The sequence below is a fragment of the Mangrovimonas sp. YM274 genome, assembly GCF_030908385.1.
Lineage (GTDB): Bacteria > Bacteroidota > Bacteroidia > Flavobacteriales > Flavobacteriaceae > Mangrovimonas_A.
Window position 1 is genome coordinate 890,515 of the sequence record NZ_CP133091.1, and the last position, 115,343, is coordinate 1,005,857.

The following is a 115,343-nucleotide window of genomic DNA, read 5'->3' on the forward strand; positions in this document are numbered from 1 at the left end:
ATAAGTAGGGGGGATGAAGTGGTTTTTAATAGTGATTTTGAATATACTAGGTTGCAGTTTTCATACATTCAACCTTGGCAATTGGGAGGCTTTGGTCGTTTGACTTCGGTGCTCGAAGCCGGGAAAACTTTTGGCGCTGTACCTTTGGGATTATTGAGTGTGATTCCTGGAAATCAATCTTATTTTTCTATATATAATACCTTTACTTTATTGGATTACTACGAGTTTGTGACCGACACTTACACGTCGCTACATCTTGAACATAACTTTAATGGTAGGTTCTTTTCTAGAATACCATTTATTAAAAAATTCAATTTAAGGGCTATTTTAGGTTTTAGAGCTGCTTGGGGAAGCATATCCCAAGAAAATATTGATTTGAATGCTTCAGGATTGGAATATATAGCTCCAACAGATGAGCCTTATTATGAGTATAGTTTTGGTGTTGGAAACATTTTTAAAGTATTCCGTTTGGATTTCAATTTTAGAGGGAATTACCTATCGGTTCCCGCTGCAAGGGATTTTGGGATAACAGGAGGTTTCAACTTCCAGTTTTAGAGCTTGTCCCGAGACAAATATTTTACTTGTTTAAGGGATCTTAATTTGCGTTATGCTTAAGTTATTTACAGTTTCTTAAAGAAAAGTCATAAAGTTTTTAGTTGCCTAAGCCTAAAGACTTCCGTATCTTTGCGGCCTTGAATTTTGAAAAACTAATCATTGTATCTCTTTTAAGAGATAGAAAAATAAATATTGAATGAGTACGAAAGAAGATTTAACCTTTGATGTGTTAATTGAGATCCCTAACGGGAGTCGTAACAAATATGAATATGATTTCGATCTTAAGAAAATTCGTTTCGATCGAATGTTGTTTTCATCAATGATGTATCCTGGTGATTATGGATTTATTCCTGAAACTTTGGCCTTGGATGGTGATCCATTGGATGTTTTGGTAATGGGGCATCAGCCAACTTTTCCAATGTGTGTTATGGAAGTAAGACCAATTGGCGTATTCCACATGACAGATGAAAAAGGTCCTGATGAAAAATTAATTTGTGTACCGGTTTCAGATCCTATTTGGAATAAATTGACAGATCTTAGTGAATTAAACCCTCATAGATTAGAAGAAATCGAACACTTTTTCCAAGTGTACAAAGATTTGGAAGCAAAGAAAGTTGATGTAGGTGGTTGGGGAAATGCCAAAGAAGCCTATGAAATTTTTAGCAAATGTGTGCAACGTTACCAAGAAAGTGAGCACTTCAAAAAAGGAAGCTTTACCATATAAGTTTCCCTAAAAAATAAATTATTTTCAAAAACCCCTTAATAAAATTAAGGGGTTTTTTATATTCTTTGTTTTTCCTACATTTAACGTAAAATTTTGTAACTAAAAACATTAGAATATGGAATCAAATATGATTTTTGTGCCAATTGCAATGGCAATACTTGGCTTGCTTTTTATGTTCGTCAAAATGGCGTGGGTAAAAAAGCAGGCACCTGGTAACGAAAGGATGCAAGAGATATCAACATCTATCAAGGAAGGAGCTCTTGCTTTTTTGAATGCCGAATATAGATTGCTGGCTATTTTTGTTGCGATTGCGTCTGTGGCTCTTTTCGCCATTTCATATTTCGTTCCAACGACCCATTGGATTATTATTGTGGCTTTCATTTTGGGAGCCATTTTTTCTGCTTTAGCCGGTAATATTGGTATGCGTATTGCTACCGAGGCCAATGCAAGAACAGCAGAAGCAGCAAAAACCAGTTTGCCTCAAGCTTTAAAGGTTGCCTTTGGAGGAGGTACTGTGATGGGGTTGGGAGTTGCTAGTTTAGCCGTATTAGGGTTAAGCCTTCTGTTCTTTGTATTTATAAAAATGTTTATTGTTGCAAATGCATCCTTCTATGCTGAAATGACCATGGCTTTGGAAGCTCTGGCAGGATTTTCTTTGGGTGCAGAGTCTATAGCCCTTTTTGCCCGTGTGGGAGGAGGTATCTATACCAAAGCAGCCGATGTTGGTGCTGATTTGGTAGGAAAGGTGGAAGCGGGGATTCCCGAGGATGATCCTCGTAACCCAGCGACGATAGCAGATAATGTTGGGGATAATGTTGGAGATGTGGCTGGTATGGGAGCCGATTTGTTTGGTAGTTATGTGGCAACTGTTTTAGCGGCTATGGTTTTGGGAAATTATGTTATTAAAGATATGTCTATGGATGCTCCATATACGGATGCCTTCAATAATATGGGGCCTATTTTGTTGCCAATTGTCATAGCAGGAGTGGGGATTTTGGCATCTATTTTAGGAACGTTTTTGGTGAAAATTTCAAATAATGAGGCTAAGGAGTCTCAGGTTCAAAGAGCACTGGATTTTGGTAACTGGGCGGCCATTCTTTTAACTTTGGTGTCTAGTTATGTTTTGATAAAATATATGCTGCCAGATACTTTAACTATGAGTTTTTTTGGTGAGGGGTATAAAATGGTGCCTTCCATGCATGTATTCTGGGCTACTTTGATCGGGTTGTGTGTAGGGGCTTTGATTGCTACTGTTACAGAGCACTATACAGCTTTGGGTAAAAGTCCTGTTAGGGGGATTGTGCAAAATAGTTCTACGGGATCCGCTACCAATATTATTGCCGGGCTAGCGGTAGGTATGAAATCTACATTTTTTTCGGTGTTGTTGTTTGCTGTGGCAATTTTTGGCTCTTATGAATTGGCAGGCTTTTATGGTGTGGCAATAGCAGCTTCAGCTATGATGGCGACTACGGCCATGCAATTGGCAATTGATGCTTTTGGGCCTATAGCAGACAATGCGGGAGGTGTTGCGGAGATGAGTGAATTGGATCCAGAAGTGAGAGAGCGCACCGATATTTTAGATTCCGTGGGTAATACAACTGCGGCGATTGGGAAGGGGTTTGCTATTGCTTCGGCGGCATTAACGGCCTTGGCACTGTTTGCGGCTTATGTGACTTTTACCGGTATTGAAGGAATTAACATTTTTAAGGCAGATGTGTTGGCAATGTTGTTTGTTGGAGGGATGATTCCTGTAATTTTTTCGGCATTGGCAATGGAATCTGTAGGGAAAGCAGCTATGGAAATGGTTAAGGAAGTAAGACGACAATTTAAGGAGATACCTGGCATAATGGAAGGAACAGGAAAACCTGAATATGCTAAATGTGTGGATATTTCAACTCAAGCCGCATTGCGCCAGATGATATTGCCGGGATTGATAACCATTATTACCCCGATTATTGTTGGTTTTGTTTTTGGAGCTGAGCCTTTGGGAGGCTATATGGCAGGTGTTTGTGTGAGCGGTGTAATGTGGGCTATTTTTCAGAATAATGCTGGAGGCGCTTGGGATAATGCTAAAAAGTCCTTTGAAGCAGGAGTGGAGATAGATGGTGAAATGAGCTATAAAGGGAGTGATGCCCATAAAGCGGCAGTAACTGGAGATACCGTAGGAGATCCGTTTAAGGATACATCTGGACCATCTATGAATATTTTGATTAAGCTAACCTGTTTGGTTGGTTTGGTAATTGCTCCTATTTTGGGAGGGCATTCTGAAGAAACTGCATTGGCTGATTCATCTATGGTAAGCCATGAGGTTAAGAAAGAAATTAAGGTTGAAATGCAATCGGTAGAGGCTGAGGATGCCAAGGCTTTCGTGACAACCTCTTATACTGAGGATGGTAAAACGGTTACAGAGGAAGTTGTGCTGGAAGGTAGTTTGGAGGAGGTGAAACAGGCCATTGATAATATTAAAAATAAAGAGTAGGACTTAAAGTCTCTTTTTAAGTGTTAATTTAAAAACCATGCCCCAACGGCATGGTTTTTTGTTTGAACTATTTTACTGGTCAAATGCTATTATGGACGGTATTTGATTTATTATCTTTAATATATGAATTACGATCAGCTAACTACTTTGGCAATTGCCTTTGGACTTGGTTTGCTCGTTGGGGTGCAGCGGCAAAGAAGTGATAACAAAATGGCGGGGGTAAGAACCTTTACGCTAATATCTGTATTGGGAGTAATGGCTGGCTTTTTAACGCAAGTATACAACAATGCTTTTGTATTACCCGCTTTAGGATTGTCTCTTGCAGCAATGTTGGTGGCCGCCAATATGATTAAATATAAATCAAAAGAACCTCAGGACGTTGGCCAGACAACAGAAGTGGCCGCTTTATTAATGTTTGCCATTGGAGCCTATCTGGTTTTAGGAGATCAATTGGTAGGGATCATTGTGGGAACCTTGATGGCTATTTTATTGTATGTAAAGGAGCGTTTACATCATTTTATTAATCGTTTAAGTGAAAAAGATCTTTCGGCAATCATGACATTGGCGGGAATTAGTTTGGTAATTCTGCCAATGCTCCCCGATAAAACGTTTGGCCCCTTTGATGTTCTAAATCCCAGGAACATTTGGTTGATGATAACATTGATTGTGGGTATAAGTGTAGTAGGGTATTTTATTTACAAGTTTGCTGGAAAAAGAATAGGTGTTATTGCAAGTGGAATTTTAGGAGGTTTAATTAGTAGTACAGCTACTACGGTTAGTTACGCAAGGAAAACCAAAAGTGCCAAAGATGTCAATAAAATGGCAGCTTTTGTAATTGCAACGGCCTCCATGGTTTCCTTAGTACGAATCTTAATAGAAATTGTAGTAGTGATTCCTAAAAAGTTCAACTATATACTACTGCCCATACTCTCAGAGGTGGTTTTGTTGGCTTTGCTGTGCATTATCTTGTTCTATCTAGTGAATAAAGATGACACAGAAGATGAAATGCCGGAACCAGAAAACCCCGCCCAGTTTAAAAGTGCCCTATTGTTTGGGATGTTGTATGCGCTTATTTTGTTGGCAGTGGCATTTACCGAAGAGAAGTTTGGAAATGAGGCCTTATATTTGGTGTCAATTGTGAGTGGTCTAACCGATGTTGATGCTATTACCCTGTCGCTTTCTCAGTTAATGAAAATAGACAATATTTCCGTGCATTTGGGGTGGAAGCTTATTTTGTTGGCAGCACTTTCCAATTTGGTGTTTAAAGGTGTTATGGCAATGATTTTAGGTACAAAAACACTTGCTAAATGGGTTGGAATTGTATTTGGAATTGCGCTAGTTTTTGGTTTGCTTATCATTTGGTTGTGGCCCAATTCATGGCATTTGTAAAAGAATTATAGTTTAGATGTTCAAAAAAGACCCGCTTCAAATTGTTGTTTTTCAAAGTTATGGTACTAGTTCTCATTTGTATGTTAGAGGGCGGGCCTTGGAGGATGAATCCATAGACTTAAATCAGCATAAGTTTTTTCATTTGTTGGTGAATTCATATAAGCGATTTGAAAGTGATGAAATTAAATATGCCAATTTAAAAATTGTTTTACCCGATTCAAGAATTGTTGATACCCAAACCGATGATCATGGTTATTTTTTGGTGGACACCTCTCTTAAGGATTTACATTTTTTGACAAATGAAGAAGGTTGGCTAAATTTTGAAGTATCCTATAGTGATGAGCATGCAAAACGGAAAATTCAAAATGAGAATAGGTTTAAAGGTGAGATGTTGGTGCCCTCCCCTAAAGTGGATTACGGTATCATTACCGATATTGATGACACAATTTTGCATACAGGAGTCGTGTCTTTGTTGAAATGGCGAGTTATTTACAATACAATTTTTAAAAATGCCAAACACCGGTTGCCTTTAGAGGGAGCACCAGAGTTTTATCATTTGCTGCATCGGGGAAAGTCTGGCGAAAATTCGAATCCCATTTTTTATGTGAGTCACAGTCCGTGGAATATGTATAGGTATCTCGAATTGTTCTTGAGGCAGCACCAATTTCCAAAAGGACCTATCCTGTTACGCAGTTTTAAAACAATTCTTCAGAAAAAAAGAGGAGACAAGCCCCAAAAGCAAAAGGAGATTTTAAACATTTTGAAGACCTATCCTGAGATGCGTTTTATCTTGATTGGAGATAGTGGTGAATATGATGCCGATATTTATATTGAGATAGCACAAATGTATCCAGAAAGAATTTTAGGGGTATACTTGCGTAGTGTTAAACACACCAGAAAGATGCTTCGAATTAAGGGACTGTTCGAGAACTATAAAACGACCCCTGTGCTTTTGGTGGATAATAGTAAACAGGCTATAGCCCATGCACAGGCCAATGGGTTTATAAAGTAAGTGGTTTAAAAAAGACCATTAATTTCGGCGTCGATTCTATTTATGACTTCTCCAAGATCTTCTGGTTTTGACACAAAATCCAATTGGTCTACGTCAATAATCAAAAGGTTGCCTTTGTCATAGCCGTGAATCCATGCTTCATAGCGCTCATTCAACCTGCTTAAATAGTCGATACTAATGGAGCTTTCGTAATCTCTCCCTCTATTGTGTATTTGAGATACCAAATTTGGGATGGAACTACGAAGGTAGATAAGAAGGTCTGGACCTTGTACCAAGGATTCCATAAGATCAAAAAGAGAGCGGTAATTTTCATAATCTCTATTTGTCATTAATCCCATGGCATGAAGGTTGGGAGCAAAAATATGCGCATCTTCATAGATGGTTCTATCCTGAATAATATCCTTGCCGCTTTCTCTAATTTGAAGTACTTGTCGGAACCGGCTATTCAAGAAGTATACCTGAAGGTTAAAACTCCAACGTTCCATTTGGTTGTAAAAATCGTCTAAATAAGGGTTGTCTACAACATCCTCAAGTTGAGGCTCCCAATGAAAGTGTTTGGCGAGTAATTTTGTAAGCGTTGTTTTTCCTGCGCCAATGTTTCCTGCTACAGCAAAGTGCATATGTTATTCGATTTTTAGATGGAACTGAGTGAGGGTTTCTTTATCGTAAATATACAAGGTTTGGTTGGTTACTAAAAACTGTTTTATTAACAATTGGGGTAAGGCAATGCTTTTGAACTGTTCTTGTTCAGGTTGCGAAAAATAGAGTTCGTTGCCTTTGTTTAGGATAAGGGTTTCATTTACAATGCCCATCGCTGTAAAGCCTTCGTTTTTAACTTTGGCAAGTAGACTGCCTGTGTAGGTGTAGGTGTACAAATAATTTTCAGTTAGTAGCCAGCAATAGTTGTAGTTGCTTTTTAAATCCAATACTTTGGATTGAATTGGCATGGTAGTAGCTCTCGTTGTGTTGGATTTATAATCGTAAAGTTCCAGTTGGAGAAGATCCTGGTTAAAGATCCAAATGGTATTGTCATAACCGGTACTTATATGCGATACATATTTGTAGGGCTGTTTCGTGTTGAAATCGATTTTAAAGATTTCGGCTAAACGGTTATCCAAGATAATAGCCGTATTGAAGTCTTTGTAGAATAAATTAATTTTTAAAGGATTGAAAGTGTTGGCTGAAGTAATGTTTCCTAATTGCACATTAGCATAATTAAGTGTCTTGTTTTTAGTTTTTTTATAGAATGTATTGTTAGTGATGTAGTAAAGAGATTCAAAATTATCAATTGCGACAATTGAGTCCACTTTTAAAGGCTTGGAATCAATAAGGCTAGCTGTAATCGATGTTTGACTAGTGCCTATAAAGCAACATAAAAGCACTAAAAATTGGGTGTATTTCATAACAGATGAAATTACAAAATGCATTTGAAAGATTACAGGGTTGTATAAAAAAAGTGCTTTCGTTAGGAAGCACTTTTTTATTCTTCGTTTACTTGAAACTCCAGTCCTACGCCTCGTACTCTTCGGACTTTGATATTTTCATCATCCTTAAAAAACTTTCGGACGCGGCTAATGAATACGTCCATACTACGCCCTGAAAAAAAGTCTTTTTTGTTCCATACTTTGGTCAGAATATCTTCTCTGGGAATAAGCTGGTTGCGGTAGTTGGAAAAAAAGTATATTAATTGAGCTTCTCTCTCTGTTAGTGGTTGCACAGAGTCATTCAAATGGAGTTCAAGGTTATTGAAATCGAAAGTGTATTTACCTATTTGGATTAAATCGGTTTTTTCTGTGTCAACCGTTAATTTTTGTTGTTGAAGGGTACGTCGAATAATGTTGTTGACTCTCAAAATGAGCTCTTCCAGTTCAAAAGGTTTTACGATGTAATCATCAGCTCCCAAACGCAATCCCTTAAACCGGTCATTTTTAGTCTTCCTTGCTGTAAGAAACAAAAAAGGAATATCTGGATTGCTGCCCACCATTTTTTTTGCAAGAGAAAAGCCGTCTAATTTGGGCATCATAACATCCAAGATGCATATGTCAAAGGCTTCTTTTCTAAACAAATCAAAGGCTTCCTCTCCATTTTGGGCCCAACTTACCTTGAACTTGTTAAATTCTAAATATTGCTTTAAGGAAGTGCCAAGGTCTATATCATCTTCTGCCAATAAAATATGTCTTTCCATAGAGCCTTTGTCTTACAGGTTGGATTTTTTAATAAATTTCCTGCAAAAATAGGCAACTTATTAAATTTATTCAAATGAGGGAAATCATGAAAACCTCAAGGAGGACTTAATGTTTCGTTAAAAAAGCTTAATAAATTAACTTATACCCGAATCCGCGTACATTTAAGATTTGTATATCTGGATCCTCCTTTAATTTTTTTCGTAGTTTGGATATGAATACATCCATACTTCTAGCACTGAAAAAATCATCATTTCCCCAAAGTTTGTTCAAAATTACGGAACGATCCAAAACCTTGTTTTTGTTTTGTATCAAGTGGAATAATAAGTGCGCTTCCCTGTGGGTTAATTGTATGGGGTCCTCGTTTAAGTATTGCAAAGTCTGTTTGGGGAAGTCAAAGCTAAACTTGCCCAACTGAAACGTTTTTGAGGCTTTTTGAAGTTGAGAGCGATTCAGCAAATTATGAATGCGTACAATCAGTTCCTCCATACTGAATGGCTTTTTAAGATAGTCGTTACCACCTATGGAAAAACCTTCTACCACATCTTGGGTTTGTGATTTAGCAGTTAAAAAAATAATAGGTATGCTATCGTCTATGGCTCTAATGTCTTTAGCTAAGGTAAAGCCGTCCTTTTTGGGCATCATCACATCCAAAACTAAAATGTCAGGATGCTCTCTATTGTAAGTGCTTAAGGCAACTTCCCCATCAGGGCAGAGGAGTACATTAAAATCGCGGGTTTCAAGGCTCTCTTTTATGATTTGGCCTAAAGCAGCCTCATCTTCGGCGAGGAGTATGGTGGTTCTAGGAGTCATTGGGCATATGGATTTTAAAAGTAGTCCAGTCTTTGGTCAGGTCCAACTGAATGGAGCCGCCATGCTTTTCAATAATCTTTTTGGTATAGTATAGGCCAATACCAAAGCCTTTTACATCGTGGGTATTTCCTTTGGGAATACGGTAGAATTTCTCGAAAATCTGGTCTTTATGTGCAGTGGTGATGGTATGTCCGTTGTCTGAAATTTCTATATTGAAACCATTTCGATCTTGGTTTAGTGATACCTTTATTTGGGAACCACCATATTTAATGGCATTGTCCAATAGGTTGTTGAGCACATTTTCAAAATGAAACACATCTATATTCGCTAACACATCTTTATGGTTAGGTTGGAATTCTAAAGTTTTGTTTTCAAGCTGAAGTTGATGTTTGTTGATACCCGTTTGTAGTAGTTCTGTAATGTTGGCAGTTTCTTTATTAAGCGGTAAGTTGTCGCTATCCAAAGTGGCTGTTTCCAATAGCTTTTCTACCATAGTGTTGAGTTTGGAAAGTTGCTGGTTGGAAATGTTTAGATAGGTCTCTGTTTTTTTTGGGTCGTTTTGTATGTTGAAATTTTTAATGCCTTCAATAGCTGCGCTAATGGTTGCTATGGGGGTTTTGAATTCATGGGTGATATTACTGATCAAGTCATTTTTAACTTCAGACAACTGTTTTTGGTGTTTAATGATTTTTAGTAAATAAAACAGACAACTTATAACAGCTAAAACTAGGACCGTTGATATGAGGATTCCTGAAAGACTTCGCTGTAGTATTTCGGCTGTTTCATTGGCAAAATATACCGTGAGGTGGTTTCCTCTAGGTAGGTATGAGGATTCCGATGTGGTGCTTAAAACAGGAAGTTTTTTTAGTTTGTGGTTTTTGGGTGTAAACGAGAGTTGGTTAACTGTTATAGTGTCATTGTCATCAATATTTTCGGTGAGTTTGTAATCAATATCAATGCGCTTTCTAAGTAGCTCCTTTTGAAAAAGCGTGTCTATTTTGGGTAGTGAAATACTATCGTTGGACAGGGAAATAACGACTTTGGAGGTTAGTATTTCGAAGGTTTTCCGCTTTGTGGAATCCACGTCGCTATTTAAGGACTCTTTGGCAAAATGATCTTCCATTTTTGGTTTGTGAAGATTCATGGAGCTAAGCATTGAATCGGCAGCCTTTCCCTTAAAAATAGAAATACCGTCAATAGATTTCAATTCAAGAGAATCTAAGCCTTTGTATCGTTTTGTGGAAAAATCAATTTGCTTAATGATACTGTCAAAAGCACCACCATCTTTCATAAATTCATCTTGGTCGTTTTCATTGAAAGCAAAACCAATTGTGGTGTTTTCTGCCAATTCGGTGTAATAGGCGTCTACGGCATTATCCAAACTTATTTGTACCTCATTAATCAATTGTTGCTTGTTGGAAAGGTAGTTTTTGTAATTCCAGTACACTTGTATTCCTATGGTACTAAGTATTACCAAAACAATGATATATAAAATCCAATTGTAGCGTTTATCGTTCATAACTCAAATGTAAATGTTATGCCATTGGAAAACTAATCGGTTAACACACGTTAACACTAGTTAACTGTTAATGCGAAAATTATCGACCATATTTGTAGTATCAATTAATCAAAAAACGAACTGTTATGAAAACATTGCTTATCGTATTAGTCACAAGTTTAATGTCTGTTTTGTGCATGGCACAGTCCCAAAACGGGGCAGATGTTGATGGAAGTAATAATGTTACATTTGAAAGTATTTCCATCAGCGTTAGTGCCGAAAATATGCAGGATTTGAAGGAGTTGAATTTGGAAGATATTCAGGATATTTTTGGAAATGCCGAAGCAGACAGAGAAGTGTCATTCGAAATTGTGTGCTATGGTAAACCTATGAAAAATGGAAAGAAGGCATCGTTGGCTATGAAAGCAGATGGCAATTCCAATGATTTAGAGGCTTTTTACAATCAAATTAAAATGATTAAAAAAATGGCTCTTGGCTATTACAATTAGAAATTCAAAAAAATACACTTATGAAATCAGTTATGAAAGTTTTTGCAGTCTTGTTGGTGTTCTCGACTCTTGCCAATGCGCAAGATTTTACTGGAATTGCTACCTATAAAACCAAGCGTAAAATTGATATTCAGATGGATAGCACCCAAATGAATTCTGAGATGCATCAAAAAATGATGGACATGCTAAAAAAGCAGTTTGAAAAGACCTTTATTTTAACTTTTAATAAAGAAGAGTCCATTTACAAAGAGGAAGAAAAATTGGGAGCGCCGCAAATGGGAGGTATGCAAATGGTTGTGGTAAATACCGGAGGCTCTGATGTGTTGTATAAGAATACAAAAGAAGAACGCTTTACCAATCAAAATGATGTGTTTGGTAAAATTTTCCTAATAAAAGATCAGTTGGAAAAGGAAGATTGGCAATTTGAAGCAGATACTAAAAATATAGGAGAATACACTTGTTATAAGGCTACGATAACAAGAGAGCAGGCCAAGCTTGTTGGGGGAATTAGTGTGAATGGTGATAAAGATTTAAGCCAGGAAAAGGAACCTGAAATGGAAACCGTAACCGTGACGGCTTGGTACACGCCTCAAATTCCGGTTAATAATGGGCCAGCAAAATATTTTGGTTTGCCCGGGTTGATCCTTGAGGTCAATGATGGCTCCGAAACGATTATTTGTAGTAAGCTTGTTTTAAATCCTGCAGATAAGGTTGAGATTTCAGAACCTAAAAAAGGCAAGGAAGTAAATCAGGAAGAGTTTGATAAAATCATGGAGAAGAAACTCAAGGAAATGGAAGAACGCTACAGCAGTGAAAGAGGTGACGGTCATAATATTGAAATTAAAATAGGCGGGTAGTATTTAAGAAAATTTTAACATTTGTAGGATTAACTATTAAAGAATTCATAAGTCTAATATGGTGTTTAAAGGATAACTTTATCATTTATCATCAACGACCATATCATTTTATGAAATCAATTTCTATCCAATTAAGCCTCTTGTTTGTGATTATCATGGCAAGTGTGGCCAATGCACAAGAATTTCAGGGAAAAGCCATTTACCAATCCAAAACTACCCTTGACATGTCCAATTTTGGTGGTGGGAGACAATTTACCGAAGAACAAAAAAAGATGTTTTCCGAACGCATGAAACAAATGTTGGAAAAGACCTTCGTCTTAGTGTTCAACAAAACCGAATCCATGTACAAGGAAGAAGAGAAGCTGGATGCACCGGGTGGTGGTAGCCCTTGGCGGGGGATGATGGGAAATTTTACCGCGGGACCACAGTATAAAAATGTGAAGAACGGTCAATTGCTTCAGGAACAGGAGTTTTTTGGAAAACAGTTTTTAATCAAAGACGAACTGCCCAAGTTGAAGTGGAAAATGGAAAATGAAACCAAACAGATAGGTCAGTATACTTGTTTTAAGGCTACCGCTGTTAAAAAGGTTGATGAAATGGACTTTAACAGTATGCGCCGTCGACGTCGCGATTCCGAAGAGCAAAAAGAAGTAGCTAAGGATAGCCTTGCAAAGAATATCATGGATGAGGTAGAGGTTCCTAAAGAGATTGTTGTTACTGCATGGTATACACCACAAATTCCAGTTAACCAAGGGCCTGGAGAATTCTGGGGCTTACCAGGCTTGATTTTGGAAGTCAATGCCGATCGTACAACAATTCTATGTTCTAAGATTGTATTGAACCCTGATGAAAAGGAGACAATCAAAACACCTACTAAAGGAAAAGAGGTGTCTAGGGATGAATACAATGAAATCATGAAAAGTAAAATTGAGGAAATGCGTGAAATGTACGGGGGAAGACGTCATGGAGGAGGCCGACGTTACTAAGCGTAATTTTCATATTATAAAACAATCCAAACCATTACAATGAAAAAACTTTTGTTTGTTATGTTGCTTTTGGCGACAAGCTATTCTTTTGCCCAAATTAAAGTGGAAGGCGTCGTAAAGGATAGTATAGGAACTCCTCTGGAACTGGCTAATGTCATTGCCATTAATCAGGAAAGTAATATTTTGGAGTCCTTTGGTACTACTAACGACAAGGGGCGTTTTAAGCTAAATTTAAAGGCAAATTCCAAGTATAAAATTCAGGTGAGTTATATTGGAATGAAAACTCACGAAGAAATTATTTCAACCCAGGAAGTAGATATTACCAAGAATTTTTCATTGCAAATGGACAATACTTTGGATGAGGTGGAACTGATTTATGAAATGCCCGTAACCGTAAAAGGGGATACGTTGATTTACAATGCCGATTCGTTTAAAAATGGAACAGAACGGAAGTTGGGGGATGTGCTTAAAAAGTTGCCCGGGGTTGAAGTTACCGATGAGGGAGAAATAGAAGTGGAGGGCAAAAAAGTGTCCAAGGTAATGGTTGACGGGAAAGACTTTTTTGATGGTGATTCAAAATTGGCTACTAAAAATATTCCTTCCAATGCGGTGGATAAGGTCCAGGTTTTAAAAAACTATTCCGAAGTGGGACAGCTGAGAGGAGTTACAGACAACCAAGATAATATTGCTATTAACATCAAATTGAAGGAAGGCAAGGAAAACTTTTGGTTTGGAGACATAACTGGAGGTTCGGGGGTTGCCAATGATGAAGGGTTGTATTTGGTGCAGCCCAAACTGTTTTATTACAGCCCTAAATACAGCATTAATGTTATTGGAGATTTAAATAATATTGGAGAAGTAGCTTTTACCAGACGGGACTATTTTAATTTTAGTGGAGGGTTTAGAATGCCCAGTAGGCAAAGTGGTACCAACATAAATTTGGGAAATAACAACTTGGGCTTTTTGGCCATGCAGAATAACAGGGCCAAGGCCATCAGTACCAAGTTTGGGGCGGCCAACTTTAGTTATTCGCCCAAAAAATCATTGGACATAAGTGGTTTTGCTATTTTTTCAAACACTAAAACAGAACTACAGGAAAATAATTTTGTACAATACACAAACCCGGAACTAGGAATTCCTGACGAAGTGACGCAAAGCAATACTATGCAGCGCAGTGATTTGGGGATGTTGAAATTAAGTGCCAGGTATAAGCCTAATGTAAACAATCAGTTGGATTATGATATTTTGGGACGAATGTCCAAAGAGTCGCAAGACCAATTGTTTAATTCTTCTGTAATAGGAAATACCAATCAATTTGAAGAAACCAGTCCATATAGTATTAATCAAAATCTGAATTATTACTACACCTTAAACGATAAAAATATTTTTGCGTTGGAGGTTCAGCATTTGCTTCAAGATGAAGATCCATTTTACAACGCTATTTTGGAGGATAAAGAGAATTATGAGAATACGGCCAATGCCCTTGGGATGAATGCCGATCAGTTGGTATATGACATTGCACAGGACAAGCGTATCAAGTCCAATCAAATGGATGCCAAGTTGGATTATTGGAATGTGTTGAGCCAGAGAAGTGATATCAATTTTACCTTCGGCACGATACTTAGCAATCAAAAGTTCGATTCGGAAATCTTCCAGTTTTTGGATGACGGTTCAGTTTTTGACCCAACGCCAACCTTTAATGACGGATTGGATACCAATAACACCGACTATAATTTTAGTGATATTTATTTGGGGGTGCATTACCGATTCAAACGAGGAAAGTTTACCATTTCACCTGGATTTTCTACTCATGCTTATAGTACAAAAAATGTACAGTATGGAGACACCTATAAAGATAATTTCTTCCGTGTGTTACCAGATTTTAACATGCGCATTCAATTGAAGAAAAGTGAGAATATTAATTTGAATTATAGAATGCAAACCCAGTTTACCGATGTGACCAATTTAGCAAAGGGGCTGGTGTTAAATAACTATAATTCCATTTTTGCAGGCAATGAGGCTTTGGATAATGCAGTGTCCCATAATGTAAACCTGACCTATTTTAGTTTCAACATGTTCAATTACACCAACGTGTTTGCCAATGTAAGTTACAGCAAGCGTATTGATCAAATTAGGAGTTTGTCTAATTTTGAAAGTGTGATCCGTACCAGTTCTCCATTTAACTCGTCTTTTGCGGATGAAACGGCTTCGGCCAATGGACGTTTTCAAAGGCGTTTTGGGAAATTGCAGGCTTCCGTTAATGGAGGGTTGACCTATTTCAAATTTGCACAATTCATTCAGTCGCAAACCTCGGTGAATGAAAACTATACTCAAAATTACAGGGCTGAGTTACGTACCAATTTTAGGGAGGTGCCAAATGTGGAGCTTAGCTATGCCTATACCATTCAAGATAGTGATCAAGGCGATACCAGAGCCAAGTTTTATACCAGTACGCCATCTGTTGAGTTTGATGCCTACATTTGGAAGTGTATTACTTTTAGAACCGATTTTTCTTATACCAATTTCAGTAATGAAGATGGTACCATAAATGATTATAAGTTCTGGAATGCGTCTTTGTCCTATCGAAAAAATCAGGACGCTAAATTGGAGTATGAGCTAAAAGCTACCAACTTATTGGATACCAGATCGCAAAATGAAAGCAGTACCAGTGATACCAGTATCAGGGCCAGTGAGTATTATATTCAACCACGGTATGTTACGTTTAGATTGATTTATACCTTGTAGAAGGTCTATTCTTTCAGCCGAAAAAATAATTACGTTCTTTTATCTTTTTTATTTGCGCAAATGAAAAACTGGTGTATCTTTGCGCTCGGTTTTGGGGAGATACTCAAGCGGCCAACGAGGGCAGACTGTAAATCTGCTGACTATGTCTTCGCAGGTTCGAATCCTGCTCTCCCCACGAATAAATTCAAAAAGCAAGCTAAATGAAAGCTTGCTTTTTTTATTTAGCTTGCTTTTTGAATTTTCAAAGCGAGGCCGGCAGGATCAACACAGTTAATCCTGCTCTTCCCACTAAATCAACAAAAGCCTGCAATTTCTTGCAGGCTTTTTGCTTTTAAAAGCTCTATTAATTACTTTCTAATTTGAACGTCTTTCATGTTTGAAGATGTCCCTTTTTTTTGCTTCTGTTGCTGATAAATGTCATATTTTGATTGTTTTAAGTTGCGTAACTTTAAGAGTTGGGTGTATATCAGTGTCTTGATTTTGTTTGCTGTTTTCCCAATTTATTATCCCCATGTTTTATTGGATGTTGTTTGAGTGATGTTTTTAGGTATAGCAGAAGGACCTGAAGTGGCTGTGAATTAAATTTAAATGTCATGAAAAATATACTCCTACCCACCGATTTTTCTGAGAATTCTTGGAATGCCATCAAATATGCTTTGCAGCTATTTGAGAATGAAACTTGTAAATTTTATTTACTCCATACCTATACACCGCCAATTTATCAAATGGATTATGCTTTACTGATTCCTGATAATTTAAGCATGGTAGATACCGCTAGAACTAAAGCTGTAGAGGGGTTGAATAATTTTGTGGAACGCATACATAAAGAATTTCCAAATTCCAAACACACCATTGAGTATCAAGCTATATTTAATACCTTGATTCAGGAAATCATCATATTTACTAGACAAAAGGAGATAGATTATATAGTGATGGGGACCAAAGGTGCATCTGGAACTAAAGGGATTTTATTTGGTTCCAATACGGTACATGTCTTTAAAAGTGTAAAATGTCCAGTGTTGGCCATTCCTGAAAATTTTACTTTTGAAACGCCACACGAAGTGTTGTTTCCAACGGATTACTCAATTCAATACAAAGAAATTCAATTAAAGCCTATTCGCGATATTTTGTCGGCACATAGTTCTCGCATTAATATTTTAAATGTAGAGCCAGATATAGGTTTATCTGACTGGCAAGAAAGCAACAAGGCAATTCTAGATGATTACTTTAAAAACATGGCTCATATATTCCATAGTTTGAGTGACTTGACAGTTGTAGAGGCTATTGCAAAATTTCAGGTTAAGGCCAAAATTAATTTGCTGGTCATGATTAATAATAAGCACTCCTTTTTTGAAAACTTGTTTTTCAAATCCAATATCAATCAAATAGGGTTCAATCTTAAAGTTCCATTTTTATTGATCCCTTCAAAAATGTAAAACGCTTAAATTTACTGAGGAAGTGGCTTGCTTCTTGTAGTAAATGTTCAATGAGTGAAATTAATAGTATATGAAAATTGTTTCCTGGAATGTTAATGGTGTTAGAGCTATATTAAATAAGGGGTTTAAAGAATCTGTAGAGACTATAGCACCTGATATACTGTGCCTGCAGGAAACTAAGGCGCAAGATAGTGAGGTGCGCAAGGCTTTGGATGGATTTAAGGAGTATACGCTACATTGTAATTCGGCTAGTAAAAAGGGGTATTCAGGAAGTGCTTTATTGGTAAAGCAATTGCCGTTGTCCGTAACAAATGATATTGGAGTAGAGGAACATGATGATGAAGGGCGTGTACAGTGTGCGGAATATGGGGATTTTTATTTGGTGAATGTATATGTACCCAATTCGGGGCAAAAATTGGATAGGTTGGAGTATCGAAAACAGTGGGACAAAGATTTTCTGAAGTATTTAAAAGATTTGGAAAGCAAGAAGCCAGTTATAGTTTGTGGCGATTTTAATGTGGCGCATCAACCAATGGATCTAAAAAACGACAAAGCCAATTATAACAAAACAGCAGGGTATACTCAAATTGAAATTGATGGTATGGATGCTTTTATAGCTGCTGGTTTTGTAGATGTGTTTAGGGAGTTGCATCCAGATGAAGTTGCCTATACTTATTGGAGTTACCGTTTTAAGGCAAGAGAACGTAATGTGGGGTGGCGGATTGATTATTTTTTGGTGAGTAAGGTTTTGCTCGATAGGGTTAAATCTGTAACCATTTTTAATGACGTTTATGGTTCAGACCATTGCCCAGTGCAGTTGGAAATAGAACTGTAGTTGTTCCTGTGTTATGGTGCACTGAACTATGTTAAGGTAAGGGTAAAGCAATACCCCGCCAATCTTTAATTGGTGTTGTAGTTTGGGCCAATCAATGTTTTGATTAAAGACTTTTTACAAAGCTGAATACAATTTTTTTAAATGATCTAAAATTACTTTCAAAAGTGGTGATACGATCTTTTATGCTTTTGTGTTCTTCTCTAAAACTGCTGTCAGACATAGGTTGTTCTCCATTTTCGATTTTAGATAGTAACCGTTCGTGTTTCATGATGACTTGTTGAAAGTCTTCAAAAAGATCTTTATGGATCTGGTCTAGTTCCTTTAGCATTTTTGCATGGTCTTTCTGCTGTTCGGTAGAAGGTGTTTTTTTAGATAAAAGGTCTTCAAAAAATCGGGTTTCATCTTTCCAAAAAGCTAGGTTTTCTAACCATTCTTTGCTTTCAAAATGCAGCACATTTAGTGCTGCTCCCAATAGGAGTTCGGTTTTTGGGTTTGCATGTGTTGTTTCCATGATATATTAATTCAAGGTTTATTAGGATTTAAATAGTTCTTTATAAAACTGTCCCGAATGCTAATTCGGGCGGTCTGTATCAAGTGTATGGCTGATACGGTGGTAATTTGTTTGAGATTTGCTATTTCAGTTGGGGTAAAATTGTAGTTTGCAAATAGGCTGAAGGTAGATTGAATAGGGGCGGGAAGCTGCTTAAGTACTGTGGCAATGTGTTTTTGGATTTTGTTGTCGTCCAATTTTCTGTCCAATTGATCAATGTACTGTTGTTCGTTATCTTCAATAAAAACATGGTTTAAAGTGTAATCGTTTTTATTGTAGGATATGTCATCTAGCTCTTCAAGCATCAGTAAATCGCCGTCTCCATCTGTGCTGAACTGTTCTTCCATTTCATTTCGTTCGTCTTTAGTGAAGTCGTCAATATTTTTATTGAAAAAGTTGTCAAATTCCTCATCAACAGTAATATCTTCAAGTAATTTGTCTGTTTTTTTGAATAACCACAAGTAAAAGTCATCAGCCTTTTGTACCTCTTCAATATTATCGTAAACCTCTACAAAAAGTTGATCTATAATATCATCTGCACTGTATTTGTTTCTTGAAAAATGAGGATGGTTCGATAGGGTTGCCAGCCGTTCTTGAACATATTTCTTAAGGCTTGATAGAATTTTGAGAGTGAGGTTATTGAAGTCTTCTTTGTTGTTTGCTTTTTTGAGGCTGATTAGCTCCGGGAATGTCTCTGTGATAGTCATTCGTAGGTGGCTGGGTTTGTATATGTCTGCTGTAGCTTTCATGGCTTTAATATTTAATTTTTTTGTTTTTGTACTCTTTGTGTTGAATTGCAGTTTCGTTTTAAGGAAGTTGTGCCGTTAAATATTTACATGTGTTTTGAAAGGAATTTAAAGAACTCCCTTTTCAAATCATGATAGATCATTCTTTGGGTTTCCATGCGCTCTCTTAAAAGGAAGTGCTTTTTAGCTAGGTTGAAATTCATAGCAAGCTCACCTTTTTTGTCATGTTCGAACATGTCTGTTTCGTGGACGTTAATGTCATGTAAAAGTGAGTCTATAATCTCGTGCTGACGAATAAATTGGTTTTGGTAGTGTTCCAATTGCGCCAATACACTGTGGTGGGTCCAGCGTTCAACTAGTTCTTCTAAGCGGTTGTTGAATGATTGTAATTCATCTTCTAGAAATAAGAGCTCTCTTTCCCATTGTTTATGCTCAAAATGCAAATCTGAAATTTGGATTATTAGCGTTTCCATGAGTTCTAATGTTTAAGTTTTCATCTTGTTTAACTTATAGATTGTTGATGGTTGCCAAGATTCCGGTCAACGGAAAATGACATGGTAGAACGTTAATAATTTCAATAGGGTTTAAAAGAGAAGCCTAATCTTGGAAAGATAAAATGTGGAGCTGATGAGGTATCAATATACGTTTAAAAATGTAAAATTGAAATGATATTTATCAGTTGAAATACAGGTATTTAGGTTTGATTTTCTAAATGAGTTGTCGTCTATTTTACATTTTGTGTTGCTTCTGTTTTATATCATCTTGAAGTATGTTCTAAAATAAGTTTATTTTAGAGAAATAAAGACTGTTGAAAATTCTGAATATATGGTATGTAATCTGTTTGCAAGGTATTTATTAATAGTTGGGGTGACGATCTCCACCGTTGGTTATGCTCAAGAATCCAAAGATATTATCGCTCGAATAGAGCAAGAGGCCAATAAAAATTCCCAATTGGAAAATTTGGCACATCACCTTTTGGATGTCATTGGTCCCAGGTTAACAGGAACACCACAAATGGAACAGGCTAGTGATTGGGTTATGGAAACCTATAAAAAATGGGGAATTGATGTAGAAAGAGAGGATTGGGGAGAGTGGAAAGGTTGGGAGCGTGGGATTACCCATATCGATATGGTGTCACCTCGTGTGCAATCTTTAGAGGGGATTCAATTAGCTTGGAGTCCAACAACACCTCCAGAAGGTGTGGTTGGAGAGGTGGTGACCTTGCCTATAGTGAAAGATTCTATACATTTTCAGAAATGGTTAAAGACAGTAAAAGGAAAGTTTGTTTTGACTTCGAAGTACGAGTTAACAGGGCGTCCTGATAGTAGTTGGGAGAACTTTGCTAGGCCCGAGTCATTTGAAAAATTGAAGAATTCTCGCGATTCCATTACAAGAGCATGGTATAGAAACATTGCGAGAACTGGCTATAAAAGTGCGGATATTGTGAGGTTATTAGAGAATGCTGGAGCGGTTGGAATAATCTCTAGTTATTGGTCCAAAGGCTTTGGGGTGAACCGTATTTTTGGATCCAAGACAAAAGGCATTCCAACCCTAGATGTGGAATTGGAGGATTATGCCATGCTATATCGTTTAGCGGAAAGTGGAGCGAAGCCTAAAGTTAGGGTGGTCGCTCGTTCAAAAGATTTGGGTTTGGTGCCCGCATTTAATACCATTGGAATGATTAAAGGGTCTAAGAAACCTGAAGAATATGTCATTTTATCGGCGCATTTGGATTCATGGGATGGTGCCACGGGAGCAACCGATAATGGAACAGGAACTGTGTTGATGATGGAAGTGATGCGCATTCTGAAAAAAGTGTATCCCAATCCAAAACGTACCATTTTAGTAGGGCATTGGGGAAGTGAAGAACAAGGCTTGAATGGTTCCAGAGCTTTTGTAGAAGACCATCCTGAAATTGTGGAATACGTGCAGGTGGTCTTGAATCAGGATAACGGAACGGGGAGAATCACGGATATCTCTGGGGCGGGTTTTTTGAATTCCTACGAATATCTCTCAAGATGGTTGGCAGCCGTACCTAAAGAAATTTCACAACAGGTGAAAACTACGTTTCCAGGGTCGCCTAGTAGCGGTGGTTCGGATAATGCGTCCTTTGTGGCCGCAGGTGTGCCGGCGTTTTATCTAGGAGCTCTTAATTGGGATTACAGGGATTATACTTGGCATACCAATCGGGATACTTATGACAAGATTGTGTTTGATGATTTAAGGAACAACGTAATTTTAACGGCAGTCCTAGCTTATATGGCTTCCGAGGATCCTGAAACCGCTTCTCGTGAAAAAATAGTTATGCCTACGGATCCTAAAACAGGTGAACAGCAATTGTGGCCTGAACAGAAATCACCGAAAAGGTTGGGTGGCGTTGATTAGTTTTTTGGTTTCCACAGGGCGATAAGTCCAAATATCGGACCAATAGCTAAAATCGAAAATATGAGAGGCGAATCGAAACGGCTATTTAATTGGGTTAAAAGTTGAATGCTGAATATGGTGATTGCAAAACCAATACAATTGACAATGGTGAGCGCGGTTCCTTTTATTTCTGTGGGCGCATTTTGGGCAACCATGGTAGAAAACATAGGGGAGTCCATGATGACTACCATTCCCCAAAAAATCAAAAATGACACAAAAAGGAAATTTCCAAGTTGAAAAACCAAAGGAAAAAGAAGACAGCATATGCCCGAAAGTAAAAGTGCTGTTGAGGCGGTGTGTTTGGTTCCTTTGCGTTGGGAAATATATCCTGCCAATACGCAAGAGAGTCCTCCAATAGCGATGATGGTGAACGCTGTTAAAGAGATGTTGATGTTACTATGGGTTTGTTGGTTGTAATGTTTTAGCATAAAAGGTACAAATGCCCAAAACGCATAGAGTTCCCACATATGACCAAAATATCCAAAGGCCGCAGATCGGAATTTTCTGTTTTTAAAAACTCTTGAGATGGCTTTAAAATCTAAACCTTTACTAGCTTTTCGGTAAGGGCCGTTTGGAACAAAAATGGCAATAACTACCCCTCCAATGAGAGTCAAACAGGAGGTGGCTGTTAATACATAGGTCCAAGAGATGGTTTGCATCGCGCTTTTCAAAAGATGAGGGAGAGCTGTACCAATAACCAGAGCGCCAACAAGAAATCCTAATGATTTGCCTAGTCCTTTTTGATAGTAGTCAGCGGCAATTTTCATGCCTACTGGATAAATGCCTGCAAGGAAGAATCCTGTTAAAAAACGAAAGGTGAATAAGGTGCTATAGTTGTTGCTATTGAAAATCATACAGCTATTACATACCGCTCCAAGAATGGCGCAGGTTAAAAAGACTTTGGAAGGAGAAAACCTGTCGGCAATGGTGAGTAAGGCAAAGGTTAAGGTGCCGATTATAAAACCAAATTGTACGGCAGAGGTAAGGTTGCCCAAGGCGGTTTCGTTTAAGTTGAAATTTTTAACCAAATTATCCATGATACCATTTCCTGCAAACCAAAGTGAGGTGCAACAAAATTGTGAGATCACAATAATGGGAAGGATGCGTTTGGCTGGTTTTTCGGAAATAGTCATTCTGAAAAATGTTGGTTTTTAAAGTTTTGGTTTGTTCTAATTTCGTTTATTTTTTTTGAAATGCTCAATGGATGGAAATAAAAATGCCTCGAGAGGTTCTCGAGGCATTTTGTAATAAAGGTTGTTTTTATAATCAATTAAAGTCCAAAAGAGGTCTTTACCGTATCTACATAATCTAGTTTTTCCCAAGTAAATAGTTCAACATCCATTGTGATGTCTTCTCCATTTGGTTGCGAAAATACTTTAGAAACCACTTCATTGGTACGTCCCATATGTCCGTAAGCGGCAGTTTCACTGTACATTGGTTGGCGTAATTTTAAACGCTCTTCAATGGCTGCTGGGCGCATATCGAAAATTTGTGCTACTTTTTTGGCAATTTCTCCGTCTGTCAAATCTACATGTGAAGTACCATAAGTATCCACAAAGATTCCCATAGGCTCAACTACTCCAATAGCATAACTCACTTGAATCAATACCTCGTCACAAACACCTGCGGCAACCAAGTTTTTGGCAATGTGTCTAGTGGCATAAGCGGCACTTCGGTCTACTTTACTTGGATCTTTTCCTGAAAAAGCACCACCTCCGTGAGCTCCTTTGCCTCCGTAAGTGTCCACAATAATTTTTCGTCCGGTCAACCCTGTGTCTCCGTGAGGACCACCAATTACAAACTTTCCGGTAGGATTGATATGGTATGTGATGTTGTCGTTGAACAATTGTTGAATGTGCTCTGGTTGTTTTGCAATAACACGAGGAATTAAAATTTCCACTAAATCCTTACGGATTTTAGCCAGCATTTCATCGTCGCTGCCAAAGTCGTCGTGTTGCGTAGAAATTACAATAGAGTCAATACGTTGAGGCGCATTGTCATCGCTATATTCAATGGTTACTTGGCTTTTAGAGTCGGGGCGTAAATATGTAATGTCTTGATTTTCTCTTCTTAATTCGGCAAGCTCCTTAAGGATGTTGTGAGATAAATCCAAAGCCAAAGGCATGTAGTTTTCGGTTTCGTTGGTGGCATAGCCAAACATCATTCCTTGGTCACCTGCTCCTTGTTCTTCTTTGGAAGCTCTGTCTACCCCTCGGTTGATATCTTCAGACTGTTCGTGGATTGCAGAAAATACACCACACGAATTGCCGTCAAACATATAGGCGCCTTTGGTATATCCAATTTTGTTGATAGTGTCCCTTGCTATTTTTTGTACATCTAGATAGGTGTTCGATTTTACCTCTCCTGCAAGTACAACTTGTCCTGTGGTTACCAAGGTTTCGCAAGCCACTTTGGAATCTGGATCAAAGGCTAGAAAATTATCAATAAGAGCATCACTTATTTGGTCCGCTACTTTGTCTGGGTGTCCTTCAGATACACTCTCCGAAGTAAATAAATATGCCATAAAATAAAAATAAAATATGCTTAAATTGGAGAGATTTGACGGTAGCGTCAAAGGAAGTTGTCCACTGTCCTTTAGCATTTTTTAATGAGGTTGCAATCAGTCAAATCTTTCCTCTAAATTTCGGCTACAAATGTACTGATTAAATTAAAAGAACAAAACCCTTTCCCTTAAAAAGCAACTTAACGAATTGTTAATATATGATTTGGGGGATTTTTGCAGGTAAATGTTTAATATGTAAAAAAAAATGTTATACTATCTTTTTTAGAGAAGAATCATTAATTTAAGAGTGAAAAACTAACAATTCTGTATTTCTTTTTAAAACTTATGACTTTTGATCAAGCTTAAGTAATTTTATATCCTCACTCTTACGAGAAAAATTTTATGGGAACACAACCAAAATTAACACGATTTAATCAAGAAGTATTGTCCAAATATCAGATATACAACAGTATATTCATGACTTTACCTTTTGATACCATTTCCAAAACAGGCGTTTTATTGCCGTTATTTCATGAAACCTGTAAAAAGGGGTTTGAACGAGGAGATGACCCAACAACGATAGTAGATACCTTTTTTTCAAAATACCAAGGAAGGCGCAGTAAGGAAAGTCAAATTAATTTACTGTTCCGCTTTATTCAATACATCGAGCGTCAAGTAGTATTGTTTGATGCTATTGAGGATGCTGCTTTCCCAACGGTAAATAACATGGATGGGATAGGGACCTTGAGAAGCTTAAAAGAAGCTGTCGCCTCCGACGGTAATTTGGAAATGTTGAGACAGTATCTGGAAGAATTTAAGGTGCGAATTGTACTTACGGCACACCCAACCCAGTTTTATCCGGGATCGGTTTTGGGGATTATTACGGATCTTACCGAGGCTATCAAGAATAACGATTTGCTACAGATCAATGATCTTTTGGCACAGTTGGGGAAAACGCCCTTTTTTAAGCGTACCAAGCCTACGCCATACGATGAAGCTATCAGCTTAATCTGGTACCTAGAAAATGTATTTTATTATTCCTTCGGAACAATTTATGACTATATCCAACAAAACATTTTTGATGGCAAACAGGTGGATAATGATATCATCAACCTAGGGTTTTGGCCTGGGGGAGATAGGGACGGAAATCCTTTTGTAACTCCGGAGATTACACTTAAAGTGGCTAGTAGGTTAAAAATGACCATTCTTAAGAACTACTATAAAAGTGTAAGAAAGTTGAGGAGAAGGTTGACTTTTAGTGATGTTGAAGATAGAGTGGCTGCTTTGGAGTCTCAATTATATAATGCATTTATAGATGTAGATGCCGCTAACAATATTACTTTGGAGCATTTCAAATCGGAACTTGAGTTCATTCTTAAGACTATTAAGGAAAAGCACCAATCTCTTTATTTTAAAGAAGTGAATAGCTTGTTGAATAAAGTGCATCTTTTCGGATTTCATTTTGCAACTTTAGATATCAGGCAAGATAGTCGAGCGCACGACAAGGTATTTACGGAAATGGTGGATACCCTTATTGCTAGTGGAAGTGATATTTTTCCGAAAAACTATAATGAGCTTTCTGAAACAGAACAGGTCAAGATTCTTTCTGAAGTAAAAGGAAAGGTGGATTTATCTTTAATAAAGGACGAAGAAGTACTGAAGGCCTTGAATACTATAAAGGCTATTAAGGAAATTCAGAGTAAGAATGGTGAGCGAGCTGCCAACCGATATATTATCAGTAACAATCAAACCACTCTCAATGTTATGCAGCTGTTTGCTATGCTTAAGTTGGTGGCTTTCCAAGATGAATTGACAGTTGATATCGGGCCATTGTTTGAGACGATTACCGATTTGGAAAATGCCCACTTGGTAATGGAAGAACTTTATACCAATCCTGCATATAAAGCGCACCTAAAAGCTAGAGGAAATAAACAGACCATAATGTTAGGGTTTTCAGATGGAACCAAGGATGGTGGATACCTCATGGCTAACTGGGCTATTTTTAAAGCTAAAGAGCGACTCACCGAGGTGTCACGTAAATATGATGTGTCTGTCATATTCTTTGATGGTCGGGGAGGACCGCCGGCAAGAGGTGGAGGTAAAACACATCAGTTTTACGCGTCTTTGGGGCCTACAATCGAAGATAAGGAAGTGCAGTTGACCATTCAGGGGCAGACGATCAGTTCTAATTTTGGAACTTTAGATTCCTCGCAATACAATATGGAGCAATTGATAAGTTCCGGAATCTATAACCAATTGCATGAAGATGTTAATAGAATGTCTCCAGACAATGTTAAGGTAATGGATGATTTGGCTAATACAAGTCTCCAAACTTATATGGACTTTAAGGGGCATCCTATGTTTATTCCGTATTTGGAACGCATGAGTACGCTTAAATACTATGCTAAAACTAATATAGGAAGTCGCCCGTCGAAACGTGGAAAGTCTGATAAGCTTATATTTTCAGATTTAAGAGCGATTCCGTTTGTTGGATCTTGGAGTCAGTTGAAACAAAATGTACCTGGTTTTTTTGGAGTAGGAACAGCGCTTAAAAAATATGAGGATGCTGGTGAGTTTGATAAAGTGAAGCATTTGTACAAAAGCTCTAATTTCTTTAGAACTTTAATTGCCAATAGTATGATGTCTTTATCAAAATCCTTTTTTGATTTGACCAAGTATATGGCTGAAGATCCTGAATTTGGTGAGTTCTGGGAAATCATTCATACCGAGTATGAAACTACTAAGCGTTTATTGTTAAAGCTTACGGATTCTAAAGTGTTGATGGAAGATGAGCCAGCGGGGAAGGCTTCAATTGAGGTAAGAGAGTCTATTGTGTTGCCTTTGTTGACCATTCAGCAATATGCTCTTAAAAAAATACAGGAGCTTGAAAAAGCAGAGGTGAGAGATGAAGCGCAAATTGAGATTTTTGAAAAAATAGTGACGCGCTCACTATTCGGGAATATCAATGCCAGTAGAAATTCTGCATAAATATTATCTGGAAATAGAAAATTAAAAACCCTCGAAGTAAAATGCTCTTCGAGGGTTTTTTGTATATGCAAAGCTAAATTAGTTAATCGTTATAGGCATTCATACCGTGTTCTGTAATGTCCAAACCTTTAATTTCATCTTGTTCTGGAACTCTTAACCCTATGGTTTTCTTAAGGATGAAAAGTACGATGAAAGTGGTCACAATTGCCCAGGCACCAATACTGAAAACCCCTATGGCTTGCACTCCTAGTTGTTTAAATCCTCCTCCATAGAATAGGCCTCCATCAGTTGCAAAAACTCCTACAAGCAGAGTTCCGAAAGCTCCCACTACTCCATGTACGGAAATTGCTCCAACTGGATCGTCTATTTTTAATTTTTTATCAATAAACTCAATAGAAAGTACAACTAGAAAACCAGAAAGGATTCCTATGATAGCTGCTCCTCCTGGGGATACCGCGGCACATCCAGCAGTAATTCCTACTAAGCCAGCTAAGGCGCCATTTAAAGTCATGGACAAATCTGGTTTTCCATATTTGGCCCAGGTTAAAAATAAGGCTGTAACTGCACCTCCGGCAGCGGCAAGGTTGGTAGTGATGACAATGTTGGCAACATTGTTGGCACTTCCTCCTGAAATGGCTAATTCAGAACCAGGGTTGAAGCCAAACCACCCTAACCAAAGAATGAATACACCCAATGCCCCGTACATCATATTGTGACCAAGGATTGCGTTGGACTTACCTCCTGTGTATTTTCCAATTCTAGGTCCTATTAAAGCGGCAGCTACCAGTCCGGCCCATCCCCCTACAGAGTGTACCACTGTGGATCCTGCAAAGTCAATAAAGCCTAATTCTGTTAGCCATCCGTCACCTTGCCAAACCCAATGTCCTGAGATTGGATAAATTATGGTGGTGATAATTAAGGAGAAAATGATGTAAGTTGAGAATTTTGTACGCTCAGCAACAGCTCCGGATACAATGGTTGCGGCGGTGGCGCAAAATACAGTTTGGAAAAACAAATTGTGCATGTCTCCTGGTGTGTTGTAAAAAAGGGAAGGGCTGCCAATGAATTTTCCAATGGAATCACCGTACATGATTGTATAGCCAATGGCCCAAAACCCTAAAGATCCTATACATAGGTCCATCAGGTTTTTCATGACAATATTAATGGTGTTTTTGGATCTTGTAAAACCGGCTTCTACCAAGGTGAACCCAGCTTGCATAAAAAATACAAAGATACCAGCAACGAGAATCCAAAAAATATCTAGAACACCATTTATTTCTGTTATTTGGTTTGTTAATTCTTCCATGTTAATTATTTGTTTCTTTATTAGTTTATTTTAAAGTTTCTCCTCCTTTTTCACCGGTGCGGATTCTGTAGCACTCTTTGATATCGGACACGAAAATTTTTCCATCTCCAACTTCTCCGGTTTTGGCGGACTCAATGATTGTTTTTACTGTGACTTCCTCAAAATCATCGTTAACCACAATGGAGAGGTAGCTTCTTTTGATGTCGCTAGTACTGTAGCTGATACTGCGGTATACATGGCCTTCTTTTTCGTTGCCAAGACCTGTAACATCCCAATAGGAGAAAAAGTTTACTCCTACTTTGTGAAGAGCTTCTTTTACTTCTGAAAATTTGGATTTTCTGATTATTGCTTCAATTTTCTTCATTATTAGATAGTTTATTATTTATAAAAATGTAGTGTCGATTTTTAGAAAGCATAAATAGCAGCTAAAAGAAATGAGCTTAAACTTTTTGTTGGTGCCAAATCGTTGTCCATGAAGGCATCGTCTGAAGCACTGTCTAAGCGCAGTTCTGGTTTAATAATTAAGCTGTTGATGGTGTAGCTTCCCGTAAGGGTGGCGGCAAATACACTTGAATCTTCAACGCCTGTACCAATGGCACCAAAGTCACCATCTTCAAGGAAATATTCACCTCTAAAACCAATGGTGAAGTTGTCGCTTGTGGCAAATTGAGGATAAAGAGCTACGCCTGCGAAGCCAAAATCATCATTATTATAATAGGCGGCATTTATGCCAAGGAAGACACTATTGGTAATGTCGAATCCTCCTGTATAGTCAATTTCAAAGGCGCCGTCGTCAGTCAGGAAATTTAGGTACTGCCCCTTAAAGCCTAGTTGGGCTCCAAATGCATATTTGCCTGTTGGATTAAATTCGGTTAGGTCCGTTGGGTTCATAACCGCAAGCATTAAGCTGAAGTCGTCTGTAAAAGCAAAGTCAGCTTTAAGTCCCGTATGGCTAAATGGTCCATAGGAAAATAGGTAGGAGGTGCTGTAATTGAAATTGGCAACGGGAGAAATTACTTCATATCCAAGAAAGGTGTTAAAGTTACCAAAGGTTAGGGTTACTTTGTCGGATACATTCCAATAGGCGTAAAGTTGATTGACAATATCTCCTGTAGCAGAATACATTGGTGAAGCGAAAATGGCATCCGTTCCTCTTGGTCCAAAGACCAAATCGGCTACAAAGCCTACTTTTTCACCTTCGTAGGCGGCAATTACATTGGCCATGCCAAGTGCAAACCCAGGTAGGTTGGCAAAAGATGATCCCGGAGCGACGATGGTGCCGTCTTCAAGTTCTTTGTTGGGACCGTTAAAATTAACCCTGTAATAAGCGTCAATACTACCGCTTAAGGAAAATTTCTTTTTGTCTTCAGAATCACTTTTTGGGGCGTCTTCTTGGGCGCTTAATTGGCTAATTGCCATTAAGAACAAGTAAAGGGTGAAAAGTTTTTTCATACAAAATTGTTTTGGTTAATTATTGTTTAAAACTATGTAAAAACTATTTATACCCATCAAAAAAAGGGGGTTAAGTAGGAATTTTTATCATTTGATTAGTTTTGACCCTATAATAATTAGGGGTTGTTTGTGATTTTTTGATTTTTCTAAGAATTTTTCAATTTCATAAATGATGAAATCTTAAAATTTTAGGTAAAAAAATAAGGTTAACACATGTTAGTTTGTGTTATTTTGGGTTATTTTCAATAAAAACTGAATTTTAACGATAAAAGTTGATTTGAAAAACTTTAGTTTTTTAAGGGTCTGATTGTGTAATTCTAATTATAAAAGCCCTAATTTGATGAAATCGTAATAATGCTAAGTGTTTTATTATTAATGCCTTTTTCTCTCCTATATTAGTAAATCCAATTTGAGAGATTTACAATAAAATTTTAAGGTTATGTTGAAGAAACAGGGGTTGTATTTGCCAGAATTTGAACACGATAATTGTGGTGCAGGATTTATATGTAGTTTAAAAGGAATCAAGTCTAATGATATTATTCATAAGGCGCTCCAGATTCTTGAGAAGTTGGAGCATCGTGGTGCGGTAAGTGCCGATGGGAAGACAGGAGATGGAGCGGGTATTTTGGTCGATATTCCTCATGAGTTTTTTGTGGCCAATTGTAAATTTAAGTTGCCTAAGGAGCGGGAGTATGCTGTAAGTAATGTCTTTTTGCCCAAAAAGGAAAACCAACGTAAATTTTGTATTTCGGTTTTAGAAAAACATGTAGAAGAACAAGGACTTAAAGTTTTAGGTTGGAGGGATGTGCCGGTAGATGAATCTGTCCTTGGGGAAATAGCCGCAGTAACACAACCTTATATCAAGCAAGTGTTTATTGGTAAAGGCGATAAAAATCAGGATGATTTTCTGTTTAATGTAAAGCTGTTCATTGCAAGGAAAAAAGCAGAGCATGAAATTATTGCTTCCAAGATTTCGGAAAGTGCCTTTTTCTATTTACCTAGTTTATCTACTAAGGTCATTATATATAAAGGACTTTTAATCCCAGAAGACATCAAATTGTTTTATAAAGATTTGAATGATCCTTTATTGGTCACTCGTTTGGCTTTGGTGCACCAGCGTTTTTCAACTAACACTTTTCCAACTTGGGATTTGGCGCAGCCTTTTAGGTATATGTGCCATAATGGAGAAATCAATACTTTAAGAGGTAATGTTTCCCGTATGTATTCCAGAGAGGAATTAATGGAAAGTGAGTTGTTTGGTGAAGAAATCAAAAAGATTTTACCAATTGTACTTCCTAGAAAATCAGATTCGGCTTCTATGGATATGGTGGTTGAGCTGTTGTTAATGACGGGGCGTTCCTTGCCAGAAGTTATGATGATGCTGGTGCCTGAAGCTTGGGAGAAGAATTCAGACATGTCTGATAGCAAAAAAGCTTTTTATGAATATAATTCCTGTTTAATGGAACCTTGGGATGGTCCAGCGTCCATTCCTTTCACAGATGGAGATTATATTGGTGCTGTTTTGGATAGAAACGGACTGCGTCCTTCAAGATATTCGGTAACCAAAGATGGTTATGTTATTATGTCTTCGGAAATTGGGGTGATTGATATTGAACCTAAAAATGTCGAACACCACGGGCGGTTGGAACCAGGAAAAATGTTCTTGGTAAATATGAAGGAAGGGCGGATTGTAAATGATGAAGAAATTAAGGAACGTATTGCCGCTATGCATCCGTATCGCAAATGGATAGACAATAATTTGGTGCAACTACGTGATATACCCTATAATGATTGTCCAGTCTTTTTTAATGAAGAGCCTTTAGAAAAGCGTAAAGTGGTGTTTGGGTATACCCAAGAGGATGTCAATACTATTATTTTGCCAATGGCAAAAAATAGCAAAGAGCCTATAGGGTCTATGGGGAGCGACACGCCGTTGGCGGTGTTGTCTGAAAGACCGCAGTTGATTTATAATTACTTTAAGCAGTTATTTGCCCAGGTTACCAACCCGCCTTTGGATGGAATTCGTGAGGAATTGATTACGGACATAAGTTTGACTTTAGGGAGTGATTCCAATATTTTTGAGATAGATGAAAAGCACTGTCAAAAGCTTAAAATTCAGAATCCAGTAATTTCCAAACAAGATTTAGATAAAATTAAAAGCTATAAAAACCCACATTTCAAGGTTGGGGAAATTCCAATGCTATACGATGTCCAAAAGGGGCATAATGGTTTGGAGGATGCTTTGGAAGATATATTGGAGCAGGCAGCCAAATGTATTGAGGAAGGTACCAATATTATTATTCTTTCCGATAGAAATACTAATGATGTGAAAGCGCCGATACCTGCGCTCTTGGCTTGCTCTTATGTGAATAGTGGTTTGTATAAGTTGGGGAAACGTTCTCAAATAAGCATTATCATAGAATCTGCTGAGCCAAGGGAAGTGCATCATTTTGCGATGCTATTTAGTTATGGGGCTAGTGCTATTAACCCTTATATGGTAAATGAAATTATTGAAGATCAAATGGATGATCTTAATGATTCTTCAATAGATCCTTTACAGGCTATAAACAACTATAACAAAGCGGTAGGAAAAGGGATTTTAAAGGTGATGAATAAAATAGGTATTTCTACACTGAACTCCTACCGAGGGGCGCAATTGTTTGAGTGTATTGGAATCAATTCTGATGTAGTGGAAAAGTATTTTCCTAAAACAGTGACCAGAATCCAAGGGGTTGATTTGCATCAATTGGAAAAAGAAATCAATAAGCGCTATCAAAAAGCGTATAAAAGTAAGCATATAGCTGCTAATCTTGATTTGGAAATTGGAGGACAATACCGTTGGAGAAGAAATGGGGAGCATCATTTGTTTAATCCGTTATCAGTAGCAAAATTGCAAGAAGCAGTAAGGAGCAATAAGCCTAAAACCTATGAGGAATACTCTAAAATCATTAATGATCAGTCTAAACAGCTAATGACTATTAGGGGCTTGTTTGAATTTGCAAACTATGATCCAATCCCTTTAGAAGAAGTGGAGCCTTGGACGAATATTGTCAAGCGATTTAAAACAGGGGCCATGTCTTATGGTTCTATCAGTAAGGAAGCCCATGAGAACTTAGCCATTGCCATGAATCGTATTGGCGGAAAAAGTAACTCAGGAGAAGGAGGGGAAAATGAAGAACGTTTTTATAAAGACGTCAATGGTGATTGGAAAAATAGTGCAATCAAGCAGGTGGCTTCAGGACGCTTTGGTGTGACCTCCAATTATTTGACCAATGCTCAAGAAATACAGATAAAAATGGCGCAAGGAGCCAAGCCGGGAGAAGGAGGGCAATTGCCAGGACCTAAGGTGAATCCTGAAATAGCTAAAACCAGAAATTCTACGCCTTATGTAGGTTTGATTTCGCCACCTCCTCATCACGATATATATTCAATTGAAGATTTGTCACAATTGATTTACGATTTGAAATCGGCCAATAGAGAAGCGCGTATCAATGTGAAATTGGTATCTGAAGTTGGTGTTGGTACTGTGGCCGCGGGTGTGGCCAAGGCAAAGGCCGATGTGGTATTGATTTCTGGTTATGATGGAGGTACAGGAGCATCGCCGTTAACATCTTTAAAGCATGCCGGGTTGCCTTGGGAATTAGGATTGGCAGAAACACAGCAAACCTTGGTGATGAATAACCTGAGAAATAGGATTGTTGTTGAATGCGATGGTCAATTAAAAACAGGTAGGGATGTTGCTATAGCATGTTTATTGGGGGCTGAGGAATTTGGTTTTGCTACGGCACCATTAGTGGCCTCAGGGTGTATAATGATGCGAGTGTGCCATTTGAATACCTGTCCTGTAGGAATTGCAACTCAGAATCCTGAATTACGCAAGAAGTTTAAAGGAAAACCAGAGCATGTTGTTAACTTCATGTATTTTGTGGCTCAGGAGCTTAGGGAGATCATGGCTAAACTAGGATTTAGAACGGTGGATGAAATGGTGGGTAGAGTTGAGAAATTGGATAGAAATATGGCTATTGATTACTACAAGGCCCATGGTATTGATTTGTCTCCAATTTTACATAAAGTAGAAGTAGAACCAGGAACTAAGTTGTACAATACATGTGGGCAAGATCACTATTTGGAAAAATCATTGGATTTTGAAATTATTAGTCAAGCGCATCCAGCGCTGTTCCGAAAGGAGAAGACTATTTTGGATTTCAAAATTACAAATGAAGACCGCGCTGTTGGTGCGATATTGAGTAATGAGATTTCAAAAATATATGGTGCACAAGGATTGCCGGAAAATACTTTGAAGATTAATTTTAAGGGTAGTGCAGGACAGAGTTTTGGTGCATTCGCGACGCATGGTTTAAGCTTGATTGTGACAGGGAATACCAATGATTATATTGGTAAAGGGCTTTCTGGAGCAAAATTGGTAGTGAAAGTACCTGACGAAGCAACAATTGTCCCTGAGGAAAATGTGATTGTTGGTAATGTGGCCTTTTATGGCGCTACCTCTGGAGAAGCTTATATTAACGGTAAGGCAGGGGAACGGTTCTGTGTTAGAAACTCTGGCGTTAAAACCGTTGTAGAGGGTATTGGAGATCATGGCTGTGAATACATGACAGGAGGTATTGCTGTAATACTTGGAAATGTAGGGCGCAATTTTGGAGCAGGTATGAGCGGGGGAATAGCCTATGTTTACGATAAGAATGAAACCTTCGTAAAGCATTGCAATACAGAGGGACTGAATTTGGACCCAGTAGTTATTCCAGAGGATGTCCAGGAGTTGAAACGATTAATTGAAAATCATTACAATGCCACGCAGAGTGCTTTGGCGCAACGTATTTTGGAAAATTGGGAGAACGAATTGCCTAAATTTATTAAAGTGCTTCCAGAGGAGTACAAGCAGGCTTTGATACGATTGGAAAATGAAAATAACCTTGTAACGAAATAGAATTATGGGAAAGATAACCGGATTTATGGAATTTGAACGGGAGGTTGAAAAATATGCCGATGTTGAAGAAAGGGTTAAAAACTATAAGGAATTTACGATTCCTTTAGCGGAAGATAAATTGAAAGATCAGGGCGCCCGATGTATGGACTGCGGTATTCCATTTTGTCATAGTGGTTGCCCTTTGGGGAATCTAATCCCAGATTTTAATGATAGTGTCTATAAAGGGAAATGGAAAGAGGCTGCGAGAATTTTGCATGCCACCAATAATTTTCCTGAATTTACGGGGCGGTTATGTCCAGCTCCTTGCGAAGAGGCTTGCGTTTTAGGAATTAATGAAGACCCTGTGACAATTGAAAATATTGAAAAGAATATTGTAGAAACCGCTTTTGAAGAAGGGTGGATTGTCGCAAATCCACCTGAAGAAAGAACGGGCAAAAGTGTTGCGGTTATAGGTTCTGGGCCGTCGGGATTGGCGGCAGCACAGCAGCTTAATAGAGCGGGACATAGTGTAACGGTATTCGAACGCGATGCCAAAGTAGGTGGCTTACTTCGCTATGGAATCCCAGACTTTAAATTGGAGAAAACAATTATAGACAGAAGAATTGCTATTTTGGAAGAAGAAGGCATCTGTTTTGAAGTGAATGCTCATGTAGGAGAAAATGTTAGCGTAGAAACCCTGAAGGATGAGTTTGATGCCATACTTTTATGTAATGGAGCAACCGAAAGACGTAGTATCCCTATCAAAGGAGCGCATTTAAAAGGAGTGCATCAGGCTATGGAGTTTTTGAAAATGAATAATCAGTATGTAGATGGCAAGCTGGACTTTGATGAAATTTTAAGTGCTAAGGATAAAAATGTGATTGTTATCGGTGGAGGTGACACGGGTTCTGATTGTATTGGAACCTCCAATAGACATGGTGCTAAATCGGTTGTTAATTTTGAGATATTGAGTAAGCCTACGGTTGGCAGACCAGCCAATCAGCCTTGGCCTTATTGGCCGATGAAGTTGAAAACAAGTTCTTCCCATCAAGAAGGGGTGGAACGATTTTTCAGTATTTCAACCAAAGAATTTTTAGGGGATAAAAACGGGAACTTAAAAGGGCTTAAAACGGTTGAGGTAGAATGGATTTTTAAAGATGGTGAGCGACCTCAGTTAAAAGAAATTCCAGATACAGAAAAAAAATGGGACTGCGATTTGGTACTTTTGGCTTTAGGATTTACGGGGCCAGAAAAAACTTTAGTGGAACAATTTGGTTTGGACACCGATTTTAGAAGTAATATTCAGGCTACGGTTTCTGATTATAAAACTAATGTTCCGGGAATATTTGCAGCTGGTGATTCCCGTAGAGGACAATCATTAATTGTTTGGGCGATTTCAGAAGGGAGGCAAGCGGCTCATCATATTGACAAATTTTTGATGGGTAGTACTAATTTGCCTTTAAAAGATGATAATGATTTGCCTAGAGTTTAAGAGGTTGGCCTAAGAGCTTGTATTCCTATTGAATATTTTTGATATTTGATGAACATCATGAATAGAAACATATTCCATATCATTTCCATTATTATCATCGCGATTATTTCGCAAAGGTAGGGAATGCTATGTTGTCAATATTTAAAGTCAAAGCCTTCCCTGTTTGGGAAGGCTTTTTTTATAGGAAAAATTAAGGCCTTGAACATCATATTGAAAAGCATTTAAACAACTGTAAATCAGTCGTTTAAACTATATTTGATTCGCTTGAGTTTAACCTAGGGTTATAATCAAAAAACTAACATAAAACACAAACTTTTAATTTAGAACTAATTATTGAGAGAAGTATAATAATAAGAATGAATAAACTTAATAAATATAGTAAAACAGTAACTCAAGATCCTACTCAGCCGGCGGCTCAAGCAATGTTGCACGCCATAGGATTGACGAATGAAGATTTTTTTAAGCCAATTATTGGCATTGCAAGTACCGGTTATGAGGGTAACCCTTGTAATATGCATTTAAATGACTTGGCAAAATTGGTAAAGGAGGGAACACAGAATGAAGATGTGGTTGGTTTGATATTCAATACCATTGGGGTGAGCGATGGAATTTCCATGGGAACTCCGGGAATGAGATATTCTTTGCCGTCAAGAGATATCATCGCCGATTCCATGGAAACGGTAGTTCAAGCGATGAGTTATGATGGATTGGTGACGGTTGTTGGTTGTGATAAAAATATGCCGGGAGCTTTAATGGCCATGATTAGATTGAATCGTCCTTCCATTTTGGTTTATGGGGGAACTATTGATTCTGGATGTCATAATGGTAGGAAGTTGGATGTGGTCTCTGCTTTTGAGGCTTGGGGAAGTAAAGTGGCCGGAACCATGACCGAAACAGAATATCAAAGTATTGTGGAAAAGGCGTGTCCAGGAGCCGGTGCTTGCGGAGGTATGTATACAGCCAACACCATGGCCTCGGCTATTGAAGCCTTGGGGATGTCGCTTCCATATAATTCTTCCAACCCTGCCTTGAGTAAGGAGAAAAAAGATGAATCGATTAGAGCAGGTGAGGCCATGCGTTTGCTGTTGGAAAAGGATATTAAACCTTCGGATATCATTACCAAAAAGTCTCTTGAGAATGCCATAAGGTTGGTGACCATTCTTGGAGGTTCTACTAATGCGGTGCTGCATTTCTTGGCAATTGCTAGAGCAGCCCGGATAGAATTCACACTAGAGGACTTTCAGAAAATTAGTGATAACACGCCGTTTTTGGCCGATTTGAAGCCTAGCGGAAAATATTTGATGGAAGATGTGCATGCGGTGGGCGGTATCCCGGCCGTGTTAAAATATTTATTGAAAAAAGGATTGCTGCATGGGGATTGTTTGACGGTAACAGGAAAAACGCTTGCAGAAAATCTTTTGGACGTACCAGATTTATCTCCCGATCAAGATGTCATCAAACCTTTGGAAAGTCCTATAAAAATTTCAGGACACTTACGCATGCTTTATGGCAATTTGGCTTCGGAAGGTAGTGTAGCCAAGATTACCGGGAAAGAAGGACTGAGTTTTGTTGGGAAAGCCAAGGTGTTTGATGGGGAATATGCTGCCAATGATGGGATTCGAGACGGTAAGGTTGAAAAAGGCGATGTGGTGGTGATTAGGTATGAAGGTCCTAAGGGAGGTCCTGGAATGCCCGAAATGTTGAAACCAACGGCTGCTATTATCGGTGCTGGATTGGGGAAAGATGTTGCCTTGATTACTGATGGAAGATTTTCAGGCGGAACCCACGGTTTTGTAGTGGGGCATATCACGCCTGAAGCTCAAGAGGGAGGAAATATCGCTCTGGTGAAAGACGGTGATTTAATCACTATAGATGCTGAAACTAACACCATTATGTTGGAAGTTTCGGAAGAAGAATTACAAGAAAGAAGAAAACAATGGAAGGCACCTAAATTAAAGTTTGATAGAGGGGTGCTGTATAAATATGCAAGAACCGTATCGTCTGCTTCCAAAGGATGCGTGACCGATGAATTTTAGTTTTCAAACGGGTCTTATTTAACTGAGTTGAGACTATGAATACAGAAACATTGAAAGAGCAAAAAGTAACCGTAGCGACTACGGAGCGCATTTCTGGTAGTGAAGCCATTGTGCGCTGTTTGTTGGAAGAAGGTGTGGATACTATCTATGGGTATCCGGGAGGGGCAATCATGCCCGTGTATGACGAATTATATAAATATAGAGATCAATTGCATCATGTCCTAACCAGGCACGAGCAGGGCGCTGCGCATGCCGCACAAGGTTATGCGCGAATTTCGGGAAAGGTTGGTGTTGCTATGGCAACCTCTGGTCCAGGCGCTACAAATTTAATCACGGGTATTGCCGATGCGCAGATTGATTCTACCCCTTTGGTGTGCATAACGGGACAGGTGGCTTCGCACTTGTTGGGAAGTGACGCCTTTCAGGAAACTGATATCATTGGGATTTCTACCCCTGTGACCAAATGGAACCATCAGGTGACAAGGGCGGAAGACATTCCAGAGGTTTTGGCCAAAGCTTTTTACATTGCTAAAAGTGGGCGACCGGGTCCAGTACTGATTGACATTACCAAAGATGCACAATTTGCAGAATTTGATTTTAAGTATAAAAAATGTACAGGAATAAGAAGTTATACACCGATTCCAAAAATGGATTTGGAACAGGTGAAAGCTGCCGCGGAATTGATCAATTCAGCTAAAAAACCAATGATTGTTTGGGGGCAGGGGGTAATCCTTGGTCAAGCGGAAGAAGAGTTTAAGGCGGTTGTTGAAAAGTCGGGTATTCCTTCGGCGTGGACTATTTTGGGGGCTTCGGCCATCTCAACAGACCATCCGTTAAATGTGGGCATGGTGGGAATGCATGGCAATTATGCACCCAATAAATTAACCAATGAATGTGATGTCCTGATTGCAATTGGCATGCGTTTCGATGATCGTGTTACGGGTAATTTGGCGACCTATGCTAAACAAGCAAAAGTTATTCATTTTGAAATTGATCCTGCCGAAGTGGATAAAAATGTCAAAACAAATGTTGCCGTTTTGGGAAATGCCAAAGAAACTTTAGCGGCTTTACTTCCTTTATTGGAAGAGAAGAATCATGAGCAGTGGCATGATGAATTTAGAAAGCTTCATGTGGTGGAGTTTGAAAAGGTGATCAAAAAGGACCTTTATCCTGTCAAAGAAGGTTTGACGATGGGAGAAGTGTTGAAAGAAATTAATGAGCAGAGTAAAGGAGATGCAGCAATAGTAAGTGATGTAGGGCAGCACCAAATGATTGCCTGTCGCTATGCTAAATTCAATAAATCTAAAAGTAACATTACTTCCGGCGGTTTGGGAACAATGGGGTTTGCGCTTCCTGCAGCTATTGGTGCTAAAATGGCGGCACCCGAGCGGGAAGTGGTGGCTATTATTGGTGATGGAGGCTTTCAAATGACCATTCAGGAGCTGGGAACGATATTCCAACAGCGGTTACCTGTGAAGATTGTGGTGTTGAACAATGAGTTTTTAGGAATGGTAAGACAGTGGCAGCAATTGTTTTTTGATAAGCGCTATGCTTCCACGGAGATGATCAACCCTGATTTTATATCCATTGCAAAAGGCTATTATATAGAAGCTAAAAAAGTCACTAAACGGGAAGAGCTAAAGGATGCAGTTGCTGAAATGATGAGCAGCGAAGGACCTTATTTCTTGGAGGTTTGTGTAGAGAAAGAGGATAATGTATTCCCTATGATTCCTACGGGAGCTTCAGTGTCGGACGTAAGATTAAGTTAATTATGGAAAAAACAATTCATACATATACAGTTTCAATTTATACCGAAAACAACATTGGCTTGCTCAACAGGATTTCGGCTATTTTTCAACGAAGACATGTCAATATTGAAAGTATTGTCTCTTCGGTTTCTGAAATTAAGGGGGTGTCTCGGTGGACTATTGTGGTCAAAGTTTCAGAAGAACAAATCAAGAAGATTGTTGGGCAAATTGAAAAGCAGGTAGAGGTTATCAAGGCTTATTACCATAAGGATGAAGATACCATTTATCAGGAATCGTGTTTGTTCAAAATCAAATCGGATTTGTTATTTGAAGAGCGCGAAATCCAAAACATTATAAAGGACAGCGGCGCTAATATTGTTACTGTGAACAAGGAATTTTTTGTACTAGAAAAATCTGGAAGGCGCAATGAAATTGAGGAAATATACAACCAATTAATTCCTTATGGAATCATGCAATTTGTCCGTTCGGGAAGGATTGCCGTAACCAAAGACGAAATGAAAATATCAGAAATGCTGGCAGCATTCAGCAATTAAAACATACAAAGCAATGTCAAATTATTTTAACACACTTTCATTAAGAAAACAATTAGAACAATTAGGAAAATGTCGTTTTATGGACGCCTCCGAATTTGAGGATGGCATAAACGTTTTAAAAGATAAAAAAGTGGTGATTGTGGGCTGTGGAGCTCAAGGATTGAATCAAGGATTGAACATGAGAGATTCCGGGTTGGATATTTCTTATGCCTTAAGACCGCAAGCAATTGCTGAAAAGCGAGCTTCGTATAAACAGGCCGTGGAAAATGGATTTACCGTAGGAACTTATGAAGAGCTTATTCCAGATGCTGATTTGGTCTTGAACCTGACACCGGATAAACAGCATACCAATGTAGTGAATGCTGTGATGCCAATGATGAAACAAGGGGCGACGTTGTCGTATTCACACGGCTTTAATATTGTAGAAGAAGGAACTCAGGTGCGTAAAGATCTTACTGTAATTATGGTGGCGCCAAAATGCCCGGGAACTGAAGTTCGGGAAGAATACAAAAGAGGTTTTGGTGTACCGACACTTATCGCCGTGCATCCTGAAAATGATCCTGAAGGAAAAGGCTTGGCTCAGGCAAAGGCTTATGCCGTGGCTACTGGGGGGCATCGTGCTGGGGTTTTGGAATCGTCATTTGTGGCAGAGGTAAAGAGTGATTTAATGGGAGAGCAAACCATTTTGTGTGGCGTACTGCAAACCGGTTCTATTTTATGTTTTGATAAAATGGTTGAGGAAGGCGTTGATGCGGAATATGCTGCAAAATTGATTCAGTATGGTTGGGAAACCATTACGGAAGCATTGAAACACGGTGGAATTACCAATATGATGGACCGCCTTTCCAATCCAGCCAAAATTGAAGCTTATAGGTTGTCTGAAGAATTGAAAACCATCATGAAACCTTTGTTTGAAAAACATATGGATGATATTATTTCTGGCGAATTCTCGAAAACCATGATGGAAGATTGGGCCAATGATGACGTAAATCTTTTGAAATGGAGAGCGGCCACAGCCGAAACCAATTTTGAGAAAACACCATTAACGCCTAATCATGTTTCAGAACAAGAATATTTTGATCATGGCACTTTGATGGTGGCTTTTGTAAAGTCTGGGGTTGAGTTGGCTTATGAAACCATGGTAAGTGCGGGTATTATTGCAGATTCGGCTTATTACGAGTCTTTGCATGAATTACCATTGATAGCCAACACCATTGCAAGAAAGAAATTGTATGAAATGAATCGTGTGATTTCTGATACTGCCGAGTATGGGTGTTATTTGTTTGATCATGAAGCAAAACCTTTGCTGAAAGAGTTTATGGAAACAGTTTCAGTGAATGTGGTAGGGAAACCATTTTCAAAATCCAATGCTGTTGATAATTTAGAGCTAATTGCAGTTAATGACGCAATTAGAAATCATCCAATTGAAACAGTTGGAAAAAGGTTGAGAAGTGCCATGACAGCCATGAAAGTGATAAAGACAGCAGAAGTCACTGAAGCAGTGTTGTCTTAAGTAAAATGTAAGCAGAAATTAAGAGTATGGAAAATACAACCACAACCTATTTCCCAACCTTGGAAGCGGTGAAAATGGCGGCAGAAAAATTGCAATCTGTCGTCTATCGCACGCCGCTCACCTCGAATATGTTTTATTCACGGGGATTGAGGAGTGATATCTTGTTTAAGCGGGAAGACTTGCAGTTGGTGCGTTCCTATAAAATTCGAGGAGCCTATAATAAAATGTCGATCTTAAAAGACACTGAAATAGAGAACGGTGTGGTGTGTGCCAGTGCAGGTAACCATGCTCAAGGAGTGGCTTTATCCTGTAAATTGTTGAAAATTAAAGGGAGTATTTTTATGCCAACTCCTACACCAAAACAGAAAATCGATCAAGTTAAAATGTTTGGTGAAGATTATATTGAAGTGGTGTTGGAAGGCGATACTTTTGATGATGCCTATTTGGCTGCTATGCGCGAACAGGAGCAGACCAATAAAACATTTATTCATCCATTTGATGATGAAAAAGTCATTGAAGGGCAGGCTACAGTTGGTTTGGAAATAATAGAACAGGCAAAGGAACCAATAGATTATGTATTTGTGCCAATTGGTGGAGGTGGTTTGGCTTCTGGGTTGTCAAGTGTTTTTAAGGAATTGTCACCTAATACAAAAATTATAGGAGTGGAGCCAGAAGGAGCTCCTTCCATGTCGGTTTCATTGAGAAACAAAAAAAATACGAAGCTAAAACACATTGAGAATTTTGTTGACGGGGCCGCTGTTAAAAAAGTCGGTGATAAAACTTTTGAAATCTGTAGGCAGAATTTAGATGACGTTATTACTGTTCCTGAAGGTAAAATATGCCAGACCATTTTGGATCTCTATAACAAAGAAGCTATAGTAGTGGAGCCGGCCGGAGCTTTGAGTGTTGCAGCTCTTAGCTTTTACGCTGATAAAGTTAGAGGGAGAAATGTGGTGTGTGTGGTAAGTGGAAGCAATAACGATATCACACGAATGGCGGAAATCAAGGAGCGGGCCCTCTTGTATTCAAATTTAAAACATTACTTTATTGTAAAATTTCCTCAACGGGCAGGGGCCTTAAAGGAATTTGTGGTGGATATTTTAGGGCCTGGAGATGATATTACGCATTTTCAATATACTAAAAAATCCAACCGGGATAACGGTTCGGCGGTTGTAGGAATCGAGCTCAAATCGCCACAGGATTTGGAACCCTTGATCACTAAAATGAAACTGCATAAGTTTTATGGAGACTACCTCAATAATAAACCCGATTTATTTCAATTTTTAGTATAGCTTAATAGCTTTTTAGTAATGGTTGGAAGAGTACTTTGTTGTATATTTATGCAAAGCATTCTTCATTAAAAAACTATTGTATTATGACGTCTACGTTTACAGAAATTCCAGAACAATATCAAATTAAAAACCTCTTACATCAAAACACTTATTTGGTTGGAGGAGAATTAAAAAAATGGAATGGTGAAACGTCTAATGTGTATTCTACCATTTCTTCTACGGAAGATTACCAGCCAACTTTATTGGGGAGTATTCCAACCTTGGGAAAACCAGAGGCTTTGGAAGCTCTTGATGCGGCCTGCGATGCCTATGGGAAAGGACAGGGGTTGTGGCCAACCATGAAAGTTGCCCATCGTGTTGCCTGTATGGAAAAGTTTGTCGAACAAATGAAAACCAAGCGCGATGAGGTGGTTAAATTATTGATGTGGGAAATTGGAAAGAATTTACCCGATTCGCAAAAGGAATTTGATAGAACTGTGGAATATATCTACGATACCATTGAAGACTACAAACAAATGGATCGGGATAGTGCTAAGTTTGAAAAGCATGATGGAGTCCATGCGCATATTCGTCGTGGGCCGTTGGGAGTGGTTTTGTGTTTGGGACCCTATAATTACCCATTAAATGAAACGTTTGCCTTGTTGATCCCGGCAATTATGATGGGTAATACTACTGTATTCAAACCTGCCAAGCACGGGGTTTTATTATTGTCGCCGCTGTTGGAAGCTTTTCAAAACAGTTTTCCGAAAGGCGTTGTAAATATTATCTATGGCCGTGGCCGTACGGTGGCTACTCCAATTATGGAGACTGGCCGAATTGATGTATTGGCCTTGATAGGGAACAGTAAATCTGCTAATGCCCTGCAAAGCCATCACCCTAGACAAAACAGATTGCGATTGGTTTTGGGCTTAGAGGCTAAAAACCCTGCTATTATTCTTAAGGATGCTGATTTGGATTTGGCAATTTCAGAATGTATCTCTGGAACTTTATCGTTTAATGGGCAACGCTGTACTGCCTTAAAAGTAGTGTATGTGCATGAAGATATTGCTGAGGAATTCAATAAGCGTTTTTCTGAAAAAGTGGATGCCCTTAATTATGGAAATCCATGGGATAAAGGCGCGCAGTTAACACCGCTTCCCGAACCTGAAAAACCACAATACATCCAGGAACTGATAGATGATGCCCTTGAAAAAGGTGCGGAAATTTTGAACGCCAAAGGAGGGGTGACAACTCCAAATTATATTTTTCCAGCGGTGCTGTATCCGGTTAATAAAGAAATGCGGGTGTTTGAAGAAGAGCAGTTTGGCCCAGTTATTCCAATATTGTCTTTTAGGGATATTGAAGAGCCAATGGATGATATTGCCAATTCCAATTATGGACAGCAGGTAAGTTTGTTTGGGAGTGATGTGAAATCTTTGGCGCCACTTATCGACACTTTGGTGAATTTGGTGTGTAGAGTAAACTTAAATAGTTCTTGCCAAAGAGGGCCAGATGTGTATCCATTTACAGGTAGAAAGGATTCTGCAGTAGGAACATTGAGTGTGCACGATGCGCTTCGATCATTTTCCATCAGGACTTTTGTGGCGTCCAAGGATAATGATTATAACAATGCGATAATAAATAATTTGTTGGATTCTAAAGCGTCCAATTTTGTAAGTACGGACTATATTCTTTAGTGCTTTGTAAAAAGATTCTGTTCCTTTGGGATGGAATCTTCATAATGTTAGCCCCTTATAATCAATAAAATCATAATAATTATTAAAAATTAATGGGCAAATGAATGCGGTATTGAATAATGTTTTAAATTTGTGGCATGCAAAAATTAAAGAATAATAATGGTTTGATATGTAGGAGTTTGCCGTATAGCAAGCCCCGACGTGTTTAGTGATGTTCTTCGTCTGGTACACTAAGCATTTATCATAATTTAGTTATTATTTTTTAAAATTGAAAAAAACAGCACAAATAACATTCTTTAAAAATTCTAAGATTGCTCCCAATAGCAATCCTAGGCTTCGTGTTGTTTTTAGTCGCCGCCCGTAAGGGTGTGTGTCCTTTCTTGGAATTTTAGGTGAGTCCAATTCCGTTTCCAAAACATTTATTTAATATTTTTAATAAAAACAAAGGCAATGAAGATTGTTATAGCAGATAAATCTCATGCGGTTTACGCGCCACAGATATGCGAAACCATTTCAGAATCCGCAAAAGTTAGAGGTACTGGAATAGCTAAACGCACTCCCGAATATATCATTACCAAAATGGAAAATGGTAATGCCGTTATTGCTTTGGACGGTGATAAATTTGTTGGGTTTTGCTATATAGAGGCTTGGGGTCACGGCAAGTTTGTAGCGAATTCTGGTTTGATTGTCCATCCTGATTACAGAGGCCTTGGAATGGCTAAGAACATAAAAGCAAAGATTTTTGAGCATTCCAGGACCAAATTCCCAGATGCAAAGGTGTTTAGTATAACTACAGGTTTGGCCGTTATGAAAATGAATAGTGAATTGGGCTATAAGCCCGTAACCTTCTCGGAGTTGACAGATGACCAAACCTTTTGGAATGGTTGTCAAACCTGTAAAAACTATGATGTATTACAGCGGACAGAACAGAAAATGTGCTTGTGTACAGGAATGCTGTATGATCCTAAAAAACAAGTTGCAGAGCAAAAGCAAATAAAAACGAAGGTATTTAAAAGGTTAAAAAGCATTAAGGAGAACCTGTTTTTAAAAAAGGAGAAACAATGAGTAAGAAGTTAGTAATTGCGTATAGTGGAGGTTTAGATACGTCCTACTGTGCAGTAAGTTTGTCAAAGGCGGGCTATGATGTGCATGCCGTAAGTGTGAATACAGGAGGTTTTACCAAGGAGGAAATAAAGCACATTGAAGCCAACGCCTATAAAATGGGAGTGTCTACCTATAAAAATATTGATGCTGTTGCCACCTTTTATAACAAGGTTGTAAAATATCTTGTGTTTGGAAATGTATTGAAAAACAATAGCTATCCGCTTTCTGTAAGTGCCGAAAGGATTATTCAGGCTATTGAAATCATTCAATATGCTAAATCCATTGGAGCCAAATATATTGCCCATGGAAGTACTGGTGCTGGAAATGACCAAGTGCGTTTTGACATGATTTTCCAAACCTTGGCTCCAGAGATTGAAATCATCACTCCAATTAGGGATCAAAAACTATCTAGACAGGAAGAAATCGATTACCTGAAAAGTAATGGTATTGAAATGTCTTGGGAAAAGGCTAAATATTCGGTGAATAAGGGATTATGGGGAACCAGTGTTGGAGGTGAGGAAACCTTGACTTCAGGTCAGCCTTTGCCAGAACATGCCTATCCTTCACAATTGCAAAAAGAAGGTGAAGAAAAGGTAGTCTTGACCTTCACAAAAGGAGAGTTGACAGCTGTAAACGGCAAAGAAAATACACCACCAGAAAAGAATATTGAAATATTGAATGATTTGGCCGCTCCTTTTGCTATAGGAAGAGATATCCATGTAGGAGATACTATTGTAGGGATTAAGGGGCGTGTAGGCTTTGAGGCTGCTGCCGCGTTAATCACTATTAAGGCGCATCATTTGTTGGAAAAACATACTTTGACCAAATGGCAGTTGCAACACAAAGAATATTTGTCAAGTTTTTATGGGATGCATTTGCATGAAGGCCAATATTTAGACCCGGTGATGAGAAACATTGAAGCTTTCTTGGAAAGTAGTCAAGAACAGGTGTCTGGAGATGTTACTGTAAGTTTGAAACCATATCACTTTACCTTGGACGGTATTGAATCTGCTCATGATTTAATGAATGCCAAGTTTGGAAGCTATGGAGAAATGAACAAGGGATGGACTGCAGATGATGCCAAAGGATTTATCAAAATCTTTGGTAACCAGAACAAAATCTATCACCAAGTAAATTCAGAATCATGATTAGAACCGGAATTATTGGTGGCGCAGGGTATACGGCAGGAGAGCTCATAAGATTGCTATTGCACCATTCGCAAACCAAAATCGATTTTATTTATAGTACATCCAACGCAGGTAACCCTGTTAGTGCCGTTCACCAAGATTTGTTGGGTATCACTGATTTGCAGTTTTCAAGCACTATCAATCCTGAGGTAGATGTGTTGTTTTTGTGTTTGGGACACGGTAACTCTAAAGCGTTTTTGGAAAACAATCAGTTTGCCGATCATACAAAGATTATCGATTTAAGTAATGATTTTAGATTGGAAGCCGACAAGACCTTTCAAGGGAAAACCTTTGTGTATGGACTTCCAGAATTAAATAAAGCAGACATTAGAAAAGCTGATTATATTGCTAACCCGGGATGTTTTGCTACCGCTATTCAATTGGCATTATTACCTTTGGCTAGTGCAGGGAAATTGCATGATGATGTGCATGTAAATGCCGTAACAGGGGCAACTGGAGCAGGAACTTCATTGTCCGATACTACGCATTTTACTTGGAGAGACAACAACTTTTCATATTATAAACCGTTTACCCATCAACATTTGGGGGAAATCAACCAGTCGGTAAAACAGTTGCAATCCAGTTTTGATGCTAATATTTTGTTTATGCCTAACAGAGGGGATTTTTCAAGAGGAATTTTCGCTACGGCCTACACCAAATTTGATGGTGATTTGGAAGAAGCCAAGGAGCTGTATGAAGCCTGTTATAAGGACGATGCCTTTACTTTCGTGTCCCAAAATCCATTGCACCTAAAGCAGGTAGTAAATACCAATAATTGTTTTGTGCATTTGCACAAGCACGATGGAATGCTGTTGGTAACAAGTATCATTGATAATTTGCTGAAAGGCGCTTCGGGTCAGGCAATCCAGAATATGAACTTGATGCATGGATTTTTTGAAACCGAAGGATTGAATTTAAAAGCCAATTATTTTTAAACATATAAGTCTATGAAATTAGCCGTTATTGGATCAGGTAATTTAGGGCAGTCTATTGCCAAGGGGTTAATCACTACCAATGCCGTTACAACCTTGTATTTAACAAGAAGGCATGTGGAGGCACTTTCAGAATTCGAAGGATATAAAGGAGTTACAACCACAAACGACAATGTGTTGGCAGTGAAGCATTCCGATATTCTCATTTTTGCAGTGCAACCCTCTCATTTGGAAGCCATTTTGAAAGAAGTAGCTCCCTACCTGACTGAAAAACATGTGTTAATTTCAACCATCACAGGATACACCATTTCTAGGATTGAAGCCATTGTAGGAGAGAATCAATTTATCATCAGAGCCATGCCTAATACGGCTATTGCTGTTGGTAAATCCATGACCTGTTTGTGTAGTAATGAACAAGGTGCCAAGCGTATCAAGGTAGCCGAAGCAATCTTTAAAAGATTGGGACATACCTTAACTATTCCAGAAGCCCAAATGCAGGCGGCCACCGTGGTGTGTGCTAGTGGTATTGCCTTTTGGATGCGTTTGATACGCGCTACTACTCAAGCGGCCATTCAATTGGGGTTTGATGCAGAAGAGGCTCAGGAGTTGGCGATGTATACTTCAGAAGGAGCGGCGAGCCTGTTGATTAACAACGGACATCACCCAGAGGAAGAAATTGATAGGGTTACTACTCCAAAAGGTTGTACTATTGAAGGTCTTAACGAGATGGAACACAAAGGCTTGAGTTCCTCTTTAATTCAAGGTATGGTAGCCTCGTTTAACAAAATCAACAATATTAAAAAAGAACAAATATGAGTTTGTTTAAGGTGTATCCGTTGTTTGATATCACGCCAGTTAAGGCGAAAGATGTCCTCGTATATGATGACAACGGTACCGAATATTTAGACCTTTATGGCGGGCATGCAGTGATTTCCATAGGGCATTCCCATCCCGAATACGTGTCGGCTATTTCAAATCAAGTGGCCCAATTGGGCTTTTATAGCAATGCCATTCAAAATCCATTACAGGAGGAATTGGCGGAAACATTGGCAAGGGTGTCTGGATGTTCAGATTACCAATTGTTCATGTGTAATTCAGGAGCAGAGGCTAATGAAAATGCTTTGAAGTTGGCGTCTTTCCATAACGGCAAAGAACGAATTTTAGCTTTTAGAAATTCCTTCCACGGAAGAACTTCGGCAGCGGTTGCAGCAACAGACAATCCTAAAATTGTAGCGCCATTAAATGCGCAACAGCAAGTGGATTTTGTCGAATTGGGAGATTTGGAAGCTGTAGAAGCCATCCTAGTTAAAAATGAAACCTGTGCCGTGATTGTTGAATGCATTCAGGGTGTTGGGGGATTGGACGAAAGCACCACTGAGTTTTATAAAGGTCTAGAAAAGTTGTGTCGACAATACAATACGCTTTTTATTGCCGATGAGGTGCAAAGTGGCTATGGAAGAACAGGCGATTTCTTTGCGTTCCAAAAACACGGAATAACTCCAGATGTCATTTCATTGGCGAAAGGAATGGGGAATGGATTCCCTGTTGGGGGCATTTTGATCCATCCAAAATTTGAAGCGTCTTTCGGAATGTTGGGAACTACTTTTGGCGGAAACCATTTAGCCTGCGCGGCTTCTTTGGCAGTTTTAAAGGTGTTGGAACATGAAAATTTGATGACCAATGTAAAGGAAGTTTCAGATTATTTTATAGAACAAGCACAATCTCTCAAAGGTCTAAAGAATATTAAAGGTAGAGGCTTGATGCTTGGTTTGGAGTTCGATTTTAAAGTGGCCGATTTACGCAAACAGCTGATTCATAAACATAAAATTTTCACTGGAAGTGCGAATAATCCAAACTTGATCAGGATTTTGCCGCCACTAACGGTGCAAAAACAACATATCGACCAGTTTTTAACTGCTTTGAAAAGCGAATTATAGATGAAAAAGTATACCGACATAAGCGATATTGCTGACCTTGATAGTTTGATAAGAGAAACCATTTTGTTGAAAATGGCACCTTTTGAATATCATGGTTTAGGAAAGCACAAGACCTTGGTGATGCTCTTTTTTAATGCAAGTTTGCGAACGCGTTTAAGTACGGAAAAAGCGGCTAGGAATTTGGGTGTGGAAGTGATGTCACTTAATGTTAATGAGGCTTGGCAGTTGGAATTTGAGGACGGAACCGTAATGGATGCCAATACATCAGAGCACGTTAAGGAAGCGGCCCAAGTGATTTCACAATACGCTGATATTATTGCGGTGAGAGCATTTCCAAGTTTGACGAATAAGGCTAAAGACCAGTCGGAATATATTTTAAAAAGTTTTGAAAAGTACGCTTCGGTGCCAATTGTCAATATGGAGAGCGCTACGGCACATCCCATGCAGGCTTTGGCCGATGCCGTGACTATTTCGGAATTTACAGAAACAAAACGTCCCAAGGTGGTCTTGTCTTGGGCGCCACATCCTAAGGCATTGCCTCAAGCGGTGGCCAATTCATTTGCATCCATGATGCAACTAATGGATGTCGATTTTCAAATCACGCATCCAAAAGGGTATGAATTGGATCCTAACATTACCAAAGATGTACCAATTATCCATCATCAGGAAGAAGCCTTAGCCGATGCCGATTTTGTATATGTAAAAAACTGGAGCAATTTTAATGATTACGGAAAAGTGTTGAATACGGACCCTAATTGGATGATGACTGCTGAAAAACTTGGTAAGGCCAAGTTTATGCACTGTCTACCGGTACGTAGAAATATGGTGGTTGAAGATGCTGTTTTGGATGGTAGTCAATCCATTGTGATGCAACAGGCCAATAACAGAACTTTTGCCGCACAGATTGTATTGAAGCAAATTTTAGAAAATCTGAAATAATGGAAACGCTTAAAATTGTAAAAATAGGAGGAAACATTATTGACGATTCTAAAGCTTTGGACGCATTTTTAGAGCAATTTTCCAAGATGAATTCACCAAAACTCTTGGTGCATGGTGGAGGGAAATTAGCGTCCCAATTGGCCCAAAAGATGGAGGTGGAAGTGAAGATGGTGCAAGGTAGACGTATTACGGATGCTGAAACATTGGACATCATCACGATGGTATACGGAGGAAAAATCAATAAAAATATTGTTGCAAAACTGCAGTCGCTTAGCTGCAATGCCATTGGTTTTACAGGTGCTGATGGAAATACTATTGTGTCTGTAAAACGTCCTGTAAAAAATATCGACTACGGATTTGTAGGTGATGTAGAAAAAGTAAATACTGAAATTTTAGAGTTATTGATGAATCAAGGTGTTGCTCCAATATTTTGTGCTATTACCCATGATACGCAGGGGAATTTGCTTAATACCAATGCCGATACTATTGCTTCGGAATTGGCCATAGGCTTTGCGAAAAAATACAATGTAGAACTGTATTACTGTTTTGAAAAAAATGGCGTATTACGTGATGTGAATGATGAGGATTCTATAATTGAAACCATCACCGAACCAATTTATCAAAACTTGCTTTCCGAAGGGATTATTGCCGATGGAATGCTGCCTAAACTAAATAATTGTTTTCATGCAATTAACAAGAATGTAACCAAGGTTTGCATTGGTAAACCAAACATGTTGACCCAAGCTACCACAAAATTTACAACAATTACCAAATGATTCAAGAACTGACACAGCATGCCATAAATTTGTTGAAACAGCTCATTGCCACGCCTTCTTTTTCTTCGGAAGAGGACCAAACGGCAGGGCATATAGAGAATTGGTTCAAAGGGCATGATATTCCTTATAAACGATATAACAATAACGTATGGTCTATCAATAAATATTTTGATGAGAGCAAACCAACCTTATTGCTTAATTCCCATCACGATACCGTAAAACCTAATAATGGCTATACCAAAAATCCTTTTGAAGCCATTGTGGAGGATGGGAAGCTTTTCGGTTTGGGAAGCAATGATGCTGGAGGTTGTTTGGTGTCACTTTTGGCAACCTTTACTTATTTCTATGCCAAAGAAGATTTAAAATATAACTTGGTGATTGTGGCTTCTGCGGAAGAAGAAAGTAGCGGACCTAATGGTTTGAATAGTATGTTGGAGTTCATTCCGGAGGTGGATGTTGCAATTGTAGGCGAACCAACACTCATGAATTTAGCTATTGCAGAAAAGGGGTTGGTGGTATTTGATGCCGTGGTAAAGGGGACTCCAAGTCATGCGGCGCACCCAAATGATGATAATGCTATATACAATACTATTAAGGTTTTGGAATGGTTCCAAAAGTTTCAATTTGAAAAAGTGTCCGAAACTTTAGGAGAGGTGAAATTAACTGTTTCTCAAATTAATGGAGGGAAACAACACAATGCCATTCCTGCCAATGTTGATTTAGTGGTGGATGTGAGGGTGAATGACCAATACACCAATCAGGAAGTTGCCGATATTTTGATGAAGGAAGCACCATGCGATAGCATTGTTCCGAGAAGTTTACGATTGAATTCTTCTTCCATTCCTGTGGAACATCCTTTGGTGAAAGCTGGAATCGCTTTGGGAAGGGAAACCTATGGGTCACCTACGTTATCAGATCAAGCTGTGCTGTCTTGTCCATCTCTAAAATTGGGACCTGGAGACAGTACGCGCTCGCATTCTGCCGATGAATTTATTTATCTGCACGAAATTGAAGAAGGAATTAAGATTTATATTGAATTGCTAAACAACGTATTATGAAGCTCTGGGATAAAGGCTTGGCCATTGATAAAAAAATAGAACAGTTTACTGTAGGAAACGATAGAGAAATAGATTTGCATATTGCAAAATATGATGTTCAGGCATCTCTGGCCCATGCAAAAATGCTGCAGCATATTGGAATTTTAAACGAGGTAGAGCTTGGCCAGTTGGAAGAAGGATTGCAACATTTGAAGGAACAAATAGAAGCGGGAACATTTGTAATTGAAGACCAGTTTGAAGATGTACACTCCAAAATAGAATTTGAACTGACCAAAACTTATGGCGAAGTTGGAAAAAAAATCCATACAGCACGTTCTAGAAACGATCAAGTTTTAGTCGCCTTACAGTTGTATTACAAGGAAAATATTCAAGAGATTCTATTAAAAACAGAAACGTTCTTTTTGTCACTTTTGGACTTGGCCAATACCCATAAAGATAAACTGTTGCCAGGCTACACGCATTTGCAGGTGGCGATGCCGTCTTCCTTCGGATTGTGGTTTTCTGCCTATGCCGAGATTTTGGCCGATGATAGTTATCTATTGCAGGCGGCCTTAAAAACGGTGGATCAAAATCCGTTGGGCTCGGCTGCTGGTTATGGGAGTTCCTTTGCAATTGATAGAGAATTTACCACCAAAGATCTTCAATTTGAAACCTTAAAGTACAATGTTGTTGCAGCCCAAATGAGTCGTGGTAAGAGTGAAAGAACTATCGCGGCTGCTTTAGGAGGTTTAAGCAACACCATGGCGCGTTTTGCAATGGATATTTGTTTGTATATGAGCCAGAATTTTGGTTTCATTTCATTTCCAGATGAATTGACCACAGGAAGCAGCATCATGCCTCATAAGAAAAACCCTGATGTTTTTGAATTACTTCGTGGCAAATGCAACAAAATTCAAGCCCTTCAAACCGAGATGACTTTAATTACCAATAACCTTCCCAGTGGTTACCACAGGGATTACCAATTGTTGAAGGAGTCTATTATAGGGGGAATAGAAGATATGAAGGATTTGTTGGATATTTTTAACTATGCCATCAATCAGGTGGAAGTAAAGGATATCGATTTGAATGATGCTAAATATCGTTACCTTTTTACGGTAGACAATATGAATACTTTGGTTGAAAACGGGATGAGTTTTAGAGAAGCTTACCAGGTTATTGGTAAGCAGGTACAGGAGGGAACTTATACACCAGACACTTCTAAACAACATACCCACGTTGGAAGCATGGGGAACTTATGTTTAGAGGATATCAAGGCTAAATTCGCAAAGTAGCTTAATAGGTTTTTGGAATTTGGTGTGTGGCAGCACAAGCGGCACCTATAATGCCAGCATGGTTTCCTAAATGGGCAGGAACAACAGGCGTTTCAATAGTAATGTACTTTTTGAATTTATCAAAATCGTCTGATGTGCCTCCTCCAAGAATAATTAAATCGGGGCACACCAATGTTTCAACCAAACCAAGGAATATGTTGAAGCGTTTGCCCCATTTCTTAAAGCTTAAATTCTTGTCTTTTTTTGAAGAAGCGGCAGCCCACTGTTCAATTTTTTCATACTTTTTATAAGGGATTTGACCCAATTCAAAATTAGGAATCAATTTACCGTCATAAAAAGCACCGCTACCCAAACCAGTACCTATGGTAATGGTTAGGACTAACCCAGGTTTTCCTTGGCCAATGCCATAATTCATTACCGCATATCCAGCTGCATCAGCATCATTAATAACCGTAACGGGTAAATGGACTTCTTTCGAAAACAACTCCTCTACATTGACGTGATCCCACTCTTCATGGAGGTTTCCGGAAGCTTTACAAATTCCATGTTTGATAATGCTGGGAAACCCGCAACCAATAGGTCCCGAATAGTCAAAATGTTTTACTATCTGAGCAAACACTTTTGCCATGTCTTCGGGTTTTCGTGATGGAGGTGTTGGTATTCTATATCTTTTGGTGACAAGTTCTCCTGTGATAGTATTCACTAATGCTCCCTTCATGCCCGATCCGCCGACATCGATTCCTAGAATTTCCATAGAATTAAATTTTCTGAATGTTAAAATTAATAAATCTATTAGAGAACCCCTCGTAAAAAGTGAGTCATAATTATTGACAACGGATAGTTTTTTAAAGAGTATGAAAGCAAAAAGCACTCAGTTGAGTGCTTTTTTATATCCTAAAGAAGACATAGTTTTCTTAAACGTTTCAGATTATTGTAGACTGACCCAAATGGATGTTAGTGAAATTAATATTACTATCTTTAGGATTGTTGATGAAATCCTCAATGAAATCACCAACCTTAGCAGTTGTTATGTTGTTATATTTTGAATTCAAATCAGGGGTCATTATTTCTAATTGAACCGATTTTTCTACGGCATTCCTAACCATATCCGCTTCATCATGCAAACCAAAATGATCTAGTAACATAGCAGCGGATAGAATAGATGCAATTGGATTGGCGATGTTTTTGCCTTTTGCCTGTGGATATGAGCCATGAATAGGTTCAAACATGGCGTGTTTATTACCTACAGACGCCGAGGCCAAAAGCCCAATAGACCCTCCAATAACACTGGCTTCATCACTGATGATGTCTCCAAACATGTTCTCGGTTAAAATAACATCAAACTGTTTTGGATTTAGAATCATTTGCATGGCAGCATTATCTACAAACAAGAAATCTAAAGTTACATCAGGGTAAGATGTAGAAAGCTCGGTCACTACTTTTCTCCATAAACGGGAAGATTCCAGAACATTGGCCTTGTCAACCAGTGTTAGTTTCTTGCTTCTCGTTTGAGCAGCCTTAAAGGCTAAGTGGGCAATGCGTTCAATTTCTTCCCGTGTATACAAACAAAGATCAGAAGCAGTGTTGCCATCATCGCTTAAATATTTGTCTCCAAAATAGATGCCTCCAGTCAATTCACGGTAGATACTAATATCGGTTCCTTTTATGTTTTCTTCCTTAAGTGGTGATGCCCCTACAAGACTGTCGTAAGCTTTTACAGGTCTGATATTGGCAAACAATCCCAGCTCCTTTCTAAGTTTAAGTAAACCTTGTTCCGGACGCACTTTTGCCGAAGGGTCGTTGTCATATTTAGGGTCGCCAATAGCTCCAAATAACACAGCATCACTTTGTTTGCAAATGTCTAAAGTGGCATTTGGTAAAGGGGAACCTGTTTCGTCTATTGCAATGGCACCGACAAGCGCAGGTTTGAACCTAAAGCTATGGTTGAATTCCTGTGCGATGGCCTTTAACACCTTAATTGCCTGATCGGTCACTTCTGGACCAATTCCATCCCCTGATAAAACAGCAATATCTAATTTCATTTCTTTATATGAAGGACCATTTGTAGCCTTCTCTACGTGTTAGTTTGTTCTACTTAATTCAAAAGCCTCAATGGCTTCTTTTTTACTTAATAAATAATCAATATCATCATAGCCATTGAGCATACAGGTTTTTTTGTAAGCGTCAATCTCAAAACTTTCCTGTTGGTCGCTACCTATAATGCCAATGGTTTGATTTTCTAAATCAACGATGAGTTCGGTTTTTGGATTTGCCTTAATGGTATTCAATAAAGTTTCTAGATAGGCTTCACTCACCTGAACCGGCAGCAACCCATTGTTCAAAGCATTTCCTTTAAAGATATCAGCAAAAAAACTTGAGACGATTACTTTAAACCCATAACCAACTAAAGCCCATGCGGCATGCTCGCGACTGGAGCCGCATCCAAAATTATCACCAGCAACCAAAATGCTTCCTGTATATTTTGGATCGTTTAATGGGAACCCAGTATTGACATTTCCATGTTTGTCGAAGCGCCAATCTCTAAAGGCATTGTCGCCAAATCCCTGTTTGTCTGTTGCTTTTAAAAAACGCGCAGGGATGATTTGATCAGTATCTATATTTTCAATGGCCAACGGAATGGCTCTTGATTGTAACGTTGTAAACTTTTCCATATTTGTTTCCTTTCCGTTGAAAGGTTTAGCTCATTAATTCTTTTTCAAAAGCATTTTCAAAGGCTTTTGATACATCTACTATTTTTCCTGCAACCGCTGTAGCTGCCGCTACTAATGGACTTGCCAAAATGGTTCTGGCACCCTGGCCTTGTCGTCCTTCAAAATTTCTATTGGATGTAGAAACGCAATATTCGCCTTGGGGGATTTTATCATCGTTCATGGCCAAACATGCGGAACAACCTGGTTGTCGCAACTCAAAACCGGCAGTTTCAAAAATGTCTTTTAAGCCTTCGTCTATAATTTGGGCTTCTACCTGCTTACTTCCAGGAACTAACCACGCAGTGACGTTGTCGGCCTTATGTTTGCCTTTAATGTAGTTGGCAGCCACTCTAAAATCTTCAATTCTAGAATTGGTGCAACTACCAATAAATACATAATTGATAGGTTTATCTACTAAGGATTCTCCTTTTTGGAAATCCATATATTCCAAGGATTTTTCAAAGGAAGCATCATTCAAAACAGGGATGTGTTCTGAAATTTTAATGCCCATACCTGGATTGGTACCGTAGGTAATCATAGGTTCAATATCTTGGGCATCAAAAACGTATTCTTTGTCAAACGTAGCGTCAGCATCCGTAGGCAATGTTTTCCAATAGGCAACTTTGTTTTTGAATTCCTCGCCTTTAGGCGCAAACTCTCTATCTTTTATGTATTCAAAAGTGGTTTCGTCTGGGGCAATCATACCGCCTCGAGCACCCATTTCAATACTCATATTGCAAACAGTCATTCGGCCTTCCATGCTCATGTTTTCAAAAACGTCTCCTGCATATTCGCAGAAATAGCCCGTTCCTGAATTGGTGCCCAATTTTGAAATGATATAAAGAATGACATCTTTGGGTAGGACGCCATTCTTTAACTTGCCATTAACCGTTACACGTAAACTTTTAGGCTTTGTCAATAACAAACATTGACTTGCAAATACCTGTGCTACCTGACTGGTCCCAATACCAAAGGCAATGGCACCAAAAGCACCATGGGTAGAGGTATGCGAATCGCCACAAACCATGGTCATACCTGGTTGGGTGATGCCTAGTTCAGGAGCCATAACATGGACGATACCATTGTATTGATGTCCTAAGTCGTAGAGTGTAATATTATTTTTATGACAGTTTTCGGCGAGCTGTTTTAACTGATTTCTGGACAGCTCATCCTTAACTGGTAAGTGTTGATTTTTTGTAGGAGTGTTATGGTCTGCGGTGGCCACAATTTGGTTTGGCCTAAATATTGGAATATCTCGTTCTTCAAGCTCGTTAAAAGCCTGTGGGCTGGTAACTTCATGAATTAAGTGTTTGTCAATATATAAAATTTGTGGTCCATCCTGAATGGAGTCCACAACGTGCGCATCCCAAACTTTATCAAATAAGGTCTTTCCCATTACGCGCTAATTATTTGTTGATATACATTACTGGTTTCGATGATGTGGTGGATATCATTGTCATCGATTTCCTTTTTACTATCGGCAAAATTCAAGAAACTGGCATAGATCTCGTCCAATTGCAATTTGGTCAATTCGTACCCGATGTTTTTGGCTCTATATGCCAAGGCAGCTCTTCCGCTTCTGGCTGTTAATACAATGGCCGATTCGGTAACACCTACATCTTTAGGGTCGATGATTTCGTAAGTTTCTCTGTTTTTAATGACGCCATCTTGATGAATACCGGAGCTATGTGCAAAGGCATTGGAGCCTACAATAGCTTTGTTAGGTTGGGTATAAACGCCCATTTGCTCGGACACCAATTGGCTGATGCCGTATAACTCTGGAGTTTTAATGTTGGTATCCAAGTTTAAGTACGGGTGTTGTTTTAAAATCATGACGACTTCTTCCAACGCAGTATTTCCGGCACGTTCCCCAATACCGTTGATGGTACATTCAATTTGGCGTGCACCGTTAATAACACCTTCTATGGAATTGGCCGTAGCCAATCCTAAATCGTTATGGCAGTGACAAGACAAGATGGTCTTTTCAATACCTTTTACATTTTCTTTTAGGTATTTGATTTTTGCCCCGTATTCACTGGGCAAGCAATAACCAGTCGTATCTGGAATATTTAAAACGGTAGCTCCAGCTTTAATGGCCATTTCACACACACGAGCCAAATACTCATTGTCTGTTCTTCCCGCATCTTCCGCATAAAATTCCACATCTTCCACAAAGGATTTGGCATATTTCACGGCTTCGTAAGCCCGTGTTAAAACTTGTTCTCTTGTAGAATTGAATTTAAATTTAATATGAGAGTCGGAAGTTCCAATACCGGTATGGATTCGAGGTCGTTTGGCATATTTAAGGGCTTCCGCAGCTACTTTAATATCGTTTTCAACAGCTCGAGTCAAACCACAAACAGTAGCATTCTTAACCAACTTGGATATGGCCTCAACCGATTCAAAGTCGCCAGGACTAGAAACCGGAAATCCCGCTTCAATAACATCTACTCCTAGTTGGTCCAACTTTTTGGCAATAATCAACTTTTGGGTGGTATTTAGCTTGCACCCAGGAACTTGTTCACCGTCTCTTAAGGTGGTGTCAAAAATTTGTACGTGCTCTTTAGACATTTATAGAAATATATTTTTGTATTGTCTTACGAATTTATACTTTGGTTATACATTACACTTTGGTTTTTAATGTGTATTACGATGTTCAACTGTTGTTTTGCGTTGTAAAACACTGTAAAACAAGTGTTTAACGTTTATTTTTGTTCGATGACTAAGGATTTGAAAGACAATTTGTTTCTACTGGTGAAGTCCATGACAAAATCGGAAAAGCGCCAGTTTAAGCTGTATGTGGGGCGATTGGGAGTAAATGAAGATTCAAAATTTTTGAACCTCTTTAACATCATGGATAAGCTATCTGTGTATGACGAGGCTATTATTTTGAAAAGTGGAGTGGTCAAAAAACAACAATTAGCGAATGTTAAGGCTCATTTATACAAACAAATACTGATTAGTCTTAGATTAAACCCATCTCACCAAAATACTAGGTCGCAATTAAGGGAACAATTGGATTTTGCTTCCATTTTATACCATAAAGGACTTTATAAACAAGCCTTGAAAATATTAGATAAGTCCAAGGAATTGGCTATTCAAAGTGAAGAAAAGAATCTAGCTTTTGAAATTGTGGAGCTTGAAAAAATCATCGAATCACAATACATAACAAGAAGTATCAGTGGGCGAGCCGATGAGTTGACAATTCAGGCGAAAGAACTGAGCAAGGCTAATGTTATAGCAAGTAAACTTTCCAATTTATCCTTGCAGCTTTATGGCTTATTTCTAAAGATAGGTTACGTTAAAAATGAAGCCGAAGCCAAGCAAATAAGGGATTATTTTCAAGCCCGTTTGCCAAAATACGATATCAATGAATTGGGGTTTAGAGAGCGTTTATGGCTATACAAAGCTAATTTATGGTATAGTTTTCTGCTTCAAGATTTTTTGAATTGCTATAAATATGCCTTACGTTGGGTGAAGCTATTTGAGCAACAACCAGATATGGTAGACTTGAACCCTGTGTTCTTCATTAAAGGGAACAATTACCTATTGGAAGCCTTGTTCTACACTAAAAACAAGCGCAAGTTTGACCATTATTTAAGAAAATTTGAAAGTATTGTAGCGGCAAAATCCTTTCCAAAAGATGAAAATGTAGAAGCCCTTTCGTTCTTGTATTTAAATGTTAATAGACTCAATTATTACTTTATAGATGGTAGTTTTCAAGAGGGCTTATATTTGATTCCGATCATCGAAAAAGATTTACAGTCGTACAAAGATCGTATAGACGAGCATCACACCATGGTGTTTTATTACAAGTTTGCGAGCATGCATTTTGGAGCAGGAAACAATAAAGAGTGCATCGCATATTTGGATAAGATCATTTCTAATAAATCCCTTTCTATGCGGGAGGATTTGCTCTGCTTTTCCAGAGTTTTAAATTTAGTAGCTCACTATGAAGGAGGTTACGATTATCACATTGAAAAGCTTTTGAGAAGCACTTACAAATTCCTACTGAAGATTAATGACCTTTACGAAGTCCAAAAAGAAATGATCAAGTTTATTAAAGGGCTTCAGGATGTGTATCCTCAGGATATCAAAAAGGCATTTATTGAACTTCATAAAACCTTTAAAACCTACGAAAACGATCCTTACGAGCGTCGTGCCTTTTTGTATTTGGATATTATTTCGTGGCTGGAAAGCAAAATATACAACAAGCCGGTAGCGCAAATTATCAGGGAAAAGTATTTGGCAGAATTTTCATGATAAAATCATAAAAAATTCAAAAAGTGAAGAATAAATTTGGATTTTAAGTTTTTCTAACTGAATATTTGCACTCACAAAGTTCACTCACTTATTGAAAATGTTATCAAGAAAGGTGGAGGGATTAGACCCAACGAAACCTTAGCAACCCTTTAGCAATAAAGAAGGTGCTACATTCTACTGAAGGCAATTAGTTTTTAGATAGATAACCTCATGAGAATTACATTCTGTATGTTCTCTTAAATTCTTTTTAACATATTCTATTTAGGTGCGCCCTTTTGGGGCATGAGCTTTTTATTTTTCAATTTGTAACTTGAAATGAAAGCACTTAAATTCATACAACTGGATAATTTTACTCTTGAAAGCGGAGTGGAGTTGCCAATTCAATTATCGTATCAAACCTTTGGGTTGCCGCTTCATGAAGCCCCAATAGTAGTGGTTAATCATGCCTTAACCGGGAACAGCAATGTGGCTGGAAGTGATGGTTGGTGGGGCAGTTTGATTGGCGATGACAAAATTATCGATACCAAAAAGTTCACGGTTCTAGCCTTTAATATTCCAGGTAATGGGTACGACGGATTCCTGATTGAAAACTATAAGGATTTTGTGGCGCGTGATGTTGCCAAATTGTTTTTAAAAGGCCTAGAAGAATTAAACATTCAACAGGTGTTTGCCTTGATAGGCGGTTCGCTTGGAGGCGGAATTGCTTGGGAAATGGCCGTTTTGAAACCTAAACTAGCCGAGTATTTAATCCCCGTGGCAACCGATTGGAAATCGACCGATTGGTTGATTGCCAATTGTCAAATTCAAGAGCAGTTTTTGGTGAATTCCAACAATCCGGTGCACGATGCCCGAATGCACGCCATGCTATGCTACAGAACGCCTAAGTCGTTTAAGGAGCGTTTCCAAAGAAGTATAAACAATGAATTGGAAATTTTCAATGTAGAAAGTTGGTTGCTGCATCATGGTAATAAGTTGCAAGAACGTTTTCAGTTGTCGGCTTATAAATTGATGAACCAGTTGCTGAAAACCATTGACGTTACCAAAGGAAGAGAAGCCAACGAAAATATATTGGACATTATCAGTTCCAAAATTGCCATTGTGGGTGTGGATTCTGATTTATTTTTTACTGCGGAAGAAAACAGGGAAACCCAAAAACAGCTAGCTGCAACACATCCAAATGTGACCTATCACGAAATCCATTCAGATCATGGTCACGATGCATTTTTAATAGAATTTGAACAATTAGAAAAAATTATAGAGGGTATTTTTAGCCCAGATACAAAACACAAGAGAATGAAAATATTGAAGTTTGGCGGGAAGTCTTTAGCAAATGGAGAAGGTCTTACAAGAGCCCTTGAAATCATAGAGAAAAAGGTTAGTGATGGCGAAAAAATAGCAGTGGTTGTATCGGCTAGAGGGAATGCCACGGACGAATTGGAAGCTTTGCTTGAAAAAGCTTCTAAGAAGGAAGTGTACAAATCCGATTTTGAAGCTTTCAAGGCCTATCAAGTAGAACCATTGCCAAGTATTGATTTTACAAGTGAGTTTTCGGCTTTGGAAAATATTTTCGAAGGGGTGGCTTTGCTTGGGGATTATAGTGAAAAAATCAAAAGCCAAGTATTGGCTTTCGGGGAATTATTGTCTGCCAAAATTATTGCAGAAATATTAAAAAGCAAAGGCATTAATGCTAATGCAACCGACTCTAGAACCTTAATAAAAACAGAAGGTGATTTTGGAAATTCGCAACCGATTCAAAAGATTTCCAAAGAGAAGGTGGTGGAGCATTTTAAGAAATTCAATGGTTCTACGGTGAATATTGTTACAGGGTTCATAGCATCGAATTTGGATGGAGAAACAACGACTTTGGGACGCAACGGAAGCAACTATTCGGCATCTTTATTGGCTAATTTCTTGGATGCAGAAGAATTGCAAAATTATACACATGTAAATGGTATTTATACGGCCAATCCAGACTTGGTTGCCGATGCTCAAAAAATTAGAGAGCTGTCCTTTAGTGAAGCCAATGAACTGGCAAATTTTGGAACGAGTGTGCTGCATGCCAAAACCATCATTCCATTGGTGGAAAAAAATATCAATTTAAGAATCCTGAATACTTTCAATTCCGATGGGGAAGGTACCTTGATTACGGCTAAACCAAGCAATAAGGAAGTCACTTCATTGTCGGTTTTGGATAATGTGGCGCTATTGAATTTTGAAGGAAGAGGTCTTTTAGGGAAAGTTGGGGTAGATGCCCGAATTTTTAAAGCCTTGAGTGACCAAAATATCAGTGTCAGTATTGTGTCTCAAGGATCTTCGGAAAGAGGAATTGGTTTGATCATAGATGCTTCAAAAGCAACGCAAGCTGTTGTGGCTTTGGAGCGCGAGTTTGAAAATGATTTTTACACACAAGACGTTAACAAAATTGGTGTAGTAGATGATGTGTCGGTAATCTCTATTATTGGGATTGAGTTGAGTTCGTTCCATAAGCCATTCAATGCCTTGATCAAAAACCAAATTACACCACTATTGTTTAACAATACGGTGACGGGTAGAAATGTGAGTTTGGTGGTGAAAAAGCATCAGTTACACAAGGCTGTAAATGTTATTCATGGGGAGATTTTTGGAATTTCCAAGAAAATCAACATTGCCATTTTTGGCCATGGATTGGTTGGAGGTGCTTTGATCAATCAGATTTTGAAATCGAAAGATGAAATTGAAAAGCGCAAGGGAATCAGCTTGAATGTATTCGCTATAGCTAATTCAAAACAGGTGATTTTAGATAAAAATGGCGTCGATGAAAATTGGAAAGAAGCCTTGAAAGCTGAAACTTCAGGATATCAACTTCAGGATATAGTGGATTTCGCCAAAAAACACCATTTGGAAAACTTGATCGCTGTGGACAATACCGCAAGCGGGGTGTTTCATGAAAACTACAAGCCATTGGTGGAAGCGGGATTTGATTTGGTGTCGTCGAATAAAATTGCCAACACCATTTCCCACGATTTTTACACCGATTTAAGAGAACACTTAAAAGAGCACAACAAACAATATCTTTACGAAACTACCGTAGGTGCTGGATTGCCATTAATTGACACCATAAAATTACTGCACGAATCTGGTGAAAACATCACCAGGATTAGAGGGGTGTTTTCAGGAACGTTAAGTTACCTGTTCAATAATTTTTCTGTTCAGGACAAACCATTTAGTACAATTGTTCAGGAAACTATTGATAAAGGATTTACGGAGCCAGATCCAAGAGAAGATTTCTCAGGGAATGATGTCGCGCGTAAACTGTTGATCTTGGCTCGTGAATTGGATTTGCATAACGAATTTGAAGATGTTTCTGTTCAAAATTTAATCCCTGAAGCTTATAGAAATATTTCAGTTCAGGAATTTTTGGGGCAATTGGATGTGCTTGATGAGGAATTCCAAAAAATCAAAGAACAACAGGAACCGGGCAATGTGTTGAGATATGTTGGAGATTTGTTTGGTGACCTGTCGCAGGAGAAAGGGAATTTGGAAGTAAAATTGGTTTCCATTCCAGAAGACAGCACTTTGGGTCATGTAAAAGGTTCCGATGCCATTTTTGAAATTTTTACAGAATCTTATGGAGAGCAGCCAATTGTGATCCAAGGGGCAGGCGCAGGTGCCGAAGTAACCGCCAGAGGGGTCTTTGGGGATATTTTAAGACTGTCCAAACACATTAACTAATAAGAAAACACAATTCCAAAATTCAATTTGGAACACAAAATACCTATAGTCATGAGTCAAAAACATTTCGAAACCGAAGCTATCAGAACACAAATGGAGCGTTCGCAATATTCAGAGCATTCAGCACCTTTGTATCTAACCTCTAGTTTTAAATTTGATGATGCCGAGGACATGCGTGCCTCCTTTGCAGAGGAAAAGGAGCGCAATATTTACAGCCGTTTTACCAACCCAAATACTTCGGAGTTTGTGGAGAAAATCTGCAAATTGGAAGGAGCAGAGGCCGGCTATGCTTATGCTACTGGAATGTCGGCGGTGTTTTCAACTTTTGCAGCTTTGTTGAGTGCTGGAGATCATGTGGTGTCCTGTCGAAGTGTATTTGGGTCTACACACGCTTTGTTTACCACCTATCTTCCAAAGTGGCATATTGAAACCACTTATTTTAAGGAGAGCGAAGTTGATAAAATTGAGGAATTGATTCAACCTAACACCAAAATTCTATATGCCGAAACACCTACCAACCCAGCGGTAGATATTTTGGATTTGGAATTGTTGGGAAAGATTGCCAAGAAACATAACATACTATTGGTGATTGATAATTGTTTTGCCACGCCCTATCTGCAAAACCCAATTAAGTTTGGAGCCGACTTGGTTATTCATTCAGCAACTAAGTTAATCGACGGACAAGGTCGCGTGCTGGGCGGTGTCACTGTGGGTAGCAAGGAACTGATTCGAGAAATTTATTTGTTCTCTAGAAACACAGGGCCATCGTTGTCGCCTTTTAACGCTTGGGTATTGTCCAAAAGCTTGGAAACCTTGCCTGTTCGTGTGGATAGACATTGCGAAAATGCTATGCAGGTGGCAGAATTTTTAGAAAGCCATGACAATGTCAATTTTGTGAAATATCCATTTTTAAAATCGCACCCACAGTATGAAATAGCCAAGAAGCAAATGAAACAAGGTGGGAATATTGTAGCTTTTGAAATTAAAGGAGGAGTAGAAGCTGGGCGTAAGTTTTTGGATGCTTTAAAAATGGCCTCGCTTTCCGCCAATTTGGGAGATACTAGAACCATTGCAACGCATCCTGCGTCAACAACACATAGTAAATTAAGTGAAGCTGACAGGTTGGAAGTGGGTATTACCGATGGGTTGGTAAGAGTTTCTGTAGGATTGGAGCATGCTGATGATATTATTGCAGATTTACAACAAGCATTGAGCTGATTTTGAGAATTTGGTTATATTTGAGCAATGCTTTCAAAGAAAACCAAATACGGCCTTAAGGCACTAACATACCTGGCTAGACAGGAAAATTTTAGTCCGGTACAAATAGGGGTTATTTCCCAACATGAAAATATTTCCCAAAAGTTTTTAGAAAGTATTCTATTAACACTTCGGAAAAATGGATTCTTGGGATCCAAAAAAGGTAAGGGCGGAGGTTATTACCTGCTAAGGGATCCCAAGGATATCAAAATGTCTGCCGTAATGCGTATTTTAGAAGGGCCAATTGCCATGGTGCCTTGCGTAAGTTTAAACTTCTACGAGAAGTGTGATGACTGTCCAAATGAAACAACTTGTTCTGTTCATAAATTGATGGCAGAAGTAAGGGATAGCACACTTAATATCTTTAATAATAAATCATTAGCCGATATAATTTAATTATTTAACACCTGAAAAGGGTGCTACTTTAAATATTTTGTATACTTTTGTTTTTAATTCCTAGTATTCCGATAGGGTAAAAGGAAAATAAAATTAAAATTATGATAGGACATACAATTGATATTGCACATTGGAATCAAGTGCTAAGAGACAAAACACCAGATGAAATTATTGACTGGGCTTTAACTTTAACAGATAACCGAATTGTTACAACCAGTTTTGGTGTGTACTCTTCCGTATTGTTAAGCACCATGGCCAGGAAGGATAAGGGCATCAAGGTAATTTGGTGTGATACGCTCTATAATGAAGCCAGTACTTACGAACATGCTTCCAAATTGATTAGGCAATACAATTTAAATATCCACAGATATCAGTCCTTAAAAAGCAAGGCAGAAATTGATGCCACAATTGGCTTGCCAAGTCTTGAGGATGATAATCATGCTGAGTTTTCAGAAGTAGTGAAATTGGAACCATTTAGACGAGCGCTGAAAGAACACCAGCCCGACTTGTGGTTTACCAACATTAGAGTGAGACAAACAGAGCTTAGAAGCAAAAAGGATATTTTAAGTTTAAGTAAGGATGGTATTTTAAAAGTGAGTCCATTTTATTATTGGACAGATGCAGATTTAGATAATTATTTAGAAGTTCATGGGTTGCCAAAAAATCATGACTACTTCGATCCTATAAAGGCTTTGAAGAACAGAGAGTGTGGCATACACTTACAATAAAAAGAAACAGGCATTATGCAAAGTTTTAGAACAGAAATAGAAAACCCGGTTGTAGAAAGAGACATTATTGAATTGGCCAATAAAATTGAGTTCTTCCATAATGGCAAGATTGATGAGGAGAAATTCAGAAGCCTGCGTTTGGCTCGTGGAGTTTATGGGCAACGTCAACAGGGTGTGCAAATGATCCGTATTAAATTGCCTTACGGGAAAGTATTGAGCAAACAGTTGCGAAGAATTGCCGATGTGTCCGATGATTATTCTAGAGGAAGATTGCATATTACTACGCGTCAGGACATCCAGATTCACTATGTAGATTTGGATAGAACCCCAGAGCTTTGGGCCGAATTGGAGCGTGATGATGTGACCTTACGGGAAGCTTGTGGCAATACAGTAAGAAATGTCACAGCGAGTGAAACAGCTGGAATTGATGTTGATGAACCCTTCAATGTGTCTCCTTATGCCGATGCTGTGTTCAAATTCTTTTTAAGAAATCCTATCTGTCAGGAAATGGGACGCAAGTTTAAAGTGTCATTTTCGTCTTCCGATGCCGATACTGGTTTGTCGTATATGCACGATTTGGGGTTTATTGCTAAAATTCAAAATGGCACCAGAGGTTTTAAAGTAATGTTGGGAGGTGGTTTGGGGTCCCAACCACGGCATGCAGATGTACTTTATGAGTTTTTGCCTTCAGATAAAATTATTCCAGTAATGGAAGGTGTTCTGAGAATTTTTGATCGCCATGGAGAACGTAAAAGTCGTGCCAAGGCCCGTATGAAATTCTTGCTAAAGGACATTGGCTTAGAGGCTTTCAAACAATTGGTGGATGAGGAGCAAGCGGCTATTAAATATAGATCGGTGCCTATTGATGCAGATTCGTATCCAATATCTGTGCCTGTTCAGGTTACTATCCCAGATGTGGAATTAACAGATGTGGAGCCCTTCAATAAATGGAAGGAAACCAATATTATTCCTCAAAAGCAAGAAGGCTATGTGGCTATTGGTATCAAGGTGTTGTTAGGTGATTTTTATACTGATAAAGCCAGATTGTTGGCAGATTTGGTAGAAACCTATGCTGCCGGTGAAATCAGGTTGACCTTGCGTCAGAATATCTTGATTCCTTTTGTGAAGGAGGAATTGTTGCCTTTCTTTTATCAAGAGTTGAGCAAATTAGGCTTTACTGAATTGGGATATAACAAAGCAGTGGATATCACTGCATGTCCAGGAACTGATACTTGTAATTTGGGAATTGCCAGTAGTACGGGAATTGCCGAAGAGTTGGAGCGGGTCATCAAGGCCGAATATCCGCAATATTTGGATAATGAGGATTTGGTCATCAAAATTAGTGGCTGTATGAATGCCTGTGGACAGCACACTATGGCCAATATAGGATTTCAGGGAATGTCCATTCGCACGCCAGATAAGTTGGTGGCACCGGCATTACAAGTATTGTTAGGAGGTGGCAACAAAGGGAATGGTAGCGGTGTTTTTGCAGATAAAGTAGTGAAAGTACCAAGTAGAAGAGGTCCTGAAGCCTTGCGCAGAATCTTGAATGACTATGAAGTCAATGCTAATGGAAAGCCTTTTGTAGACTATTATTTAGAACAAGGACAGAAATACTTCTACGATTTTTTGACTGATTTGTCTGATGTTTCCAATTTAACCCAAGAAGATTTTATCGATTGGGGAACGAATGAAAAGTATGTGAAGGCCATAGGAATTGGAGAATGTGCTGGTGTGGTCATCGATTTGGTATCCACTTTGTTTTTGGAAAGTGAAGAAAAAATTGAATTGGCAGAACAGTCCTTTGAGGATAAAGTGTATTCGTCGGCGGTGTATCATGCTTATAGTTCCATGGTGAACTCGGCAAAAGCCATTTTGATTTCCGAAGATATATCAGTGAATACCCAAGCAGGAATTATTTCTCAATTCGATGCTGAATTTGTGGAAACGAATAGAGTGCGCTTGGGGGGGACATTTTCAGAATTGATATATCAAATAAAAAACAATGCCCCAACTAAAGAATTTGCAGAGAATTATATTAAAAGCGCCAAAGTGTTCTTGTCCAATGTGAAAACATATAGAGCAGAAACACAGAAAGTGGCCAGTTAAATGATTAAATAAAGATGGGGATGGAAAGAATAACACCAAGATTGACAGTTGTGGGAGCAGGTCCGGGAGATCCGGAATTGATCACCCTAAAGGCCGTAAAGGCTATTGGTTCGGCCCAGGTCATTTTGTACGATGCGTTGATAAATGACGCTTTGTTGGAATATGCATCATCAGAGGCTGAACTCATTTTTGTGGGAAAACGAAAAGGGTGCTATGCTTATCAACAGGAGCAAATCAATGAATTGATTGTAGCGCGAGCCAAAAGTCATGGCCATGTGGTGCGGTTAAAGGGAGGCGATCCATTTGTGTTTGGTAGAGGCGCCGAAGAATTGGAATATGCCCAGAGGTTTGGTGTGGAAGGCAATGTGGTTCCAGGGATTTCATCGGCTATTGCAGTGCCAGCATATCAAGGCATTCCTTTGACGAAGCGAGGAAGTTCCGAAAGTTTTTGGGTGATTACAGGTACAACCAAGGATCATAAAATGTCCAATGATATCCCTATTGCGGCCAAATCTACGGCCACAGTAGTTATTTTAATGGGTATGAGCAAACTGCCTCAAATCATGGAGGCTTTTCAAAAGGAAGGGAAAGCTGAAACACCGGTAGCAATCATTCAAAATGGAACGACAGAAGATGAAAGAATAGGCATTGGTTCAGTTGCTTCCATTTGTGAGGTTGTGGAGCAGGAGCAGTTATCCAATCCAGCCATAATTATAGTAGGTGAAGTGGTCAACGACCGAGTGCATTTGACTTCGATACGCCAAGAAATTCAACAGTTTTCATAGAATAAATAGAAACTAAATTTTTTAAAAATCATTGATTTTATGGGATAGCTATATCCAAAATCAACTAAAATTAGAGACCATGATAAAAACAGATATATTGATTATTGGAGCAGGACCAACGGGGTTGTTCACAGTTTTTGAAGCTGGATTATTGAAATTGAAGTGTCATTTAATTGATGCATTGCCACAACCAGGAGGACAATGCTCGGAGATATATCCTAAGAAACCAATCTACGATATTCCGGGATTTCCGGAAATATTGGCTGGAGATTTAACCAATAATTTATTGGAACAGGGCAAACAATTTGAACCTGGGTTTACTTTGGGTGAACGTGCAGAAACCATTGAAAAGCTCGAAGACGGAAGTTTCATTGTAACCACCAATAAGGGGACTAAACACCATGCCCCTGTGGTGGCTATTGCGGGAGGTTTGGGGTCGTTCGAGCCTAGAAAACCCTTGATTGAAAACATTTCCTATTACGAAGATAAAGGTGTGGAGTATTTTATCAAGGACCCGGAAGTGTACCGCAACAAGAAAGTGGTGATTTCAGGCGGAGGAGATTCTGCTTTGGATTGGAGTATTTTTTTGGCGGATGTAGCCGAAGAGGTCACTTTGGTCCATAGACGAAATGAATTCCGTGGTGCTTTGGATTCCGTAGAAAAAGTACAAGAGTTAAAGTTGTTGGGGAAAATCAATTTGGTGACTCCAGCAGAGGTGACTGCCTTGCATGGCAATTCCAAATTAGAGGGTGTAACGATTATCAAGGATGGTGAAAAAATATTGCATGAAGCCGATCATTTTATTCCTTTGTTTGGTTTGTCTCCAAAATTAGGGCCTATAGGCGATTGGAGTTTGGAAATTGAAAAAAATGCCATCAAAGTAGATACCTTGGATTACCAAACCAATATTCCTGGAATCTTTGCCATTGGAGATGTAAACACTTACGAAGGTAAATTGAAGTTGATACTTTGTGGGTTCCATGAAGCGACTTTAATGTGCCAATCGGCTTATAAAATCATCAATCCGGGTAAAAAGTATGTCTTGAAATATACTACAGTAAGTGGTGTTGATGGTTTTGACGGCACGAGAAAAGAAGCTCCAAAAGCTGTAGTACAGGCTATAAATTAACGGTTATTTAGAATACAGTTTAAATTGTAATCCCTAAATTTAGACGCTCGAAATAACAACTATGGCATATAAACTTCGCTTAAAGGACGATATCGCGACTTTTACAAAACGGCTCTTCTATGCATTATTTGATGAGGAAGAAGTTCAGCAAAAAGAATTGAAAGTACTGAGACAGGTGTTTTTGGATGTGGTATCGCAATTGAATGTTCAAGATGGTAATGAAATTTGGGACGCTTTTTCAAACAAGATTCCTTCTATTAAAAAACGAATAGAATTGGATGCTTTGGCTACCGAAAAAAACGATCCGGCTTGTAAAAGTTTGGAAGAAATTTATTTGGCCTATCCAGGATTTCACGCTATTGCCATTCATCGTTTGAGTCATGAACTTTTTAAGTTGAATGTGCCTATCGTGGCAAGAATGATGAGTGAGTGTGTGCATGGGAAAACAGGAATTGATATCCATCCGGGAGCGACCATTGGAGACTCGTTTTTTATAGACCACGGAACAGGAATTGTGATTGGAGAAACTTCTATCATAAAAAATAATGTAAAGATTTATCAAGGAGTAACGCTTGGAGGGATTCAGGTGAAGAAGAGTTTGTCCAATACCAAAAGGCACCCAACCATTGAGGATAATGTCACCATTTATGCCAATGCCACAATTTTGGGGGGAGACATTGTGATTGGAGCTAACAGTATTATTGGAGCCAATGTTTGGATAACCCAATCGGTTCCGGAAAATTCATTGGTGACCTATCAGTCAGAAATTAAAATCAGTACACGCAACAAATGATTCAAAGTAAATCCATAACCGATTTAATCGGGAATACACCACTTATTGAAGTCAAACGAATCATTTCCAAGCCAAACGTACGACTGTTTTTGAAAATGGAGGGGAAGAACCCAGGTGGTAGTGTGAAGGATCGTGCTGCTTTCAATATGATTTCCGAGGCAGTGAAACGTGGTGATATTTCGGAGGGAGACACTTTGGTTGAAGCTACCAGTGGGAATACGGGAATTGCCTTGGCTTTTATAGCTCAGTTATTAGGATTGAACATGGTGTTGATCATGCCTGAAAACTCTACGGAAGAACGTATTAAAACCATGCGTGCCTATGGAGCGGAACTGATTCTGACACCTGCTGCTGATGGCATAGAAGGTTCGCGTGATTTGGCTGAAAAACTTCAAAAAGAAAAAGGCTATTACATGCTCAATCAATTTACCAATGATGACAACTGGAAAGCCCACTACAAAACCACAGGTCCGGAAATTTGGAACGATACCGATGGGCAAGTGACACATTTTGTCTCGGCCATGGGCACTACAGGGACTATCATGGGGGTATCTACTTATCTGAAAGAACAGAATGAAGCAGTAACCATTGTAGGCGCCCAACCAACCGATGACGCTAAAATCCCAGGGATTAGAAAATGGCCAGAGACCTATTTGCCAAAGATTTTCGATCGCTCCAAAGTAGATCGAATTATAGAGGTAAGCGAAGAAGATGCCCGAACTGTAGCCAACAGATTGGCCAAAGAAGAAGGTGTGTTTTCTGGAATGAGCAGTGGCGGAAGCGTGGCTACTGCATTAAAAATAGCCGATGAAATTGAAGAAGGTCTTATCGTCGCTGTAATTTGCGATATCGGAGATCGTTACCTTTCTTCAGATTTGTTTCAATAAAAATTGGTTATAAACTATTTATCCTGTAATTTCGCAGCCTAGTTCATAAACATATAAAATGTTATCACGAAAGGCAGAGGGAATAGACCCGTTGAAGCCTTAGCAACCCTTTAACTTTAAAGAAGGTGCTAAATTCTACTAGTTGAATACTACTCAATTGGACAGATAACCTCGAGTAATTTCTTTTACTTTCTTGATGACATTTTAATATAAACACAATAAAATGTCAAATATTAATCAGGTTTTACAAGACCGAATTTTAGTTCTGGATGGGGCCATGGGGACCATGCTGCAACGGTATAATTTTTCTGAAGAGGATTTTCGTGGGGAACGTTTTAAAGATTATCCGTCTCCTTTGAAGGGGAACAACGACTTGTTGTCGCTTACGCAGCCCCAAGCCATTGCTGAAGTACATAGTAAGTACTTCGAGGCTGGTGCCGATATCGTGGAAACCAATACGTTTTCGGGAACTACCATTGGTATGGCTGATTATGATATGGAAGATTTGGTGTATGAACTGAATTATGAGTCCGCTAAAATTGCCAAAAAAGTAGCTGATGAATTTACAGCTGCCAATCCTGATAAACCTCGTTTTATTGCCGGAAGTATTGGGCCAACCAACAGAACGGCCAGCTTGTCTCCAGATGTGAATCGTCCTGAATTTCGTGCCGTAACCTTTGAGGCATTGCGTGTGGCCTATAAGCAACAGGTAGAGGCCTTGATTGATGGTGGTGTGGATTTATTGTTGGTGGAAACTGTGTTTGACACTTTGAATGCCAAGGCCGCATTATTTGCGATTGAAGAAGTAAAAGAGGAGAGGGGTATCGATATTCCGGTCATGGTATCCGGAACGATCACGGATGCTTCAGGAAGAACCCTTTCTGGGCAAACTGTGGAAGCATTTTTAACTTCCATTTCGCATATTCCATTGCTAAGTGTTGGGTTTAATTGTGCGCTTGGAGCCGATCAGTTGCAACCTTATTTGAGACGTTTGGCAAATGAAACCGAATTTTTCACCTCTGCCCATCCAAATGCGGGACTTCCAAATGCCTTTGGGGAATACGACCAAACTCCGGCCCAAATGCAAGTACTTATTGAAAACTATCTTAAAGATGGTTTGATCAATATTATTGGAGGTTGTTGTGGAACAACTCCAGAGCATATTACGGCTATTGCTGAGGTGGCTGCCAAATATAAACCACGCAAAATTGAAGTGTCTGCATAGGGACGGTTAGAAAAGAATTACAATGTCAGAAAAACATACAAAATATTTAAAGCTTTCAGGTTTAGAACCTTTAATAGTCACTCCTGAAAGTAATTTTATCAATGTAGGGGAGCGAACCAATGTAACGGGGTCTCGCAAGTTTTTAAGGTTGATAAAGGAAGAAAAATACGAGGAGGCCCTTGATGTGGCTAGAGACCAGGTGGAAGGCGGTGCCCAAATCATCGATGTGAATATGGATGAGGGGATGTTGGATGGTAAGGAGGCCATGGTAACTTTCTTGAATTTAATTGCTTCGGAACCTGATATTGCCCGCGTGCCGATTATGATCGATAGTTCTAAATGGGAAATTATCGAAGCAGGCTTGCAGGTGGTGCAAGGGAAATCTGTGGTGAATTCCATCAGTTTAAAAGAAGGAAAAGAAACTTTCGTGCATCATGCCAAATTGGTAAAACGTTATGGAGCTGCGGTGATTGTGATGGCATTTGATGAGGAAGGACAGGCTGATACTTACCAAAGACGTATCGATATCTGTAAACGTTCTTATGATATTCTGGTGAATGAGGTGAATTTCCCGCCAGAAGATATCATTTTCGATCCTAACATTTTCCCAGTGGCTACTGGAATGGAAGAGCACAGGTTAAATGCATTGGATTTTTTCAATGCCACAAAATGGATTCGTGAAAACTTGCCTTATGCCAATGTTTCGGGAGGGGTGAGTAATGTGTCCTTCTCTTTCAGAGGAAATAATGTAGTTCGTGAAGCTATCAATTCAGCATTTTTATTTCATGCCATTAAGCACGGAATGAATTTGGGTATTGTTAACCCAACGATGTTGGAGGTATATGACGAAATTCCAAAGGATTTATTGGAACACGTCGAAGATGTATTGTTGGATAGAAGAGATGATGCTACGGAGCGTTTATTGGATTTTGCAGAAACCGTAAAAGGTGATAAAAAGGAAGATGTTGCCAAAGTTTTGGAATGGCGAAGTGATAGCCTGCAAGACCGTATCACTCATAGTTTGGTGAAGGGAATCGATACCTTTATAATCGAGGATGTTGAGGAAGCAAGATTGACGGTCGAAAGGCCTATCGAGGTTATTGAAGGTCACTTGATGATTGGGATGAATGTGGTTGGAGATTTGTTCGGAAGTGGAAAAATGTTTTTGCCTCAGGTGGTGAAATCGGCTAGGGTGATGAAAAAGGCAGTAGCCTATTTGCAACCATTTATTGAAGCAGAAAAGGACGGAAAGCAAGAGTATGCCGGAAAGATTTTGATGGCGACCGTAAAAGGGGATGTCCACGATATTGGTAAAAATATTGTCAGCGTGGTTTTGGGGTGTAACAATTATGAGATTGTAGACCTTGGAGTAATGGTACCACCAGAAAAAATTATAGAAACAGCAAAAGCCGAAAAGGTGGATGCCATTGGTTTGAGTGGGTTGATTACACCGTCTTTGGACGAAATGGTGTATCTGTCTAAAGAAATGGAAAAACAAAAGTTTACCATTCCATTGCTTATTGGAGGAGCAACTACTTCTAGAGCGCATTCCGCGGTGAAAATTGCGCCGAATTATACCCATGCTGTGGTACATGTAAATGATGCTTCCAGAGCGGTAACTGTTGTAGGGAATTTGTTGCAGAAGGACAATGCAGTTTACAAAGAACAGATTCGTGAGGAGTATGAAAAATTCCGTGAACAGTTTTTAAAGCGCGGGAAAAAGAAGGATTATATCGACATTGAAGAGGCTAGAAAGCGCAAATTCAAAATTGATTGGAATGCTGTTGACATTGTAAAGCCAAAGCACCTGGGGGTTCAGGTGGTAGAAGATTTCGATATCACCAAATTAGAAGCTTATATTGATTGGAGTCCATTTTTTAGAAGTTGGGATTTGCATGGAAAATATCCAGAAATCCTAAAAGATGAAGTGGTTGGACAGCATGCGTCTGAATTGTATGCCGATGCACAGGTATTGCTAAAGCGTATTTTTGATGAGAAGTTATTGGGGGCCAAAGCAGTTTTTGGACTGTTCCCTGCCAATACGGTGAATGACGATGATATTGAAGTGTATGATGAATCTGGAGCTGTAGAAGCAAAGTTTTTAACCTTACGTCAGCAATTGGATAAGCGTGAAGGCGTGTCAAATTTTGCCTTGTCGGATTTCGTGGCACCGAAAGAGTCAGGAAAACAGGATTACATAGGTTGTTTCTGTGTGAGTACTGGTTTTGGAACGGCTGAATTGGCCAAGCAATTTGAGGATAACCATGACGATTATAATTCCATCATGATCAAAGCCCTTGCCGATCGTTTGGCAGAAGCTTACGCTGAATATTTGCATAAGGAAGTTAGAACGGATATTTGGGGCTATGTGCAAGACGAGAATTTATCCAATGAAGAATTGATTAAAGAAAACTATAAAGGCATCCGTCCAGCGCCGGGATATCCAGCCTGTCCAGACCACTTGGAAAAGAAAACCATCTGGAAATTGTTGCAGGTAAAGGAAAACATTGGGGTAGAGTTGACCGATAGTTTGGCCATGTGGCCAGCGGCTAGTGTAAGTGGGTATTATTTTGCCAACAAAGATGCCAAATATTTTGGGTTGGGTAAAATAACCGAAGACCAATTGAAGGAATATGCCAAGCGTAGAGGGATTTCAAATGATGAGGCCGAAAAATGGCTAAATCCAAATTTGGCTGATTAATTTAGAAGCCGCACTAAAAAAAGACAGTAATTAAACACTTTTCCAACTGAGGGAAATATTATGAAAGTAACAGATCATATCAAACAGGCCAAGGGCAAAACATTGTTTTCATTTGAAATCATACCTCCAAAAAAGGGGAGCAATATTCAGGAACTATACAATAATATTGACCCTTTAATGGAGTTTAAACCGCCATTCATTGATGTCACTACGTCTCGTGAAGAGTACGTGTATATTGATAGGAATGGGTTGTTGGATAGAAAGATTACAAGAATGCGTCCAGGAACGGTTGGAATCTGTGCATCGATAAAGCATAAGTACAATGTCGATACGGTGCCTCATGTACTCTGCGGAGGTTTTACAAAGGAGGAAACCGAATATGTATTGGTAGACTGTCACTATCTGGGGATTGAAAATGTCATGGCGTTGCGAGGCGATGCCATGAGCCACCAAAAGTATTTTGAACCAGCGAAGGGAGGTCATACTTATGCTAGTGAATTGGTAAAACAGATTCAGGATTTGAATGAGGGGAAATACCTTCACGATGTTATTGAAGCCGACGATAGAGCTGATTTTTGTATTGGTGTAGCTGGTTATCCAGAAAAACACATTGAAGCACCTTCACTTCAAACCGATTTGAAGCGTTTAAAGGAAAAGGTGGATGCCGGTGCTGATTATGTGGTGACCCAAATGTTCTTCGATAACAAACGTTATTTCGAATTTGTAAATGCTGCTAAAGAAGCAGGGATTGATGTGCCAATCATTCCGGGGATTAAACCTATTGCCGTAAAGCGCCATTTACAGCTGTTGCCACATGTGTTTAAAATTGATTTGCCGGAAGAACTGATTTCAGCAGTCGAAAATAGTAAGGACAATAAGGCGGTACGCCAAGTTGGTATAGAATGGGCCATTCAACAGTCTAAGGAATTATTGGAGGCAGGAGTGCCTGTGTTGCACTATTACTCTATGGGGAAAAGTGACAATATAAAGGCTATTGCAGAACACTTGTTTTAATTATTCTACTATTTTTGCCCCCATAATCCAGCCTATGAAGCATCTATTTTCCTGCCTGTTTTTTTTATGGATCGGAGTTCTTTTTTCTCAAGAAACTGAGACTAAGTATTCTACTGTAGAAGTCAATTATTTTAAAGGGAACATAGCGCTTCACAACAACAGTATTCTACACTTAATCAAAGGACATCCCGAAGGTTTTATTGTTAGTTGGAACAAGAAAACCTTTGGGTTCAATGATTGGGAACAGCGTTATAATTATCCAGATTATGGTGTGTCTTTTGCTTACCAAAATTTAAAGAATGATGTTCTAGGGAATAATTACGCGCTATATGCCCATTATAACTTTTACTTTTTTAAGCGGAATTTAATGTTGCGTATTGGTCAAGGATTGGCTTATGCTACAAATCCTTATGATAAGTATGATAACTTTAAGAATGTGGCCTTTGGGTCGCATGTGTTGAGCAGTACTTACTTGATGCTGAATTATAAAAAAGAACGCATTTTTGATAGATTTGGAATTCAGGGAGGTTTGAGTTTGATTCATTATTCCAATGCCAATGTAAAGGCACCCAATACTAGCGTGAATTCAATGACGTTAAATGTAGGGGTGGTTTACAGTTTGGAGGAAAGTGATCCTGAGTATATCGACGATTTAACAAAGGAGAAATTTACTGAACCTATCAAATATAATTTGGTGTTTCGAACAGGAATCAATGAAAGCGACGTTATAGATAGTGGCAGGTTTCCATTTTATGTGTTGTCTGCCTATGCCGATAAAAGTTTGGGGCATAAAAGTGCCATTCAGTTAGGAGCTGATGTGTTTTTCTCTAAGTTTTTAAAGGAATTAATTTATTACCAATCGGTAGCTTTTCCAGAGGAAAATGTTTCTGGGGATGAAGATTGGAAACGTGTGGGGATTTTTGCAGGTCACGAATTGTTCATCAATAAAATGTCGGTGGTAACCCAAGTAGGATACTATGTGTATTATCCTTTCGATTTTGAGGGGCGTACTTATTTTAGAGTAGGTTTAAAACGTTATTTTGGAGATAAAGTATTTGCAGCTTTAACATTGAAATCGCATGGAGCTAAAGCAGAAGCCGTTGAACTAGGAGTTGGAATTCGATTATAGGTATGAGAAAGCTAATTTACATTTTCGTTTTATTATTGATGGTTGCTTGCGACAGTGAGAATGCCAATGATTGTTTTCAAACTTCAGGAAGCATCATTCAGCAGGAATTTGAAGTGTCTGAATTTGAACGGATTTTGGTGAATAGGGATATAGAACTGATTTTGGCCGAAGGTGATTTTCAGGTTTTGGTTGAAACGGGAGAAAATCTTATCAACGATGTATCTGTAAAAGTAGTGGATGGAGAGTTACAATTAGCCGACAATAATACGTGTAACTATGTGAGGGACTATGGTGTAACCAAGATGTATGTTACGGCACCAAATATTAAAACCATTAGAAGTTCTACGCAATACGACATTTCTTCGGAAGGAACCCTGAATTTTCCAAACCTTCAATTATTGTCTGAAGATTACAATGCGCCTGACAGTTTTACTACAGGAGATTTTAGATTGGATGTCAATGCAACTCAAATAAATATAGTAGCCAACAATATGGCGTCTTTCTACATCACAGGGCAAACCGAAAATTTATTTGTTGGTTTTTATGCTGGAGCAGGGCGTTTTGAAGGTGAAGCCCTGATTGCGCAACATGTGGATATTTATCACCGCGGGAGCAATGATATGATTGTAAATCCCCAACAATCTTTATCTGGAGAAATTTTAGGCCCTGGAGATGTAATTTCTCTAAACGAACCTTCAGAAGTTACTTTGGAAACCTTGTATACTGGAAATTTGATTATTCAGGATTAGAAGAGCATTCCTTTATTTATTTGTCAATTCTCTGAACAAACTTTCCAAACTTTCATTCTTTTGGTTCAGTTGAAGGATTTTGAGTTCATTGTCATGGGCAAAATCAAACACATGAGAACGCATGTCCTTAGTTGTGGAAAACGTGATTTCATATACAAAATCATGAACATTAACTACCGATTTCACATGAGGCAATTTTTGTAAAAAGGCTTCTTCCACGCGATAATCAAACTCAACAATCACGGTTTGGTCTTTCCCTTCCCTAAGTTCAGAAAGGCGTTTGTCTGCCACAATTTCACCTTTGTTGATAATGATTACTCGGTCGCACATGGCTTCCACTTCTTGCATGATATGCGTAGATAGAAACACAGTTTTTTCCTTTCCCACATTTTTAATCAGTTGCCTGATGTCTACCAATTGGTTGGGGTCCAATCCTGTGGTAGGTTCATCCAAAATCAACACATCTGGGTTGTGAAGGAGTGCATTTGCCAATCCAACACGTTGCCGATATCCTTTTGAGAGCTGACCAATTTTTTTGTGGGCTTCGGGTGTCAATCCCGTAAGTTCAATCACTTCTGCAATTCGCTCTTTGGCTACACTATAGACCCCTGCATTAAAATGAAGGTATTCCTTCACATACATTTCCAAATAAAGTGGATTGTGCTCCGGTAAATAGCCTACATGTTTCTGTACCTCTTTAGACGCGGAGTTCACGTCAAAATCACAAACTTTAGCCTCTCCGCTGCTGGCTTCGATATAAGTGGTTAGGATTTTCATCATCGTTGATTTTCCAGCACCATTGGGACCTAAAAAACCAACAATTTCACCTTTGTTCACTTGGAAAGAAACATCGTTCAGAGCCTTTTGTGTGCCGTAAACTTTGGATATGTGCGCAACTGCTATTGACATATAGAGAATTGTTTGTCCAAAAATAGTAATTATATAGTTTAAACCTCGTATAGATGTAAATTCGTGAAAAAAAATGGAAATGAAGAAAAAATTAAGGTCCAGGACTTTGATTTGTGGAAATATTAATTACATTAGCATTTCGTAACAGCAATGAACACAAATAATTATACATATTTTAACTGGTTTTATTTCTTTTTTAGCAAAAGAAACGAGACTCTGTATGTATAATTTATAGCTATAAATTTAATATAAGTCTCGATGAAAATCGGGACTTTTTTTTTTACATGATAAAGTCAGTTGCAATACAGGGAATAAAGGGGTCTTTTCATCATATTGTCTGCCAACAATATTTTAATGATGATGTTATTATTGATGAATGCTTGTCTTTTGATACAGCGGTAAACAGTTTGCTTACCGATAAAAGTGATGCCGTGATTATGGCTATAGAAAACTCCATTGCGGGTTCTATTATTCCAAATTACGCTTTGCTTGACACCCATAACCTGCATGTTATTGGAGAGCATTATTTAGATATTCAGCATCATTTAATGGCCTTGCCAAATCAGTCCATCGAGGAGATTCACGAAGTGTATTCACACCCTATGGCCTTGCTACAGTGTAAGGAGTTTTTTAAAAAGCATTCGCACATCAAGTTAATTGAAGACAAGGATACGGCTGAAGTGGCGGAGCGAATCAAAACCAAGGGACTTAAAAATGTGGCAGCTATTGCCAGCCGTTTAGCGGCGGAATTGTTTGAGCTTCAAATTTTGGCGGAAAGTATCCAAACCATTGCTCATAACGAGACCCGTTTTGTGATTGTGAAAAAACAAAATTCTGAAATTTCTAAAGAGGAAATCAATAAAGCGTCTCTTAAATTTGAATTGGACCATAAACGTGGTAGCTTAGCTACAGTGCTTAATGTAATGAGTGATTGTAAATTGAACTTGACCAAAATACAATCTTTACCAAAAATTGAGACCCCTTGGAAGTATGCCTTTTTTGTGGATGTCACTTTTGAAGCCTATGCCGATTATGATAAGGCGAAATCCATTTTAAAAATCATGTCTCAGGACCTAAAAATATTGGGCGAATATAAAAACGCTAAACTATGATTACAGTAGCTGACAGGTTACATACAGTGGAGGAATATTATTTCTCAAAAAAACTGAAGGAAGTGGCATTGCTAAAGGCACACGGCAAGCCTATTATCAATTTAGGCATTGGAAGCCCAGATTTGGAGCCGCCCATGAAAGTGTTGGCAGCTATCACAGATAGTCTTTCTGATCCTTCGGCGCATAAATATCAAAACTACTATGGTTTGCCAGAGCTGCGGGAAGCCATTACGGTGTTTTACCGAGAGAGGTTTGAAGTGGCTTTAAGCCCGACAACGGAAGTGTTGCCGCTTATGGGAAGTAAGGAAGGAATCATGCATGTTTCCATGGCTTTTTTAAATGAAGGCGATGAGGTGTTGATTCCCAATCCGGGATATCCAACCTATACATCGGTAACCAAATTGGTGGGTGCTGTGCCTGTGTTCTACGATTTAAATGAAAAAGGGAAGTGGTTGCCGAACTTGATCGAACTGGAAAAGCAGGATTTGAGTAAGGTGAAGTTGATGTGGCTAAGCTATCCGCACATGCCAACTGGAGCTGCAGCGCCAAACAAGTTTTATGAAGATGTGATTGCTTTTGCCAAACGCAACAACATTTTATTGGTGAATGACAATCCGTATAGTTTTATTTTGAATGAACATCCTAGAAGTATCTTGAAATACAAAGGCGCGAAGGATTGCTGTTTGGAATTGAATTCGTTGAGTAAAACCTTTAACATGGCCGGTTGGCGTGTGGGAATGGTTTTGGGAAAATCTGATTATATCAATGCCATTGTCAAGGTAAAGAGCAATATGGATTCGGGGATGTTTTACGGCATTCAGAAAGGTGCCATTGAAGCCTTAAAATGTTCTGAAATGTGGTATGTAAGCCTTAACAGTGTTTACGAAAAGCGTCGAGAGTTGGTTTGGCAATTGGCAGAAGCCCTAAACTGTACATTTGATAGAACTGCCTCGGGGATGTTCGTCTGGGCCAAGTTGCCCGATTTTGTAAAGGCCGAAGAATTTATAGATATATTGTTGAAGAACAATTCCATTTTTATTGCCCCAGGCACTGTTTTTGGAACCAATGGAGAAGGCTATATTCGGTTTTCATTGTGTGCCCCATTAGAAGATATAGAAGAAGCGATAGCTAGAGTTAAGTAGTATGAAAAATATTTACATCATAGGGATTGGGTTGATTGGCGGAAGCATTGCCAAAGATATTAAGCGCCTGAGCGAGAATATAACAATTCATGGTATTGACCACAATCCAAAACATTTGGAACAGGCCAAGGATTTGGGAATTATAGATAAAAAGGCTACTATGGAGTCCTTGCCCCAAGCAGATATTATTGTGGTTGCTGTGCCCGTGGATGCTACCGTTACACTATTGCCTAAAGTCTTGGATTTGGTGCATGACGATGCCTTGGTGATTGATGCCGGTTCCACCAAAAATGATATTTGTAAAGTGGTGGAAAATCATCCAAAACGAAGAAATTTTTTGGCCACCCATCCCATTGCGGGAACCGAGTTTTCTGGACCTTCGGCTGCTATTGAAGGGTTATTTGTAGGGAAAACCAACATAATTTGTGAGGTGGAAAAAACAGCATTCAAATTGCAGGAATTGGCCTTAAATATTTTCAAAATTATGGGCATGAGGATTCGGTATATGAATCCCGAGGCGCACGACAAACACATTGCCTATGTATCGCATTTGTCACATATCAGTTCTTTCATGTTGGGGAAAACCGTAATTGAAAAGGAAAAAAATGAGCGTGATATTTTTGACTTGGCGGGAAGTGGATTCGAGAGTACGGTGCGTTTGGCTAAAAGTTCACCAGAAATGTGGACTCCAATTTTTAAACAGAACAAGGTCAATGTCATTGAAACTTTGGAAGAGTATATAGACAACCTCACAAGATTCAAGGAGTTTATGAAGGCAGATGAGTTTGATGAAATTTACAATGAAATGAAAAGTACCAATCATATTAAAGACATATTAAAAGGAATCGTTTAAAACAGAGCATAATGGAAAACAAGAAAGAACTTAGATCGTGGTTAGACAACTTCGGATTGGAGCATCCGTTGGTAATTGCAGGGCCATGTAGTGCGGAAACAGAGGAGCAGTTGTTGAAAATTGCACATGAATTAAAAGATAGTGATGCTACGGTATTGCGAGCAGGCATTTGGAAGCCAAGAACAAGACCAGGCAACTTTGAGGGTGTGGGAGCTTTAGGGCTTAAATGGTTGCAAAAGGCAAAGGAAGAAACAGGAATGTTAACCACCACCGAGGTTGCCAATGCCCATCACGTAGATTTGGCCTTGGAGCATGATGTAGACATTTTATGGATTGGCGCCAGAACCACGGTGAGCCCATTTATAGTTCAGGATATTGCCGATGCCCTTAAGGGAACAGATAAAACGGTGTTGGTGAAAAACCCTGTAAACCCAGACTTGTCTTTGTGGTTGGGAGCTGTTGAACGATTCTATACGGCAGATATTAAAAACTTAGGGGTGATCCATAGAGGGTTTTCTACCTATGAAAAAACAAACTACAGAAACAATCCTGAATGGCAAATAGCCGTTGATTTACAAAACCGTTTTCCAGATTTACCTCTTATTTTAGATCCTTCACATATTGCTGGAAGGCGAGACATCATTTTTGATCTTTGCCAGACTGCCTTGGATTTAAATTACGATGGTTTGATGATAGAAACCCATTACGATCCAGATAATGCATGGAGCGATGCCGCGCAACAAATCACACCAAAAACCTTGATTCAGATTACCAAAGATTTAAAGATTAGAAAGGAGTTTGACGATGCCGCCGAGTTCAACAATAAAATCAACATGATGCGTACACAAATAGACCTTATTGACCATCAATTAATTGAAATTTTGGGTAAACGCATGAAAATAGCCGATGATATTGGAGCCCTTAAAAAATCTAAAAACGTGGCCGTATTACAGTCTAAACGATGGAATGAGATTTTAGGTAAAATGATTCTTCAAGGTGAGGAGAAAAATTTAAGCGAAGAATTTATTTTGCGTGTATTTAAAGCTATTCACCAAGAGTCTATTAACCATCAAGAGAAGATTATCAATTCTTAGTCGTTTTTGAATAGAATTATTTCTTCTAGTATGAATTAGAAAGACTGCCTTTGGTGGTCTTTTTTGTTGTTTGACAAGCGAATAATTCACATCTTTGTACCGCATGACAGGAATCGTATATAAATCTACAGGAAGTTGGTACACCGTTAATACAGAGCTCGGTGCATCCTATCAATGTAGGATGAAAGGGAAGTTTAGGATTAAGGGAATTAAGAGTACCAATCCTATTGCTGTTGGTGACGTGGTAGATTTTGAATTGGAGACCAACAATGATGAAACTACGGGGGTCATTCACCATATCAAGGATCGCAAAAACTTTATTGTCAGAAAATCGGTAAACCTTTCAAAGCAAACCCATGTTATTGCTGCCAATATTGATGTGGTATTCTTGTTGGTAACCATTGATAATCCGCCAACTTTTACAAGTTTTATCGATCGCTTTTTGGTGACTGCTGAAGCCTATTCCGTGCCAGCCGTTCTTCTATTCAATAAAATTGATGCTTACGACGAAGACACTTTGAATGAGGTGCGGTATTTGGCTCATGTGTACAGAAAGATTGGATACGAATGTATTGGTATTTCGGCAGCGACCGGGAAAAATATTGATAAGGTGAAGTCGTTAATGAAGGATAAGGTATGCATGTTTGCAGGCCATTCTGGAGTTGGAAAATCTACTTTGGTAAACGCTATAGAACCGACTTTAGATTTAAAGACTAAGGAAATTTCCATGCAGCACATGCAGGGACAGCATACCACAACGTTTGCCGAAATGTTCGATTTGGAGTTTGGAGCCAAAATAATTGATACCCCTGGAATCAAAGGGTTTGGTGTGGTGGATATGGATAAAGAGGAAGTAGGGGACTATTTTCCTGAGTTTTTTGAATTAAAACAGCATTGCAAATTCAATAACTGCATCCATGTAGATGAGCCAAAGTGCGCCGTGAAGGAAGCTTTGGAAAATGATGAAATTGCCTATTCTCGATATAGAAGTTACCTTCAAATTTTGGAAGGCGAAGACGAATCTTACCGTACAGATAACTACTCAAAAGAATAATATTTTACACAACAATGAAAGCAGTCATTCAAAGAGTATCACAATCCAGTGTCACTATTGAAGGAGAGCAAGTGGCTAATATTAAAACTGGCCTTTTGATATTATTGGGAATTGTAGATGAGGATACTCGAGAGGACATAGACTGGCTTTCCAAGAAGATTGCCAACCTTCGAATTTTTCCAGATGAGAATGAGGTGATGAACAAATCTTTGATTGATGTGGATGGAGATGCTATTGTTGTTAGCCAGTTTACTTTGCATGCCAGTACAAAAAAAGGAAATCGTCCTAGTTATATTAATGCAGCGAAACCAGATGTTGCCATTCCTTTGTACGAAGCTTTTGTGGCCAAATTTGAAACCGATTTAGGTAAAACTGTTGGAACGGGAGAGTTTGGTGCCGATATGAAAGTTGCATTGGTAAATGATGGTCCCGTAACCATTATAATTGATACAAAAGACAAAGTGTAATGGCCTCTCTCTTTGGCCATGGAATGCTAGCCTTTACTATTGGTAAAGTTGCGTCCAGAAAAGTGCCCAAATTTTTATTGTTTCTAGCTGTTTTGTCAGCCATAATTCCAGATGCTGATGTGTTGGGATTTATGTTAGGGGTTCCATATGAGTCGCCATGGGGGCATCGTGGTTTTACACATTCCATTGTATTTGCTATTATTTGGACCTTGTTTCTAACCTTGGCTTTTGGTAAAAAGCAGAAGCCTATTTATGCCATCGTTATTGTATTGAGTACTTTGTCCCATGGGCTTTTGGATGCTTTAACTACTGGCGGCAAAGGTGTGGGCTTTTTTATCCCTTTTAACAATCATCGGTATTTTTTTCCTTGGAGGGTCATCCAAGGATCACCAATTGGTGTGGAACGTTTTTTTTCAGAATGGGGTGCTAAAGTGATAATGAGCGAGTTGCTTTACATTTTTGCGCCTTGTTTTATTGTTTTGATGTTCAGTTGGTTAAAAAATAAACGGGCCTAATCTTTACAGATTTCTCCTTAAAATTGGAGATTTTTATTAGATTTATGCTTCAAAAACCAACCCATGACAACCAAACTACTGACCTTTTTAGGGGCTTTCTTCATGGCCTCTATAGTATATTCTCAAGAAGAACTTTATGCTGCCGCGACTATTCCCTCGGAATTGAAATCTAAGGCTAATGCTGTTGTAAGATATAATGATCAAAAAATTGAAATTAAAGCCTATAATGAAATTTTGGTTACTCAAAAAAGAATTGTGACGGTTTTAAGTAAAGCAGGTAATTCTGATATTGATGCTGTATTTCATTATGGAAGGGGGATTGATATTAAAAATTTGGAAGTGAAGATTTTTGATGCTTATGGAAAAGAGTTGAAAAAAATTAAGGAGAAGGATTTTCAGGATGTAAGCGCTGTTAGTGGAGGGACTTTGTATTCTGATAGTCGGGTTAAGTATTTGGATTACACTCCTATAAGTTATCCCTATACGGTACTGTTGGATGCTGAAATAGAATATAATTCCACAGCATTTTTGCCTGGTTGGAGACCCATTGAAGGTTTTTATGTAAGTACGGAAAATAGCGAGTATGAAATTATAAATTCTTCTGAAGTTGAAGTTAAAATTAAGACTCAAAATTTTGAAAACTATAATATTACAAAGCTTAATAATTTTCATTACAAAGCAAATGATTTAAGCTCATTAAAGCCAGAAGCTTATAGTCCTCCTTTTAAAACCTATGCCCCTGTTTTAAAGGCAGCTTTAGTTGAGTTTGATATGGTTGGGGTAAAAGGTGTTAATAATAATTGGTCAGATTTTGGTAAATGGATGTTTGAGGACTTATTAAATGGAACTGATCAATTGCCAGATCAAGTAAAACAAGAGATAAAAGAATTGACAAAAGATAGTTCAAATGATTTGGAAAAGGCAAAAATTGTCTATAAGTATGTGCAAGATAAAACTCGTTATATAAGTGTACAGGTTGGTATTGGTGGTTGGAAGCCTATGTTGGCAACCGATGTTGATCGCTTGGGCTATGGAGATTGTAAAGGCTTGTCTAATTACACCTATGCTTTGCTGAAAGAGGTAGGAGTTGATGCTAATTATGCCGTTATTTATGGGGGGAGAAATATAAGAAGTATAGATAAAGAATTTTCTTCTACACAAGGAAATCATGTAGTGTTATATCTTCCAAATAAAGAGAATGGTGTGTGGTTGGAATGTACTAGTCAAACAAATCCTTTTGGTTTTATTGCAGGTTTTACAGATGATAGAGATGCTTTGATAGTGACACCTGAAGGAGGTGAAATAATCCATACAACGATATATCCTAAAGAGAAAAGCAATCAGGTTACTAAAGCTAGAGTAAAACTGCTTAATGATGGATCCTTAAATGGGGAAGTAACCATTAAAACCCAAGGATATCAGTATGCTTTGCATGAGGGGATTCAGAATGAAGAACCCAGGAATCAGGATTTGTATTTTAAAAACTATTGGGATTATATCAATAATTTATCAATAACCGAAATGGAGTTTGAGAATGATAAAGATAGTATTCTTTTTACTGAAAATATTAAGGTTTCCGCACAGAATTATGCCTCAAAAACAGGTAATCTTTTATTGGTTAGTCCTAATATATTCAATAGGGTAACTCACATACCTACACGATATAGAAATAGAACTTTAGATTTTGAAATTGAAAGGGGCTTTGTTGATACTGATGAGTTTATAGTTGAAATCGACGAATCCCTAAGTTTTGATGCGTTACCAGATGCGGTAAGCATTGATACTAAGTATGGTTTCTATCAATTTTCAATAACGGTGCTTAATGAGCATGAAATACTTTACAAGCGGACTTATAGCTTAAATAAAGGAAATTATCCTAAAGAAGAATATGCCAGGTTTAGAGACTTTGTGGCCTCTGTGGCAAAAAATGATAAAGCTAAACTGGCATTAACTTTAAAACCTAAAAAGTAATGAAAAAGGTTCTTACAACATTATTGATTTTATTCTTGAGCTATGTGCAATATGCTCAAGATTATGATTTTGGAAAAGTTTCAAAACAAGAACTTGAAGAGAAAATCTGCCCTCAAGACTCTTCAGCTAATGCTGTAGTGTTATATAAGAATGAAAAAATAAGTTTTGAGTATATTCAAGGAGAAGGATTTATGCAAAATAGGGAAGTCCATGAGCGCATAAAAATTTATAACAAAGAAGGTTTTAATTGGGCCACAAAAAAAGTGAGACTTTACAATAGGTCTGCTGCGAATTCAGAATCATTATCTTCATTAAAAGGATATACTTTTAACCTTATAGGAGGTAAGATAGAAAAAGATAAGTTGAAAAAGGAAGGCATGTTTGAAGAGTTTGCTAATAAGTACTGGAAATTTGAATCCTTCACTATGCCAAATGTAAAAGAAGGTTGTGTAATTGAATATTCCTACCAAATTAAATCACCTTATTTGCAAATTGATGATATTGATTTTCAGTATAATATTCCAATTCTGAAGTACGATTTGAAGATTAGTACTCCAGAATACTATATGTACAATAAATTGCTAAATCCTAAATCTAGATACATTCCAAAGTTTGATATGACAAAAGTGCATAATAGCTTTACAATTCATAGTAAAGAAAGAAGTGGGAGTGGATGGGGTGTATCCAAAACAGAATTTAGTCAATCAAAGACGGATTATTTGGACAACGTTATAACATCAAGTGAAGAGAATATTCCTGCGTTAAAGGATGAACCTTTAGTGGACAATATCAATAATTACAGAGCAAAACTAATTTTGGAGCTAACAGCTATTAAATATCCTAATAAACCTTTGGAGACTTTCTCTTCAACTTGGGAAAAAGTGACCAAAAGGATTTATGACAGTGACGAGTTTGGAGCACAATTAGATAAGACAGGATATTTCGAAGAGGACCTTGAAGCTTTAATAGGAGGTGAAACAAATGATGCAAAAAAGATTGCTCTTATTTTTGAGTATGTAAAAAGAAAAGTAAAATGGAATGGGTATTATGGCTATAGAACAGAGAATGGCGTTCGTAAAGCTTATAAAGAAGGCTCGGGAAATATAGGCGATATAAATTTAATGTTGATCTCTATGCTGCGCAGTGCAAAAATTAATGCAAATCCTGTTTTGGTGAGTACTAAAAATAATGGTATCCCTCTTTTTCCTACACGCCAAGGGTTTAATTATGTAATTTGTATGATTGAAGATGTGAATTTTAATGTCCTATTGGATGCAACAAGTGCCTACAGTACAATAAATGTGTTGCCAGTGAGAACTTTAAATTGGCAAGGAAGAGTCATTAGGGAAAATGGAAGTTCTGCTTGGATTGATTTGCAGCCTAGTATTAATTCCGATGAAACCGTGCTCTTAAACATGACAATAAATCCGGATTTAACAGTTGAAGGAAAAGTTCGTGAAAATTACACCAATTATGTTGCAATGCTTCATCGAAATAGATATGCCAATGTAAGTCATGACGATTTGATTAAGATGTTTGAGAAAAATAAGGGGGAGATTGTTATTGAAAATCTAGAGCCGAATAATGTGAAAGATGTAGATAAGCCTCTACAAATTACATATGACTTTCAATCAAATGACGGTATTGAAGAAATTGCAGGGAAGCTTTATTTTTCACCGATGCTATTTTTAGCAACACTGGAAAACCCTTTTAAACAAACCAAAAGAAATTATCCAATTACAATGGATTTTCCAGTTGGGACAAAATATATGGTTAATATTGTGATACCTGAGGGGTATGAGGTTGAAACGATACCTGAGAGTAGCGCTGTCGATTTTAATAACGGAGCGGCCAAATTAACTTATGTGGTAAGGCAAAATGGCAAGTATCTTCAATTGCTTGTAAATTTAGATTTAAATACTACTTTGGTATTGCCTGAAGACTATGAAAATTTTAAAAGCTTTTTTAAATCTAGTGTAGAAAAGCAGAATGAAAAAGTTGTGCTAAAGAAAATAATATGATACTCAATTTTGTAGGTTGAGTAGTAATTGATAATAATTAGTTGTATCGGATAAGTAGAATGAAAACTATTGTTACAATTTTTATAATATTTATTGTCAGTCATGTTTCGATAGGGCAAGAGCAGAATTATGATTTTGGAAAGGTTTCGAAACAACAAGTTGAAGAAAAGATCTGCCATAAAGACTCTTCTGTAAATGCTGCGGTTCTGTATAAAAATGAAAAAATTTGGTTCGCTTATCAACAAGAAGAAGGTTTTGTTCAAATAAGGGAAGTACACGAACGTATTAAGATTTACAATAAGTTAGGGTATGATTGGGCCACAAAAAGAGTAAGATTATATAATAGATCAATTGAAAACAGTGAGGTTTTAACGTCTTTAAAGGGATATACATTTAATGTGGTTGATGGTAAGTTGGTTAAGGACAAGTTGAAAAAAGAAGGAGTATTTCAAGAATTGGTCAATGAATATTGGAAATATGAGTCTTTTACAATGCCCAATGTTAAGGAAGGCAGTGTAATTGAATATACCTATAAAATAAGATCACCTTATATACAAATTGACGATATTCAATTTCAATATACTATTCCAATATTAAAATATGATTTAAAGGTAAGTACTCCTCAGTATTTTAATTATAATAAACTTTTTAATCCCAAGTCAAAATACGTTCCTGAGTTAGAGTATTCAACCTCAAATGGCATGCTAAATCTTAATACCAAGGATGATACAAATAGAAAGTGGAATAAGGCACCTGCTTTTACCAACTATCATTACTCAAAAGTAGATTATATCAATAATGTGATAATGGCAAGTGAGGTAAATATTCCTGCCTTAAAAGAGGAGCCTATGCTTGATAATATTAACAATTATAGAGCAAAATTAATTTTGGAGCTAAAGAGTATTGAATATCCGGGAGAACCAATAGAATATTTTGCTTCTACATGGGAAGATGTAACTAAAAATATTTATGACCTTGATAAGTTTGGTGGGCAATTAAATAAAAGTGGCTATTTTAAAGAAGATATAGCCAATTTGGTTGAAGAAGGAGCAAGCGAATTTAAAAAAATCAATCTCATCCATAATTACGTTAAGTCCAAAGTGAAATGGAATGGCAATTATGGTGTTGCCGCAGAAAAAGGCGTTAGGAAAGCCTATAAAGAAGGAGTAGGTAATGTTGCAGATATTAATTTAATTTTGGTGGCCATGCTACAGGAAATGGGTATTGAGGCTAATCCAGTATTGGTAAGCACTAAAAACAATGGTATCCCATTATTTCCAACGCGCCAAGGGTTTAACTATGTTATTTGTGTGGTTGAAAATGATGAAGGAAGGGTTTTGATGGATGCTACAAGTGCTAATGGAGCTATTAATGTTTTGCCATCTAGAGCTTTGCATTGGCAAGGGAGAGTAATCCGGGAAAATGGAAGTTCTAATTGGGTGCAACTAAAAAGCAAAGTAATGTCGGAAGAGACTACTTCAGTGAAAGTTCAAATACAATCAGATTTAAGTATATCCGGTGAAGTAAGACAGATTCTTACCAATTACATGGCTATGAATTATCGGGATAGATATATTGATGCAAAAGATGATGAGTTGCTGAAGGATTTTGAAAGAGATAAAGGGGATGTTATCATTGAAAATATAGAGTTTAGAGATCTCTCAAATACAGATAAACCATTTCAAATCTCTTATGATTATCAAATGCAGGGAGGAATTGAGGTGATAGGAGAAACGTTATTACTTAATCCTTTGTTATTTTTTGCAGAATCGGAAAATATCTTTAAGCAAGAAGAGAGAACCTATCCAATTACTTTGGATTTCCCAATAAGAAGTAAATATATGATCACCATATTACTTCCTGAAGACTATGAACTTGAATCAATGCCAGAAAATGGAGGAAGTGAGTTTAATAATGGGGAGGCAAAATTTGTATATGCAATAAATCGTATGGGGAATTATCTTCAGATACTTGTAAATTTTGATTTAAATACTACTTTAGTGCTTCCAGAAGATTATGAATATTTCAAGAACTTTTTTAGGTCTTATGTAGAGAAGCATAATGAAAAGATTGTACTAAAAAAAATAATATAATGAACATCGAAAATGCCCAAAAGGCAGTTGATAATTGGATCCAAGAGCACGGGGTAAGGTATTTTAATGAGCTAACCAATATGGCGCAGCTTACCGAGGAAGTTGGAGAAGTGGCTCGGATTATTGCTAGACGCTATGGGGAGCAGAGTGAAAAGGAAAGTGACAAGGACAAAGATTTGGGTGAAGAGTTGGCCGATGTGGTGTTCGTGGTGCTGTGTTTAGCCAATCAAACGGGTATTGATTTGCAGGCGGCATTCGATAAAAAAATGGACAAAAAAACCAAACGCGACCACGATAGGCACCATAATAATGAAAAATTAAAGTAAATTGCTCAAATAAGTAATTTACAAATCATTGCTATGAATATCCAACTCCGTAAATCGGTTGTTGATCAAACGTCGAGTGTTACCATTACAGGGTCTAAGAGCGAATCCAATAGGCTGCTATTATTGCAAGCCTTATTTCCTGAAATATCAATAGAAAATTTATCGGAATCTGATGATTCCAAGGTGATGCAAAAAGCTTTGGAATCTCATTCCAAAATTATTGATATCCATCATGCTGGTACTGCCATGCGCTTTCTTACGGCCTATTTCGCGACTAAAGAAAGCAGTGAAGTGGTGTTAACGGGTTCAGCAAGAATGAAGGAACGTCCCATTCAAGTGTTGGTGGATGCTTTGAATACCTTAGGTGCTGATATTACTTATTTGGAAACAGAAGGTTGCCCTCCTTTAAAAATCAAAGGCCAAAAGCTAACCAAATCCAAAGTGAGTTTAAAGGCTAATGTAAGTAGTCAATATATTTCAGCCTTGTTACTTATAGCTCCAAAATTGGAAAATGGTTTGGAGTTAACTTTGGAAGGAACCATTACTTCGGTACCTTACATAAAAATGACCTTGGACTTACTAAATCAAATTGGTGTAGACACCAAATTTGAAGGCAACCTTATTACAGTCGCTCCAAAAACATCCCCTTTAAATACAACAAACTTGACTGTGGAATCCGATTGGTCTTCGGCATCTTATTTCTATAGCATAGTGGCCTTGAGTGCCCTTGGTACAGAAATTAAATTGTCTTCTTACAAAGAACATTCGCTACAAGGGGATTCTGTTCTTGCTGAGATTTATTCGCAATTTGGAGTAACTACGACCTATGAAGAAAACGAGATTATTCTAAGAAAAGAATCTCAGAATCTTGAACTAAAACAATTCAATTTAGTCAATGCACCCGATATTGCACAAACTATTGCCGTTACCTGTCTAGGTTTGGGAATTGGGTGTGAGCTAACGGGACTTCACACCTTGAAAATTAAGGAAACCGATAGGTTGGTGGCATTAAAAAATGAAATGGAGAAATTTGGGGCAGAGGTGGAAATCACTAATGATTCTTTAAAATTGTTTCCAGTTTCAAATTTAAAATCAAATCCTGCAGTGGCTACTTATAATGATCATAGAATGGCTATGGCCTTTGCGCCTTTAGCTCTAAAAACAGAGTTGCAGGTTGAAGATGCTATGGTGGTTTCAAAATCCTTTCCAACGTTTTGGGAGGACTTGGCGGCTATTGGATTTCAAATAAACCAATAATAATCTGCGATTTACTTGACAACCCCTATCTTGAGATTGTATATTTGCCACTTCCCATAAAATATAACAAATGAAATTATCAAATTTTAACTTTAAACTTCCAGACGAATTATTGGCAGATCGTCCTTCGGACATTAGAGACGAAGCGCGATTGATGGTTTTGAACAGAAAAGAGCAAACCATCGAGCACAAATTGTTTAAGGATGTTATTGATTACTTCGATGAAGGAGATGTGATGATCCTTAACAATACCAAAGTGTTCCCTGCAAGATTGTATGGAAATAAAGAAAAAACAGGAGCAAGAATTGAAGTATTCCTTTTAAGGGAATTGAATGAAGAGCAACGTCTTTGGGATGTTTTGGTAGATCCTGCAAGAAAAATAAGAATTGGTAACAAGCTGTATTTTGGTGATGACGAAACGTTGGTAGCAGAGGTTATTGACAACACCACTTCAAGAGGGAGAACTTTGCGTTTCCTTTATGATGGATCATATGCCGAATTTAGAAGTAAGCTTACTGAATTAGGAGAGACACCACTTCCTAAATACATAAAGAGAGACGTGGAGCCTGAAGATGAAGAGCGTTACCAAACCATTTTTGCAAAAAATGAAGGTGCTGTAGCAGCTCCAACGGCAGGACTACACTTCTCTAAGCACCTGTTGAAGCGTTTGGAAATTAAAGGTATAGAATTGCCAGAAATTACACTTCATGTCGGTTTGGGAACTTTTAACCCTGTTGAGGTGGAGGATTTATCTAAGCACAAAATGGATAGTGAAGAGGTAATAATTGATAAAGCGGCGGTTGATATCATTAACAAGGGAATTCATGATAAAAGACGCGTGTGTGCCGTAGGGACTACTTCCATGAGAGCTATTGAAAGTTCAGTGTCTTCCAATGGAACGTTAAACGAGTTTGCAGGGTGGACCAATAAGTTCATTTTCCCTCCTTACGATTTTAGTATTGCCAACTGTATGATTACTAACTTCCACACGCCAAAATCTACGTTGTTAATGATGGTGTCTGCGTTTGCTGGTCATGATTTCATCAAAAAGGCTTACGAAGAAGCAGTAAAAGAAGAATACAAGTTTTATACTTATGGAGATGCTATGTTGATTTTGTAATCAAAAAGCACATCTAAATATTATTATCTTAACAAGGCCTTGTAGATTTACAAGGCCTTGTTTTTTATGAAATCCTAAGAATTCTATAATTCTAAATCGAAAAATCGTAAATCGATATTCCTTTCACTATTTTTGCAGCATCTATGGAAGTAAAAAAGAAAGACATACGAGCACTCACCAAAGAACAATTGCGAGATTTTTTTGTGGAGCAAGGTGATAAGGCATTTAGGGGAAACCAAGTGTATGAATGGCTATGGAATAAAGGTGCTCATACATTTGAGGATATGACCAATATTTCCAAGGATACCCGATCTATGCTTCATGAAAATTTTGTGATCAATCATGTGAAGGTGGACCAAATGCAGCGTAGTTCGGATGGCACCATTAAAAATGCGGTAAGATTGCATGACAGTTTGGTAGTAGAGTCGGTATTGATTCCAACAGCAACCAGAACCACGGCTTGCGTGTCTTCGCAGGTAGGGTGTAGTTTGGATTGTAGGTTTTGTGCTACGGCTAGATTAAAGCGTATGCGTAACTTAAATCCAGATGAAATTTTCGATCAGGTGGTGGCTATCGACAATGAAAGCAAACTTTATTTTGACAGACCTTTGAGTAATATTGTGTTTATGGGGATGGGAGAACCACTCATGAATTACAATAACGTGCTTAAGGCAATTGATAAAATCACGTCTCCAGAAGGATTGGGAATGTCCCCAAAACGGATTACCGTTTCTACATCGGGAGTGCCTAAAATGATCAAAAAAATGGCTGATGATGGAGTGAAATTTAAATTGGCCGTATCGCTGCACTCCGCCATTGATGAAGTACGTACTTCTATAATGCCTTTTAACGCTACTTTTCCTTTGAGGGATCTTCGTGAAGCACTTGAATATTGGTATGCTAAAACCAAAAACAGAATTACTTATGAATATGTGGTGTGGCAAGGGATAAATGATTCCAAAAAGGATGCAGAGGCTTTGGTGCAGTTCTGCAAGTTTGCGCCAAGTAAGGTAAATTTAATTGAGTATAACCCTATTGATGATGGAGAGTTCCAACAGGCCAATCCTAAAGCAATTGATATGTATGTGTCCCTATTGGAGGCTAATCATATTACGGTTACAGTTAGACGTTCAAGAGGTAAAGATATTGACGCGGCCTGTGGACAATTGGCAAATAAAAGTTAAACTAAGCTTCCCTTCAGCTTGAAAGGAAAAGCTTAGCGTTAAACTTAATATTTTAAAATTCTAACGGTTTGAGTTTTACTATTCATCTGAATTTTTGCCAAATAAAGCCCTTCGGACAGGGAAGAAATTTCAACCGTTTCGCTTACTTGATCTAGAGGTTGATTTAATACTTTCTGACCAAAGAGATTATAGAACTCTATATTTTCAAAGGCTTCCGATGAAGATTCCAGTATTACAGATTGCGTATGCTTATTGTAGGAATAAGAAAAGCTAGTTTGTGCTATATCCTCTACTCCTAAAATTGCCGATTCCAATGTTATTTCAAGCACTATTAAAATATCACTGTCAGCTGAACCTGTAGTGGCATGAAGCCCGAGATAGAAATCACCATCTGTGTCCGGTGTATAGGTAAGGGTGCTCGTGTAGGCTTGTGTAATTAGATCATTGCCCGAGGAGTCTCCTAATTCACCGCTTTGAGTGACACCGGTGATATTTCCCAAGGTAGATATTGGGTTGTTAGGGGACACATCACTTAAGGCAACGGCTTCTAGTGTTTCATTTGCTGTGCCGTTAAAATCTACTGCATTATAAACTATCGTAAAAGTATATTCTGTATTGGCAACTCCTGTAATGGCAGGTGAAATTAACCAGTCATCTTTTACATAATTTACATCCGGAGGAAAAATATTCAAAAAAGGATCGTCGGTTCCGTCACCGTCAAGATCGTTAGCACTATTGTAAGTCCATCCAAGGGCGTCGGCGTTATCATCCAATTTGTAAAAGCAATTAGAGAATTCTGTGTCTGTGGTTAAGTCGAGTGTATAGGGTAGGGAATTTCCAAAGTTGCAGCTATACGAGTTTTGTGTTAACTCAAAGTCAAAACCAAGGGCACTCCAACGGTCGTCCCAAGCAATGTAATAGGTTTCACCTGAAATTACCGGGAAGGTTACTTCAGATAGATAGTTGCTACTACTAATGTCATCATTTGCAGCATAACAGGTTAATGATTCGCAACCCCCAATATAGATGTGAACTCGTGTGTCGTCACTATTTGTATCACCATCATTTTGGGGTAAATCAGTTGTAATTGTTACGGTGCCGTATGTGGTAGCTGTATAAGTATACCATTCGCCAGAAGTAGCACCTGTGCCATTGACAGCACATATAATTGCAGGAACTTCAGATCCATCCACAGCAGCAACGCTATTTAGGCCTGTAACAGCTGTTCCTGCAGAAGCACAAGTGTTTTGTGAATTTCCCAAGTGATAAATCAAAAGGGAAATACATAAAAGTGTAATTTTTTTCATAATGATTGAGTTTAAGTTGTTGATTTATAGCTGTGTAAAGCTTTATAAAACTATCTATTTTTTTTGATAAATCCTATTTGGTTTGTATTTAATATGTTGAATTTCAAATTTTTATGATGTAGTCTTGGTTTGAGAACTCATTGTGTTGTCTAGATATTTTGCTATGAGATAAATATGACTTAACTTTTTTTAGTAGGTTTGTCATTACCTAAATGACTAAATTTTTCTGTTGAAAATAGTAGAGCAAATAAAGCAGCCCATCGCTTACGAAATGGACCTTTTTGAACAAAAGTTTCAATTGTCCATGTCTTCAAAAGTAGCCTTGCTCAATAGAATTACTACTTATATTGTTAACAGAAAAGGGAAGCAAATGCGTCCCATGTTCGTGTTTTTGGTAGCAAAAATGGTCAACAATGGAGAGATTAGTGAGCGCACGTATCGCGGAGCTTCGGTTATTGAGTTGATTCATACCGCAACTTTGGTGCATGATGATGTGGTGGATGATAGTAACAGGCGTCGAGGCTTTTTCTCCGTCAATGCCCTTTGGAAAAACAAGATTGCTGTGTTGATTGGGGATTTTCTGCTATCTAAAGGTTTGTTGCTTTCCATTGATAATAATGATTTCGATTTGTTGAAAATCATTTCCGTAGCTGTTAGGGAGATGAGTGAAGGAGAGTTGTTGCAAATCGAAAAGGCCCGCCGACTGGACATCACCGAAGCTGTGTATTATGAAATCATTCGTCAGAAAACGGCAACCTTAATAGCAGCGTGCTGTAGTTTGGGAGCTGCTTCGGTAAAGCCAAATTCTCCAGAAGTGGAAACTATGCGTAAATTTGGAGAGCTGATTGGGATGGCGTTCCAAATTAAGGACGATTTGTTTGATTATGGAGAAGATGCCATCGGGAAACCTACTGGTATCGATATCAAAGAGCAAAAAATGACCCTTCCGTTGATTCATGTACTTAATAAATGTGATAAGAAGGACAAAAAGTGGTTGATCAATTCCATAAAAAATCACAATAAGGACAAAAAGCGGGTTAAGGAAGTCATTACTTTTGTTAAAGATAATGGCGGTCTGGATTATGCCATCGCGAAAATGAAAGAGTTTCAAAAAGAAGCACTTACTTTGTTGGAAACTTATCCTGAATCTGAATTCAAAAGTTCACTGAAGCTTATGGTGAACTATGTAATTGACAGAAAAAAATAATTTTTTTCAACCTACAGGCAACCATTGGTTCAATAATTGCGTCTTTGTATATAAAGACCAACATCTTGTAGATTTTGAAAGTCATTCAACTGCATAAAAATACCAAAGAGCTTATCTCCAAAGCTGCGAAGGACAATCGCGAGGCGCAACATGTGCTTTATGAAATTCATGCGCCAAAGATGTTGAGTGTATGCCGGTATTACATCAAGGATGTGCAGGATGCGGAAGAAGTGATGTTGAATGGGTTTTTTAAAGCTTTTACCAACATTAAATCCTTTAAAAATGAAGGAAGTTTTGAAGGGTGGCTTCGGAGGATCATGGTGAGGGAAGCCATTTCTTTTCTTAGAAAACGAAAATCCTTGGAATTTCCTACAGAGGAACAAAGCATTCCTCAGGAACATGTGTACAATACAACTTCAGGACTTGAAGTAAATGACATTCAGCAGCTCATTGATGAACTTCCAGAAGGATATAGAATGGTCTTTGTAATGTATGCTATTGAAGGGTACAAGCACAACGAAATAGCTAAGGAATTAGAGATTTCTGAGGGCACATCAAAATCGCAGTTGTTTAAGGCGAGACAGATGCTTCAGGAAAAATTGAACAGATTAAATAACACAAGTTATGGCGCCAATTAAGTTTGAAAATGACATAAAGGAGACCTTGGAGAAACGTGCCATCCAGCCGTCGCAAGCGTCTTGGGACAAGTTGTCCAGCCGTTTGGATGCAGAATCAGTTAAACATAAACACAGAAATAAAAGATTTTGGTGGATGGGCATTGCTGCCAGTTTCGTTGGGATCCTTTTGGTAGGCAGCCTATTCTTTAAAAGGGATGCGATAAATATGGATGCACCAACAATTGTTGATGTTGAAGAAGAAATTACGCCGAAGGAAAAAGTAGAAACAAAGGTTGCAGTAACAGTACCAAAAGTTAAGGAAAGTGTATCTGTTAATAATGAAGAAGAAGTTAATAGAGATTTGATTAAATCTGAAATATCAAAATCGGAAACTGTAGCAAAGGTTACTAAAAGTGAGCTTCCTTCCGAAAAGAATAAATTGGAAAATTCCTTACCTTTAAACGAATCGGCTATAGAACAACATGTGGCAGTGGAAGACCATAAAGAATTTTCTGAAAATTTAGAACCACTGGATGTAAAGGTTCAGGATGTCGTGACTCAAATTACCGAACTGGCAGCCCAAAATACAGAGGTAACCGATCGAGAAATCGACTCCTTGTTACAACTTGCGGAATTGGAAATTCAACAAAAAAAAATATATAATGAATCCACAAGAACGGTGGATGCCAATGCGCTCTTGGAGAGTGTGGAAATGGATTTAGAACACTCCTTTAGAGATAAAGTTTTTAAAGCCTTAAAAGAAAGTTACGTTACCGTGAAAACTGCAGTCACCCAACGTAATCAGTAAATAGTCCCGTGAGGAAATTCAAATTGAAATATACTCGGGCCAAGTATATGGAGATTACATAAATTAAACATCAATTAAAAAACAAACAGTTATGAATACCATTACAAAACATGTAGTGCTACTAATCCTATGTCTAAGTTTAAGCAACGTTTATGCACAGGATACCATTCCAAAAGCTGATAATAGCGTTAAAATAGAAGCTCTAAAAAAAGAAAAAACAGAAATTGAAAACCAGGAAAAGGAACTTTTGAAAGCCGAAGTCGAACGAATTAATCAGCGTCTTGATAACGGCGAAATTACACAGGAAGAAGCTAATCAACTCAAGAAGGAAGCAGCGCAAAAGCATGCTTTAAATATTGAAAATCGATTAGCAATCATTGACAATAAAATTGCGCTTTTAGAGCGAAATGAGGAATTGTGGTCTTCAGAAGATAAGGCAACTACTTTTGTGATGGAAATCGGAAAAGGAGCAGATGCAGACGAATATGACAGAGGTGTGATTTATATTGGAGAAAGGGCAGATTATAAATTAAAGCCTACTGTTTATGATAAACGTACCACTAGTGATTTAGTATTTGCCATTGGGTTTAACAACGCTATCATTGAAGGCGAATCGTTCGGAGATTCTCCATATAAGTTTGGAGGTTCTGGTTTTGTTGAATTGGGTTATGCCTGGAAAACTAGAGTCTTTGAAAACTCTAATGCCGTTAGGCTTAAATACGGGTTTTCATTCCAGTGGAATAAATTAGACATTAAAGACAATATGTACTTTACTGAAACTAATGATGTAGTGGAGTTAACTGAGTTTCCTGAAGATGTTAGAAAATCAAAATTCAGAGTGACCAATTTGGTGTTTCCTGTTCATTTTGAATTTGGGCCATCCAAAAAAATTGAAAGAGATACCTATTTTAGATACTCTACTTATAAAAAGTTCAAAATTGGAATTGGAGGCTATGCAGGTTTTAATTTGGAGTCTAAACAAAAAGTAAAATACAGAGTTGATGGGGACCGAGAAAAAGATAAATATAAAGGGTATAACGTTAATGAGTTGGTCTATGGGCTGAGTGGTTACCTGTCTTTTGGTAGTATTGGGTTGTATGCTAAGTATGATTTATCACCAATTTTTAAAGATCAACCAGTAGATCAAAACAACATTTCCTTGGGTATTAGGTTTGATATGGATTAAAAGAAATCGACATAATTGAAAGCTTCGGTCATGCTTTGATCTGAGCTTTTTTTGTTTGTAATAATGTCCTAAATTTACCTTTTCAAAAACGCATTCATTTGATTTCAAAATCCACTATAGAACATGTCTTTGAAACTGCTCGGGTAGAGGAGGTTATTGGAGATTTTGTGCAATTAAAAAAATCTGGTACCAATTTTAAAGGGTTAAGTCCGTTCAGTGATGAACGCTCCCCCAGTTTTATGGTCTCTCCCGTAAAGCAAATTTGGAAGGATTTTTCCAGTGGAAAAGGAGGTAATGCCGTAACCTTTTTAATGGAACACGAGCATTTTACCTATCCTGAAGCCATAAAATATTTGGCGAAAAAATACAATATTGAAATTGAAGAAACCGAGCAAACAAATGAACAAAAGCAGGAAGCCAACGAGCGCGAAAGTTTGTATTTGGTTAATGAGTTTGCTAAGGATTATTTTCAGAAAATTCTTTTTAAAAGCGATAAAGGTCAAGCCATTGGTTTAAGCTATTTTAAGGAGCGTGGGTTTACCAATGAAACCATCAAGACCTTTCAGTTGGGATATTCCCCAGATGAGTGGCAGGCCTTTACTGATGAGGCTTTGAAAAAAGGCTATCAGCTCGATTATTTGGAGAAAACGGGGTTGACCATTGTAAAGGAAGACAAGCGTTTCGATCGTTTTAAAGGTCGTGTGATGTTCCCAATACAAAGTATGAGTGGCCGTGTTTTGGGTTTTGGAGGAAGGATTTTGGTGACCGATAAAAAAGCAGCCAAATACTTAAATTCCCCTGAGAGTGAGGTCTACCATAAAAGTAAGGTGCTTTATGGTATTTACCACGCCAAGCAAAGCATTGCAAAGGAAGATAATTGCTATTTGGTTGAGGGATATACTGATGTTATTCAATTTCACCAAAGAGGTATTAAAAATGTGGTGGCATCCTCTGGGACGGCATTAACGGCAGAGCAAATTAGACTCATTAATCGGCTATCAAAAAATATTACTGTACTTTTTGATGGGGATGCGGCAGGTATGAGAGCTTCCCTTCGAGGAATTGACTTAATCTTAGAGCAAGGGATGAACGTTAGGGTGTGTACGTTTCCTGAAGGAGAGGATCCGGATAGCTTTGCAAGACAAAATACATTAGAGGAACTTAAAGAATATCTAGATACCAATGCAAAGGATTTTATCCAGTTTAAGGCTTCTGTGTTGGTTGAGGATGCCAATAATGACCCCATTAAAAAGGCAGAAACTATTAGGGATATTGTCAATAGTATCGCGAAGATTCCCGATAACATAAAGCGGGAGGTGTATATCCAGGAGTGCTCTCGTATTATGGATATTAGCGAAGAAGTGCTTTTTACTACCTTGGCGCAAATGGGTAAAAAGGAGCTTCAGGAGGCTAGCAAAGGTGGACGGCCGGAACACAAGGCCTTTGAAGTGGTGAAGAAGGAAGAGCCCAAACAGAAAATTGATTTGCAGTACGAATTGGAGCGAAAAATCATTGAAATTTTACTCCTATATGGAAGTGAAACTGAAGATTTTGATGATTTGGTTCTTAAAGAAGACGAAAAAACGGGCGATTTAAAATTGGAGCCAGTTATCAATACGACTAAAGTATTCGATAAAATTTTCCTTGATTTACAAGAGGACGAAATGCAGTTTGCCAATCCAACTTTTCATAATATTTACAATTCTATTATGGAGGAACTTCATAATGATAAACCATTTTCTACCAGAGAATTTGTAAATAGATTGGATCAGGAAATGGCAAGTGAAGTAACCAGTATCCTGATGGAAGATGAGCGTTACAGTTTGCATGATTGGGAACGTAATTTGATTGTTCCCAAACAAAAGAACGAATCTATAGCGCAGTTGGTAAACCAAACCATTTTAAGTTTGCGTTGCTTTTTGATTGATAAAAAAGTGGCGGAATACAAAAACGACACCTTGCGTGAAGATGTCGATAGAATGGCTATAATAGAGGATGTCAAGGACTACCTCGGTTTGAAAATGTTGTTATCTAGAAAACTTGGAAAAGTGGTTGGTTAACCGTTGGTTAATTCCAAGTGCTTTGCCTGATGGATTAAATCTACAAGATTGGTAACATGTAATTTTTTGAATAACCTTGCTTTATAGGTACTCACGGTTTTTTCGTTAATATCCAACTCTTGTGCAATTTCTTTATTCTTTTTACCGGAAGACAATAGTTTTAAAACTTCAACCTCTCGGGTAGAAAGGCGCTTGTACATCTTACTAGGAGACTTTTTAGTGTCGTTATAGTTAAGATGTTTGGACATATTACTGCTAAGGTAAATGCCGCCATTGTACACCTTTAAAATGGCCTCTTTGATTGTGTCGGTGTCTTCGGTTTTAGAAAGGTAGCCAGAAGCTCCCGCCTTTAAAACGCTGATGGCGTAGATTTCCTCGGGATGATGGCTAAAAAAGAGAACCTTTAAATTTTGATGTTCTTTCTTTATGGCTCTCAAAGCAGTGATTCCATTCAATTCTGGTAAATCAATTTCAGATACTACAACATCTACAGCATTTCGCCGGATGAATTCAAAAATTTCAATACCACTACCTACACTGCCTATAACCTGAATTTCTGGGTTAGATTCAAATAGCAGCTCTAACCCTGTTCTAACAATCGGATGGTTGTCAACGACTAATACTTTAATCATAATAGGAAAAAATTAGTAATTAAGTTAAAAATGCTATTAACCAGAGTTGAAACTCAAGACCAGATTAAGAGGTATATGGGGTAGTTCTTTTTGTAAATGTAATGAAAAAAATAACAGGTTTAATGATTTCTGGTTAAAAATTAATAAGAATTATCTTAAACTATCCGGAATTGTGCAAACAGGTATAGGGTTCATCTTGTGTTGGTTAGCTTTATTGAAGCGCATAAATATTTCAAAAACTTCCTTTTCGCGTCCTTCAAAATCATTGGCAGTTTTTCCTTCTTCTTTCATCGCCATGGCCCATTCCAATTCAGGGTAAGAAGCACCGATTTGGTCTTCGTCTGTGCGATCATCTCCCCATAAGCCATCTGTTGGAGCAGCGTCAATAATTTCTTGATTAACACCTAAATATTTGGCTATTTCGTAGACTTCGGTTTTCAATAAATCGGCAATAGGGCTTAAATCAACACCTCCATCTCCATATTTGGTATAAAAGCCAACACCAAAGTCTTCCACTTTGTTGCCGGTTCCAGCTACGAGCAGTTTGTCAAGAGCGGCAAAATAATACAGCGACGTCATTCTTAACCTAGCTCTAGTATTGGCCAATGACATAAAACGATCGGCCTCATTGTCTACAGGAGGCAAGGCCGCTACCAGACTGTCAAAAACAGGAGTTAAATTTACTTGCGTCATGCTTACTTTATCAAATTTGGATTGCATCCATTTTATATGGTTCAAGGCACGGCTTACCTGTGAAGGGGCTTGGTGGATTGGCATTTCCAGGCAAAGTAGGTCTAGGCCTGTCATGGCACATAGGGTAGAGGTTACGGCGGAGTCAATTCCTCCAGAAACCCCTATAACAAAGCCATTTACTTTTGCGTTGGTTGCGTAATCTTTTAGCCAATTTACAATGTGGTCAACAATTTTTTCTGTTTGCATTTTAGTTACGATTTAAATCTAAGAATAGTACCTTTGCAAACAAAAATAAACTAAACGGGTTAGGAATAAAAATAAACACAGTTTAAGTTTTATGAAGAAAATAATTTTACTTTTCACTGTTCTAATCACGGTGTTATCATGCGATGAAACTTCAAAAACAGAGCAGGAAATAGCAAAAATTGATATTCCATTTTCAATAGAGCGTTTTGATGAAGCTTTTGCAAAAGCCAGTCCGGTGGATTTACCCAAATTAAAAGCGCAATATCCGTTTTTGTTTTCAAAGAGAATTAGCGATTCTGTGTGGATTAACCGTATGCAGGATTCTTTGCAGCGGCAGTTATTTGAAGAAGTGAATGAGGAGTTTCACGATTTTGACGATGTGGAATTGGATATCGAAAAACTGTTCCAGCACTTAAAATATTACGATAAAACGTTTAGTGCGCCTAGGGTAATAACCTTAACCAATGATGTTGATTATCGTAACAAAACCATAGTAACCGATACCATAGCATTGATAGCGCTTGATACTTATTTGGGAGCAGATCATGAGTTTTATGCTGGAATCCAAAAGTACATTGCCCAAAACATGACTAAATCTCAAATTGTACCAGATTTGGCCAATAGTTATGCCGAGAAATATAGCTTTCAACTGCAACGAAAAACCTTGCTGGATGAAATGGTGTATTATGGTAAGCTATTGTATTTTAAGGACCTTATGATTCCCTTTAAGACAGATGCAGAAAAAATGGGCTATTTGCCAGAACAGTTAACTTGGGCTCAAAATAACGAGAGCTATATCTGGAGGTATTTTATCGACAAGGAAATGCTATATAGTACAGATGCAGCCTTGAGTGGGAGATTTATTGCACCGGCACCTTTTTCAAAATTTTATCTGGAATTGGATAGGGAATCCCCTGGGCGATTGGGGCAATTTATTGGCTGGCAAATTGTACGTTCTTACATGGAGCATAATGAGACAGATTTTAGGGATATGCTTCAAATGGAAGCCATCGAAATTTTTAATAATTCAAAATATAAACCACGTAAATAATGGCAGATAATATAAAATCAACAATCACACTTAATGTAGAATTGGACGAAAACCGTATTCCGGAAACTTTGAGTTGGACGGCTAAGGATGGCGGTATTGAAAATGAAGAGGCCAAGGCCATGTTGTTGTCGGTTTGGGATAGTAAAGCACAGGAAACCTTGCGTATCGATTTATGGACCAAAGACATGCCTGTTGATGAAATGAAAAAGTTTTTCCATCAAACCTTGGTGGCCATGAGTGATACGTTTAATCGTGCTACCCAAGATGAAAAAATGACGGCAACTATGAAGGATTTCTGTGATTATTTTGCGGAGAAATTGGAGTTGAAAAAGAAATAACCAATTGATTTTTAGTTTAATAATTAGGTAACCTTTAGATAACTTATCTAGATAGGGTTATTCCTATTTTTACAGGGCTATTAATCAATTATTTAAAAACATTAGTTAGGCTTTCACGGGAGAAAGCAACTAATGTTTTTTTTGTTTAAATTAGCCTTATGCGAAATATCCTTTTAGGCATTTTAATCACTTTGGCAGTACTTTTGGGCTTCAAATATTGTACAGAGCAAAAGAAAGACGAAGCAGTGCTTTTGGAAAGTTCTGCATTAATTCAGGAGCAGATTCGCAATGTTGGAAAATTGGTGGTTACCGAAGGTCATTTTAGTGAGGTATTTAACTATAAAAATTCCAAGGAGCTTTTCGGTTCCTACTTTACTTCAGATAAAAAGGCTTTGGTGGTGGTGAATGCAGATGTGACCATTTCCTACGATTTGAGCAAAATTGAATATGAAGTGGATAATGTGAACAAAATCCTGAGAATAAAAAGCATCCCTAAAGAAGAAATTAAGATAAGCCCAGATTTGGAATACTACGATGTGCAATCGGATTTCTTCAACCCATTCGAAGCCAAAGACTATAACATCATCAATCAAAAAGTAAAGGCCTCTTTGGCAAAAAAGTTGGAAGCTTCCCAAATGAAGGTTAATGCTAAGGATAGATTACTTAGCGAACTGTCCAAATTTTATATCCTGACCAATTCATTGGGATGGACGTTAGAGTATAATGAAACACCTATCTATGTGTTGGAAGAGTTGCAGAATTTACAACTATAAATGACTTTTTAAACTTTTCCATCCACCACCGTTTATAGCATCAATATTATTTAAATTGAGGTATTTGGCAGCTTTGGCAGATCTTACGCCACTAGCACAACAAACAACAATAGGTTTGTCCAGTTCCTTAAGGTCGTCAACATGGTTGCGCAAATCATCAAGAGGTATGTGTTTAGAGCCTTCAATAGCACCAGATTTGTATTCATCTTTGGTCCTTACATCTATAATAATTGCTCCTCTTTTGATATATTTTTTTATTTTGTACGAGTTGGACCCGAAAAGAAATGATAATAGTCCCATGGCTTTTTTCTTTAAATTTACGAAATTAACAACCATTCAACGAGTGGTAAAAACTTGAAATATTGAATACTACTGCCAGTACCCGAAAAGATGAAATTATTAAAACTGCCGCTAGACTTTTTAAAGAAAAGGGCTATAGTGCCGTAAGTATGCGTGATTTGGCTGCCACGATGGGAATCAAGGCGGCAAGCTTGTATAATCATATTAGTTCCAAGCAGGAAATTCTTAAGGATATCATTATTTCGTTGGCAGAAACATTTACGGCAGGAATGCAGGAGATTAAATCGGCCGATATTTCCAATATTGAGAAACTTCGCAAAATAGTAACGTTGCATGTGGATATCACTTCCAAGAATACCTCCGGCATGGCTTCTTTAAATAATGATTGGATGCATCTAGAGGAAAAGCTGGAGTATTATTTAACCTTGCGCACAGATTACGAAGAGGAGTTTCGAGATATTCTAATAAAGGGTATCGAAGCAGGCGAAATCGAGGATTCTAATGTCGATGTCATGCTGTTTTCCATGCTATCTACCTTGCGCTCTCTGTATTTGTGGATTCCAAAGAAAGAAGATTTGAACCCTGAAGAGCTTTCCGAAAATTTAAGTAATGTCCTAATCCATGGCATTGTGCAACCTTGAATTTATTGCAGTTGAACGCAATTTTTTAGCAACTAAATTTCGATATCAATAAATAAGAAGCGTTAAGCTTTCGAAATTAACATTTGTATCTCGAAATATTTTGTAAATTTGCTATCAAACTAACAAGTGTTAGTTAAAATGCATGTAACAAAATATGGCAGAGTTTTATCGAATAAAAGTTTCAGATATATACAGGGAAACCAAGGATACAGTAGTGGTGTCCTTTGATATTCCTGAAGATTTAAAAGACGTTTTCAAGTTTAAGCAAGGGCAACATTTAACCTTGCGCAAAGAAATAAATGGGCAGGATGTGCGAAGAAATTATTCGCTTTGCTCCAGTCCGTTGGACAATGAGTGGAAGGTGGCCATTAAAACCATTAGAGGAGGGCTGTTTTCCAATTATGCTTTTAATGAATTACAGGCTGGAGATGAGTTAGAAGTGATGCCGCCGCATGGGGAATTCTTTGTGGAGTGCGAAGCAGAAAGTGCTAACAACTACATTGCCTTTGCTGCCGGTAGTGGGATTACCCCAATGCTATCCATTATCAAGACCCATTTGCACAAAGAGCCACAGAGTACATTCAAGTTGTTTTACTTGAATCGCACCGTGAAATCCATTATCTTTAAGGAAGAAATAGAGCAGCTCAAAAATGAGTTTTTTGGACGTTTTCAAGTGTTTTACTTTTTAACCAAAGAACAGCGTGATATCCCATTCCTTAACGGACGTTTTGACCACGAAAAACTAGAGATTTTAACCAACAGATTTATTGATATACCAGATACGGCACATGCCTTTATTTGTGGGCCTCAAGACATGATCTTTTTGATTCGAGACGAGCTTCAGGCGGCAGGATTGCCTAAAGAGAACATTCATTATGAATTGTTTTTCTCTGGAAGTTCCGAAGAAGAAAACAAGCATATCGCCGAAGTTTTGGAAGAGAAAGTAGATGGTACCGAAGTGACCATTATAGATGGTGGAAAGGAATTCCATTTCATTATGGAAGATGATTTCGACAACATTTTGGATGGGGCTCTAGCCGCAGGAGCCGATTTGCCTTTCGCTTGTAAAGGTGGGGTTTGCTCTACTTGTAAATGTCAGGTGAAGGAAGGTTCGGTTAAAATGAAAATCAACTATGCTTTGGAAGACAAAGAGGTAGCGCAAAACTATGTGTTAAGCTGTCAAGCGGTACCAACGACAGATAAAGTAGTGGTTGACTTTGATGTGTAAGAATTCAGAAGAAGAGAATTCTTTAAAGTATTGAAACAATTAATTTAAACATACCTGTTTGGGCAGGCATAAATTATGAGTGAAGAACAAATTAAAAATTTAGAAGAACAATTCGAGGCACGTATTGCACGTGACGAGAAAATAGAGCCTAAAGATTGGATGCCGGAAAAATACCGCCAAACCCATATTAGGCAAATATCGCAACATGCCCATTCAGAAATTGTGGGAATGTTGCCAGAAGGAAATTGGATTACAAGAGCACCTTCGTTAAGAAGAAAAGTGGCGTTATTGGCCAAGGTTCAGGATGAGGCTGGTCATGGTTTGTATTTGTATTCAGCCTGTGAAACTTTAGGGATTTCTCGTGACGAATTGTATGAGCAGTTGCATTCCGGTAAGGCTAAATATTCCTCGATATTCAATTATCCAACTGTTACTTGGGCCGATATGGGAGCCATTGGTTGGTTGGTAGATGGCGCCGCCATTATCAATCAAGTGCCCTTGTGCAATACCTCATTTGGACCTTATGCTAGAGCTATGGTGAGAGTGTGTAAGGAAGAAAGTTTCCACCAACGTCAAGGCTATGAAATCATGCTGAAACTTTGTCAAGGAGCTCCGGAACAAAAAGAAATGGCTCAGGATGCTTTAAACCGTTGGTGGTGGCCTAGTTTGATGATGTTTGGTCCTACCGATGCAGAATCAACCCACACCGAACAATCCATGAAATGGAAGTTGAAGCGCAAAACGAATGACGAATTGCGTCAGCAGTTTATTGACCAAACGGTACCTCAGGCAGAAATTCTAGGTTTAACCATTCCAGATCCAGATTTAAAGTGGAATGAAGAACGCGGAAGCTATGATTTTGGTGAAATTAATTGGGATGAGTTTTGGCAAGTGGTAAAAGGGCACGGACCAATGAACAAGGAACGTATGAAAGCTCGTGTGGGAGCATGGGAACGCGGCGAGTGGGTGCGTGATGCAGCTATGGCACATGCCGAAAAGCAACAAGAAAGAAAAGAAAAACAAGCAGTTTAAAAATAATATTATGTCAACAAAAAACTGGCCTCTTTGGGAAGTCTTTGTAAGAAGTAAAAACGGATTGGAACACAGACATTTTGGTAGCTTACATGCGGCCGATGCCGAGATGGCATTGGAAAATGCACGTGATGTCTACACGAGAAGAAATGAAGGTGTGAGCATTTGGGTGGTAGAATCAAAGTATATCACTGCTTCAAACCCAGAACATAGTGGTGAAATGTTTGAGCCGGCCCAGGATAAGGTGTATCGTCATCCTACCTTTTATGACTTGCCGGACGAAGTAAAACATATGTAGTGGTTTCCTGAAAACGGGAAATTCGTAAGTAAAACAAATGTCACTTCGAGTAATTTGTACGATAGTAACAAATTGTATCGAGAAGTAATTAAACAGATTCCCACTTTTGTGGGAAAGAGATATGAAAGACAATTTATATAGATACATACTAGGCATTGCCGATAACTCTTTGATTTTGGGTCAAAGGTTGGGAGAACTGTGCGGACACGGGCCAAATTTGGAAACCGATATTGCCTGTACCAATATGTCCTTGGATTTGTTGGGGCAAGTACGCAGTTATTATCAATATGCCGCAAAAATAAAAGGAGAAGGCGCTTCCGAAGATAGTATCGCATTCCTTCGAAAGGAACGGGAATATTACAATGTACTCTTGGTGGAGCAGCCTAATACAGATTTTGGATACACCATGGCACGTCAATTTTTGTTTGATGTGTATCATTTGTTGTTCCTAACCGAATTACAAAAAAGTAGCGATCTAACCTTGTCGGCCATTGCTACAAAATCCATCAAGGAAGTAAGCTATCACCAACGGTTTTCATCCGATTGGATCAAACGTTTGGGGGATGGAACCGAAGAAAGCAATACACGCATTCAAACCGCCATCAACGATCTTTGGACTTATACCGATGAGTTGTTTCATCTAACGGATACAGATAAAGCGATGGTTGAAGAAGGTATTGGAGTGGATGTGACGACACTTAAGGAAGCTTATTACAAAACGGTTTCTGAAGTGTTGGAAGAAGCAAGGATAGAAATTCCAGAATCCAAGTATTTTCAAAAAGGAGGAAAACAAGGAATTCACACAGAGCACATGGGTTATTTGTTGGCCGATATGCAATACATGCAACGCGCCTACCCAAATATGGAGTGGTAAAATTCCTGCGAAAGCAGGAATCTAAAATTAACTGTAGTTTCGAGAGAAATCGAGAGGTTTAAAATGTTAGAACAACAACAACATATAGATAAAATTCTTATCCCAATTCTGGAACAGGTGTCAGATCCTGAAATTCCAGTATTGTCCATTATGGATATGGGAGTTGTACGTTCTGCCATTATTGAAAATAACCTTGTCAAGGTTAAAATCACCCCTACCTATAGTGGTTGCCCTGCCATGGATGTCATTGGAGGCGATATCAAAGCTGCATTAAAAAAGGCTGGTTATGAATCGGAAATAGAATTGATTCTAGCCCCAGCTTGGACAACCGATTGGATCACTCCTAGAGGAAGAAAGGCGCTGGAAGCGTATGGCATTGCAGCTCCTTTGGAAGCTGAAGCCGATAAAGATGTGCTTCTTCATGGCAAGCGTATTGTGAAGTGTCCTCAATGTGGTTCAACCAATACCCGGTTGGTAAGCCAATTTGGTTCTACGGCCTGTAAGGCCCAGTTTCAATGTGATGATTGCCATGAACCTTTCGATTATTTTAAATGCTTGAAATAATAAAACATAATGGAAAATAAACAATCACCAATGTTGGGTCTTCGTACGGTGGTATACATGGTGGAAGACCTTGAAAAAGCCAAGGCATGGTATGCCAAGGCCTTCAATGCGCAGCCATATTACGATACCCCTTATTATGTGGGATTTAATATTGGCGGCTACGAATTGGGCCTGCATCCCAAAGAAAAGGTACAAGGCACCGATAATGGTACTGTGCAAACCTACTGGGGTGTTGAGGATATTCAAAAGGTGTATGGTTCCTTAATTGAAATGGGTGCTAGCAAGCATGAAGAACCTAATAATGTTGGAGGCGACATAGCCGTAGCGAGTGTGTATGATCCTTGGAAAAATATCATTGGAATTATTTATAATCCAGAATTTAAACTACCAAAATAGATATGAGTTCAATTGAATTGAAAATTGAAAATAATATAGCCTATATCACACTTAACCGTCCAGAAGTATTCAATAGTTTCAATCGCGAAATGGCCTTGAAACTTCAAGAGACTCTGGATAATTGTGAAACAAATGAAGAGGTAAGAGCCATTGTGTTGACTGGAAACGGAAAGGCATTTTGTGCGGGACAGGATTTAAAGGAAGTTACTTCACCAGAATTGAACCCTGGCTTCAAGAAAATATTGGAAGAACACTACAATCCAATCATCACCCGAATTCGACATATAGAAAAACCGATTATAGGTGCTGTAAATGGCGTAGCTGCTGGAGCAGGTGCCAATATAGCTTTAGCTTGTGATGTTGTGGTAGCCCATGAGCAGGTAAGCTTTATTCAGGCTTTTAGTTTGATTGGTTTGATTCCAGACAGTGCCGGGACTTTCTTTTTACCAAGATTGATTGGCTTCCAAAAGGCGTCTGCCTTGGCTATGTTGGGAGATAAAGTGCCTGCAGAAGAAGCCGAGCGTTTAGGGATGATTTATAAAGTATTGCCATTAGAAAGTTTTGAGGAAGAAGTATCCAAACTGGCCTTAAAAATGGCAAACATGCCAACCAAAGCTTTGGGATTGATCAAGAAAAGTTTGAATCAATCCTTGACCAACAACTTGGAAGAGCAGTTGGCTTTGGAATCAAAATATCAAATTGAAGCTGCGGGAACCGAGGATTATGCTGAAGGGGTTTCTGCATTTGTAGAGAAAAGAAAACCAACTTTTAAAGGAAAGTAAATGAACGTAGGAATCATAGGAAGCGGCACCATGGGGAGTGGCATAGCACAAGTGGCGGCCACTGCAGGATGTACCGTTAAATTATATGATACCAATGAAGCAGCTTTGGAAAAAGCAAGATTGTCATTGGAAAAAATATTGACCAGATTAGTGGAAAAGGGGCGCATTGATACTCATGAAAAATTGAGGATTCAAAGCAATATACAATATGTGGATACCTTAAAGGAATTGGCAGATTCCAACCTTACCATTGAAGCGATTGTTGAGAATTTGGACATCAAGAAAAAGGTTTTTTCAGAATTGGAAAGCTATGTGGCAGATGACTGTATCATCGCCTCAAACACTTCTTCTTTATCCATAGCTTCCATTGCGGCCTCGCTTCAAAAGCCAGAGCGTTGCATTGGAATTCACTTTTTTAACCCAGCGCCGCTGATGAAGTTGGTAGAGGTGATTCCTGCCGTGCAAACTTCCAAGGACGTTTTGGATTTGGCGGTAAAAACCATTTCCGATTGGAATAAAACCGTGGCGGTTGCTAAAGATACCCCAGGATTTATTGTGAATCGTGTAGCCCGTCCATTTTATGGGGAAGCCTTGCGAATTTATGAAGAAGGGATTGCCGATTTTGCAACCATTGATTGGAGCTTAAAAACCACTGGAGGTTTCCGTATGGGGCCTTTTGAGTTGATGGATTTCATAGGGAATGACGTTAATTATACCGTAACAGAAACAGTATTTACATCTTTCTATTTCGATCCTAGATACAAACCGTCTTTTACGCAAAAGCGTTTGAGTGAAGCAGGGTATTTAGGTAGAAAAACCGGGAAGGGTTATTACGATTATTCCGAAGGAGTTGAAATGCCTGCTCCAACAGAGGATAAAGCATTGGCCCAGCAGATTTTTGACCGTGTCTTGGTGATGCTGATCAACGAAGCGGCGGATGCTTTGTTTTTAAACATAGCCTCTGCAGAAGATATTGACAATGCCATGACCAAAGGGGTAAATTATCCTAAAGGTCTGTTGGCATGGGCCCATGAAAAAGGAATCGCTTGGTGTGTGGCCAAGTTGGATGAGCTTTATAACGAGTATCATGAAGATCGTTACAGGTGCAGTCCATTATTGCGTAAAATGAACAAAGAAAACAAAAGCTTTTTTTAATGCAGGGCGAACAAATACCGC

The 115,343-nt window shown here is 38.4% G+C and carries 100 protein-coding genes, 1 tRNA gene and 2 riboswitches (2 of these 103 only partly in view); of the genes, 78 read left to right on the forward strand and 23 right to left on the reverse strand.

All coding sequences use genetic code 11. From position 1 onward, the window contains the following. The 5 genes from RBH95_RS03890 to RBH95_RS03910 form a co-directional block, all read left to right on the forward strand. A protein-coding gene (locus RBH95_RS03890) for a DUF5686 and carboxypeptidase-like regulatory domain-containing protein (RefSeq protein ID WP_307901413.1) crosses the window boundary here: on the forward strand, nt 1-555 show its final stretch. The gene continues 1,944 nt to the left of window position 1, outside the view; the window shows 555 of its 2,499 coding nt (coding positions 1,945-2,499); its start codon lies off the left edge, out of view; the stop codon is at nt 553-555. A 196-nt stretch (nt 556-751) separates the two neighbouring features. Continuing rightward, nucleotides 752-1,279, forward strand: a complete 528-nt coding sequence (locus RBH95_RS03895; RefSeq protein WP_307901414.1) for an inorganic diphosphatase — start codon at nt 752-754, stop codon at nt 1,277-1,279. A gap of 115 nt (nt 1,280-1,394) precedes the next feature. Beyond that, nucleotides 1,395-3,758 (forward strand): sodium-translocating pyrophosphatase, encoded by a 2,364-nt coding sequence (locus tag RBH95_RS03900; RefSeq protein WP_307901415.1) that lies wholly within the window; start codon nt 1,395-1,397, stop codon nt 3,756-3,758. 123 nt (nt 3,759-3,881) lie between these two features. Continuing rightward, nucleotides 3,882-5,147, forward strand: coding sequence for an MgtC/SapB family protein (locus tag RBH95_RS03905; protein WP_307901416.1), 1,266 nt, complete (start codon nt 3,882-3,884; stop codon nt 5,145-5,147). 16 nt (nt 5,148-5,163) lie between these two features. Continuing rightward, entirely contained in the window at nt 5,164-6,159 is a 996-nt protein-coding gene (locus RBH95_RS03910) for an App1 family protein (protein ID WP_307901417.1), read from the forward strand. Between the two features lie 5 nt (nt 6,160-6,164). Here the strand turns inward: RBH95_RS03910 and RBH95_RS03915 are convergent, their stop codons facing one another. The 5 genes from RBH95_RS03915 to RBH95_RS03935 all read right to left on the reverse strand — a co-directional run bounded on the left by RBH95_RS03915 (nt 6,165) and on the right by RBH95_RS03935 (nt 10,674). Continuing rightward, complete coding sequence (locus RBH95_RS03915) at nt 6,165-6,779, reverse strand: deoxynucleoside kinase (RefSeq protein WP_307901418.1); 615 nt, start codon at nt 6,777-6,779, stop codon at nt 6,165-6,167. Nucleotides 6,780-6,782: 3 nt separating this feature from the next. Then, a complete protein-coding gene (locus RBH95_RS03920; protein ID WP_307901419.1) occupies nt 6,783-7,562 on the reverse strand; it encodes a hypothetical protein in 780 nt (259 codons plus the stop codon). Between the two features lie 77 nt (nt 7,563-7,639). Then, nucleotides 7,640-8,344: a response regulator transcription factor gene (locus RBH95_RS03925; protein ID WP_307901420.1), complete on the reverse strand. Its 705-nt coding sequence runs from the start codon at nt 8,342-8,344 to the stop codon at nt 7,640-7,642. Nucleotides 8,345-8,471: 127 nt separating this feature from the next. Further along, nucleotides 8,472-9,155: a response regulator transcription factor gene (locus RBH95_RS03930; protein ID WP_307901421.1), complete on the reverse strand. Its 684-nt coding sequence runs from the start codon at nt 9,153-9,155 to the stop codon at nt 8,472-8,474. Next, on the reverse strand, nt 9,145-10,674 hold the full coding sequence (locus tag RBH95_RS03935) for a sensor histidine kinase KdpD (protein ID WP_307901422.1): 1,530 nt from the start codon (nt 10,672-10,674) through the stop codon (nt 9,145-9,147). Before RBH95_RS03935 ends, RBH95_RS03930 begins: the two co-directional genes overlap by 11 nt. Nucleotides 10,675-10,799: 125 nt before the next feature. On the opposite strand from RBH95_RS03935, the gene RBH95_RS03940 reads away from it, so the two are divergent. The 7 genes from RBH95_RS03940 to RBH95_RS03970 all read left to right on the forward strand — a co-directional run bounded on the left by RBH95_RS03940 (nt 10,800) and on the right by RBH95_RS03970 (nt 18,021). Beyond that, nucleotides 10,800-11,162 carry a hypothetical protein gene (locus RBH95_RS03940; protein ID WP_307901423.1) on the forward strand — a complete coding sequence of 121 codons (363 nt, stop codon included), beginning with the start codon at nt 10,800-10,802 and terminating at the stop codon, nt 11,160-11,162. 20 nt (nt 11,163-11,182) lie between these two features. Beyond that, nucleotides 11,183-12,019, forward strand: coding sequence for a GLPGLI family protein (locus RBH95_RS03945; protein ID WP_307901424.1), 837 nt, complete (start codon nt 11,183-11,185; stop codon nt 12,017-12,019). A 110-nt stretch (nt 12,020-12,129) separates the two neighbouring features. Then, a complete protein-coding gene (locus RBH95_RS03950) occupies nt 12,130-13,005 on the forward strand; it encodes a GLPGLI family protein (RefSeq protein ID WP_307901425.1) in 876 nt (291 codons plus the stop codon). A gap of 39 nt (nt 13,006-13,044) precedes the next feature. Then, nucleotides 13,045-15,750, forward strand: a complete 2,706-nt coding sequence (locus RBH95_RS03955) for a TonB-dependent receptor (protein WP_307901426.1) — start codon at nt 13,045-13,047, stop codon at nt 15,748-15,750. A gap of 93 nt (nt 15,751-15,843) precedes the next feature. Continuing rightward, a tRNA-Tyr gene (locus RBH95_RS03960) sits at nt 15,844-15,925 on the forward strand. A gap of 418 nt (nt 15,926-16,343) precedes the next feature. Further along, nucleotides 16,344-17,186: a universal stress protein gene (locus RBH95_RS03965; RefSeq protein WP_307901427.1), complete on the forward strand. Its 843-nt coding sequence runs from the start codon at nt 16,344-16,346 to the stop codon at nt 17,184-17,186. 70 nt (nt 17,187-17,256) lie between these two features. Then, on the forward strand, nt 17,257-18,021 hold the full coding sequence (locus tag RBH95_RS03970) for an exodeoxyribonuclease III (RefSeq protein ID WP_307901428.1): 765 nt from the start codon (nt 17,257-17,259) through the stop codon (nt 18,019-18,021). A gap of 103 nt (nt 18,022-18,124) precedes the next feature. Here RBH95_RS03970 and RBH95_RS03975 read toward each other — a convergent pair whose 3' ends face one another. The 3 genes from RBH95_RS03975 to RBH95_RS03985 form a co-directional block, all read right to left on the reverse strand. Continuing rightward, entirely contained in the window at nt 18,125-18,532 is a 408-nt protein-coding gene (locus RBH95_RS03975; protein ID WP_307901429.1) for a hypothetical protein, read from the reverse strand. Between the two features lie 11 nt (nt 18,533-18,543). Continuing rightward, on the reverse strand, nt 18,544-19,320 hold the full coding sequence (locus tag RBH95_RS03980; RefSeq protein WP_307901430.1) for a sigma-70 family RNA polymerase sigma factor: 777 nt from the start codon (nt 19,318-19,320) through the stop codon (nt 18,544-18,546). Nucleotides 19,321-19,403: 83 nt separating this feature from the next. Continuing rightward, complete coding sequence (locus RBH95_RS03985) at nt 19,404-19,790, reverse strand: hypothetical protein (protein ID WP_307901431.1); 387 nt, start codon at nt 19,788-19,790, stop codon at nt 19,404-19,406. Nucleotides 19,791-20,142: 352 nt separating this feature from the next. Between RBH95_RS03985 and RBH95_RS03990 the strand changes: the two genes are divergently transcribed. Then, nucleotides 20,143-21,702, forward strand: a complete 1,560-nt coding sequence (locus tag RBH95_RS03990; RefSeq protein WP_307901432.1) for a M20/M25/M40 family metallo-hydrolase — start codon at nt 20,143-20,145, stop codon at nt 21,700-21,702. Here RBH95_RS03990 and RBH95_RS03995 read toward each other — a convergent pair. Together RBH95_RS03995 and metK are read right to left on the reverse strand one after the other, a co-directional pair. Next, the gene (locus RBH95_RS03995) at nt 21,699-22,874 is read right to left on the reverse strand and encodes a nitrate/nitrite transporter (RefSeq protein WP_307901433.1); all 1,176 of its coding nucleotides are present in this window, start codon (nt 22,872-22,874) and stop codon (nt 21,699-21,701) included. The two genes, RBH95_RS03990 and RBH95_RS03995, sit on opposite strands and share 4 nt — an antisense overlap. 137 nt (nt 22,875-23,011) lie before the next feature. Then, nucleotides 23,012-24,265 (reverse strand): methionine adenosyltransferase, encoded by a 1,254-nt coding sequence (metK, locus tag RBH95_RS04000; RefSeq protein WP_307901434.1) that lies wholly within the window; start codon nt 24,263-24,265, stop codon nt 23,012-23,014. A 381-nt stretch (nt 24,266-24,646) separates the two neighbouring features. Here metK and RBH95_RS04005 point away from each other — a divergent pair, with 381 nt between their 5' ends. After that, nucleotides 24,647-27,232, forward strand: a complete 2,586-nt coding sequence (locus RBH95_RS04005) for a phosphoenolpyruvate carboxylase (protein ID WP_307901435.1) — start codon at nt 24,647-24,649, stop codon at nt 27,230-27,232. Between the two features lie 82 nt (nt 27,233-27,314). Here RBH95_RS04005 and RBH95_RS04010 read toward each other — a convergent pair whose 3' ends face one another. From RBH95_RS04010 to RBH95_RS04020, 3 genes are read right to left on the reverse strand one after another with little or no spacing between them, the layout of a single operon-like run. Next, nucleotides 27,315-28,538 (reverse strand): ammonium transporter, encoded by a 1,224-nt coding sequence (locus RBH95_RS04010; RefSeq protein WP_307901436.1) that lies wholly within the window; start codon nt 28,536-28,538, stop codon nt 27,315-27,317. Between the two features lie 25 nt (nt 28,539-28,563). Beyond that, nucleotides 28,564-28,902: a P-II family nitrogen regulator gene (locus tag RBH95_RS04015; RefSeq protein ID WP_307901437.1), complete on the reverse strand. Its 339-nt coding sequence runs from the start codon at nt 28,900-28,902 to the stop codon at nt 28,564-28,566. 41 nt (nt 28,903-28,943) lie between these two features. After that, nucleotides 28,944-29,990 carry a porin gene (locus RBH95_RS04020; RefSeq protein WP_307901438.1) on the reverse strand — a complete coding sequence of 349 codons (1,047 nt, stop codon included), beginning with the start codon at nt 29,988-29,990 and terminating at the stop codon, nt 28,944-28,946. Between the two features lie 439 nt (nt 29,991-30,429). Between RBH95_RS04020 and gltB the strand changes: the two genes are divergently transcribed. The 17 genes from gltB to argH all read left to right on the forward strand — a co-directional run bounded on the left by gltB (nt 30,430) and on the right by argH (nt 54,429). Beyond that, a complete protein-coding gene (gene gltB / locus RBH95_RS04025; protein ID WP_307901439.1) occupies nt 30,430-34,935 on the forward strand; it encodes a glutamate synthase large subunit in 4,506 nt (1,501 codons plus the stop codon). Nucleotides 34,936-34,939: 4 nt separating this feature from the next. Next, a complete protein-coding gene (locus RBH95_RS04030) occupies nt 34,940-36,406 on the forward strand; it encodes a glutamate synthase subunit beta (RefSeq protein WP_307901440.1) in 1,467 nt (488 codons plus the stop codon). Between the two features lie 356 nt (nt 36,407-36,762). After that, nucleotides 36,763-38,442: a dihydroxy-acid dehydratase gene (gene ilvD / locus RBH95_RS04035; protein WP_307901441.1), complete on the forward strand. Its 1,680-nt coding sequence runs from the start codon at nt 36,763-36,765 to the stop codon at nt 38,440-38,442. Nucleotides 38,443-38,477: 35 nt separating this feature from the next. Next, nucleotides 38,478-40,211 carry a biosynthetic-type acetolactate synthase large subunit gene (gene ilvB, locus RBH95_RS04040; protein ID WP_307901442.1) on the forward strand — a complete coding sequence of 578 codons (1,734 nt, stop codon included), beginning with the start codon at nt 38,478-38,480 and terminating at the stop codon, nt 40,209-40,211. Between the two features lie 2 nt (nt 40,212-40,213). Next, nucleotides 40,214-40,744 (forward strand): acetolactate synthase small subunit, encoded by a 531-nt coding sequence (gene ilvN / locus RBH95_RS04045; RefSeq protein WP_307901443.1) that lies wholly within the window; start codon nt 40,214-40,216, stop codon nt 40,742-40,744. Nucleotides 40,745-40,757: 13 nt separating this feature from the next. Next, nucleotides 40,758-42,257 (forward strand): ketol-acid reductoisomerase, encoded by a 1,500-nt coding sequence (ilvC, locus tag RBH95_RS04050; RefSeq protein ID WP_307901444.1) that lies wholly within the window; start codon nt 40,758-40,760, stop codon nt 42,255-42,257. A 26-nt stretch (nt 42,258-42,283) separates the two neighbouring features. Then, a complete protein-coding gene (gene ilvA / locus RBH95_RS04055; protein WP_307901445.1) occupies nt 42,284-43,549 on the forward strand; it encodes a threonine ammonia-lyase IlvA in 1,266 nt (421 codons plus the stop codon). An 83-nt stretch (nt 43,550-43,632) separates the two neighbouring features. Beyond that, nucleotides 43,633-45,225: an NADP-dependent glyceraldehyde-3-phosphate dehydrogenase gene (locus RBH95_RS04060; RefSeq protein WP_307901446.1), complete on the forward strand. Its 1,593-nt coding sequence runs from the start codon at nt 43,633-43,635 to the stop codon at nt 45,223-45,225. Between the two features lie 450 nt (nt 45,226-45,675). Then, nucleotides 45,676-46,290, forward strand: a complete 615-nt coding sequence (locus tag RBH95_RS04065) for a GNAT family N-acetyltransferase (RefSeq protein WP_307901447.1) — start codon at nt 45,676-45,678, stop codon at nt 46,288-46,290. Then, nucleotides 46,287-47,477 (forward strand): argininosuccinate synthase, encoded by a 1,191-nt coding sequence (locus RBH95_RS04070; protein WP_307901448.1) that lies wholly within the window; start codon nt 46,287-46,289, stop codon nt 47,475-47,477. The genes RBH95_RS04065 and RBH95_RS04070 overlap by 4 nt, the downstream gene beginning before the upstream one ends. After that, complete coding sequence (gene argC, locus RBH95_RS04075; protein WP_307901449.1) at nt 47,474-48,451, forward strand: N-acetyl-gamma-glutamyl-phosphate reductase; 978 nt, start codon at nt 47,474-47,476, stop codon at nt 48,449-48,451. Before RBH95_RS04070 ends, argC begins: the two co-directional genes overlap by 4 nt. 12 nt (nt 48,452-48,463) lie before the next feature. Beyond that, complete coding sequence (proC, locus tag RBH95_RS04080; RefSeq protein WP_307901450.1) at nt 48,464-49,264, forward strand: pyrroline-5-carboxylate reductase; 801 nt, start codon at nt 48,464-48,466, stop codon at nt 49,262-49,264. Continuing rightward, on the forward strand, nt 49,261-50,385 hold the full coding sequence (locus RBH95_RS04085; RefSeq protein WP_307901451.1) for an aspartate aminotransferase family protein: 1,125 nt from the start codon (nt 49,261-49,263) through the stop codon (nt 50,383-50,385). Before proC ends, RBH95_RS04085 begins: the two co-directional genes overlap by 4 nt. Further along, complete coding sequence (locus RBH95_RS04090) at nt 50,386-51,324, forward strand: acetylornithine carbamoyltransferase (RefSeq protein ID WP_307901452.1); 939 nt, start codon at nt 50,386-50,388, stop codon at nt 51,322-51,324. It abuts the gene before it with no gap. After that, complete coding sequence (gene argB / locus RBH95_RS04095; protein ID WP_307901453.1) at nt 51,324-52,100, forward strand: acetylglutamate kinase; 777 nt, start codon at nt 51,324-51,326, stop codon at nt 52,098-52,100. Before RBH95_RS04090 ends, argB begins: the two co-directional genes overlap by 1 nt. Beyond that, complete coding sequence (locus RBH95_RS04100) at nt 52,097-53,158, forward strand: M20 family metallo-hydrolase (RefSeq protein WP_307901454.1); 1,062 nt, start codon at nt 52,097-52,099, stop codon at nt 53,156-53,158. The genes argB and RBH95_RS04100 overlap by 4 nt, the downstream gene beginning before the upstream one ends. Next, nucleotides 53,155-54,429 (forward strand): argininosuccinate lyase, encoded by a 1,275-nt coding sequence (gene argH / locus RBH95_RS04105; RefSeq protein ID WP_307901455.1) that lies wholly within the window; start codon nt 53,155-53,157, stop codon nt 54,427-54,429. Before RBH95_RS04100 ends, argH begins: the two co-directional genes overlap by 4 nt. 1 nt (nt 54,430) lies before the next feature. On the opposite strand, the gene ppgK is transcribed toward argH, so the two are convergent. The 5 genes from ppgK to RBH95_RS04130 form a co-directional block, all read right to left on the reverse strand. Beyond that, nucleotides 54,431-55,183 (reverse strand): polyphosphate--glucose phosphotransferase, encoded by a 753-nt coding sequence (gene ppgK / locus RBH95_RS04110; protein ID WP_076663240.1) that lies wholly within the window; start codon nt 55,181-55,183, stop codon nt 54,431-54,433. 169 nt (nt 55,184-55,352) lie between these two features. Beyond that, a complete protein-coding gene (gene leuB / locus RBH95_RS04115) occupies nt 55,353-56,471 on the reverse strand; it encodes a 3-isopropylmalate dehydrogenase (RefSeq protein WP_307901456.1) in 1,119 nt (372 codons plus the stop codon). Between the two features lie 39 nt (nt 56,472-56,510). Next, the gene (leuD, locus tag RBH95_RS04120) at nt 56,511-57,101 is read right to left on the reverse strand and encodes a 3-isopropylmalate dehydratase small subunit (protein WP_307901457.1); all 591 of its coding nucleotides are present in this window, start codon (nt 57,099-57,101) and stop codon (nt 56,511-56,513) included. A 25-nt stretch (nt 57,102-57,126) separates the two neighbouring features. Beyond that, nucleotides 57,127-58,536, reverse strand: a complete 1,410-nt coding sequence (gene leuC / locus RBH95_RS04125) for a 3-isopropylmalate dehydratase large subunit (protein WP_307901458.1) — start codon at nt 58,534-58,536, stop codon at nt 57,127-57,129. After that, entirely contained in the window at nt 58,536-59,711 is a 1,176-nt protein-coding gene (locus RBH95_RS04130; protein WP_307901459.1) for a 2-isopropylmalate synthase, read from the reverse strand. Before RBH95_RS04130 ends, leuC begins: the two co-directional genes overlap by 1 nt. Nucleotides 59,712-59,858: 147 nt before the next feature. Between RBH95_RS04130 and RBH95_RS04135 the strand changes: the two genes are divergently transcribed. The 15 genes from RBH95_RS04135 (at nt 59,859) to RBH95_RS04205 (ending at nt 80,016) form a co-directional block, all read left to right on the forward strand. Beyond that, nucleotides 59,859-61,403 (forward strand): hypothetical protein, encoded by a 1,545-nt coding sequence (locus tag RBH95_RS04135; RefSeq protein WP_307901460.1) that lies wholly within the window; start codon nt 59,859-59,861, stop codon nt 61,401-61,403. 97 nt (nt 61,404-61,500) lie between these two features. Continuing rightward, nucleotides 61,501-61,612, forward strand: a riboswitch (SAM riboswitch). A gap of 106 nt (nt 61,613-61,718) precedes the next feature. Then, the gene (gene thrA, locus RBH95_RS04140; RefSeq protein ID WP_307901461.1) at nt 61,719-65,114 is read left to right on the forward strand and encodes a bifunctional aspartate kinase/homoserine dehydrogenase I; all 3,396 of its coding nucleotides are present in this window, start codon (nt 61,719-61,721) and stop codon (nt 65,112-65,114) included. Between the two features lie 51 nt (nt 65,115-65,165). Next, nucleotides 65,166-66,332: an O-succinylhomoserine sulfhydrylase gene (locus RBH95_RS04145; RefSeq protein ID WP_307901462.1), complete on the forward strand. Its 1,167-nt coding sequence runs from the start codon at nt 65,166-65,168 to the stop codon at nt 66,330-66,332. A gap of 27 nt (nt 66,333-66,359) precedes the next feature. Continuing rightward, the gene (locus RBH95_RS04150) at nt 66,360-66,767 is read left to right on the forward strand and encodes an Rrf2 family transcriptional regulator (RefSeq protein ID WP_307901463.1); all 408 of its coding nucleotides are present in this window, start codon (nt 66,360-66,362) and stop codon (nt 66,765-66,767) included. Nucleotides 66,768-66,868: 101 nt separating this feature from the next. Continuing rightward, a complete protein-coding gene (locus tag RBH95_RS04155) occupies nt 66,869-67,495 on the forward strand; it encodes a phosphoadenosine phosphosulfate reductase family protein (RefSeq protein ID WP_307901464.1) in 627 nt (208 codons plus the stop codon). A gap of 15 nt (nt 67,496-67,510) precedes the next feature. Then, nucleotides 67,511-69,604 carry a HEPN domain-containing protein gene (locus RBH95_RS04160; RefSeq protein WP_307901465.1) on the forward strand — a complete coding sequence of 698 codons (2,094 nt, stop codon included), beginning with the start codon at nt 67,511-67,513 and terminating at the stop codon, nt 69,602-69,604. Between the two features lie 20 nt (nt 69,605-69,624). Further along, entirely contained in the window at nt 69,625-70,389 is a 765-nt protein-coding gene (gene cobA, locus RBH95_RS04165) for a uroporphyrinogen-III C-methyltransferase (protein WP_307901466.1), read from the forward strand. A gap of 79 nt (nt 70,390-70,468) precedes the next feature. After that, nucleotides 70,469-71,518 (forward strand): NAD(P)/FAD-dependent oxidoreductase, encoded by a 1,050-nt coding sequence (locus RBH95_RS04170; RefSeq protein ID WP_307901467.1) that lies wholly within the window; start codon nt 70,469-70,471, stop codon nt 71,516-71,518. 61 nt (nt 71,519-71,579) lie between these two features. Beyond that, nucleotides 71,580-72,311: a serine O-acetyltransferase EpsC gene (gene epsC, locus RBH95_RS04175; protein WP_307901468.1), complete on the forward strand. Its 732-nt coding sequence runs from the start codon at nt 71,580-71,582 to the stop codon at nt 72,309-72,311. Then, nucleotides 72,308-73,198 (forward strand): cysteine synthase CysM, encoded by an 891-nt coding sequence (gene cysM / locus RBH95_RS04180; protein ID WP_374047810.1) that lies wholly within the window; start codon nt 72,308-72,310, stop codon nt 73,196-73,198. Before epsC ends, cysM begins: the two co-directional genes overlap by 4 nt. 58 nt (nt 73,199-73,256) lie before the next feature. Then, nucleotides 73,257-73,370, forward strand: a riboswitch (SAM riboswitch). Nucleotides 73,371-73,421: 51 nt separating this feature from the next. After that, entirely contained in the window at nt 73,422-74,423 is a 1,002-nt protein-coding gene (locus tag RBH95_RS04185) for a homocysteine S-methyltransferase family protein (protein WP_307901469.1), read from the forward strand. A 22-nt stretch (nt 74,424-74,445) separates the two neighbouring features. Next, complete coding sequence (gene metH / locus RBH95_RS04190) at nt 74,446-77,124, forward strand: methionine synthase (protein WP_307901470.1); 2,679 nt, start codon at nt 74,446-74,448, stop codon at nt 77,122-77,124. 60 nt (nt 77,125-77,184) lie between these two features. Next, nucleotides 77,185-78,138: a methylenetetrahydrofolate reductase [NAD(P)H] gene (gene metF / locus RBH95_RS04195; protein WP_307901471.1), complete on the forward strand. Its 954-nt coding sequence runs from the start codon at nt 77,185-77,187 to the stop codon at nt 78,136-78,138. A 34-nt stretch (nt 78,139-78,172) separates the two neighbouring features. Beyond that, nucleotides 78,173-79,267, forward strand: coding sequence for an acyloxyacyl hydrolase (locus tag RBH95_RS04200; RefSeq protein WP_307901472.1), 1,095 nt, complete (start codon nt 78,173-78,175; stop codon nt 79,265-79,267). Between the two features lie 2 nt (nt 79,268-79,269). Then, entirely contained in the window at nt 79,270-80,016 is a 747-nt protein-coding gene (locus tag RBH95_RS04205; RefSeq protein ID WP_307901473.1) for a head GIN domain-containing protein, read from the forward strand. Between the two features lie 12 nt (nt 80,017-80,028). Here RBH95_RS04205 and gldA read toward each other — a convergent pair whose 3' ends face one another. Continuing rightward, the gene (gldA, locus tag RBH95_RS04210) at nt 80,029-80,925 is read right to left on the reverse strand and encodes a gliding motility-associated ABC transporter ATP-binding subunit GldA (protein ID WP_307901474.1); all 897 of its coding nucleotides are present in this window, start codon (nt 80,923-80,925) and stop codon (nt 80,029-80,031) included. 284 nt (nt 80,926-81,209) lie between these two features. Here gldA and RBH95_RS04215 point away from each other — a divergent pair, with 284 nt between their 5' ends. From RBH95_RS04215 to rlmN, 14 genes are all read left to right on the forward strand, one after another. After that, a complete protein-coding gene (locus RBH95_RS04215) occupies nt 81,210-82,037 on the forward strand; it encodes a prephenate dehydratase (protein ID WP_307901475.1) in 828 nt (275 codons plus the stop codon). Continuing rightward, a complete protein-coding gene (locus tag RBH95_RS04220) occupies nt 82,034-83,179 on the forward strand; it encodes a pyridoxal phosphate-dependent aminotransferase (RefSeq protein ID WP_307901476.1) in 1,146 nt (381 codons plus the stop codon). The genes RBH95_RS04215 and RBH95_RS04220 overlap by 4 nt, the downstream gene beginning before the upstream one ends. Nucleotide 83,180: 1 nt before the next feature. Then, the gene (locus RBH95_RS04225; RefSeq protein ID WP_307901477.1) at nt 83,181-84,032 is read left to right on the forward strand and encodes a prephenate dehydrogenase; all 852 of its coding nucleotides are present in this window, start codon (nt 83,181-83,183) and stop codon (nt 84,030-84,032) included. Between the two features lie 11 nt (nt 84,033-84,043). Continuing rightward, nucleotides 84,044-85,126 (forward strand): bifunctional 3-deoxy-7-phosphoheptulonate synthase/chorismate mutase type II, encoded by a 1,083-nt coding sequence (locus RBH95_RS04230; RefSeq protein WP_053978459.1) that lies wholly within the window; start codon nt 84,044-84,046, stop codon nt 85,124-85,126. Between the two features lie 103 nt (nt 85,127-85,229). Next, nucleotides 85,230-86,180 (forward strand): ribosome small subunit-dependent GTPase A, encoded by a 951-nt coding sequence (rsgA, locus tag RBH95_RS04235; protein ID WP_307901478.1) that lies wholly within the window; start codon nt 85,230-85,232, stop codon nt 86,178-86,180. Nucleotides 86,181-86,194: 14 nt separating this feature from the next. Further along, a complete protein-coding gene (gene dtd, locus RBH95_RS04240) occupies nt 86,195-86,647 on the forward strand; it encodes a D-aminoacyl-tRNA deacylase (RefSeq protein WP_307901479.1) in 453 nt (150 codons plus the stop codon). After that, entirely contained in the window at nt 86,647-87,162 is a 516-nt protein-coding gene (locus RBH95_RS04245) for a metal-dependent hydrolase (RefSeq protein ID WP_307901480.1), read from the forward strand. Before dtd ends, RBH95_RS04245 begins: the two co-directional genes overlap by 1 nt. Before the next feature lie 63 nt (nt 87,163-87,225). Continuing rightward, a complete protein-coding gene (locus tag RBH95_RS04250) occupies nt 87,226-89,133 on the forward strand; it encodes a DUF3857 domain-containing protein (protein WP_307901481.1) in 1,908 nt (635 codons plus the stop codon). Further along, a complete protein-coding gene (locus RBH95_RS04255; protein WP_307901482.1) occupies nt 89,133-91,154 on the forward strand; it encodes a DUF3857 domain-containing protein in 2,022 nt (673 codons plus the stop codon). The genes RBH95_RS04250 and RBH95_RS04255 overlap by 1 nt, the downstream gene beginning before the upstream one ends. 59 nt (nt 91,155-91,213) lie before the next feature. Next, entirely contained in the window at nt 91,214-93,247 is a 2,034-nt protein-coding gene (locus RBH95_RS04260; RefSeq protein ID WP_307901483.1) for a transglutaminase domain-containing protein, read from the forward strand. Beyond that, a complete protein-coding gene (locus tag RBH95_RS04265; protein ID WP_053992057.1) occupies nt 93,247-93,573 on the forward strand; it encodes a nucleotide pyrophosphohydrolase in 327 nt (108 codons plus the stop codon). The genes RBH95_RS04260 and RBH95_RS04265 overlap by 1 nt, the downstream gene beginning before the upstream one ends. A 33-nt stretch (nt 93,574-93,606) precedes the next feature. Beyond that, nucleotides 93,607-94,830: a 3-phosphoshikimate 1-carboxyvinyltransferase gene (locus RBH95_RS04270; RefSeq protein ID WP_307901484.1), complete on the forward strand. Its 1,224-nt coding sequence runs from the start codon at nt 93,607-93,609 to the stop codon at nt 94,828-94,830. A gap of 70 nt (nt 94,831-94,900) precedes the next feature. Next, nucleotides 94,901-95,950, forward strand: a complete 1,050-nt coding sequence (queA, locus tag RBH95_RS04275) for a tRNA preQ1(34) S-adenosylmethionine ribosyltransferase-isomerase QueA (RefSeq protein WP_307901485.1) — start codon at nt 94,901-94,903, stop codon at nt 95,948-95,950. A 143-nt stretch (nt 95,951-96,093) separates the two neighbouring features. After that, nucleotides 96,094-97,134, forward strand: coding sequence for a 23S rRNA (adenine(2503)-C(2))-methyltransferase RlmN (rlmN, locus tag RBH95_RS04280; RefSeq protein ID WP_307901486.1), 1,041 nt, complete (start codon nt 96,094-96,096; stop codon nt 97,132-97,134). Nucleotides 97,135-97,178: 44 nt separating this feature from the next. On the opposite strand, the gene RBH95_RS04285 is transcribed toward rlmN, so the two are convergent. Then, nucleotides 97,179-98,441 carry a T9SS type A sorting domain-containing protein gene (locus RBH95_RS04285; protein ID WP_307901487.1) on the reverse strand — a complete coding sequence of 421 codons (1,263 nt, stop codon included), beginning with the start codon at nt 98,439-98,441 and terminating at the stop codon, nt 97,179-97,181. Nucleotides 98,442-98,670: 229 nt separating this feature from the next. Here RBH95_RS04285 and RBH95_RS04290 point away from each other — a divergent pair, with 229 nt between their 5' ends. The 5 genes from RBH95_RS04290 (at nt 98,671) to dnaG (ending at nt 104,319) form a co-directional block, all read left to right on the forward strand. Beyond that, nucleotides 98,671-99,648, forward strand: a complete 978-nt coding sequence (locus tag RBH95_RS04290; protein WP_307901488.1) for a polyprenyl synthetase family protein — start codon at nt 98,671-98,673, stop codon at nt 99,646-99,648. A 74-nt stretch (nt 99,649-99,722) separates the two neighbouring features. Then, nucleotides 99,723-100,286: an RNA polymerase sigma factor gene (locus RBH95_RS04295; RefSeq protein ID WP_307901489.1), complete on the forward strand. Its 564-nt coding sequence runs from the start codon at nt 99,723-99,725 to the stop codon at nt 100,284-100,286. Next, nucleotides 100,273-101,073, forward strand: coding sequence for a hypothetical protein (locus tag RBH95_RS04300; RefSeq protein WP_307901490.1), 801 nt, complete (start codon nt 100,273-100,275; stop codon nt 101,071-101,073). Before RBH95_RS04295 ends, RBH95_RS04300 begins: the two co-directional genes overlap by 14 nt. A gap of 91 nt (nt 101,074-101,164) precedes the next feature. Then, nucleotides 101,165-102,259: a hypothetical protein gene (locus tag RBH95_RS04305; protein ID WP_307901491.1), complete on the forward strand. Its 1,095-nt coding sequence runs from the start codon at nt 101,165-101,167 to the stop codon at nt 102,257-102,259. A 98-nt stretch (nt 102,260-102,357) separates the two neighbouring features. Beyond that, nucleotides 102,358-104,319 (forward strand): DNA primase, encoded by a 1,962-nt coding sequence (gene dnaG, locus RBH95_RS04310; RefSeq protein ID WP_307901492.1) that lies wholly within the window; start codon nt 102,358-102,360, stop codon nt 104,317-104,319. Here dnaG and RBH95_RS04315 read toward each other — a convergent pair. Both RBH95_RS04315 and nadE read right to left on the reverse strand, forming a co-directional pair. Continuing rightward, nucleotides 104,316-104,951, reverse strand: a complete 636-nt coding sequence (locus tag RBH95_RS04315; protein ID WP_307901493.1) for a response regulator transcription factor — start codon at nt 104,949-104,951, stop codon at nt 104,316-104,318. The genes dnaG and RBH95_RS04315 overlap by 4 nt on opposite strands. A gap of 150 nt (nt 104,952-105,101) precedes the next feature. After that, entirely contained in the window at nt 105,102-105,890 is a 789-nt protein-coding gene (gene nadE, locus RBH95_RS04320) for an NAD(+) synthase (RefSeq protein ID WP_307901494.1), read from the reverse strand. Between the two features lie 91 nt (nt 105,891-105,981). Here nadE and gldB point away from each other — a divergent pair, with 91 nt between their 5' ends. The 3 genes from gldB to RBH95_RS04335 all read left to right on the forward strand — a co-directional run bounded on the left by gldB (nt 105,982) and on the right by RBH95_RS04335 (nt 108,052). Continuing rightward, nucleotides 105,982-106,941 (forward strand): gliding motility lipoprotein GldB, encoded by a 960-nt coding sequence (gene gldB, locus RBH95_RS04325; RefSeq protein WP_307901495.1) that lies wholly within the window; start codon nt 105,982-105,984, stop codon nt 106,939-106,941. Continuing rightward, a complete protein-coding gene (gldC, locus tag RBH95_RS04330; protein WP_307901496.1) occupies nt 106,941-107,279 on the forward strand; it encodes a gliding motility protein GldC in 339 nt (112 codons plus the stop codon). The genes gldB and gldC overlap by 1 nt, the downstream gene beginning before the upstream one ends. A 158-nt stretch (nt 107,280-107,437) precedes the next feature. Further along, entirely contained in the window at nt 107,438-108,052 is a 615-nt protein-coding gene (locus RBH95_RS04335) for a DUF4230 domain-containing protein (RefSeq protein WP_307901497.1), read from the forward strand. On the opposite strand, the gene RBH95_RS04340 is transcribed toward RBH95_RS04335, so the two are convergent. Further along, a complete protein-coding gene (locus RBH95_RS04340; RefSeq protein ID WP_307901498.1) occupies nt 108,047-108,352 on the reverse strand; it encodes a rhodanese-like domain-containing protein in 306 nt (101 codons plus the stop codon). The two genes, RBH95_RS04335 and RBH95_RS04340, sit on opposite strands and share 6 nt — an antisense overlap. A gap of 62 nt (nt 108,353-108,414) precedes the next feature. Between RBH95_RS04340 and RBH95_RS04345 the strand changes: the two genes are divergently transcribed. From RBH95_RS04345 to RBH95_RS04390, 10 genes are all read left to right on the forward strand, one after another. Beyond that, nucleotides 108,415-108,993: a TetR/AcrR family transcriptional regulator gene (locus RBH95_RS04345; protein ID WP_307901499.1), complete on the forward strand. Its 579-nt coding sequence runs from the start codon at nt 108,415-108,417 to the stop codon at nt 108,991-108,993. A 154-nt stretch (nt 108,994-109,147) separates the two neighbouring features. Beyond that, complete coding sequence (paaE, locus tag RBH95_RS04350; RefSeq protein WP_307901500.1) at nt 109,148-110,221, forward strand: 1,2-phenylacetyl-CoA epoxidase subunit PaaE; 1,074 nt, start codon at nt 109,148-109,150, stop codon at nt 110,219-110,221. Nucleotides 110,222-110,296: 75 nt separating this feature from the next. After that, on the forward strand, nt 110,297-111,253 hold the full coding sequence (paaA, locus tag RBH95_RS04355) for a 1,2-phenylacetyl-CoA epoxidase subunit PaaA (protein ID WP_053978438.1): 957 nt from the start codon (nt 110,297-110,299) through the stop codon (nt 111,251-111,253). Nucleotides 111,254-111,263: 10 nt separating this feature from the next. After that, nucleotides 111,264-111,551, forward strand: a complete 288-nt coding sequence (paaB, locus tag RBH95_RS04360; RefSeq protein ID WP_307901501.1) for a 1,2-phenylacetyl-CoA epoxidase subunit PaaB — start codon at nt 111,264-111,266, stop codon at nt 111,549-111,551. A gap of 121 nt (nt 111,552-111,672) precedes the next feature. After that, the gene (gene paaC / locus RBH95_RS04365) at nt 111,673-112,425 is read left to right on the forward strand and encodes a 1,2-phenylacetyl-CoA epoxidase subunit PaaC (RefSeq protein ID WP_307901502.1); all 753 of its coding nucleotides are present in this window, start codon (nt 111,673-111,675) and stop codon (nt 112,423-112,425) included. A gap of 63 nt (nt 112,426-112,488) precedes the next feature. Beyond that, nucleotides 112,489-112,989: a 1,2-phenylacetyl-CoA epoxidase subunit PaaD gene (gene paaD / locus RBH95_RS04370; protein WP_307901503.1), complete on the forward strand. Its 501-nt coding sequence runs from the start codon at nt 112,489-112,491 to the stop codon at nt 112,987-112,989. Nucleotides 112,990-112,998: 9 nt separating this feature from the next. Then, nucleotides 112,999-113,385: a VOC family protein gene (locus tag RBH95_RS04375; RefSeq protein WP_307901504.1), complete on the forward strand. Its 387-nt coding sequence runs from the start codon at nt 112,999-113,001 to the stop codon at nt 113,383-113,385. 2 nt (nt 113,386-113,387) lie between these two features. Continuing rightward, nucleotides 113,388-114,167 (forward strand): enoyl-CoA hydratase-related protein, encoded by a 780-nt coding sequence (locus RBH95_RS04380; RefSeq protein ID WP_307901505.1) that lies wholly within the window; start codon nt 113,388-113,390, stop codon nt 114,165-114,167. After that, entirely contained in the window at nt 114,168-115,322 is a 1,155-nt protein-coding gene (locus RBH95_RS04385; RefSeq protein ID WP_307901506.1) for a 3-hydroxyacyl-CoA dehydrogenase NAD-binding domain-containing protein, read from the forward strand. Further along, nucleotides 115,322-115,343: the 5' end (the start) of a PaaI family thioesterase gene (locus tag RBH95_RS04390; protein WP_053978431.1), read on the forward strand. It continues 383 nt past the right edge of the window; only the first 22 of its 405 coding nucleotides appear in the window; its start codon is at nt 115,322-115,324; its stop codon lies off the right edge, out of view. Before RBH95_RS04385 ends, RBH95_RS04390 begins: the two co-directional genes overlap by 1 nt.

Coding starts and splice junctions, on each gene's coding strand:
- RBH95_RS03970 (WP_307901428.1), top strand. CDS start 17,257: ATGAAAATTGTTTCCTGGAATGTTAATGGTGTTAGAGCTATATTAAAT.
- ilvC (WP_307901444.1), top strand. CDS start 40,758: ATGTCAAATTATTTTAACACACTTTCATTAAGAAAACAATTAGAACAA.
- metH (WP_307901470.1), top strand. CDS start 74,446: ATGTCAGAAAAACATACAAAATATTTAAAGCTTTCAGGTTTAGAACCT.
- RBH95_RS04205 (WP_307901473.1), top strand. CDS start 79,270: ATGAGAAAGCTAATTTACATTTTCGTTTTATTATTGATGGTTGCTTGC.
- RBH95_RS04030 (WP_307901440.1), top strand. CDS start 34,940: ATGGGAAAGATAACCGGATTTATGGAATTTGAACGGGAGGTTGAAAAA.
- metF (WP_307901471.1), top strand. CDS start 77,185: ATGAAAGTAACAGATCATATCAAACAGGCCAAGGGCAAAACATTGTTT.
- cysM (WP_374047810.1), top strand. CDS start 72,308: ATGATTCAAAGTAAATCCATAACCGATTTAATCGGGAATACACCACTT.
- RBH95_RS04135 (WP_307901460.1), top strand. CDS start 59,859: ATGACTAAGGATTTGAAAGACAATTTGTTTCTACTGGTGAAGTCCATG.
- RBH95_RS03950 (WP_307901425.1), top strand. CDS start 12,130: ATGAAATCAATTTCTATCCAATTAAGCCTCTTGTTTGTGATTATCATG.
- paaA (WP_053978438.1), top strand. CDS start 110,297: ATGAGTGAAGAACAAATTAAAAATTTAGAAGAACAATTCGAGGCACGT.
- leuB (WP_307901456.1), bottom strand. CDS start 56,471: ATGAAATTAGATATTGCTGTTTTATCAGGGGATGGAATTGGTCCAGAA.
- RBH95_RS03965 (WP_307901427.1), top strand. CDS start 16,344: ATGAAAAATATACTCCTACCCACCGATTTTTCTGAGAATTCTTGGAAT.
- RBH95_RS04380 (WP_307901505.1), top strand. CDS start 113,388: ATGAGTTCAATTGAATTGAAAATTGAAAATAATATAGCCTATATCACA.
- gldC (WP_307901496.1), top strand. CDS start 106,941: ATGGCAGATAATATAAAATCAACAATCACACTTAATGTAGAATTGGAC.
- epsC (WP_307901468.1), top strand. CDS start 71,580: ATGGCATATAAACTTCGCTTAAAGGACGATATCGCGACTTTTACAAAA.
- RBH95_RS04160 (WP_307901465.1), top strand. CDS start 67,511: ATGCAAAGTTTTAGAACAGAAATAGAAAACCCGGTTGTAGAAAGAGAC.
- ppgK (WP_076663240.1), bottom strand. CDS start 55,183: ATGGAAATTCTAGGAATCGATGTCGGCGGATCGGGCATGAAGGGAGCA.
- RBH95_RS04375 (WP_307901504.1), top strand. CDS start 112,999: ATGGAAAATAAACAATCACCAATGTTGGGTCTTCGTACGGTGGTATAC.
- paaE (WP_307901500.1), top strand. CDS start 109,148: ATGGCAGAGTTTTATCGAATAAAAGTTTCAGATATATACAGGGAAACC.
- RBH95_RS04200 (WP_307901472.1), top strand. CDS start 78,173: ATGAAGCATCTATTTTCCTGCCTGTTTTTTTTATGGATCGGAGTTCTT.
- RBH95_RS04215 (WP_307901475.1), top strand. CDS start 81,210: ATGATAAAGTCAGTTGCAATACAGGGAATAAAGGGGTCTTTTCATCAT.
- RBH95_RS03925 (WP_307901420.1), bottom strand. CDS start 8,344: ATGGAAAGACATATTTTATTGGCAGAAGATGATATAGACCTTGGCACT.
- RBH95_RS04385 (WP_307901506.1), top strand. CDS start 114,168: ATGAACGTAGGAATCATAGGAAGCGGCACCATGGGGAGTGGCATAGCA.
- RBH95_RS03990 (WP_307901432.1), top strand. CDS start 20,143: ATGGTATGTAATCTGTTTGCAAGGTATTTATTAATAGTTGGGGTGACG.
- RBH95_RS03980 (WP_307901430.1), bottom strand. CDS start 19,320: ATGAAAGCTACAGCAGACATATACAAACCCAGCCACCTACGAATGACT.
- RBH95_RS04185 (WP_307901469.1), top strand. CDS start 73,422: ATGTCAAATATTAATCAGGTTTTACAAGACCGAATTTTAGTTCTGGAT.
- leuC (WP_307901458.1), bottom strand. CDS start 58,536: ATGGGAAAGACCTTATTTGATAAAGTTTGGGATGCGCACGTTGTGGAC.
- thrA (WP_307901461.1), top strand. CDS start 61,719: ATGAAAGCACTTAAATTCATACAACTGGATAATTTTACTCTTGAAAGC.
- ilvA (WP_307901445.1), top strand. CDS start 42,284: ATGGAAAATACAACCACAACCTATTTCCCAACCTTGGAAGCGGTGAAA.
- RBH95_RS03915 (WP_307901418.1), bottom strand. CDS start 6,779: ATGCACTTTGCTGTAGCAGGAAACATTGGCGCAGGAAAAACAACGCTT.
- paaB (WP_307901501.1), top strand. CDS start 111,264: ATGTCAACAAAAAACTGGCCTCTTTGGGAAGTCTTTGTAAGAAGTAAA.
- RBH95_RS03985 (WP_307901431.1), bottom strand. CDS start 19,790: ATGGAAACGCTAATAATCCAAATTTCAGATTTGCATTTTGAGCATAAA.
- RBH95_RS04170 (WP_307901467.1), top strand. CDS start 70,469: ATGATAAAAACAGATATATTGATTATTGGAGCAGGACCAACGGGGTTG.
- RBH95_RS04100 (WP_307901454.1), top strand. CDS start 52,097: ATGATTCAAGAACTGACACAGCATGCCATAAATTTGTTGAAACAGCTC.
- gltB (WP_307901439.1), top strand. CDS start 30,430: ATGTTGAAGAAACAGGGGTTGTATTTGCCAGAATTTGAACACGATAAT.
- RBH95_RS04265 (WP_053992057.1), top strand. CDS start 93,247: ATGAACATCGAAAATGCCCAAAAGGCAGTTGATAATTGGATCCAAGAG.
- RBH95_RS03955 (WP_307901426.1), top strand. CDS start 13,045: ATGAAAAAACTTTTGTTTGTTATGTTGCTTTTGGCGACAAGCTATTCT.
- RBH95_RS03940 (WP_307901423.1), top strand. CDS start 10,800: ATGAAAACATTGCTTATCGTATTAGTCACAAGTTTAATGTCTGTTTTG.
- RBH95_RS04340 (WP_307901498.1), bottom strand. CDS start 108,352: ATGGGACTATTATCATTTCTTTTCGGGTCCAACTCGTACAAAATAAAA.
- RBH95_RS04245 (WP_307901480.1), top strand. CDS start 86,647: ATGGCCTCTCTCTTTGGCCATGGAATGCTAGCCTTTACTATTGGTAAA.
- argC (WP_307901449.1), top strand. CDS start 47,474: ATGATTAGAACCGGAATTATTGGTGGCGCAGGGTATACGGCAGGAGAG.
- RBH95_RS04225 (WP_307901477.1), top strand. CDS start 83,181: ATGAAAAATATTTACATCATAGGGATTGGGTTGATTGGCGGAAGCATT.
- RBH95_RS04315 (WP_307901493.1), bottom strand. CDS start 104,951: ATGATTAAAGTATTAGTCGTTGACAACCATCCGATTGTTAGAACAGGG.
- leuD (WP_307901457.1), bottom strand. CDS start 57,101: ATGGAAAAGTTTACAACGTTACAATCAAGAGCCATTCCGTTGGCCATT.
- cobA (WP_307901466.1), top strand. CDS start 69,625: ATGGAAAGAATAACACCAAGATTGACAGTTGTGGGAGCAGGTCCGGGA.
- RBH95_RS04335 (WP_307901497.1), top strand. CDS start 107,438: ATGCGAAATATCCTTTTAGGCATTTTAATCACTTTGGCAGTACTTTTG.
- ilvB (WP_307901442.1), top strand. CDS start 38,478: ATGAATACAGAAACATTGAAAGAGCAAAAAGTAACCGTAGCGACTACG.
- RBH95_RS04010 (WP_307901436.1), bottom strand. CDS start 28,538: ATGGAAGAATTAACAAACCAAATAACAGAAATAAATGGTGTTCTAGAT.
- RBH95_RS04300 (WP_307901490.1), top strand. CDS start 100,273: ATGGCGCCAATTAAGTTTGAAAATGACATAAAGGAGACCTTGGAGAAA.
- RBH95_RS04250 (WP_307901481.1), top strand. CDS start 87,226: ATGACAACCAAACTACTGACCTTTTTAGGGGCTTTCTTCATGGCCTCT.
- RBH95_RS04070 (WP_307901448.1), top strand. CDS start 46,287: ATGAGTAAGAAGTTAGTAATTGCGTATAGTGGAGGTTTAGATACGTCC.
- RBH95_RS03905 (WP_307901416.1), top strand. CDS start 3,882: ATGAATTACGATCAGCTAACTACTTTGGCAATTGCCTTTGGACTTGGT.
- RBH95_RS04220 (WP_307901476.1), top strand. CDS start 82,034: ATGATTACAGTAGCTGACAGGTTACATACAGTGGAGGAATATTATTTC.
- RBH95_RS04130 (WP_307901459.1), bottom strand. CDS start 59,711: ATGTCTAAAGAGCACGTACAAATTTTTGACACCACCTTAAGAGACGGT.
- RBH95_RS04015 (WP_307901437.1), bottom strand. CDS start 28,902: ATGAAGAAAATTGAAGCAATAATCAGAAAATCCAAATTTTCAGAAGTA.
- ilvD (WP_307901441.1), top strand. CDS start 36,763: ATGAATAAACTTAATAAATATAGTAAAACAGTAACTCAAGATCCTACT.
- argH (WP_307901455.1), top strand. CDS start 53,155: ATGAAGCTCTGGGATAAAGGCTTGGCCATTGATAAAAAAATAGAACAG.
- RBH95_RS04020 (WP_307901438.1), bottom strand. CDS start 29,990: ATGAAAAAACTTTTCACCCTTTACTTGTTCTTAATGGCAATTAGCCAA.
- RBH95_RS04085 (WP_307901451.1), top strand. CDS start 49,261: ATGAGTTTGTTTAAGGTGTATCCGTTGTTTGATATCACGCCAGTTAAG.
- RBH95_RS03935 (WP_307901422.1), bottom strand. CDS start 10,674: ATGAACGATAAACGCTACAATTGGATTTTATATATCATTGTTTTGGTA.
- RBH95_RS04060 (WP_307901446.1), top strand. CDS start 43,633: ATGACGTCTACGTTTACAGAAATTCCAGAACAATATCAAATTAAAAAC.
- RBH95_RS04090 (WP_307901452.1), top strand. CDS start 50,386: ATGAAAAAGTATACCGACATAAGCGATATTGCTGACCTTGATAGTTTG.
- RBH95_RS04150 (WP_307901463.1), top strand. CDS start 66,360: ATGCTTTCAAAGAAAACCAAATACGGCCTTAAGGCACTAACATACCTG.
- queA (WP_307901485.1), top strand. CDS start 94,901: ATGAAATTATCAAATTTTAACTTTAAACTTCCAGACGAATTATTGGCA.
- RBH95_RS03945 (WP_307901424.1), top strand. CDS start 11,183: ATGAAATCAGTTATGAAAGTTTTTGCAGTCTTGTTGGTGTTCTCGACT.
- ilvN (WP_307901443.1), top strand. CDS start 40,214: ATGGAAAAAACAATTCATACATATACAGTTTCAATTTATACCGAAAAC.
- paaC (WP_307901502.1), top strand. CDS start 111,673: ATGAAAGACAATTTATATAGATACATACTAGGCATTGCCGATAACTCT.
- RBH95_RS04305 (WP_307901491.1), top strand. CDS start 101,165: ATGAATACCATTACAAAACATGTAGTGCTACTAATCCTATGTCTAAGT.
- RBH95_RS03920 (WP_307901419.1), bottom strand. CDS start 7,562: ATGAAATACACCCAATTTTTAGTGCTTTTATGTTGCTTTATAGGCACT.
- metK (WP_307901434.1), bottom strand. CDS start 24,265: ATGGCATATTTATTTACTTCGGAGAGTGTATCTGAAGGACACCCAGAC.
- RBH95_RS04145 (WP_307901462.1), top strand. CDS start 65,166: ATGAGTCAAAAACATTTCGAAACCGAAGCTATCAGAACACAAATGGAG.
- RBH95_RS03900 (WP_307901415.1), top strand. CDS start 1,395: ATGGAATCAAATATGATTTTTGTGCCAATTGCAATGGCAATACTTGGC.
- RBH95_RS04065 (WP_307901447.1), top strand. CDS start 45,676: ATGAAGATTGTTATAGCAGATAAATCTCATGCGGTTTACGCGCCACAG.
- RBH95_RS03895 (WP_307901414.1), top strand. CDS start 752: ATGAGTACGAAAGAAGATTTAACCTTTGATGTGTTAATTGAGATCCCT.
- RBH95_RS04260 (WP_307901483.1), top strand. CDS start 91,214: ATGAAAACTATTGTTACAATTTTTATAATATTTATTGTCAGTCATGTT.
- RBH95_RS04005 (WP_307901435.1), top strand. CDS start 24,647: ATGGGAACACAACCAAAATTAACACGATTTAATCAAGAAGTATTGTCC.
- RBH95_RS03975 (WP_307901429.1), bottom strand. CDS start 18,532: ATGGAAACAACACATGCAAACCCAAAAACCGAACTCCTATTGGGAGCA.
- gldB (WP_307901495.1), top strand. CDS start 105,982: ATGAAGAAAATAATTTTACTTTTCACTGTTCTAATCACGGTGTTATCA.
- nadE (WP_307901494.1), bottom strand. CDS start 105,890: ATGCAAACAGAAAAAATTGTTGACCACATTGTAAATTGGCTAAAAGAT.
- RBH95_RS04270 (WP_307901484.1), top strand. CDS start 93,607: ATGAATATCCAACTCCGTAAATCGGTTGTTGATCAAACGTCGAGTGTT.
- rlmN (WP_307901486.1), top strand. CDS start 96,094: ATGGAAGTAAAAAAGAAAGACATACGAGCACTCACCAAAGAACAATTG.
- RBH95_RS04285 (WP_307901487.1), bottom strand. CDS start 98,441: ATGAAAAAAATTACACTTTTATGTATTTCCCTTTTGATTTATCACTTG.
- RBH95_RS04255 (WP_307901482.1), top strand. CDS start 89,133: ATGAAAAAGGTTCTTACAACATTATTGATTTTATTCTTGAGCTATGTG.
- RBH95_RS04230 (WP_053978459.1), top strand. CDS start 84,044: ATGGAAAACAAGAAAGAACTTAGATCGTGGTTAGACAACTTCGGATTG.
- dtd (WP_307901479.1), top strand. CDS start 86,195: ATGAAAGCAGTCATTCAAAGAGTATCACAATCCAGTGTCACTATTGAA.
- proC (WP_307901450.1), top strand. CDS start 48,464: ATGAAATTAGCCGTTATTGGATCAGGTAATTTAGGGCAGTCTATTGCC.
- paaD (WP_307901503.1), top strand. CDS start 112,489: ATGTTAGAACAACAACAACATATAGATAAAATTCTTATCCCAATTCTG.
- argB (WP_307901453.1), top strand. CDS start 51,324: ATGGAAACGCTTAAAATTGTAAAAATAGGAGGAAACATTATTGACGAT.
- gldA (WP_307901474.1), bottom strand. CDS start 80,925: ATGTCAATAGCAGTTGCGCACATATCCAAAGTTTACGGCACACAAAAG.
- RBH95_RS03910 (WP_307901417.1), top strand. CDS start 5,164: ATGTTCAAAAAAGACCCGCTTCAAATTGTTGTTTTTCAAAGTTATGGT.
- RBH95_RS03930 (WP_307901421.1), bottom strand. CDS start 9,155: ATGACTCCTAGAACCACCATACTCCTCGCCGAAGATGAGGCTGCTTTA.
- RBH95_RS04155 (WP_307901464.1), top strand. CDS start 66,869: ATGATAGGACATACAATTGATATTGCACATTGGAATCAAGTGCTAAGA.
- rsgA (WP_307901478.1), top strand. CDS start 85,230: ATGACAGGAATCGTATATAAATCTACAGGAAGTTGGTACACCGTTAAT.
- RBH95_RS03995 (WP_307901433.1), bottom strand. CDS start 22,874: ATGACTATTTCCGAAAAACCAGCCAAACGCATCCTTCCCATTATTGTG.